Origin of the sequence: Actinopolyspora lacussalsi subsp. righensis (genome assembly GCF_900116555.1) — a bacterium.
GTDB classification, from domain to species: domain Bacteria; phylum Actinomycetota; class Actinomycetes; order Mycobacteriales; family Pseudonocardiaceae; genus Actinopolyspora; species Actinopolyspora lacussalsi.
In genome coordinates, this window is sequence record NZ_FPAT01000014.1 from 1 (window position 1) to 115,343 (window position 115,343).

The window sequence follows — 115,343 nt, forward strand, 5'->3', positions numbered from 1 at the left end:
GGGGTGCTGGTGAGGAAGGTGTCATGAGCCGTCATTCGTTTCGGTTCGGGTGATCGGTAGCGTTCGCGCATGGTGTGGGAGGTGGATCAGGACGGGCTGGTCGTGCACTGGACGCTGGTCGGTGACGATCTGGACCGGGTGGCGGGCAAGCGTGATGCGGCGAAGCTGGGTTTTGCCTTGTTGCTGAAGCTGGTGCAGTCGTTGCGGTTCCGGTCGAACAACACCATGCACGCGCCGATCATCGACGGCGGCGAACTGGTGCGACGCTACGCCGACTCGAGTACGCAGACTTACCGCCGCGGTGAGCAGGTGCCCATCCGGGGTGTGGTGGGTGGGGACTGGCTGGAACTGCTCTACTGAGGCGGCCTCCAGCCGGGTGCAGCGCAGCGTCTACGAGCTCGCCGAGAACGAATGGGCGGGCCTGCTCAGCAGCGAGGACTACCGCGGGCTCACCCCGCTGATCTGGGCTCACGTAGCCATACACGGCGAATTCAAACTCAACATGAACAGCCGCCTCGACCTCGGTCAACGGCGCACACGATAGCGCAGGTGAAGCACCCGGTTGCCCTGAATCACCACGTCAGGATCCTCCAACAGGTGCTGTGTGTGGACCGACCCGAAGTAACGTTTGCCGGACCCGAGCACCACGGGTACGACGTCCATGCGTACTTCATCGATCAGACCCGCGGCAAGCACTTGGCTACCGATGTCGCCAGCGGCGACCTCGACCACGCGGTCACCCGTGAGCTCCTGCGCCTTGGCCATGGCTGCCTCAATGCCATCGACGAAGTAGAACGGCGCCTCGGGATACCAGCCCTCGGGTCTGCCCCGGTGGGTCACGACAACGACGTGGTCGACCCCAGCCGGAGGTGTCCCGTCCCAGCCGTTCGTCATGTCGAAGACGTGGCGACCGACGATTGTCGCCCCGATCTGGTCCCAGTACGGCCGGATGTAGTCGTAGGATGTCTGCGACACCTTCAAGACGCCGCTCTCGTCCAACGGCACGTCACCGCTGAGTAACCAGTCGAACAGCGGTCCGGGCTGGTCGTTCTCATCCGCTATGAAGCCGTCTACCGACACCGAGTTGTACATGACCACCTTGCCCACGGGGCCTCCTCTACTCTGGGTGCCTCCAAGTTAAGCGTTTTGCGAGCTGTCGGTCTTGTAAGAAATCAATCGGTCGGCAGCGGCCAGCTATCCAATACGTGGCCAGGATGTTCGCGCAGAAACCGCCGCCGAGCTTCGACGTACCGGGTCGGCGTGAGCCCGGTGAACGCCCGGAACTCGTGGCTGAAGTGGGCCTGGTCGTAGTAGCCTGCGCCACCGGCGAGGCCGCCCCAGTCGATCGGCCCGGCGGGGTTGATCGCGAACACGGCGGTGGCGAAGCGGTGAGTGCGGGCCAGCCGCTTCGGCGTGACGCCGATGAGCTCCTTGAACCGCTTTGCCAGATGAGTGTTGCTGGCACCGGTTGCCACGCTCAGGTCGCCGATCGCCACCGCCCCGCTGGTCGCCGCGATGACGCTGCTCGTATGGCGGACCAGCCCCAGGCCGGCGGTCTCGCACAGTCGTCGCATCAGCTCCTCCTCGAGCAGCGTCAGCATCTCGCTCGCCCCGTCCGCCGTGCCCAGCCGGTCTCGCAGCTCAGCAATAGCGGGCTGGCCCCAAACCTGCTCTAACGTCACCGGCCGGTCGCAGAGCTCGGCCGCGGGCATCGGCAGGAACGGCGACAACCCCCACGGCTTGAAGTGCACACCGACGGACCGGGTCCAGAGCGGGTAGCCGAACTCCCACGCGCGGGTAGGCATGGTGACCACGCAACCGTCGGCGTACCCGGCCGTTTCGATCTGGGTGCCAGCACGGAGGAGAAACGGCGCTCCGAGGTTGACGATGAACAACGCCGCCGGCGTCGTCGGCAGCGTCAGCCGGGCGTACGGCGGCGCACCCTCCAGGTAGTAAAGGTCGTCGATCAGCCCATCCAGCGGCGGTCGCGGCGCTCTGGACACGTACTCCATACGTACAGTATCGACTATGCCCTGCCGGCCGGCGCGCCTTGATGGTCCAACCGCGCTGCCACCAACACCCTGAACTCGGCGTCGCCGACGACCGGATCTACCTCGACCACGGACTCACCGGCACCAAGAGAACGCGGCCCGGGCTCGATCAGGCGCTGGCCACCGTCCGAACTGGCGACACCCTCGTGGTGCCCAAGCTCGATCGACTGGCCCGGTCGGTGTCGGACGCCCGCGCCATCGGCGACGACCTCGCCGAGCGCGGCGTCGCGCTGTCGCTGGGCGGACAGATCTACGACCCGGCCGACCCCATGGGCAAGACATTCTTCAACATCCTGGCCACCTCGCCGAGTTCGAAGTCGACCTCCAACGCATGCGCACCCGCGAAGGCATGGCCGTGGCGAAGGCGAAGGGCAAGCTGCGCGGCAAACAGCCCAAGCTCAGCGCCAAGCAGCAGACCGAGCTCTGTCGCATGCACAGCACCGAGAACTACAGCATCAACGATCTCGCCGAGCTGTTCTCGATCGGCAGGGCCACCGTATACCGCGCCCTGCAGCGGAATGGCGGCTCATGACACGTTCCTTACCGGCACCCCGACGAGTGACGCGTACACCCTCGGCCCGCGGGTCGATCGTGATCCGGTTTGCTGACCATTCGCAGTCCCGTCGCAGCGCTTCGATCACTACTTCGCGTTCCCTAGGGCACGACATCGATGAAGGATGTTCTATGAGCAGCCCGGCCTTTGCTCAGCGCGTAGGGGCGGAGGAATCATCTAGATTACTGGTCGTAGCTCGTCGTTGGACTGGTGTGGGCCCGGCGAATAGACAGGTGTCCCACACCATGGCGACCGTTCCTGGAGAAACATCGATTCCGTCGGCGCAGCCCGCATCGGCGGAGCCTCTCATCGACCGTGCCGTGCTCACCCTGACGTATCGACCGTACTGAACCGCTGCCAACGAGGTTGGAAGAGAAACCGGAGGCGATGGACGGTAGCGCGGGTCATTCTCGAAAGGAGGAGCCCTCCAAAGGTGTGGTTATGGCGCCGAGCGAAGCGCACGAAGCGGCACTGCCGTACTTTCCCAACACTCCGGTCGTGTAGCGGGGCGGAGGTGGATTCCAGCTTCGCGCTCTCGTTGCCAACTCCGATTCCGTCAACCGGACGGATAGTTCGCGTTGCACCAGGTCGATGGTGATCAAGTCGCCATCGACCAACATGGCGATCGGCCCTCCTACCGCGGCCTCCGGTGCCACGTGTCCGACCATGAGCCCACGAGTAGCCCCGGAGAAGCGTCCATCGGTCACCAATGCGACCGATTCGCCAAGTCCTCGGCCGACTAGAGCGGAGGTGACCCCGAGCATCTCGCGCATACCGGGGCCACCGCGAGGGCCTTCATATCGGATGACGATTACAGTTCCCGAACAGACCGCGCCTTCTTGTACCGCGAACATCGCATCCTCTTCGTTGTCGAACACGAGAGCGGATCCGGTAAACTGCGGAGTGGATGTGGCCGAAACCTTTACCACCGCTCCTCGGGGAGCGAGATCGCCTTTGAGGATACGGATTCCGCCCGTCTCGTGAAAAGGCTGGTCAACTGTTCGGACGACGGATTGTCCCGCTGCGGATCGCGCCCCGGAAACTTCCTCACCCAACGAACGGCCGGTCACGGTGAGCGCATTGTCGGCCAGTAGTCCCGCGTTATTCAACACACTCCCGACGAGACGTGTACCACCGGCTCGATCGAGATCAACAGCCGTATAGCTACCGCTGGGTCGAAGGTCAGCAATTACCGGAGTGCGTGTGCTGACATCGTCGAATTCCTCGATATCAAGCTCGATTCCCGCCTCACGTGCCAAGGCGAGAAGGTGCAGCACGAGATTGGTCGACCCGCCGGTCGCCACCGCACCAGTGATCGCGTTCCGGAACGAATCCTCGGTAAGAATTTTCCCGGGAACCAATCCGCCCCCGACCAACCGTGTCACGTGAGCCCCCGCGTTTTCGCACACTTCGACTTTGCGTGGATCATTCGCGGGTGGGTCCATCGATCCGAACGGGCTGAGCCCCATAAACTCCATGGCCATGGCCATCGTGTTGGCAGTGTAATTACCCGCGCACGCACCCTCACCAGGACATGCGGAACGCTCTAATTCATCGAGCGCGGTATCGTCCAGCTCGCCGCTCGCATTGCGTCCGACCGCTTCGAAGACGTCTTGGAGCGTCACCTCCGTTCCACGAAAAGATCCAGGAAGCATCGTGCCCGAATAGATGATCGCACCAGGAATGTTGAGGCGGATATGGGCCAAGGCCGCCGCGGGTATGGTCTTGTCACATCCGACGAGCGTAATCAGACCGTCCAGGGCGTGTCCCTTACCCACAAGTTCGATGGAGTCCGCGATTACCTCGCGGCTTACCAACGAGGTGCGCATACCCTCCGTGCCCATTGTGATGACGTCTGATATAGCCACAGTGTTGATCTCGACCGGAGTTCCCCCGGCGGTCCGCACCCCGGCCATCACGGACTCGGCGAGACGCCGATGGTTGAGGTTGCAAGGCATAGTTCCTATCCAACTGTGTGCCACCCCGATGACAGGCTTGGCGAAATCTTCCGTGGACAGGCCAGTGGCACGTAAAGCCGCGCGTGCCGGGGCGCGGCCGGACCCTTCCAGGAACGAGTTCATCATCGGCGATTCCTCGGTTCGTTGTTGCTCTCCGCTGCGGAACCCAGACATCGGACGAGCAGGGTGGCGGCGGAGCTGTTCAGCTCTCACGCTACTCAAACAGAACCACCAGGAACAGGGCAAAATCAAGAAGTGCACCATAGATGCATGAAGCTACCCTGTTAGTCGTACATACCTTTTCTCCTTTCGGTTATCAACGCGAAAACAAATCGAATGATACTATCCTCGTTGCAGGTGCACAAAGATAGTCGGAGGTAATGGAAATGTCATCCACGCCGAAATCGGAAGAAATACAGATCGGCATCATAGGAGGCAGTGGTCTCTACGATTTCGAAGCACTTACCGATGTTCGACGTGTCCACACGAGCACTCCGTACGGCGACCCGAGCGACTCCTTGGTCATTGGAAGCCTGGAAGGTGTTCGAGTAGCATTCATTCCTCGTCACGGTCGAAATCATCAGATTACACCAACAAATATCCCTTCGCGTGCTAACATTTATGCGCTCAAGAGCCTGGGTGCCAGGGCCGTAGTTGGTGTCAGTGCGGTGGGAAGTCTGCGAGAGGACTTCGCTCCGGGAGATCTGGTCATTCCTGATCAAATTGTTGACCGATCCCGAGGACACCGTGCCGACACGTTCTTCGAAGGGAACACCGTGGTCCACGTTCCGTTCGGTGAACCGTTCTGCGGTACGATCCGCCCCAGCTTGATCGAGGCAGCACGCAGCCGTATTTCGGCAAACGTACACAAAACGGGAACTTACTGCTGCATAGAGGGACCACAGTTCTCGACTCGAGCAGAGTCCGAACTGTATCGGGCATGGGGAATGGACGTAATCGGCATGACAGCTCTACCGGAGGCGAAACTGGCTCGCGAGGCGGAACTTTGTTACACGGGGATCGCATTGGTAACCGATTACGACTGCTGGCGCGCCGGCCACGAGGATGTGAGTGCGGATGAAGTCGCGGAAGTCATGAAATCGAATACCGCAGCGGCCAAGGAAACCCTGCTCGGTCTGCTGAAAGATTTCGATGTCGATACCCGGTGTTCTTGCCAGTATTCTTTGTCCACATCCATCATAACACCGATCGATACCTTGCGGTCATCCGTGAGTCGTCACGACGATTGGCTCGTTCGTAAATACGTTCCCTAACCGGGCTTTGTTGGGTTGGGAAGCCGTTGTTGGTGATCGGGTTGTCAACCGATTGGTGGGGTTGAACGCGAGTGGATCGGGCGCCGGTCTGGAGGGCCAGGAGATCTTACGACCGAGGCCCAGCCGGTTGCACTCGCAGGCTTACCCCACCTCGGCAGTTACCGGTCTTTCTCGGTACCCGCAGCACATCCGCGCATCACCGGGCCAATCGCCATTCTCCTCGACAGGCCTCGTCTCATCCGGGCCGTCTCAATGAGACGGTATCGTGTCCGACCGGACGAGCGGTGCGTCGCGTTCCAACATGGGTAGGAACACCATGCTGGTGCGATCGCAGGTGGAAGTATCTCATGGGGCCCGTTCGATGTGCTGCTGGTCAGCCGGACCGCGGTACAGTGCCTGCACTCCTACCTCGCTCCAACTCGGCACGGCTCGTGCTGATGGAGCACACGTACTTTGACAATCAGATCATGACGAAGCCGGCCCGCTTCGCGAATGGTGGCGTACCCGCTGCCGCCCCAGGTTCTCAGCAGCCTCCGTAGACTCCAGTTCGAACTTCTGTCGAGCACCACAGTACCGAGTCGTGATGCTCGACTCCCCTGAATACCTGTCAACGCGAGGTGTTTCCCACACTCCGCGAATGCTGTCGGTGGGTACCGTCCCGACTTCGGAAGTCAAACAACCGAGAAAACCGGTGTCGGAGACAAGCGCTCCGCGCCGTCCAGCCCCTCAATCGTCGCAGCTACGGCATATCCGGCGACTTTCGCTCCGCCGGTGACAACCAACTCTCCTGCTGCTGAGAGCGTTCCTCCTGTCGCGAGGAGATCGTCCACCACCAGCACTTGATCACCTTGCTTGAGAGTGCCCTGTTGCACTTCCAGTGTCGCCGTTCCGTACTCCAGACTGTAATCCGCCCTGTGCACTTCCCCGGGAAGCTTTCCCTTCTTTCGCGCCAACGCCAGCGGGCGCCCCCCGACGGCCGACACCGCTGTTCCGAGGATGAAACCACGAGCCTCTACGGCGAGCACGCGGTCAAATTTTCCGTCGAAAGCACTGATGAACGACTCGGCCAGACGATTTACGGTTTCAGGGTTTTGAAATACGGGAGTTAGATCCTGAAACAGGATGCCCTGTTTCGGAAAATCCGGAAAAACCCTGATTTGCTCTTCGAGTTCTTTTTTGAGGCCAAAGTCAACAGTCATGGTATTCCTTTGCGGTAAAATTTTCCGAGTGATTGAACGAGTCTACTACACGCAAATCATTGCGCCAGATAACCACCATCTACCGGCAGTACGGCTCCCGTGATGAAAGAAGCTTCATCTGAAGCCAGAAAACTGATAGCGGCGGATACTTCTTCAGGGGAACCGAGACGGCCGATCGGATGTCGCTGTTCGATTTCGGAAAGGTATTCCGAACCGCCGGGCTCATGAGGAAGACGATCAACGCGTTCGGTCTTGATGGTTCCGGGAGCGACCGCGTTGACTCGAATTCCGTGCTTGGCCCATTCCACAGCCAAGTGCATTGTCAATCCTGATGCCACGAATTTGGCCGGCCCGTATGTGCTCTGCCCGTCCTGACCGGCCAATCCGGAAATGGACGACAGGCACACGATAGAACCGCTATGCGTCGACAACATAGCTTCAATGGCGTACTTGCACGTCAGAAACATGCCACGGCCGTCGACGGCCATCACTTGATCCCAGTCTTCGACAGTCGCATCGGTGATTCTGGTCAACGGCAGTACCCCCGCGTTCGCGACCAGAACGTCCAACCTGCCATAGCTGTTCTTCGCTCGGTCGATCATGCGCCGAGCATCCGACGGATCAGCGACATCGCCTGTGATTGTGTGCACATCTGACCCGGACGAGGCCAATCGTTGTCCCAGCTCCTGCAGTGCCGGAGTGTCGACATCACTGAGTACGAGACGGGCACCTTCACGGGCGAACCGTTCAGCGGTCGCCTTGCCGATGCCATGAGCACTTCCGGTGATAACGCAAGATTTTCCCGCTAACCGCTCCGGTATGTCGTTCATGATTTGTCCTCGACAAACAAGGAGAAGACCGTGGCCAAGGCCTGCGATGCTACTCCACGGTGTGAGATTTATTTAAATCCTCGATCAATATAAGTCGCAGCTTCCAGCTCCGCCAGTGACACGAGAAACAAAAGAAGTACACAATTGGTCCCATGCGGTGTACCACTCGCGGAACAGATGCGATCCCCTAGTGGCCGATGTGCGGCACGGATCAGTCGGGAAAAATAGACGTACACAACAACCGCCTCTCTCGAGGAGTATCCGTGATCACTCTTTACTGCGGCGATATAGTCGGGGATCAGGCGACCAATCGGCTTGCTGAAAGCTTGCCCGATCTGCGACGTAAGCACGGGGTAGACCTAGTGGTAGCCAATGCCGAAAACAGTGCTCCGAACGGCCTGGGGATGGGTACGAAACAGGTGGAGCAACTATTGGATGCCGGAGTTGACGTAATCACCGGCGGAAACCACTCCTGGGACAGCGAGGAATCGATCGAGTCACTCAGCCTACCTCAGGTAATACGTCCAGAGAATCTGAGTGACGGGGTCCCCGGGCGAGGTTATGTACATCTCGAAGTCGGTGATGAAACGGTCACCGTGATCAACTTGGCCGATCACTGCGCCTTGAAGAACGTGGAAGCCGCTGCGGGTAGGTTCCTTCCGGCCTACGAAGGATGGAAGACGGCTCAGAAGAAGGGGGAAGTGATAGTCGACTATCACGGTGATCATGTGTTGGAGAAACAGATATTCGCCCATGCGGTCGATGGTTCTGCCACAGCGGTATTCGGCAGTCATACGCATGAGGCGACCATGCCGCTGCACGTGTTGCCCAGCGGTACGGCCTTCGTTACCGATGTCGGAATGACAGGTCCGGATCACGGTGTTCAAGGTTTCGATCCGGAAAATCTTGTATCCAACCTGAAAAGCACCGGAGATGCTTTTTCCGGACCGTTGCCACCGGTTCGCGTGGGTCCGATTGTGCTGGGGGCCGTGTTGCTGGAAACTCATCAAGGACGAACAGTACGACTGGAGCGAATTTCCTGGAACGAGGTGAACTGAAAATGAGTGAAATTCTAGGGGAGCGTGACTCGGAAATCTCGCGAAGCACGCGAAATGTCGAAGTTGTTGATCTGTCCCTGCAACTGTCCGAAAACCTTCCGTGTGATTGGTCCCTGCATCAGCCTTTCCAGCACAAGGTCTGGAATTGGTTCGCCACTCGTGATGAGCAGGTAGGGCCAATTTACAACCGGAGTGGTGTGCCGTACGCCACCTCTTGGATGGCAATTGATGAGCACACCGGTACTCACTTCGACGCTCCGAGCCACTTCGTTCCTCCGCCCGGTTCCGGAGTACCGGGTTCCGCGCCAGCCGGAGAAATTTCCGCGGAGAAAGTCGAAATTTCCCAGTTGATGGGAAGCGCCAGCGTGCTCGACCTCTCTTTCCTTACCGATCAGGACGGAGAAGCGGGAGTAAGTCCTTTTATTCGCCCTGAGCACATCACTGCTTGGGAGGATTCCCACGGAACCCTGAACCCAGAAAGTGTCGTTCTGTTCCGAACAGGTTGGGACCGCTTCTTCCAGCCAAAACCCCAGGGGAGCGCTTACCTGTACGACGTGATCGTGACGGGAAAAAGCCCTGGCTGGCCCGCTCCTGATGTTCCGACGATGGAACTACTGATCGAACGCGGAGTCCGGTGTGTCGGTACCGACGCGCCATCCATGGGAGCCGCGCATGACGGTGTGCCGGTTCACGTGCGCGGTTTGAGTGAGGGAATGCTGTACGTAGAGTGCCTTACCGGACTCGAAAAGCTCTCCCCGAAGGGGGATTGGTTTTGTTTCCTTCCGCTCAAGGTCGAAGGTGGCACCGGAGCACCGGGGCGTGCTGTCGCATTACGCCAACTGGACCGGTAGGTGGAAGCACTTCGTTGTGATACTCCGCTCCGAACCGTCTGCTCGGTATTCCTCTCCGGAGGAGAACTCATTCGGACAAGGTGGCGTCAGGGCTGATCGTGTTTACCACGATCAGCCCTGGCCTGGTTGGCGCCGCGCTCCTGAAGTTGTCCTGAGCCGCATAGTAATAAGAAGTCGGTGCCCATCGGGATGCCCGCGGATTTCGAGTCCAGCCTGGACGTGCACTACGCCGAGCTGCGCCAGCCGCTGGATCCCAGTGAGTTCATCACCGACCTGCGTACCCGCATGAACAAGGCCTTGCAGCGGTGCGATGCCGCTCTGCCACCGAGGAGAATTTCATTGGTGAACTCGGTGAGGAAGTCGGCGTCTTTGAGTACATCGAGCAGATCCCTCGTGCCCCAGCGACGGATCACCTCGTGCTCGACCTTAGTCAGGGTACGCGGCTCCGGCAGCGGGTCGAGTTTGGGCACCGTGATCCACGGTTCGCCGCGCCGCCGCGTGATCCGCACTCCACCAGCCGTGCTGTTGGCCAGGGTGGTGTCGCAGCGGTCCAGCGCCGTGGTCATGCGCTGCTTGAGGTCGGCGATGAAGGTCTCGGTCTCGCGAGGTTTGCGCAGCGCCTCGTAGTGCACGTCGCGGGTGGATTCGAAGTCAGCCGGCAGGTGGTCCTCGGGATTGCTCCACCGGTTTTCGCCGGCCACGTACGCCTCACGGCGCCGCAGCACTTCCCGCAGGGACACCAGCACGCACAGCTCGTAAGGGATGCGCTCGATGCGACCGCGCTCGTCGATGACCGCCTCACGCCAAGCTTTCGGCACCACCCCCTCGATGGACACCGTCTCGCCGGCGTCGTAGAACCGGATCTTGCCGTCGACCTCGCGGTAGCGGCCCAGCAGCTCCAAAGCCTGCATGATCGGCCGGTAGGTGGTGTCGTTGCACCGAAACTCCAGCGCGGCCAACAACACTGGCAGCATCCACCGGTAGTGGTTCGAATACGACCCCGCGCAGCACCGTGCGCACCCGGCGGCACAGGAACGCCTGCTCGGTGCTCTTGGCCTGGGTTACCAGTTCCTGCAGGGTCTTATCGCTGACGATCGGATACAGCGCGGTGTGCACCTGCTCGCTCCAGCGCCGTCTCGGCCAGCCGAAACAAGATGCCCTCCTTGCCCCCGCCCCCGGCGCAGATCCTCGGGGAACTCGCGCTTCACACGTCGTTCGGCACGGGTGTTGACCTTGTACACCAGGATGATCAACAGATCCACCAGCGCATCGATGATCTCGCTTTGACGTATCCAGCACAACGCAGCAAGAAGCGTCAAACGAACCTCGCGGGGGCGCTATCCCGCAGGTCGGACGGGTACGAGCGCATCGCCCGCGCCCGCCAGGCAGCCACCAGCTTCTCGAAGAGTCGGCGAACAGCCCGCTCGGCGGCCCCAGCTGGCGCACCGCCGTCAGCTTGTCGACCTCGACCAGCACCGTCTCCAACCCGACCTGACCAGGATCGGCCTTCAACTCCGCCAACAGACCCCGCCCCGCGGAGTCGTACTCGGCGACCAAGGTCTCCAGTACGGCCACACTCGTCCCCGATAGACGCTCGACAGTGCGGAGGAAAAGCCGCTGCTCGAACGTCGAACAGGCCGAACCGATGAGGCGGTCCAACACGCCCAGGTGGCTCGATCCCCTCGGCCCGACACCGCGCCAACGCCACCTGCCGCAGCCGGTCCTCACGCAGCTCGACCGGGCAAACCTCCTCGGCCAACCACCCAGCCAGCTTGTCCTCATCACCCCGAGAGAACTCACGAAAGCTGAACGCGGCCCGAATCTGCGCTCGATGATCTTTGATCGAGCGGGGCCGGCACGAGTAGCACCCCGGACTCCTTCGCATCCACGCCGACCTGCTCGGCGACGTAGCCAACCGCCTGCGGCGGCACCTCCTCGTCATACCGCGGGAACCGCGCCTCGATCTCGAAGAACTTCAGCAACAATGCGAAGCCGGGTCGGGTCGACACGGACTTGTTGCCCACCAAGCGCCACTCGTCACCAACCAGCGTCCACGACCCCACCAGCTCTTCCGAAGCCCACTCGCGCTGCACAGGCGCACACTATCGATCATCGTTCACACCCACTCCCGAGCCTCCGCTACTTTGCGGCTCAGGACAGCTTCAGGAGTACAGGGCCGAGAAGTGAGCCTGGCACTAGAATGATGAATATTCGTCACCGTGACTTTATTGTCCCGTAGAGTTTCACCTTCATTTGTCAGTCCTCTTCGGCCTCATCCGGTTCCGTCGTGGGGTCCGTGACCTCGGTGGTCGATTGCAGGGTGGTGGCGACGAGATCGGCGGCACTGCGCTCGGGGTGGCGGGCCGCGTGGTTGTAGACGCTCTGGGTGGTGGCGATGCTGGTGTGGCCGAGATCGGCCTGGACATCGGCGAGGGCGGCGCCGGATTCGACGGCGGTGGTGACGTAGAAGTGGCGCAGCGCGTGAGGGTGGAGCGCTTCGGCGATCTCGCGCAGTTCGGGGCTGGTTCCCGCCAGTCTGCGCAGCAGCTGCCACAGCCCCTGGCGGGTGCACCGACGGCCGCTGCGAGTACTGATCAGAGGTTGGGGACCGGAGCTGGTCTGGCCGCGTGGGGCTGGACGGTTGTTCTGCTGGGTGGCGTCGCGGGTGTGCAGGTAGTCGGTCAGGGTGGTCTCGACGCTCTCGGGTAGGTAGACGATGCGGGGTTTGTCGCCCTTGCCGGGGACGCGCAGCGCGCGGCGACCGCGTGTGGTGTGCAGGTCGGAGCGGTTGAGAGCACACATCTCGCTGACGCGCAGCCCCAGGGTCAGCAGGGCGATCACGGTTGTGGCACGGGCGGTGTCCTGTGGGGAGGCACCGCGTCGAGGAGCGGCCGCGGCGGTGTAGAGAGCGCGCACCTGCTCCACGGTGAGGTTCAGCGCGTGACCGGTCTCGCGGTTTCCGGAAAGCCCGAGGCGGCGACGGTTGAGCGCTGCCGGGTTACCGCTGGTCAAACCGGTCTCGGCGAGGTGGGCGTAGAGGGCTTTGAGAGTGGCGAGCATGCGTTCGCGTGTGGTGCGGGCCGCCTCGGCGGTGGCCAGTTCGTCCAGCCAGGCTTTGACGTGGGCACTGTGGGCGGACAGGGGATCGATCCGGTGAGCGGCGCACCACCGCAGCCAGTGCAGCTCGCGCAGTTTTCCCGGAGCCGCGGGCGGAGGGCGTCGGGTGGTCCTCGCCGGAGTCGGTGTCCGCGGGTCGAGGCCGAGGACGGCAGCATAGGCATCCACCGTGGCGCCCCAACCGGGCGGACCTGATTCCGCGGCGGCCCAGTCGGCCAGCTCCTCGGGCCCCGCGGGCAAGCCGAGGCCGGTGGCGTAGGTGCGGCGGGTGGCGGCATTGCCGTAACCGGCCAGCCAGTCGGCGATGGCGGCCAGCAGTCGCACCGGTTGTTCGGCGCCGGGCCACGGCTCATGGGGGTGCCCAGTTTTCGGCGTCCTCGACGCGGCTCGCTCCAGCGGGCTGTTCTTAGTCATTTTCACCTTTCGAATCCTCCTGCGGCACGTCCCATCCAGGTTAGCAACAAAACAACACTTTCGTAGCAAAGTTGGTTTTATATAATTAAAACCAAAACTAAAGTTGCGATATGTATAATACAAAACTAGGCTGATGGGTCATGGAAACCGCCACCGACGACACGGCCCCGCAGGGCCGGTGCAAGCTGGCTGCCTGCCGCGCCTCACTGCCTCCCGCCGGCCCGCGCGGTGGTCGACCTCCCGAGTACTGCCCGGACCGCACCTGGCCCGGCGGAAAGACCTGCAAACAACTCGCCGCCGCCCAATCCGCCCTGCACGAGGCTTTCGGCGATGCCCCCGGTGCCACATTGGACAGCGCGGCCGGTGACTTCGCCCGAGCCGCCGACGCCGTCGTCGTTCCACTGTCCGAGCTGCACACTGCCCTGGAACAAGTACGCGGCCAGGTCACCGAGGAACTGACCACCGCCGCGGCGACCGCCACCGGCGCTCGCGCCGAAGCCGCCGAAGCCCGCGAGACAACCCGAATCGCGGAGAACGCTCGTACCGAGGCCGAACAGGCCCAAGCACTCGCCGAGCAAGCCCGATCCGAGGCCGAAACCGCCGCGACCGAAGCCCGCGGGGAAGCCGAGCAAGCCCGATCCGAGGCCGAGCAGGCCCGTTCGGAACGAGCCGCCGCCATCGACGCACAGCACCGAGCCGAAACCCAGGCCGCCGCGCACGAAGCCACCGCGACAGCCGCCACCGACCGCGCCACCACGGCCGAGGAACGAGCCGCGACCGCGACCGCCGAGCTGACCCAGGCGCGCGAACGCATCGCCGCTCTGGAAGCCGAACGCGACGCGTTGCGGTCCACGCTGGAGACCGAACGTCGAACGCACGAGGCCAACGAGGCAGACCTCCGACAAGCCCGCGACACCGCCCAGACGGCCGCCCAGGCCGCCGAGACCCGCGTCGAACAGGCCCAAACCCACCTCGACCAGGCCCTGACCCGCGCGGACAACGCCGAGACCCGCGTCGAACAGGCCGAATCCCAGCTCGCCCACGTCCACCAGCGAGCCACCGACGCCGCTGCCGACGCCGCCACCGCCCGGGCAGGTGCCGAGACCGTCACCAGTGAACTGACCCAGGCCAGGGCGCGACTACGGAACCTGCACGAGATCCTTCTCGAACCGCACGAGACCGACGAGCATCTCCGGAACCGTCTGCTCGCGTCCCTGCTCCACGAACCGGTCGAGCAGCCGCCGGCCTCTGATGAGAACAGCGCACCTCCGACCGGGGGCACACCATGAGCGCCCACGGTCATTCCACCCGCTGATCACAGGTCGTTAGCGCGGCATCCGTGGCGGCGAAGTTCTCCGGTTCCTACGTCGGGCCGCAGGTTAGGGACTGCTCGATCGTGGTGTGCGCCGGTGTGTTCGGCGCCGACGGGGCGTTAGCCTGTCGAGGTATGCGTCGGATCGCGGTCGTCGGGAGTGGTGGGGCGAGGAAAACGACGTTCGCCCGTGAACTCGGGCGTCGTACGGGGATCGCTGTGGTCAACCTCGACGAGTTCTACTGGCGCCCCGGCTGGCGCCGTCCCGACCGCGAGTCCACCCTTGTGCTCAGGCTCGGGTTTCCCGTGATCGGCGTGGCCGACATGGATCGCGCTGTCAACTTCTGGACGTAAAGATGTCAACCTCGACTGGCCCCAGAATGACGGCCTGAGGTGGACCCGCTCGAGCTCTCTTCAGCCTGACGGTTGTTGGTCGAGCAGCCCGACGGGGTCGGCGCTGTAGGCGACCATCCAGCTGGGGTCGATGCGATACCAGATGTTCTCGTCCCAGAACGGATCGTCGCCATCGCCGTCGTAGTGGTTGACGAGGTAGTCGCGGATTGTCGGCCAAGTCGGGTCGCTGCTCGTCCCCTCGGGGTTCAGCGGAACGGCGTGTCCATGCGTGAAAATGCCGAGCTGCTCGCCGCGCATGAAGGTCGCGCTGATGCCGGGCCGCGCCGCGAGATGACGGGCTTTAGCGGCTTGGCGGTGGGTGCCGACGATCCAACGGCCGTGCAGGAGGTGCCCGTCGGCGCCACTGATGCGTGGCTCGCCGCGCCGGGTGACTGTGGCGATGGCCAGGGTGCACATGCCTTGGCAGACTCGGACGACCTGCTCGGCGTCCAAGGTGCTTTCACCTGGACGGATGATCGACTTGAGATGGCTGCTGGAGTCAGCCCAAGACGTGTCGAGCAGGACTTGGAGGCTGTGGAGCTCATCGGGAGTTTCGAACATTCGGCTAGTTAATCAGCTCCCACCGACAAAAGCGCCTGTTCGTTGATGCGGGGTAGCTGGGCAGCGACTCTCTCGCCTCTCACCAAAAGCCAACCGGTGAGCGGGGACTCTCGTGTTAGGGCGCGTTGAGCGCCCGTAAGGGGACCCCTTGCATACACCCGTCGACATGGCGCTTCGTGAGTCGTGGCCTGGACGTGCGACGTCGCAGATACCCCATACGATGAAAATTCCGGCCGTCGGAGGCTAAACGTACGCTCGCGATCATGTCTGAGACGATCACCGGCTACGCCCGCTGCTCCACCGACGAACAAGACCTCGCCGCCCAACGCCAACGGCTGGGCGAGCTCGGCATCGCCGACGAGCGGATCTATCTTGACCACGGACTGACCGGAACCACCCGAGCCCGCCCTGGTCTCGATCAGGCACTCGCCGCCGTCCGCGAAGGCGACGCCCTCGTCGTACCGAAGCTCGACCGACACACACCCGATCACGTGGTACTCAGGAACCTGGCGCAGTCGTTGTCGACCTGGAAGAGCCGAGACCTGCGTCTCTCGGAGGACGAACTGGTCGAGCGGTGCGTGCGGATGTTCGTCGCCGTCGGCGACACGTTCCGAGACGCAGGTTCCGGGGCCATTCGTTGCCCGTCCAGCACGAGCTCCTCTCGGGAAGCGCGGCGGACGTTCTTGACACCCACCGTCCCGGGCCATAACGTGAGATCATTACTTAGCGAGCGATAAGTAAGCTTCGCGGGTGCCCGGTCGAGACACGACCTCGACACGTGGCGGGGCCTCCGTCGGGGGTCCGCAGGGAGCACCCGCCGGACCGTTCGGGAGGAATCGGGATGCTGATCGAGGGAAGTTCAGCAGTGGTGACAGGTCGAAACCCCATGCTCAACGGGGAAACGATCCGACTGGACGGCGCCCTGCGCATGGCATTGCCTGACCGGTGACCTCCGCTACCCGTATTCCGCTTTCCCTCAGCGTTCCCGAGACCACTACGTCGCCGAGTAGGCACCAGGAGACATGCCGTGCGAACGCGCTTCTGTGACATGTTCGGAATCGAGCACCCGATCACCCTCGGCGGGATGCAGTGGGTGGGCCGCGCGGAACTGGTCGCGGCGGCAGCGGAGTCCGGAGTGCTGGGCTTCCTCAGCGCACTCACCCAACCGAGCCCCGAGGACCTGGTCAAGGAGATCGCTCGGTGCCGGGAGATGACGGATCGACCGTTCGGTGTGAATCTGACGATCCTTCCCTCCATCAACCCACCGCCGTACGAGGAGTACCGCCAAGCCATCGTCGAATCGGGCGTGCCGGTGGTGGAAACGGCCGGGGCCAACCCGGCCGAGCACGTGCCGGTCTTCCACGAGGGCGGAGTTCGGGTACTGCACAAGTGCACGAGTGTTCGACACGCCGTCAAGGCACAGCGTGTGGGAGTGGACGCGGTCAGCATCGACGGTTTCGAGTGCGCGGGCCATCCGGGTGAGGACGACATCCCCGGCTTGGTGCTGATCCCGGCGGCGGCGAACGCGATCGATGTTCCGATGATCGCCTCCGGCGGCTTCGGAGACGCCCGCGGTCTGCTCGCCGCGCTGGCTCTCGGCGCCGACGGGATCAACATGGGAACCCGATTTCTGTGCACCAGCGAGGCCCCCGTTCACGAACGGATCAAAGAACAGATGGTGCGAGCTTCCGAGCTGGACACCGAGCTGATCTTTCGACCGTTGCGCAACACGGCACGTGTCGCGCGGAACGCGGTCAGCCGCGACGTCGTGCGTATCCTGGACTCGGGCGGGGCGTTCGAAGACGTCAGGGAACTGGTTTCCGGGGCACGGGGCAGCCAGGTCTACGAGACCGGTGACCCCGACCACGGCATATGGAGCGCCGGTCTCGTGCTCGGGTTGATCAACGACGTTCCCACCGTCGCGGAGCTGGTGGACAGGATCATCACCGAGGCGCACTCGATCCTCGACGAGCGGTTGAACGTGCTCGCGAACTGAAGGATTCGTCTCGCTTCGCCGCACAGGGGCGGAGTCGGCGGGTACGTGTGTGATGGGATGTCTGCCGTGCGAGCTTCACGGGATCCCGCCGCGGACGTGTCAACATCCGATTGGCGCGTATTCGCCGGTGAGGAGCTGTCACCGATCCTGCGTGGCGCCCTGGAGATGTTTCACGAGCACGGTTACCACGGAACGTCCGTGCGGATGATCGCCAACAGGGTAGGGGTCACCGTACCCGCGTTGTACTATCACTACGAGAACAAGCAGGCGATGCTCGCCGCGCTGCTGGAGTCCGGCCTCCGGGAACTGGTCACCCGTGCTCGCCAGGCGGTCGCCGAAAGCAGCGAGGATCCCGTGGAACGGTTCGCGAATCTGGTCGAGTGCCTCGTGCTGTGCATGACACATCGATTGCAGTGGGCCTCGTTGGACTCCGAGCTGCGGCACCTCGACTCCGTCAACCGGGAACACTACGCGGCGCTTCGCAAGGAGATCGAGACCCTGTTCGCCACGATCCTGCACACGGGTACACAACGGGGGATTTTCGACACCGCTGGTGTCACGGACACCGCACGAGCGCTGCTCGGCATGTTTCAGGCCATCGTGACCTGGTACGACCCGGCCGGTTCAGTATCGCCGGAGAAGCTCGCCGAACGCTACGTCGGGATAGCCGCTCGCTGTGTGGGCGTCAGCGAGCAGGTGCTGCGGTGGCTCGATTCACGTGGTGGTACTCGTCCGGATCGGACCGAGTAGTACCGCGCGCCGTGCCGCCCGGCCCGCGCGTGGCCTCGACCTGGCGGTCGGTCGCCCTCGGACCCATCTCAGGGCAGGTGGTCACGTTCGGAGTTTCACTGTCACTTCGTGCACGCCTCTGTTGAGACGATCTTCTCGGAAATGATGCCGCGTACGATTGAGACGGTTTTCTGTCCCACTGGCGAAGAACCAACGGAGGCACGATGAAAATCGAGATCGACGAGGAGAAATGCATCGGCGCCGGGCAGTGCGTCATGAGCTCCCCGGAAACCTTCGACCAACGCGAGGAGGACGGAGTCGCGTTCCTGCTCGAGGAGTCACCGGCACCGGAACGTCGGGCGCGGGTCCGTGAGGCCGCGACACTGTGCCCGGCCGCCGCGATCACGGTTGTCGAGGACCACTAGATCTGGTTCCTCGGCAGGGTGTTCTCCCGGAGCCAACTCAACACCTGCCCGGCGTGCTCTCGCGGCGCGGAGATCGGGTGGAAGACGTGCTCGACCAGGCCCTCGTGCACGATCAGGGTCAGCCGCTCGTACAGCCGCAGCCCATCTACCCGGAACGTGGGAAGCCCGAGTGCTCGGGCCAGGTTGTGCGTGGGGTCGGACAGCATCGGAAACGGCAGGTCTAATCGCTCGACCAGTTCACGCTGGTACTCGGAGTGTTGACTGGACAGGCCGAACACCCCTGCCGCGCCCGCTGTCAGCAGTTCCCGGTGGTGATCGCGGAAACCGCAGGCCTCGGCAGTGCAGCCGCGTGCTCCGGGAATCGTGTCCCAACCGTCGGGCAGATCGACCCGCGGGCTGCCGGTGAGCGGGTAGACGTAGATCACCGTGCGCCCCGCCCCGAGTGCGTCGAGGCGGACCGTTCCGCCGTCGGTGTCACGCAACGGTAGATCCGGCATCCGCGTGCCGGGCAGCTGCTCGGCGCTGCCACCGTCAGGGGTGGGCGAGTCATCGGCCGGGGCCGGGTGGGCTCCCGCTTGCCGAACCGTGTCGGCCGACGAGTCGGCATCGCCCCGGTGGGCGGCCCGCGCGAGCTGCTCGCGCAGCGCCGCCCGCCGGTTGGTCAGTTCGTCGATGCGGTGCGTGAGCTCGTCGATGGCGTCCCGGTAGGTGGCAAGTGAGGCGGGGCAGTCGTCGGCGTGCCCGTGACCGGCCGTGAGGCAGTCCAGGAACGGCCGGCTACGTCCCGCGGGGATTCCGAGCTCACCGAGCTCCCGGATCTGCCGCACCAGCCGCACGTCGTGCTCCCCGTAATTCCGATAACCATTGGCCAGCCGCGCGGGATCGAGCAAACCCAGCGACTCGTAGTAGCGCACCGCTTTGGTCGTCACGCCGGCCCTGCGGGCCACCTCACCGATCCGTATCCCTGTCACCACCACAAACGCTAAACCCTGCCCCCGAGGGCAAGGTCAACTCGAAACCACCGGGCAGCCCGCGCAGCACCGACCGACAGCTGTGGTGCGGCGAGAGCTGTGCATACCCGGACCAGCGCGGTTTCGATCCCGTTGGCCGGTGCGGCATCGTGCTCGCCGTGTCCGCGCACTGCCCGGGAACGTGCCGTGCACTCATGGCCGGCTGGTTCAGAAGCGAGTCGGGCGGAACGGTTCGGCCAGCGGGTGCGGGGTGCCGAGCACTTCCTGTGCCGCGATCTCGCCGAGTACCGGGCCCAGCGACACGCCGCTGTGGGTGGCGATCACGTAGCAACCGTCATTCCCGGGAACCGGGCCGATGATGGACATGCCGTCACTGGGCATCGGGCGCACGCCCACGAAGACGTTCTCCACCCGGGCCCCGGCCGCACCGGGCAACACGTGCGGCAACCTGGCGAGCACCCGCTGCGCGAGGGCGTCCGCATCGGGGTCCTCGGTGAGCGTGCGGTCGAGGTCATGGCAGTGCAGCACCAACCGGTTGCCGGTGTGCGGCCGGATGCTCAGCCCAGGTGCGTGGATCACCCGGGTGACCGGCTCGGCCACCGGTGTGGTGCGCACCAGCAGGCCACGAGTCAGCCGTTCCGGAACGCCGGGCGGCAGCAACGGCAGGTCGGGTATCAGATCCACATTGCCCCGACCCGCGCAGCACAGCACGGCGTCGGCGGTGATCTCCGCCCCACTCCTCAGCCGGACACTGGAACCGGACACGCCCTCGGCCCGCTCACCGCTCCGCACCCGCACACCGGCCGCGCGGGCCCTGGCCAGCACGGCGGACAGCATGAGGCCACCGAGGACGTGCCTGTCGTTGGGGTAGAAGTGGACGGGGCCGACGACGTTTTCCAGGCTCAATCCCGGCTCCAGGTCGCGGAGCACCTCGGAGGGCATCTTCCCCTCGACCTGATAGCCGAGCTCGTGGTACCTGTCGGCGACGAGGCGCTGGGCATCCGCGCTCGCCTCGTCGGATCCCCAGTGCAGGTTGCCTTTCCGGAACAACCACTGCGGCGCGTCGACCGTGTCGGCGGCCAGACGTTCGTGTGCCGCCAACGCCTCGACGCTCAGCTCGTAGTAGCCGGTGTGCTTGTTGTCGATGGCGTTGACCCAGCCGAAACTGTGCGCGGACAGCGTGTCGGCGGGCTCCTGCTGCGTCAGCAGTGTGACTTCGACACCGGCTTCGGCGAGCCGTAACGCGGCACAGCCGCCGACCGCACCCGCACCGATCACCAGGACCCTCATGTTCTTCCTTCCGTTGGCCGCATCCGATTCGCGACAACCATGGACAGCAGCGGCCCGTGGTGGAAATATCCATTGTGGACCTTTTGCTGATGGCCACCGGAGGAACGTGGTCAGCCAGCCCTTGCTGTCGGCGGGAACTCGATGCCGGGAGAGCCGACTCGCGAATCCACTGGTCGAGGAGTTCCACCGGCTCGACAACCACGGGAGTGCACGGAACCGCCACGCGCCGTCTGGGAAACATCACCGACGAGCGGGAAAGAATGTTCCACCGCCGTCGGTGATGTCGACGCAGCAGGATCCGGGGCTCATGCTTGACGAAAAGTCCGGGCGAGCCGCCTCAGACGAGGCGGTGGCCGTTCGGGACGGGGAACTCGAAGCCGGCGAGCACGACGCCCCCGTGCTCGTCGTGGACACCGGTGACCAGCACTTCCGATTTCACGCCCGCTACGCGTCTGGGTTCGAAATTGCAGACGCACAACACCTGACGCCCCAGCAGGTCCTCGGGCGTGTAGTACTCGGTGATCTGGGCGCTGGACGTGCGCACGCCGTGCTCACCGAGATCGACCGAGAGCACGTAGCAGGGGTTGCGTGCTGCCGTATTCGACTCGGCGGCGACGACGGTCCCCACTCGAAGCTCGACCCGTTCGAAGTCGGCCCACTCGATCGTCGTCATGCCATACCCGTCAACATCGGCCCGTCACGTTTCCGAGGACAGTGCGTTGTCCTCACCGAGCGGAGTGTACTGGTGCCACTGGCATCGACGTCCGAGCGTTCATCGGAACGACCGCAGCGCCACCTCGGCCGCTCGGGCGATGAGCGCGTTGTCGTACTCGGCGTCGGCGGCGTCCCGGTCGGACAGCACCGCGAGCACGATGGGTGCCCGTTTCGGTGGCCACAGCACGGCGATGTCGTTGCGGGTGCCGTAGTCGGCGGCGCCGCTTTTGTCCCCCACCCGCCAGCCGTCCGGGGCCCCGGCCCGGATGAGCTCGTCACCGGTGGTGACGTTGCGCAGCATCCTGTTGAGCACGGCGCGTTCGTCCTTCGGCAACGCGTTTCCGACGGTGAAAGCACGCAGGCTGGTTGCCAGTGCGCGCGGGGTGCTGGTGTCGCGGATGTCACCGGGTTCGGTCGCGTTGAGCTCTGGCTCGATCCGGTCGACGTGGGTGGTGGCGTCACCGATCTCGCGCAGCACCGCGCTGAGCCCCTCGGGGCCGCCGAGCTCGTCGAACATGAGGTTCGCGGCGGTGTTGTCGCTGTAGCGCACGGCGGCGTCGAGCACGGAACGCAGGGTCATACCGCTGTCGACGTGTTTCTTCGTGACCGGCGAGTACGCGACGAGATCGGAGCGATCGTAGGTGATCCGCTTGTCCAGTCCTTCCAGCGAGGTTCGCCGCAGCACCGCTGCCGCCGTCAGCGCCTTGTGCGTGGAGGCATAGGCGAAACGCTCATCGGCACGGTAGGACAGTTCCCGTCCCGTCGCCGTGTCGACGGCGTAGACACCGAGGCTGACGTCGAATTCACGTTCGAGTCGTTCGAAGTCCTCGTGGGGGACCGATGCGGCGGAGGGCACGGTCGTCGAGTTCCGTGCGGGAGCAGGCTGCTCGGCCTCGACACCGGTGCAGCCGACCAGGGTGAGCAGGGCCGCCGAAGCCAGGAGGGCTCCGCAGGCACGCCGTACGAACAAGGCGGTTCCTTTCGTCGTCGCTTGTCCCGAGCAGTCTCATCGGCCCCGACTCATCCTGTCCAAGTCACGAACGGATGATTCAATGCCGAATGCGTATAAGCTGTGGCTGTGGACCTGGTGGGTGGTTGCAAGGCGTTCGTGGCAGTCAGCGAAGCGGGAAGCTTCACTCGTGGTGCCGCACTGGCCGGTATTCCCCAGTCGGTGGCCAGCCGTCGGGTTTCGGCACTGGAACGCCATCTCGGTGAGCTGCTGTTCGACCGTTCGAACAGGAAGGCGGTACTGACACCGTTCGGCAGGGACATGCTTCCCTCCGCACGACGCCTGGTCCGACTCGCCGACGCGATGGAGCAGGACGCCCACCACGCCAGGTTCCGTCCGCTACGGATCGCCGTCCCCGAAACCTGCACCACTCGCGACCTGGCCGAACTCGACTCCGAAGCACGTGCTCACGAGCTGTTCCTCGAGTTCCACCCGGCTCCACCCGGCGAACGTTCCGAGCTGGTGCGCACGCACCAGGTACGGGCGGCCGTCACGGCGGTGCCCGCCGATACCGGTGTGTGGACCGTTCCACTGGGGCTGGCAGGCACTACCGCACTGGCCCCGGGTTCGGTCTACTTGGAAAGCCTGCGTGTGGGACGATCCGGCCGGTTACCGCGGCGTCGGGTCTGGATCCAACCGGAGGACGATGTTCCGCACATCCGGGACCGCCTCGTGCGAACCCGCGACGCCGTCGGACTGCGGCCCTCCCAGATCACCGTCGCCGACTCGCTGACCGCGGCCACAGCCGAGGTGCTGGGCTCGGCGGACCTGCTGGTGTGCTCGGCCGCGCAGGCCCGTGAACTCGGAATGACATGGCGGGCGATCGGTGAGCTGCGGATCGAACGTGGTTTCGACATCGAGGCCGTTGTCGCCGCCGACGCCACACGCATCCGCGACCGGCTCCGGCACGTCGTCGCACGAGCACTCGGAGCCACAGTGGGCGGACAGGAGACGGCATGAGCATCGAATCACTGACCAGGGGACTGCGAGCGGAACTCGAGAACGGGGGGCTACGGGGATCATTCCTCGTACGCGACCTGCACTCCGGTCACGAACTCGGCATCGCCCCGGACGTGTGGTACCCGATCGCCTCATTGATCAAGGTTCCACTGGCCGCCGCCACACTCGAACGCATCCGCATCGGCGAGCTCGACGGCTCCACCACGGTCGAAGTGCGACCAGGCCGCATCACCACACCGGGGCCGACCGGACTGAGCCGGTTTCACCACCCGGCCCGCGTGGCGCTCGACGATCTGCTGTACCTGAGCACTTCGATCAGTGACGGAACGGCCGCCGACGCACTGTTCGACCTGACCTCACCCGAGGAGGTCACCCGGCTGCTGCGGCAGTGGGAACTGCACGGCATCACCGCACGCCACCGAATGAGCGACCTCACCGACACCCCCGCGGAACGCCTCGAGCCCACCGAGGTCTCCCTCGCTCACACACTGGCCATCACCGCAGGTACCGCCGGGAACGGTCACCCGGTGTCCCAACTCGACGTCACTCGTGCCAACGCGGGCTCTGCCAGAGCCCTCGTCGACCTGCTGCAGGCACTGTGGATCCCCTCCGGCATACCTCGAAGCATCGGCACGCGGGTACGCGAACTCATGGCCAACAACCTGCTGCGGCAACGCCTGGCCCCGGAATTCGTCTCCGACGCCTCGACATGGGCGTCCAAGACCGGAACACTGCTCAACCTGCGCCACGAGATCGGCGTGGTCGAACACGCCGACGGGCGGGCCTTCGGAATCGCCGCGCTGACCGAATCCCGGGTGGCCGCTGCCAATCAGCCCGAAGCCGACGCGCTGATGGCGTGGGTGGCGCGAACACTGCGCGATCAGCTGCGGCGCGGCTGACCCGGGCGCTCCGCCGAGGAAGCGGTGTGCTCGCTACCGGCACGGCGCGGTGCTCGCGATCTGGATAGGCTGAACGGCCGTGACGGTGCGGGGCGGCTGTTCGGATCCGGCTCACCGCACCGTTGCCACCACCGCCTCGGACGAAAGGACAGGGTTGATGACTGCCGTACAGGGAACCATGGTGGACGTACCCACTCCGGACGGGGTCGCCGACGCCTATCTGACGCATCCCGACGACGGGGCCGCGCATCCTGCCGTGCTGTTGTACATGGACGCCTTCGGAGTACGTCCGCACCTGACCGCGATGGCCGACCGGCTGGCCGCCGCCGGCTACACCGTGCTGGTGCCCAACGTCTTCTACCGCCACGGGCGTGCCCCGGTCGTCGAGCTGCCCGAGTTCATCGACCCGGGCAGGCGTCCTGAGATCTTCGACGAGATCGGTCCGATGATGCGGGCGCTGACCCCTGAACTGGCGATGCGTGATGCCGGTGCCTACCTGGATTGGCTGCGACAGCGGCCGGAGGCCGACGGGGGAGCGGTCGGTGTCACCGGCTACTGCATGGGGGCGGTGCTGGCGTTGCGCACGGCCGGGACCTATCCGGATCAGGTGGCGGCCATGGCGGGTTTCCACGGTGGTGGTCTGGCCAACGAGGAGCCCGACAGCCCGCATCTGCTGGCCGGGAACATCACGGCGGAGCTCTACTTCGGCCACGCCGATCAGGACCACGCCCTGCCGCCCGAGCAGATCGAGCGGCTCGACCGGGCGCTGACGGAGGCGGGGGTGTCGTTCCACAGCGAGGTGTACCCGGGCGCCGGACACGGCTACACCCAGGCCGACACCGCCGCCTACGACGAGCAGGCCACCGAACGGCACTGGGCGGCGTTGCTGGACCTGTTCGGCCGTACGTTGAAACCGGGCTCATAAGACCAGCGACCCGTGGTGGGCAGCGGGGAACACTCCGATGTCGGGCCGTGTTCGTCGGTTGGTCCCGTGGCTCGGCCCTGTACTTTCCTCATTGGTGGGGGACCGCTACGCCCGCCGAGCGGAGTTCGGCCTCGATGAGCGCGGTCAACCGGGCCGAGATCGGCATCCGGTCCTGTCGGTGGTAGTTGATCATTCTGTATTGCGGGACAGCGTCGGACCAGGCCTGCAGACCGGTGGAATCCCCCAGCAGCGTGGGGTTGGCGAGAAAGTGCTCGGCCACGGCGGTCGCGAGTTCCTCGATACAGGGGTCGTCGGGCTGCCAGTTCTCGGCCTCCCAGCAGCGTTTGGCCAGGTTGACGTATCCGGGGTCGTCGAGCCGGCGTTCGAGCAGAGTCAGGAAGCTGTCGAAACCCTCGGGTACCAGCGCCAGGGACAGCACCAGGGCTTCCCGCTGGGTGGTCACATAGTCAGCCTCGAAGCCGAGGTCGGACATCCGGTGCAGCAGATCGAGAGCGCGGTCGGGCAGCAGGGCCCGGTCTCCCTCGGCGAGCTGGTGCAGCGTCTCGCGCCGCGCGATCAGCTCCGTGATCTGCTCGGTCAGGCGCCGCCGCACATCGGCGATCGCCGCACCGAACTGCTCGACATCCGCGTCGAGCACGGCCCCGATCTCGGCCAACGGCACGCCCGCGGCCGCCAACGTACGGATCTGAACCAGCCGCAGCAGCTCGTCCGATTTGTACCGCCTGTAGCCGGAGCGGTCACGCGGTGGTTCCTCGAGCAAGCCAAGCTTGTGATAGTGCCGCACGGTCTTGACCGTGACACTTGCGAATGTCGCCGCCTGGCCGATCGTGACGCCATAGGCCATCTGTCAGGTCACCTCGTGGGAACGTGGGGCTTCGTGGGCGGAGGCGATCTCGCGAACCGCGTCGGCGACGGCCCGGAAATCCTTGCGCAGGATCTTCGAGTGATTGCTCGCGACCTTCGCGTTCACCTCGAGGTGCGGGTTGCGGGCGAGTGCGGGGGTAAGAGTAGCGCGAGCCCGTTCCATCTCCTCGGCTCCGCCACCGAGATTGCCTCCCGAGGCGATCACCCATCGGCCCGGGCAGGTCAGGCCGTCCAGCACGGGGCCGAGGGCGCCGAGGCTCTCGTTGATCCCGATGTTGACCTCGGCGTGCTGCTCGGCGGAGAACCGTGCCGCCAGGCCCAACCGACGGGCGATCGGGAACATCCAACGCAACCGGCGGAACAACGTCCGGATCCGTTCCCGGGCCGCGTCGTCGATCCAGTCGTACGGCATCGCACCGTCGACCGGGACCACCCCAAGGACGCGGTCCGGGTTGCGGTTGGCCCAGTGCACCGCGAGCGCGGCCCCGTAGGACCAGCCGACGAGTATCGGCCGGTCCACGTTCCTCGCTTCGAGGACGGCATCGACGTCACGGACGCACGCCTCGAACGAATAGTCCGCGGAGCGCTTCGATCTGCCGCGGGCACGCTCGTCATAGGTGATGTGTCGCCAGCCGCTGCCGAGTTCATCGATGACGCGCCGCCAGTGCGACTGATCGGCATAACAACCGTTGAGATAGACCACGGGACAGCCGGGCCCACGCGTATCGGTCACGGCGAGCGCGGTGTCTTCGACCGGCACCATACCGGTCCAGGTCGAATCGGACGAACAGGTCGAGTTCGAGAAGTTCATGCGATGCAGTGTGAACCCTGACCCGAGGTCAACCTCAACACGTGCCGCGGCCCCGGAGGAGGGATTCGGGACTTTAGGAACATCCGAACGACAACGGCGCTAAGCCGTGAACCGCCATTCTGTTCGTTATGCTCGGCCGCTACTCATTCCTCCTGCCGGATCTGGCTGGACTGCGGCCACTGCGTGGTCCCTCGGTCCTGGATGCCGATGAGAGTGGCTGATCGAGTGGTGGCTCATGGGCTGGCTGATGACCGCCGGAGGGCGAGGTGCTGTTGGTTCGTGTGGCGAGCGCGAGGAGGGGCAGCAGGATCACGGCGAGAAGCCCCCCGACCAGGGACAGCAGGGTGTAGCTCCCGGTGGCCACGATCATTCCGGAGGCCAGTCCGCCGCCTGCTCCGGCGAGGGCGATGGTGACGTCGACCAGGCCTTGGATTTTGGCGCGGGTGACCAGTGAGGTGTTGTCGGTGATGATCGCGGTGCCGCTGACCAGTCCCAGGCTCCATCCCAGCCCCAGCAGTCCGAGCGCGATTGCCAGCAGCACGCCTGACTGTGGTGGGGCGAAGGCGGCCACCAGGCCCGCCGCCAGCAGGGTGAGGCCGGAGGCGCCGGCGATGGGCATTCGGCCGTAGCGGTCGACGAGGAAACCGCTCAGGGGAGACGGCAGGTACATCGAGGCGATGTGCACCGCGATGACGGCTCCGGCCGCGCCGACGGAGTGTCCGTGGTGCTGCATGTGGATCGGGGTCATGGTCATGATCGCGACCATGACCAGGTGGGCCAGGACCATGACCGCGGCCCCGAGCAGCACGAGGCGCCTGTTGTCGGCCGAGGTTGCCGAGGCTACGGTGCTGCGCCCCGGTCGGGGTGTGTCCGGGTCGTCCAGGGTGCGCGCTGTGAGCAGGGGGTCGGGGCGCAGCAGCGTCCACAGCACGATTCCGGCGGCGCCGTAGGCGACGGCGGCCAGCAGGAAGGGTCCGGCCAGCGGCGGGATGTTCCAGGATCTGGCCAGCGTGCCCAGCGGGGTGACCAGGTTGGGGCCGACGACGGCGCCGAGGGTGGTGGCCACCAGCACGGTGCTCAGCGCGCGAGCACGGTGGCCGGGGGTGGCCAGGTCGGCGCCGGAGTAGCGGGCTTGCAGGTTGGTGGCGGTGCCGGACCCGTAGATGATCAGGGCGATGAACAGCAGCGTGACGTTGTCGATGGTGGCGGCGACCACGACACCGAGCGCTCCCAACGCCCCGACGGCGTATCCGGCCGCGAGGCCCGTGCGACGTCCCCGGTTTTGGGAGGTGCGTCCGATCATCGCGGCCGCTGCGGCCGATCCGGCGGTGAACAGGGCGCTGGGCAGGCCGGACAGGCTCGTGGTGTCGAGCATGTCTTCGGCCAGCAGGGCACCGACGGTGATGCCGGCGGCCAGCCCGGCCCCGCTGAGGATCTGTGCGGCAACGAGGACGGTCAGGATGCGTCGTTGGGCAGGGTGCAGTGCGGCCGCGGTCGCGGTGGTCATCACGGTTCCTTCAGGGAAAGTGGTGGATCAAGCAGCGGTGCCGGGTGGGTCGTCGTGGCAATTCCGCGTCCAGTTGACCGACGTCGCGCTCGGCGGCCTTGCCGTCGGCAGGCGGGGCCGGGTCGTCAGCGGGCGCGCTGCGGCCGCGGGGCGTGTGGTGCTTATCAGGTGGTGACCACGGGCAGGTCGGCGAGTCGCCATTCGAGCATCCCGTCGTCCAGGCGGTGGGCGGTGCGCCCGTGGGTGGTCAGCAAGCGCACCGCGTCGTGGGCGAGCACGCAGTAGCGGCCGCGGCAGTAGGCGACGACCTCCTGGTCGGCCGGGATGGTGTCGAGCTTGCCGGCCAGTTCCTCCAGCGGGATCGATACCGCGCCGGGGATATGTCCGGCCTCGTATTCCTCACGGGGGCGCACGTCGAGCACGATCACGTTATCGTCCTGGGCTCGGCGGAGCAGTTCCTCGCGGCTGACGTGCTCGGCATCGTCCGGGCCGAGGTAGGCGGTGCTGGTCGTGGCTACGTCGGGCAGGTGGGCACTGGCCACGTTGCGTACCAACGCGTACAGCGCGGCGACGTCAGTGCCGGCCAGCCGATAGTAGATCTTGGTTCCCTCCCGGCGGGTGGTGACCAGGTTCGCCTGCTTGAGGGTCTGCAAATGCGCCGAGGCGGTGGTGGTGCCCAGCTGGGCCGTGCGGGCCAACGACTCCACGGTGCGCTCGCCCTGGGCGAGCAGATCGAGCAGTTCGAGCCTCTTGCCACTGCCCAGTGCCTTGCCGACGCGGGCGAACTGGTCGAACAGCGCTGCCTTGGCATAATGATTAGCCATCTTTCCTCCAATATTCCGTGGAATAGTGTATAACGGAGACCGCGTCAGGAAAAGCCACTCCGACGGGAGGTGTTGCGATGAGCACGGTGGATCTGGTTCCGCTGGTCGATGAGGGGCTGGGCAACTCGGCCTACTTGGTCGATCTGGGTGACGGACGCGCGTTGGTCGTGGATGTAAGCCTCGATCTACGAGGCGCATGGCAGGCCGCCCGGCGACGTGGCCTGAGGCTGGCGTTTGCCGCGGATACACACCTGCACGCAGACTTCGTCTCCGGCATGCGCCAGCTGGCGGCCACCGAAGGAACCCAGGTACTCGCCTCTGCGGCCGGGCACCGGGAGTTCGCCCACACCGGATTGCACGACGGTGACGAGATAGACCTCGGCGGGCTGCGGCTGCTGGCGCTGGCCACACCCGGGCACACGCACGAGCACCTGGCCTTCCTGCTTCTCGACGGCGACCGACCGCAGGGCGTGTTCACCGGTGGATCGCTGATCGTCGGTGCGGCGGCGCGCACCGACTTGGTCTCTCCGGACGAGACCGAGTCGCTGGCACGGCAGCAGTATGCCTCGCTGCAACGCCTGGCAGCTCTGCCCGACGAGGTGGCGGTCTGGCCCACCCACGGCGCCGGATCGTTCTGCTCGGCCCCGCCCGGTGCGCAGCGCACCAGCACCATCGGCGCGGAAAAGGCGACCAACCCGCTACTGCGGGCCCGGGACGAGGACACCTTCGTGACGGCCCTGCTCGACTCGCTGGGCAGCTTCCCGCCGTACTTCCTGAGGCTGGCCGAGTACAACCGGCGTGGGCCTGCCGTGCTCGACGCCGACCCTGGCCTTCCGGCGCTGGACGGGGCACGGGTGCGGTCGCTGCAAGCCGAAGGTGCGCAGGTGGTCGACGTGCGCCCGGTGCGCCAGTTCGCCACCGGCCACGTCCCCGGGGCGCTGTCCATTCCGCTGCGACCGGCGTTCGCTTCCTGGCTGGGATGGCTGACCTCGCCCGAGCACCCACTGGTGATCGTCCGGTCGGAGGAACAGGACCCGACCGAGATCGCCTGGCAAGCCGCCAAGATCGGCCGCATCGACCTCGTCGGCGAACTGGACGGCGGCATGCCCGCCTGGACCTCCGACGGACAGCCCACCAGCAGTACCCGCCTGCTCTGCGCCGACGAGATCACCCACCAGCGTGTGCTGGACGTGCGCCAGGACATCGAGTTCGTCGAAGGACACGTCGCCGGGGCCACCCATGTCGAACTCGGCGCCCTGGCCGACCGTGCCGACGGACTGCCACACGCCCCGACGGTGGTGATGTGCGGGCACGGCGAGCGTGCGATGGGCGCGGCCAGCCTGCTCGAACAGGCCGGGCACCGCGACCTCGCCGTCCTCGAAGGCGGCCCGCAGGACTGGGCCACAACCACTGGACGTTCCCTGGAGGAGGGGGAATGAGCACCACCGCTCTGCGGTTGGGTCTGCGCGCCAACCTGGCCCAGTTCAGCCTGCTCGTTGTTGTCAACGCCCTGGTCGGCGGCATGGTCGGCCAGGAACAAACCGTGCTGCCGCTGCTGGCCGAGCAGGAGTTTCACCTGACCGGCTACACGTTCCTGCTGAGCTACGTGCTCGTGTTCGGGCTCAGCAAGGCCACCACCAACTACTTCGCCGGCACCTGGTCGGATCGCTTCGGCCGCAAACCCGTGCTGATCGCCGGCTGGCTGATCGCCATTCCCGTGCCAGCGATGCTGATCTTCGCTCCCAACTGGAGCTGGATCGTCGCCGCCAACCTCCTGCTCGGCATCAACCAGGGGCTGACCTGGTCAACCACTGTGATCATGAAAGTCGACCTCGTCGGGCCCCGCCAACGTGGACTGGCGTTGGGCTTCAACGAAGCAGCCGGATACGGCGCGGTCGCAGTCACCTCGGCCCTGGCCGGCTATCTCGCCGAGCACTTCGGGCTGCGCCCCATACCGTTCCTGCTCGGCGCGGCCTACGTCGTGCTCGGCCTCGCCCTGTCGACGCTGGTGGTCCGCGAAACCCGCGAGCACGCCCGCCTCGAAGCCGCCCACCACGGTTCCGACGACGGCCACACCGAGCTGACCAACCGGCACGTCTTCACCCGCACCACCCTCACCGAACCGGCTTTGTCCTCGGCCAGCCAGGCCGGCCTGGTCAACAACCTCAACTTCGGTTTGTCCTGGGGCCTGTTCCCCCTGCTGTTCACCGGCGCCGGACTGCCCGTCGGCCAGGTCGGCCTGCTGGTCGCGCTCTACCCCGCGGTCTGGGGAGCGGGCCAACTCGCCACCGGAGCGCTGTCCGACCGGTGGGGGCGCAAACACCTCATCACCGTCGGCATGCTCACCCAAGCCGCAGCCCTGGCGCTCATCGCCGTCGCCGGCACTTTCCCCACATGGGCACTGGCCACCGTGCTGCTCGGTACCGGAACAGCGATGGTCTACCCCACGCTGCTGGCCGCCATCGGCGACGTCGCCCACCCCAGCTGGCGCGCGCGCTCCGTCGGCGTCTACCGCCTCTGGCGCGACAGCGGATACGCAGCCGGCGCTGTCCTCGGCGGCATCGTCGCCGACCTCACCGACCTACGCGCTGCTGTCTGGGCAGCCGCCGCCCTGAGCCTCGCCTCCGCCTGCAGCCTCGCCCTGCGCATGTACGAAACCCATCCCCGCACCCAACGGCGAGCCTGCTCCCAGGTCGACGAGCACACTACCCGCAGATGATCATGCCTTGTCTGCGGAACCAGCACACAGCCTTCAGCACGCCAACAGGCAGAGTCTCCGACCAGGAGCGTGGGCGCTTAGCGCCGTCTGTCGTTCGATGGCAAGCATCCCGTGAACACCTTCCCGACCCCTCGAGGTCGAGACCGTGACATTCACCGGTCCCCGCGCTCCACTTATCGTCACCGTGACGAAATCATCGCCAACCCACCCTCGTTCTTCTGCGTCAAGCTCGAGATCCACTCGCGCGGGGGGCTGCCTGAACCCGCGATCATCAGACCCGGCGTCAGGCGTTCCAAGGCTCGATGCGATCCAGGCGGCGACGCTGCTGACGCGCGGGGACTGCCATTCGGTTTTGTACAGGCTTGCGTCCCAGGGGTGAACCAACATGTTGTCCTCCTTCGTTTCGGGGTCAGCTCACAGCGAGCAAGCTCACGCCACAGCGGCGGTGCCCAGGCTCCAGGAACTGGCCACGGTGGACGCGTGCTGTGGTCACCCCGCAGGCGAGTAGGACCGTGCCAACGGGGTAGAGGGCGACGATCACGCGACGCACCGCACACCTACCGTGGAACGGGCACCGAGTCCTGCCGTCTGATCATGACCGTTCACCTGCCGCCTGCTCCCGCCGCCGCCACCTGAGCCGCGTGACGCGCACGAGGATCACACGGGCTGTGGTTCTGCCGCAGCAGGCGGACCATCCGCGCATCACAGAGGTCACCAGACCCAAACCGCACCAACACGACCCGCACCCCGACACGGTCGACGACCGCTAGCCCTGCACTGTCCACTGGGTACGAATGTGCGGTTGTCCGGTTTCCCGAATCAGGCACAGCGGACGACTCCGGCGAGTAACATCCCCCGACACGTTCACGCAGCCGGATCCGAGGGGGCTCAATGGAGTCTGATCGATCCCTCCCGCATTTCACGGGGTTGCACGCGCTTCTGACACTGATCCGGAACCTATACCACCGGCCACGGTTGTTCACCGCGCCGTCACCACACGATCGGCGTGGTGACCAGCCTCTTCCGCTCGTCTGCCTGCACCGGGACCACTCGGTCACGGATTTCCTGCCGACGCTGAAGGAGTCCCTGGATACCGCACTGCCGCAGGTTCCCCACGCCCTCATCGACGCGGACGAGGTCGTCGACACCACCACCGACGATCCAACCCAACGTCTGCTCCCCCTCCTGCACGCGATCCAGCAGGAACTCGGTAAGGACGAGTTCACCTCCGGCGGCATCGGCGAGTTCGACAACTACAAGCTCATCGAGTGGCTGACACGGCAACACCTGCCGCCGGAACAGGGCAAACGCGACAAACCCGTACTCCACCTGCTGCGGGAGTGGACCGGCGGCCGCCCGGGAACCGGAGGGTTGCGCACGCTCATCTCCGAAGTTCCGCACGCTCTGACCCGCTTCGTGCTGAGCGTATTCCTCTGGATCGGCCAACTCCTCGGGATGCGGTGGCTGGCGGGCAGAGTCCCGGGCCTCGGCCGCGAAGCACGCTGGATCATGCGTCAGCCGTTCATGGTGCCGCGGCACTCCATCGGCCTCCAGGGCTTCGCCGAGCGCCTGACGCTCGACCGGCGCGCCTCCGAAAGCCAGGAACAGATCAAGAAACTGCTGCTGCACGCTTTCCTGGAGGACCTCCGCATCGCCTACCGGCGCAGACGATTGCGAATCCTGCCACACAGGGCCGGCTGGCGCCGTACCACCTACGCCACGGTTCTGCTGGACAACGTCCGAGACACCAACGGTGGCTGGGAACTGTTGCGACTGATCAACGAGGTACGCAACGAGACCGGCAAACTCGATCCGCTCCTCGTCGTCGCGGCCACCGACGACCCTCCCCAGGCCCCGCAGGACCCCGCCCCCTCGCTGACCGCCGCCGTACACGCGAACGAAGCCCTCTCCGAATGGCAACGACGGCTGCCCACCCGGCGGCAGAAACTCGCTCCCGACGCGCGCTACCTGCACATCGAACTTCCACCCGCCACACCCGAGGCCGAAACCACCGGCGAGGACCGACAAGCCTGGCAGGAGGCGGCGAGCTGGCATCCCCGACGTGCTCCGCTGCTGGCACGACGGTACGTGTGCGAGGCGCTCGTGCTGGTCCTGCTGGCCGCGGGGCTGATCCAGCCCGCCATCACAGTCAGCCAATCCTGGACATCGAGCTGCGCCGCGTTCGAGCGATGGTCAGCAGGAACGGTCGCCACCCGCGTGAGTCGGCTGGGTGCCGCCGGCGAGCAGTGTCTCGGCTACAGCGACAGCACCGCACAGGTGTTCGGTGCCAACGAGCGGCTGCGTTACGCGCAGTCCGCCGTACACGCGCAGAACGAACGGGCGAAACGGCTGCATGCCGGTAACCCTGATCGGCCTTACGTCACACTGATCTATTTCGCGGGGTTGACCAACAGCCGGTTCGGTCCCCGCACCGATCACGCCGTGGCGGAAGAACTGGAAGGACTGCTGCTGCGCCAGCGAGAACAGAACAAACGGTCCGCGACGGAGCCGCTGCTTCGGATCATCATCGCCAACGGTGGGACGGGAATGCGGGGTGCGCCCGAGGTGACACGGGAGCTTCTCGTGCCGCTCATCGAGTCCGATCCCACCATCCTCGGCGTTGTGGGAATGGACCGCAGCGTGACCGAGACCGAACAGGCCATCCGCATCCTCGGCGAGCACGGCATCCCCGTCCTCGGCTCCACACTGACCAGCACCGAGCTGGCCGAGCTCACTCCGCTCTACTTCCAGCTCGTGCCGGGAAACGAGAAACAGGCCGAGCTGATCGTCAACTACGCGGCACACCTCAACTCGCCGAAGGTCACCCTGTACCACCCGTCCACGAGCGGACGGAACATCTATGCGGCGACGCTCGTCTCGGCGCTGACCGAGAAGTTCGACAGTACCGACATCGCGTTGGAAGAGCGCACGTGGCAGCGTTCGGTCAGCGAGTTGGCACCGTTGTGCGCCGAGGACACCGACCGCAGCCGGGAGATCGCGTTCTACGCGGGCCGGGAGAACACTTTCGGCGACTTCCTGCGCACCGTCCGCCGCAACTGCCCGGACTCAGCCGAACTCCCCATGATCGTGGCTTCGGACGCGGTGTCGCGATTCGTCTCCGACCAGCGCAGCCGCAACACCACCGAGTTCAACGGTGTGACGATCTCCTACGTCGGCATGGGAAGCCCCGTGATCCTGGCGGGTGAGGACTGCGTGGCCGGCCGTGCCAACTCACTACCCGCGGGAGGAACACAGCTCAACGCGTTCTGCAGCGGTTACCGCGAGCTGCGCGAGACACTACGCGCACAGCTGCCCCGAACGGAAGCGCCGAACATGCCCTGGCCCGGCGAGCGGGTCGGCGGCCTGTACGACGCCGCGGGATTGTTCGTCAACGCCGTCATCGCCATCCGCCACGACCGGGGGCCGACGAAGAGCGGCCTCACCCCACACCGCGCCGAGGTGGCCCAGCAACTTCGTGACACCTCATTCGAGGGGGCCACGGGCACGATCGACTTCGGCCGTTCCCAAATCGCCGATGACCGCAGTCTCGCCCTCCTGCGCATCGACAACATCAGCGAGCTCCGCGGCCCGGCGGGAACACCGACCTGCGCCTACCTCATCGGGACGGTCTACGACGGACGGCATCCCAGCACCGCGACCGGATGCCCGCGGATCGAGTAGCACCGCGGCCGGCGAAGCTGGGTTGTCGGGCAACGTCACAAACGTGGGGGAGCGGTCAACTCGGCGACCTCCCGGCGGGTGTGTGAACCGATGCGGCCGCATCACCAATAATGCGATCATGAGCGGTACGGACATCAACGTCGTGGGCGTGACACCGTGGTGCCTGCGCCCGCCGGACAGCGGATCGGCAACCAGCGGAGAGGGGAGTGCCACCGTGGACCGATCCGACCTGCGCGTTCGCTGTCGCCGACGGGTCGACGAGCTGCTCGGCCACATCGGTGTGCCACACCCGTGGGACATCAACGATTTCCTCGACCGGCTCGAACAACACCGCGGCCGCGACATCGACCTGTGCCCGATCGTGTGGACCCGTGGGGACAGCTCCGGGTTGTGGCAACAGCACGCCGACCACGACGTGATCGCCTACGCCGCCAACACCAGTGGTTTTCACCAGGACCACATCATCCTGCACGAGGTCGGGCACATGATCTCGCGTCATCGTGGCCACTGTGTCCTGTCCGAACAGGAGGCACAGCGCATCGCACCGGATCTGGCTCCGGCGGCGCTGGCGCACCTGCTGGATCGGGCAACGGGGGAATCGCAGGAGCACGAGGCCGAAACAGTGGCCTCGCTGCTGCACCAGCGGGCACGTCGACGTCCCCACGTGGCGGGCGAGGCCCCACCGATGACCGCACGACGTCTCGCCCGGGTCGACTACATCTTCGGAGGTTGAACATGGGCGTGTCCGTGCTGTTCCTGACCACCGGCTTCGTGGTGTTCTCGGTGGCCGGTTACCGCATCGTGCTCTGGAACCGAGGACGCAGGCGCCCCACGGAGATACCGCTGATCACGCTCGCCTGCGCACTGGGAACGGCCTTCATCACGCTGGCACCTGTCGTGCAGGCCGCCGAGAGCGCACTCCTGCCCAGTCTCGGACGGCTGCTGTCGAACATGTGCACACTCGTGGCGGCGTTCGGATTTCTGCACCTGATGCTCTACGTCGGCCACCCCGCCGAACAGGTACCCCGCAAGGTCCGTACTCGCCTGCTGACCCTGCTGCTGACGCTGCTGGGCATGATCGCGATGTTCGCGTTCAGCGACCCGCCCGGCGGAACCGGTGTGTTCACCGGGCTCTACGCCACCCAGCCGACCCTGGCCGGCTACACACTGCTGTACTCGCTGTACCTGGGCACGGCCGTGATCGAGCTGATCGTGCTGACCACGAGCTCGATCCGCTACACCCGAACCTGGCTACGTGCCGGGATGGTGCTGCTGGGCGTCGGCAGCACACTGGCCGCCGGATATCTCGCGCACAAACTCTGGTCAGTGCTGTCGGAACTACTGACCGGATCAGTGGCCGAGCCCTACTGCCCCACGGCGTTCGCCACGGTCGACTGCACCTTCGCGGTCGGTCTTCCGGCGCTGTCCGTGCTGGCCATCGTACTGGGGGCCGCTGTGCCCACTCTCGGGCCGCGCTGCGAACAACTCGTCCGTTCACTGGCCCACCGACGTTCCCACCGGCGGCTGTACCCGCTGTGGCACACACTGCACACCGCGATGCCGAGCATCGCCTTCACCGTCGAAGACCCCGCGCGAACCGCCCCGACACCGGAACGTGGCGGTTCCGAACAGCTGTACCGACGTGTGGTGGCCATCCGTGACGGCCTGCTCCTGCTGCGGCCCTACCGATCGGTCGAGGACACCCGCGACCACCAGGTCGCGGTGCGGCGGGACGGTGTCGCCGAGCAGGACCGCGCCGCCGTCGTGGAGGCCCGAGACATTCACACCGCGCTGTCCCGCCACCACCGTGACACACCGATCCCCGAGACCGAGCGGACACGCGCCGCCGAACCCTACGACGACCTCACCGACGAAATCAGCTGGCTCGTGCGGGTATCGGAAGCCCTAGCTCGGCAACCGGCCCCGGCCGAGCCGGACAACGAGCGGCCGCAACAATCCTACTGACCACGAAAGGCGAACCGCTCGTGCAGCTGCCACCGCTGCCGCGACACCACCAGCCACGCCTCGTCCAGCTCCACCGTCAGCGGCACCGACTCCGCCACTTCCCGCCGCATCGCCGCCGCCGTCCCCTCCTCGGCCCCCATCGCCACCGTCACGTGCGGCTCCAGCACGTCGTAACGCCCCTCGTAGGGAACCAGCTCCGGCCAGTGGCGCCGGACTGCCTCGGTCAACTCCCGCAGCGGATCGATCGGGTCGGGAAGCAGATACACGAACCCGCCCCGCCGGTGGCACCGCTCCAGCACCACCCGCAGCGGAGGCTGCCGGTCGAACAACGTCCGCAACGTGGTGACCACCCCGGTATCGAGATCCTCGGCGGCGAGGAACGGATACAACACCGACAGGTGCGCGGGCACCCCCTCACGCACCGCCTGCGGATACCGCTCGACCAGCGGGGCCAGCGCCTCATCGGCGGCGGGAACCGGAACGACCAGACCAGTACGACCCTCTCGTGGCATGGCTCCGTTGTACCCGATCACGAAGGCCACACCCCACCGGTTCGACCTCGGCCGCGCCGCCGAGCTGCTGCACCTGAGTCCCTCGGCGCTGAGCGAGCAGATCACCACAACATCGCAGGCGCTTCCACCGCCCAGAACTACCCGCGCCCCGGGGTGCGGTTCGTACCCCTCCCGGCCGCAGTCGTGGTCGGCGAGCCACCGCGGCGAACCAAAACCACCGACCTGTAGACAAGTCCGCAAACCGGCCACAAGGCGCCGCGGAACAGCCCCACTCCAAGTGGCGATACCGTCTCACCGATGACGCTGACGCTGCCCGAGCTTCCCGACCTGCCGGTCCGGCCCGTTCTCGGCGACATCAACGCCGAGCTGGACCACAGCGGCACCGCAGTGCTGGTCGCCCCACCCGGAACCGGCAAAACCACGCTGGTGCCGCTGGCACTGGCCGAACGCGGGCTGCGGGTGATGGTGGCCGAACCACGCCGCCTGGCCACCCGCGCCGCCGCCACCCGCATGGCCGACCTGCTCGGGCAACAGGTCGGCGAACAGGTCGGCTACGCGGTGCGCGGCGAACGGCGCGGCTCACCACACACCCGCGTCGAAGTCGTCACCTCCGGACTGCTCGTGCGACGGCTGCAAACCGACCCCGAACTGTCCGACGTCGACGCCGTCGTCCTCGACGAGTGCCACGAACGACACCTCGACGCCGATCTACTGCTGGCACTACTGCTCGACGCCCGCGACGGCCTACGCCCCGACCTGCGAGTGCTGGCCACCTCGGCCACCGTCGACAGCGACCGACTCGCCGACCTGCTCGGCGACCACGAACCAGCACCGGTCCTGCACACCACCGGCGAAACCCACCCGGTCGAGACCACCCACATCGCCCCGCTACGCAACGAGCGGACCGAAAACACCGTGGCACGCGCCGTACGCACCGCGCTGCACGAACAACCCGGCGACGTGCTCGCCTTCCTACCCGGCGCCCGCGAAATCACCCGCACCCGCGAACTGCTCTCCGACGAAACCGACGTGGACGTGCTACCACTGCACGGCAGACTGCCCACCAACGAGCAGGACGACGCACTCACCCCCAGAACACGACGCCGCGTCGTCCTGGCCACCGCCGTGGCCGAATCCAGCCTCACCGTGCCCGGCGTACGCACCGTGGTCGACTCCGGCCTGTCCCGCGTCTCCCGCGTCGACCACCGCCGCGGCCTGTCCGGACTGGTCACCGTCCGAACCCCCCGGGCGGTCACCGAACAACGCGCGGGCCGCGCCGGCCGCGAAGCCCCCGGCAAGGCATACCGGTGCTGGCCCGAACACGAACACAGCACCCTCACCAGCTACCCCGAACCCGAGATCCGCACCACCGACCTCACCCGCCTCGCACTCGAACTGGCCTGCTGGGGAACCCCGGACGGGCAGGCGCTGCGCTGGTGGGACACCCCACCGCAGGGGCCGCTGACAGCGGGACACCAAGTGCTCTCGGCGCTGGGAGCCCTCGACAACCACGGAAAGATCACCGAACGCGGACACCGCATGGCCGAACTCGGCCTGCACCCCCGCCTGTCCCGCGCACTACTGGACGGCAGCGCCCGCGCCGGACGACGCACCGCCGCCGAAGTCGTCGCGCTACTCGACGACGACACCCTCTCGACCGAGACCGAACTGAGCACCAGCCTGCGCAAACTCCGCGACAACACCACCGGGACCCGCCGCTGGCGACGTGAGGCACGACGACTGGAAAAAATGGTGCCCGCCACACCGAACCCACCCGAGGCCGACGACGAGGCCCTGGTGGTGGCCCTGGCACATCCCGAACGACTGGCCAGACGCCGCGCGCCCCGCTCCCGGGTGTATCTCATGGCAGGCGGCACCGCCGTGGAACTGCCCCGCTCCGAAGTGCGCGAAGACCCCTCCGGCATGCCCACCTCCGAAGGACTGGCCGGCTCGGAGTGGCTGGCCGTGGCCGTGGCCGAACGCGACCCCAGCCGCGCACACGGCTTCGTGCGGCTGGCCGCACGCGCCGACCAACGACTCGCCGAACAAGCCGCCCCCGGGCTCGTGGAACACACCGACGAGATCGACTGGAACCAGGGCGACATACGCGCCCGCACCCTGCGCCGCCTGGGATCGATCGTGCTGTCGGACACACCACTGCGACAACCCCCACCGGAACAGGTGCGAGCGGCGCTGCTCGACGGGCTGCACGACGAGGGACTACGGCTGCTGACCTGGGACACCGAAGCACACCAGCTCCGGCAACGACTGGCCTTCCTGCACCGCACGTTCGGCGAACCCTGGCCCGGCACCGACGAGACCGACCTGCTGGCCGAGCTCGACACCTGGCTGGAACCCGAACTCTCGGCCGCACGCTGCCGTGCCGACCTGGAACGCATCGACATCGAACAAGCGCTGCACCGCCTGCTGCCGTGGCCCGAAGCCGGGCGGCTCGACGAACTGGCCCCGCCACGGATGCAGGTGCCGTCCGGTGCGCGGATCCACCTCGACTACAACGACGAACAACCCGTCCTGCCGGTACGGCTCCAGGAAGTCTTCGGCTGGACCAGCGTGCCCACCATCGCCGACGGCCGCGTCACGGTGCTGATGCGGCTGCTCGACCCCGCCGGACGGCCCGCAGCCGTCACCGGCGACCTGACCTCGTTCTGGAACAACGGCTACCACCAGGTCCGCGCCGAACTGCGGGGCCAGTACCTCAAGCACCCGTGGCCGGAGGACCCGTGGAACGCCGCACCCGACCGACCACGCGGAGGCTGACAAGACCGGCTACCGAAGCCGGTAGCGCACATGGACCATGCCATTACCGAAACGACGCTGGTCGAGCAGCTCAAGCTCGGCAGGCACCCCGCGCGGAAAGAACGACTTACCACCACCCACCAACACCGGAGCGAAAAACAGCCCGCACTCATCGATCAGCCCCGCCTCGAACGCGTGAGCCGCCAACTCCGGGCCGCCCACGGCGAGATCGTGCTCGGCCGAGTTCTTCAGACGCCGCACCGCCTCGACGTCGAAGGTTCGTTCGATCCGGGTGCGGGTGGTGACCACCCTGTCCAGCGTGCCGGAATAGACGATCTTGTCGGCCGCCCGCCACAGTCGCGCGAACTCACCCATGGCGGGGGAGCGTTCGGCCAGCGTGGGATCGGTCTCCCAACCGGTCATCAACTCGTAGAGCCTACGCCCGTACAGATGCGTACCGACCGGCCGCTCCAGCTCGTTGATGAACGACAGGACCTCCTCATCGGGCACTGCCCAGTCGAAACGGCCGTGCTCGTCGGCGATGTAGCCGTCGAGCGAGGCCAGCGCGGAACAGATCAGCCTCGCCATGGCACTCCCGTCCTGTGCGACGTGTCCGCTGCGGGCGCTTTCCCGCGGTCTCGTCACGACAGCACTTCACTGCGGTAGTGGTACCGGCACACCTCGGTAAACCCCATGCTCTCGTACAACCGCAGCGCCGGCGAGTTGCCACCGTCGACCTGCAGATACATCCCCCCAGTTCCCAGGTCCGACGCCCAATCGGCCAACGACCGCAACACCTCACGAGCCGCACCCCGCCCACGTGCTCGCGGCAGGGTAGCCATCCCGAACACACCGGCCCACCCGAAGTCGACGACCGCACGTCCCACCGCCACCAGTTCACCACCGTCGAACACGCCGGCATAGGTACTCGGCTGCCCCACCCGGGCGAGCATCTCCCACTCCGGCCTGCAATCACCGCCATCACCGTGCACCGCACGCCACACGTCGAACCACGCCCCAGTGGGTGACTCCGTCAACCGGGTCCCCGCACCGCTCGATCGCGCCCCAGCGCGGACGTCGTCCACCGACGCCGCCCACAACGACATCGGAGTGTGCCGGTAGTAACCACGTTCGGCCAACAGCGCATCGAGCTCGACCGGACAGGCACCCGGTGTGAGCTGAAAACACGCCGCCCGCCCGAACCCCGAGTAGAACCTCTCTGCCACCGAAACCGCACGCACCAGATCCTCCCGCCCGGACACACCGTGCGGCAACACCGTGGCCGTCCACCACGACGAACCGACGTCGTGGCGCATCGGACGTTCACGCGGCCAGGTGCCGCCAACTGTCCGGCTCGGCCCGCAGATACTCGGCGAAACTCCACGGCCGACGCCCGGTGACGTGCTCGACCGTGTGGCTGGTCACCGAGGTTTCCCCCGAGGCGATGGCCAAATACGACCCCACCCAGGCGTCGACCTGCCACTGCTGGGCACCGGCCCGCGACCGGCGCGCCTCCTGCTCCTCCTCCGCGTGATAGGTGATGTCACGACCGGTGACCTCACCGAGCAGCCGAGCGGTTTCGTGCAGATCCAGCGGCTCCGGCCCGGACACATCGTAAACCCGGTCGGCGTGGTCGTCGTCGAGCAACACCTCCGTCGCCAACCGCGCCACGTCCCACCTGGCCACCCAGGCGGCCCGACCACTTCCAGCCGGCCCCCGGATCACCCCGTCGTCACCGACGAAACGCGGCACCAGGTCGGCATACATCGAATTGCGCAGCGCGGTCAACCGCATCCCGCCGGCGGCGATGGCCTGTTCAGTGGCCGAGTGCTCCCGAGCGAACGGAAACGTAGCGTGCGGAGCAGCCCCCATGAACGAGGTGTAGACGACACGACGCACCCCAGCCTCGGCCGCCGCATCGATCACCGTGCGATGCAGCCACAACCGGGCCGGATCCTCGTGAGCGGAAACGAACAGCACCGTGTCCACACCACGAAACGCCCGCAGCAACGCCGCCTGGTCCGTATAGGACGCCCGCACCACCGAACAGTTCTCCACCCGGGGAAGACGTTCGGGGCTGCGAGCCACGAGCCGCTGCGGCACCCCACGCCGCTCGAGCAATCGACAGATCCCACTGCCGAGTTCACCGGTGGCGCCGGTAAGCGCGATCGACTCCGCCAACATCGCACCCTTCAGCCGTGTGTGATCGATCGTATCCGAAACACGACCACCACGCCGCCCACAAGGGCAACGACACGGTTCAGAGCAGACTCAGCTGCCGAGCGGCGGAGCGTTTGCCCCCCTCGTCACCATCGCGCACCGCCGTGTCACCCAGTTCGGCCAGGAACGGACTGGGCGTGCGCTGCCCCGCGGTGGACGCCTGGCCACGACGCGCCGCACGGGTCAGGTACAACCGCCGCTGGGCCCGCGTCATCCCCACGAAGAACAACCGCCGCTCCTCGGCGGTGTCGTCGCGCTGCTCGCCCGGCCAGCGCAGCGGCAACAACCCGTCCTCACAACCGGTCACGAACACAACCGGGTACTCCAGCCCCTTCGCGGCGTGCAGCGTCAAGAGCGACACCGCGTCCGCACGCGGATCCAACGCGTCGACCTCCGCGCCCAGCATGACCTCCCGGCAAAACCCGACCACGTCCTCACCGAAACGCGAAGCCAGCGGGGTCAACAACTCCACGGCCGCGTGCAGCTGTTCAACCTGCTCGCCCAGCGTCCCGGCCACAGTGGCGACAGCCTGCTCCAGCTGCCGCAGCACCGTGCCGGAGCGACGACCGGCATAACCGAGCTCCCGCAGCAACGGCTCCACCCCGGCGCGTGCCGACAGCGGGTCGTGACTACGTTTCTGCACCGGAAATCCGTACCGGGTCAACTCCTCGGCCAACACCCGCGACTGCGCATCGGTGCGGTAGACCACCGCGATGTCGCCGAACCCCAACGACGAGGTCTCGTAACCGTCGGCGCTGCCGCTGTCCAACGAATGGAAGGTGGCACCGCCGAGCAGCCCGTCGACGGTGCGGGCCACGAACCTGGCCTCGGCCCGCTCGTCGGACGACCGATGCAGCACGATCGGGTGGTCACTGTCGGCACCCACCGGCCGCAACGTTCGCTCCGGAACCAGACTCTCCGGACGAATCGCCCGCACCGCCCCCTCGACGATGCGCCGCCCACTGCGATAGTTCCGCGTCAACGCCCGCACCGGAGCATCCGGATAGTCCTGCTCGAACCGCAGGAAAAACCCCACATCGGCGCCACGGAAACCGTAAATCGCCTGATCCGGATCCCCGATAACGGTCAGATTGGCCGCGGCGGGCGCCAGCAACCGCAACAGTCGGTACTGCACCTCGTCGACATCCTGGTACTCGTCGACGCTGATCCAGCGATACCGCCGCCGATACCACTCGGCCAACTCGGGATCGGCCCCCAACAACTCGACCGGCAGCACCAGCAGATCGTCGAAATCCACCAACCCCTCCCGCCGCAGCGCCGCGGTGTAGCCGGGCAGCAACTCCGCGACCTCACCGGAAACCTCACCACCCCGACGAGCACGGGACAGCCCCGAGACACACTGCCGCGCCCTGCGCTCGTCACCGGTCAACGACACCAGAATCCGGTGTCGCCGGTCGGCGTCGACCAGGGCGACGTCCTCGGGCAACCCCAGCGCGGCGTGGTTGTCCCGCACAATGCTCAACCCCAACGAGTGAAACGTCGCCACAGTGACCTCCCGGCCCTGTTCTCCCACCAACGCGGTGATCCGTCGACTCATCTCCGCCGCGGCCCGTCGGGTGAACGTGATGGCCAAGCAGCTCGAGGCGGGTACATTCCGTTCCACGACCAGGTGAGCGATCCGGTGCGTGATCGTGCGGGTCTTGCCCGTACCCGGCCCGGCAACGATCATCAACGGCCCGGACTCCACCTCGGCCGCGGCCCGCTGCTCGGCATCGAGTTCGGCCAGCATCCCAGCGGCCGGGGCCACGTCGACCCCTGCATCATCCGGGATATCCAGGATATCCGGGGCGCCGGAGGATTCCCGCTCCTGCTCCTCGAGCGGTGCGGTGACCTCGTCAACGAACGGTGGGGAAGTGGTGACGACCCCGCCGCCGACCTTCCCCGAGCCGCCCGCCGCGTCCGGCAGGGTAGGGGTCGTCAACTCGTCGTCGGCGAATAACGAGGCGGCACCGCCACCGCGCACCCGCGGGAGCTCTTCCGGCTCGAACACGCGAATCGTGCCGTACTCACCGTCAAAACCGGCTTCCCGGTGCACCACGCCCGTACGCAGCCGCTCGATCGCCTCGGCCAACGCACCGCTGTCCCGCCGCAACCGCTCGACCGGGACATCCTCCAGAATGGCCAGTTCGGAACCGTGCCGCGCCGTGAGCTCGCTGATCTCACCGAAGACCTTCTTGCTCTTGGGCCCGACACCCCGGATCTCACCGACGATCTCCGGAAGCGGTATCAGATTGCGGTATCCCGCCGCGCCGGACGGGCGCACACCCTCCGGACGATCCGCCAGCGCATCCACCCGGTTGAGCACCCCCACCGTCAACGGTTTGCCACAGTCCGGACACCTGCGCCCGTGACGCCGCGTCTCGGCCGGATCGAATCGCACCCCGCACTTGCGGTGCCCGTCGAGGTGATACTTGCCCTCCTCGGGGAAGAACTCCACCGTCCCCTCGAAACCCACACCGGTCTCCAACGCACGACGCATCGCGAAATAGTCAAGCTCGGTGTCGAACACAGTGGCTTCCCGAGCCAACATCGGCGGTGAATGCGCGTCGGAATGACTCACCAGGGTGTACCCGTCCAACGCCGACAGTCGCCAGTTCATCTCCGGGTCACTGGACAACCCCGTCTCCAGCGCGAAAACGTGGCCCGCCAGATCCCGGTAACACTCACCGATCGAATCGAACCCGGCCTTGGAGCCCAGAACGGCGAACCACGGAGTCCAGATATGAGCGGGCACCAAATACGAACCCGCCCCGGACTCCAACGTGATCTCCAGCAGATCCCGCGCGTCCAACCCCAGAATAGGACGCCCGTCCGAACCCAGATTGCCGATGTTTCCGAGTCTGCGGCTGAATTCCTCGGCCGCGTCGAAATCCGGGACATAGCACAAATGGTGGATCTTGCGGGTATAGTCCCCGTACTTGTAGATCGTGGCGATCTCCACCGAGAGCATGAACCGCACCGGAGTGTGACACTCGGTGGGCAACGTGCGCAGCACCGCACGCTCGTACTCCGGACGCAGCCGCAACAGTCCCGGCTCGGCGGGCTCCAGAACCTCACGCAGGTGCGCACGCCAAGCCGGATGTGTGAAGTCCCCGGTACCCACCACCGTGACTCCCTTGCGACGCGCCCACCAGGCCAGGTGCTCGATGTCGCAGTCCTTGCTGCACGCGCGGGAATACTTGGAGTGGATATGCAAGTCAGCGTAGAAGCGCACCCGTCGATCTTGCCAAACCAGCCACCCCGGTCACGCCCGGGCCACACAGCACCCCGCACGAACCCGACGTAACTCCTCTCGACAAGGCCGACATCTTCCGGGGCCCCGACAAACACGCGGGGCCGGTGGAAACATCCGCAACCACCGGCCCCGCACACCGCACGAACGGATCAGACCAGGCCCAACCCGCGCACGGTCTCACGCTCGTCGACCAACTCCTGCACCGAAGCGTCGATACGCGGACGGGAGAACTCGTCGATGTCGAGTCCCCGAACGATCTCGTAACGCCCGTCCCGAGCGGTCACCGGGAAGGACGAAATCAACCCCTCCGGCACACCATAGGAACCGTCGGAAACCACACCCGCCGACGTCCAGTCACCCTCGGCCGTACCGTTGACCCAGGTGTGCACGTGATCGATGGCCGCGTTGGCCGCCGACGCCGCCGACGAAGCCCCACGAGCCTCGATGATGGCCGCACCACGCTTGGCCACGGTCGGGATGAACTCATCACTCATCCACTGCCGCTCGACCTGCTCAGCGGCGATCTTGCCGCCCACCTCGGCGTGGAACAGATCCGGGTACTGCGTCGCCGAATGGTTACCCCAGATCGCCAACCTGCGGATCTCGTCGACACCCACACCCAGCTTGATCGCCAACTGCGCCAACGCACGGTTGTGATCCAGCCTGGTCATCGCCGTGAAACGCTCCGCGGGAACATCCGGAGCGTGGGCCTGGGCGATCAACGCGTTCGTGTTCGCCGGATTGCCCACGACCAGGACCCGCACATCATCCGCCGCGTTGGCATTGATGGCCTCACCCTGCGGTTTGAAGATGCCACCATTGGCCTCGAGCAGATCACCGCGCTCCATCCCCTGCGTACGGGGACGAGCACCCACCAACAAGGCAATGTTGGTGCCCTCGAAGGCACGCCGCGTGTCATCGGTGACCTCGATGCTGCGCAGCAACGGGAACGCGCAGTCGGTCAGCTCCATCGCCGTTCCCTCAGCGGCCTTGACCGCCTGCGGAATCTCCAACAACCTGAGATTGATCGGGGTATCCGGACCGATGAGCTGGCCGGACGCGATCCGAAACAGCAACGCGTAACCGATCTGACCAGCAGCGCCGGTGACAGTGACGGTAACGGGGGAACGAGTCATGGAGTTCTCTCCTGGTCGCCGGGTATTGCCGAAGCGATGCTATCCACCCGAACACCACGATCCGGGCGCCCCCGCCACGGATCACACCCCGAGCACCGGCCATACCGAAACGAAACCGATTCAGCCGAAACCCCCGCACAACGATCCAACGACACAATCGACACACCCGGTCACCACCACCGCACGACACACGTCGTGTTTCGCCACACACCACGATCCAGCAGAATGAAGTCATGCTGCAGGTCTGCCTCAACGGCCCCCGGGGCATTCGGGAACACCACCACCTACCCGTACAACCACCGGACCTCGCCGCGGCCGCAGCTCAAAGCATCGCCGCGGGTGCCGAGGACATCCACGTACACCCCAAAACCCCCGACGGTGCCGACAGCCTCGACGCCACCACGGTGGCCGCCGCCGTCAACGCGATCCGCGCCGCCGCCCCGGGCATCACAGTGGGAATCCCCACCACCGCCTGGACCACCCCCGACACATCCTCCCGACTCGACGCCATCGCGAGCTGGACCGTCCTCCCGGACCACGCCTCGGTCGACTGGCACGAACCCGACGCCGAACGAATCGCCCAGGCACTGCTGAAGCGCGGGATCGGCATCGAAGCCGGCATCCACTCCGGAACCGAGGCCGGTGAGCACTTCGCCGGATGGCCCCACCGCGAGCAGGCACTCCGCATCCTCGCCGAGGTCGTCGACCCCACCACGACGGGCGCGACAGCCACCGCCGAAACCCTGCTGGCACGAGTCCGCCCCAGCAGCACACCCATCCTGCTGCACGGCAGAGCAGCCGGTGCCTGGCCGGTACTGCGCCTCGCAGAGCAACAGGGTCTGCACACCCGAATCGGTCTGGAAGACACCCTGCTGCTTCCCGACGGCACCATCGCCGACGACAACGCCCAACTCGTCACCGCCGTACGCACCCGAGCGGCACACGGCTGAACCGCACGAATCGTCACCGCCCAGCACGATGGGGAAGTGGTACCTCGCAGCGCCGGTCAACGGGCCCATACCCCGTGTCCGACCTACCCGCACTGTCCCGCGACGGACGGTCACCACAATCTGACAACCGTTCTCGTGACGAATCGAGAGGTTCTCGACGTGTTCGGCCTCGACTCGCGCTCGAAGTAGTCCTCACACTTGGCGTTCTTCCGCAGGTATCGAGGAGCACGACCACGAGTCGGACACCTCGGACGCCGACACTTCTCCCGGACTTCCCACGTCCGCACCGGACAGTGGCACAGCTCGGGAGGAGGGCGGGTCGTCGCCGCGAAATCCATTACTTAACATAATGTGTATTATCGGCTAAAGCTGTAATCGGCGGATTCGGCGGTCGCGGTGACCGCTCGGCGTTCTTTCACCTTCCACCGGAGACTGCTGGCGGCGCCCGCAGGTGCTGAGTGCTCGCCCCGCTGGCGGACATTCCGCGGGGTGACTCCGCCGGTGCTTCCGCCGTCTGGCGGACCGGGACAACGATCTCGGGATGTCCGTGGGAACGTGCGAATTCGTCACCGTGATGACGCCGTCTCGTGCGGGAAGAAAACCGGAGCGTGTCACCGGCGCTTGTACCGATGCCGACCGGGACACGTCGACACACCCCCACTTCGGGTCCGGTGTTCGTTCCGCCCGCTCTCATGAAACGTGGATAACAAATATTATCCATCATTTGGGGTGTCGACTTCTCACGCCGAGGCCGACTGGTGACATGTTCACCGAGGGTTCCGGGTGCACGGATCCTGGCAGGCGTGGTTCACCGCCGGCAGCGGCAGTGAACGCACCCGGGCGGCGTTCTCGACCCCGGCCACCGCTGTCACGGCCCCTGCCACACACAGTCCGGCGGAGATGAGCATGGCTGTCGCGTACCCCTGCCCCAGCGGTTGTCCCGCGGCGATCCCGGACAGCCCCGCCAGCGGCGGCAGTACCGCCACCGCCAGCAGCCCGGCCATCCGCGATATGGCGTTGTTGACGCCGGAGGCGACACCGCCGTGTTCGCGTCCGACCGAGGCGAGCACGGCCGACGTCAGCGGTGCCACGGTGACCGACAGTCCGAGACCGAAGATCAGCACGGCGGGAAGCACGGTCGTCGCATAGTCCGTTCCGGGCATCACACGTGTCATCAGCACGAGCCCGCAGGCACACACCAGGGGGCCGATGGTCATCGGCCACCGCGGACCGATCCGCTGCGCCAGTGCTCCCATCCTGCTGGACAGCAGCAGCATGACCACGGTGATCGGCAACGTGGCGAGTCCCGCGGCCATCGCCGAGTAGCCGAGTGTCTGCTGCAGCTGTAACGACAGCAGGAACAACGCCGAGCTCAGGGCGCCGTAGACGGTGAACGTGGTGAGGTTGGCCCCGACGAACTGGCGCGAGCGGAACAGCGACAGCTGCAGCAACGGTGCGGACTGCTTCGCCTCGACGAACGGGAAGGCGAGCAGCCCCACCGTCCCGACGATGGCCGCGAGCACGGTGATCGTGTTCCAACCGTGCGCGGGGGTTTCGATCAGCGCGTACACGGCACCGGTCAATCCGAGCGTGACCGCAGCCGCGCCGGTGATGTCGGGCGGTCCCGAGATGGTGGGGTCGCGGGTCTCGGGAACGTGGCGGCGGGTGACCAGCAGAGCGATCGCGGCGATGGGAAGGTTGATGAGGAACACCCAGCGCCAGGAGGCGGTGTCGACCAGCCAGCCGCCCACGAAGGGTCCGATCGCGGCGGCGATGCCGGTCAGCCCCGCCCAGGTACCGACGGCTTTACCGCGGTCGTCCTGGCTGATGGAGGCGTTGATCAGGGCGAGGCTGCCCGGAACCAGCAGTGCACCACCGATGCCCTGCACCAGCCGGGCCGTGACCAGTTCCGCTCCCCCGCTGGCGAGTCCGCAGCCCAGTGAGGCCAGGGTGAACAGCACCAGTCCGGCGCTGAAGACGCGGCGGCGGCCGTACCGGTCCCCGAGCGCTCCTCCCAGCAGCAACAGGGAGCTCAGTGTCAGCAGGTAGGCGTCGAGCACCCACTGCAGCAGGGCGAAGGTGCCGCCGAGGTCGCGGCCGATGGCGGGCAGCGCGACGTTGACCACCGATCCGTCGAGGAAGGCGACTCCGGAGCCGAGCATGGTGGCGAGGATGATCCACCGTCCTCGTGCGGAGCGCAGTGGCACGGGGTCGTCGGCGCGGTGAGCGCTCATCGGGTGAGGGTAACCGTTGTGGGCGGCTTCGGCCGGGGTGTTGTCGCGGACTGTGGTTCCTAGTGGTGTTCAGGGGCGCCACCGGTGGTGGTAGCCGGGGCGGTCGTTGTAGGGCAGTCCGAGCAGGGCTCGGGTGAGGCATCCGCGCTCGTCCTCGTGGGGGAACGAGGTGTTGAGGGCGTCGCAGGGGCCGTGGCCGGTGCCGCAGTACCGGTGCTGGTCGAGGACGCGGGCTTTGAGTTCGCATTCGCGGAATCCTCGGGTGATGCGGGCGGTGGAGCAGGTGGCGGCTCCGGATTCGCCGTCTCGTCGGGCGTCGGTGAGGCGTTCCAGGTCGTGCAGGATCTGTGTGCGCAGGAATTCCCGGAACCGGTCCACGATCGCCCTCCTCGCCTGGTCCTGGCTTCGGCCGTCCCGTTCGTGGTGCGGCCACGGGCATCATTGTCGATCATGGGCTGGGGTTGTCTCGGGCGTGGTGCGGCCGAGTGGGAAACGAATGCGCTGGGTATCGGCGTGTGTGGTTGTCGTGATCAGGGTGGGGGTCGCATGCTGTGGTTGTTACGGTCGTTGGTTCCGAGGGGGGCGTCATGGCGACGTGTGAGGTTTGTGGCAATGACTACTGGATGACGTTCGAGGTGCGTACGGCGGGTGATCAGGTGCACGTGTTCGATTCGTTCGAGTGCGCGGCGCACCGGTTGGCTCCGTCCTGCGAGCACTGTGGGTGCCGCGTGCTCGGGCACGGTGTGGAGGATTCGGGGCAGTTCTTCTGCTGCGCGCATTGTGCGCGGCAGGCGGGTGCGTCGATGGCCGATCAGCTGCGGGACGCGGTGGGGGCTCATCCGGGCTGAGCGGGCCCTGTGAACGTCGTCCCGGTCGGTTTCGGTGCTGATGTGCCCGGGTGGGACCCGGTATGGTCCACCCGGGCATCGGTTCGGCGTCGCCGGTTGCTTCGTGGTGGGTGTGGCTAGATGCCGGTGGTGCCGTCGAGGCGTTCCCGCAGCAGGTCGGCGTGGCCGTTGTGGCGGGCGTATTCCTCGATCATGTGCACGTAGATCCAGCGCAGGTTGACGTGCTGGCCGCCGAGGTCGCCGGTGTCGGTCAACGAGTGCTCGCGGCTGCTGCGGCGGGCGTGCTCGATCTCGGTGTGCCAGGTGTTCAGGGCGTCGTGCAGGGTGGTGTGCTCGGCCAGTTCGAATCCGCCGTCGGTTCCGTCGGTTCGGGCCTGCTCGGTGCGGGTGGTGGCCAGTTCCTCGGCGGCCAGGATTCGGCGGAACCAGGTGCGTTCCACCTCGGTCATGTGTTGGACGAGGCCGGTCAGGGTGAGTTCGGACGGCGGGACGGTGGCGGTGGCCGCCTGGGTGTCGTCCAGTCCTTCGCATTTTCGGGCGAGGGTGGCGCGGTGGAAGTCGAGCCAGCCTTCGAGTACGGCGCGTTCGTCGGCGTCGAGGGGTGGCGTGGGGCGTTCGGTGCTATTCACCGACTGATTATCGCACCTGGTGTGAGAATTTCACTTTTCAGACTGGATCGGTGCGTTTGCTTCGGCGTTTCGCGTATGGCGGGGGCCGGTCACGAGCTGCAGCTGCAACAGCCCGATGTCTGGATCACTGTTCTGTGAGAGTTTCTCGAGGAGTCTCCGGCGCATGTAGCTCGGTGAGTGTTCGTTCCTTCGCAGGGGCGCCGGGGTGGTGAGCGGTTGCGGTTCGCTACTGGTGGTGGGCGTGTGCCAGCGCGGTGCTGACGCTGTCGTGGCAGGTCAGGCTGGCGTTGATGCCGGTGAGGTCGAGCAGGCGGGGCACGCAGCCCTGGCCGGGGACCACGTGCATGTCGATGCCGCGTTGGTCGGCGCGGCGTTGGGCTTTGAGGAGCAGTTCGGCTCCGGTGGTGTCGATGAACGAGACCATGCTCAGGTCCACGATCAGTGTTCGCAGGGCGGCTGCGGTGAGGCGTTGCCGGATGAGTTCGGTGACTCGGGGTGCCGCGGCGAGGTCGATGTCTCCGTTCATGCTCACCACCACCACACCGGGGGCGGGGCGTTGCACCGACATGCGCAGTGCCGGGTCGAGTCGGTGTTGTCCCTGTGCGAGTTCCTCTTCGCCCGCTCGTCTGGTGGGTACGGTCGGCTGGGGCGGGTTCGCCGGGGTGGTGTCGGGCTGGTCGCTGTGGACCGACTGTGGTGTGGGTCGAGAAACGATCACGTTTCCTCCTGCGGCGTCCGCCGGGTGGCGAGGAGGTGGCGGGCACGGCGCGTTGCTCGGTTACGCCGTGTCGCGTTTTGACTACTTTTCGCCAGATGTGGTTCCCACCGTAGTGGCCCCGTTGGTGGTACTACAACCGCTGGGGAGTCGGGTCGGCGGATACATGCGGGGGTCAGGGGCCGCTGTGCGGGGTGGTTTCGGCGAGCATGGGGATGATTCCCCCGGCCAGCACGGCGTTGACCTGTCGGGGGGACAGCCGGTGGCCGACTCGGTAGTCGGTGCCGCGGGTGGTGTTGTGCAGCGTCAGGGTGTGGTGCTCGGGCAGTTGCCGGTGCAGCTCGTCGAGGTGGAGCACATCACCGTGGTCGATGTCGTCGTAGTCGGCCGGGTCGGTGAATTCCAGTGGCAGGATGCCGAAGTTGATCAGGTTCTGCCAGTGGATCCGGGCGAAGGATTTGGCCACCACCAGCCGTAGTCCCAGGTGGCGGGGTGTGATGGCGGCGTGTTCCCGGGAGGAGCCCTGTCCGTAGTTGTCACCGCCGATCACCGCGTGCGGGTGGTGGTGTTGGCGGGCCCGCTGGGGGTAGTCGGGGTCGAGTCGGGTGAAGGTGTATTCGGCCAGTGCCGGGACGTTGGAGCGCAGCGGTAGTGCTTGCGCACCGGCGGGTGAGATCTCGTCGGTGGAGACGTTGTCGCCGGTTTTGAGTAGCACGGCCGTTTCGAGGTGTTGCGGTGGTGGTGCCAGGTCCGGCAGTGCGGAGATGTTGGGGCCTTTGACGGGCTGGATGCGCAGCGCCTCGGTTTCCTCGGGCGGTGCCAGCAGCATGGCGGTGTTGACGGAGCTGTGTTCGGGTTCTTCGACGGTGTCGTCGGTGAGGCCGAGCCGCTCGGCCAGTTCCCGGGGGTCGGTGATGCTGCCGGTCAGCGCGGCGGCGGCGGCGGTTTCCGGTGAGCACAGCCACACCGAGTCCTCGGGGGTGCCGGAGCGGCCGGGGAAGTTGCGGGGAAACGTTCGTAGCGAGTTCTGTCCCACCGCCGGGGCTTGGCCCATGCCGATGCAGCCCATGCAGCCGGACTGGTGGATGCGTGCTCCAGCGCCGATCAGGTCGGCGACGGCGCCGGAGCGTGCCAGGTCCTGCAGGATCTCGCGGGAGGTGGGGTTGATGTCGACGCTGACCGCGTCGCTGGTGGAGCGGCCGCGCAGCATGCGGGCGGGGACGGCGAAGTCGCGCAGCCCCGGGTTGGCCGAGGAGCCGATCACGGTTTGGCTCACCTCGCGGCCGGCGACGTCGCTGACCGGGACGACGTTGTCGGGTGCGGAGGGTTGGGCGATCAGCGGCTGCAGGCCGGTCAGGTCGATTTCGTCGGTGAGGTCGTAGGTGGCGTCGGGGTCGGCGGCCAGCTCGGTGAAGTCGTGTTCGCGTCCTTCGGCGCGTAGGAACCGCCGCACGGCCTCGTCGGCGGGGAACACGGTGGTGGTGGCGCCGAGTTCGGCGCCCATGTTGGCGATGACGTGGCGGTCCATGGCCGACAGCTCGGCCATGCCGGGGCCGTGGTATTCGATGATGCGGTCGACTCCACCTGTGACGGTGTGTCTGCGCAGCATTTCCAGGATGACGTCCTTGGCCGAGACCCAGGGGGGCAGTTGTCCGGTCAGGCGCACTCCCCAGATTTCGGGCATGCGCAGGCGCAGGGGTTCGCCGGCGATGGCCAGGGCGACCTCGAGTCCGCCCACCCCGATGGCGAGCATACCCAGTGATCCGGCGGCGCAGGTGTGCGAGTCGGAGCCGACCATGGATTTGCCCGGGATGCCGAACCGCTGCATGTGGGTGGGGTGGGACACGCCGTTGCCGGGTTTGGAGTACCACAGCCCGTAGCGCTGTGCGGCGGTGCGCAGGAATTCGTGGTCCTCGGCGTTTTTCTCGTCGGCCTGCAGCAGGTTGTGGTCGACGTACTGCACGCTGACCTCGGTGCGGGCGCGGCGCAGCCCCAGTGACTCGAGTTCCTGCATGACCAGTGTGCCGGTGGCGTCCTGGGTCAGGGTCTGGTCGACCGACAGCGCCACCTCGTGGCCGGGAGTCATGTGGCCGTCGACGAGGTGTTCGGCGATGAGTTTGTGCGCCAGGGTACGTGCGGGCACGGCGGGACTCCCCTTTCGTGATCGTGTGCTCACCGGGTGCCGGTGCCCTGGTTGGGGCTCGGCCCGGGTGGGCCGTGTTCGGGTTACCCGCCGTGGTTGGTGTTGAAACGATCAGCCGGGCAGCACGCGGCGCGGTCGGGGATGTTCACCGCCGGTGGGTGCGTCAGTGTGGGGTCGCGGGCTCCAGCGGCAGGGTGGCTACGGCGCGGCTGGTCAGGCTGCCGAGGTAGAGCGTGCCCTGGTACTGGCGCACTCCGGTGACCATCCCGAAGTCGCCCACCGGCGCGGCGAGTTCGTGCACCACTCGCCCGTGGGTGTCGACGGCCAGCAGCCACAGCGTTTCGGCGGGCTGTGGTTGCAGCGGTTGCGGTAGTGCGGCGGCCAGGCGCAGCAGCGCCGGGGCGTGGGTGTGGGCGGTGTCGAGCAGGCGGCTGCGTGCCGCGGCCTGGGTCACCCAGATCAGCCCGTCGGTGCCGGTGGAGATGTTGTCGGGGAAACCGGCCATCGCCGACAGCATCGTGTCGCTGCTGCCCGCGCGAGGCCCGGTCAGCATCACGCGGCGCAGCCGGTAGGCGCCGGTTTCGGCCACCACCACGCTCGTCTCGTCGGGGGTCAGTGCCACCCCGTTGGCGAACTGCAGCCCGTCGAGCAGCACCTCGGCGGGCCCGTCCGGCGGTAGGCGCCACAACCGGCCGGTGCCGGAGTGTTCCATGAGGTCGTGCCGCCACCGGGACAGTGGGAATCGGCGGGAGGAGTCGCTGAAGTACACGGTGCCGTCGGTGGCCACGGCGGCGTTGTTGCACAGTGCCGGCCGTCCCGGACCGCCGCCGGCGAGCAGGGTGTGGACGTGGCCGTGCCGCGGGTCGATTCGCAGCAGCCCGCGTTCGGCGTCGCAGACCAGCAGTGCCCCGTCGGGCAGCGTTTCGATGCCCAGCGGACGGCCGCCGGTGTCGGCCAGCACCCGCAGCTGCCGCCCGTCCTGGTCGAGGGCGAGCAGGCGGCCGTCGTCGACGCCGGTGATGATCCGGTCGTGTTCGTCGAGCACGACGTCTTCGGGGCCGAGTCCGTTGACCGGCAGCAGGTGCGGGACGGCGAGTCGTCGTGGTTGGGTGCGGCGGGCTCGGGGTGGGCGCCACCCACGGGGGCGGATCCCGGTGGTCATGGTCGGCTCCTGGTGTGTGGGCGGCGGTGTGGGGACAACGAGAGCGCTGCCGCCGGGTGACGCGGCGGTGTCGCGGCGGGTCCGTGGTGGTTATGTGTCCTGGTCGGCGGGTGTGATGTCGAGGAGCTGGTCGCGGTCGACGTCGAGGTGGGCGGCGGCCGAGGCGGTGTTGACGGCCACGGCCAGGTGTCCGGCCGAGTCGGCCAGGACCAGGCAGTCGCCTTCGGCGACGTCGCCGAAGGTGCGGCCGTACCGGGCGGTGAATCGGCCTGTGGGGGTGGTGATCAGCAGCGGGTCGCCGTGGTGCCAGGGTGCCCGCGTCGCGGGCAGCGCCAGCTGCAGGTTGCCGAAGTGGTCGATGGTGATCACCTGTGCCCGCACGTTGCGGCCGTGGCTGCTGGAGTGGGGTGTGGGGGCTGGCACGAGTTGTTCGGGGGAGAGTGCGGGTCCCGCTGTGCGGATGTCGGCGCCCAGCGCGGCGGCCGCGGCCACGGGGGCGAAGACGTCGCGCCCGTGGAAGGTGGCCGAGACGTCGGGCAGCCACCAGTCCGGTTCGGCCAGTTCCACGGCGGTGGTGATCCCGCCGAGCCGGTCGGCCGGGGCGAGCAGCACACCGTTGTCCGGCCCGACGAGCAGGCTGCCGGAGGTGGTTTCCAGTGCGATGCCGCGCCGGGCGGTTCCCACACCGGGGTCGACGACGACCAGGTGCACCGCGGTGGGCAGGTAGGGCACGGTCTGGGTCAGCACCGCCGAGGCGGCGGTGATCGCCTGTGGGGGAATGTGGTGGCTGATGTCGATGACCGACGCGCCGGGGGCGTGGCGGGCCAGCACTCCTCGGCAGGCGGCGACGAACCCGTCGGCGGTGCCGTAGTCGGTGGTAAACGAGATCCACGGGTAGCGCGGTTGATCGTTCATGGCTCCATCGTGGCACCGTCGCCGCCGGCCGGGGTGGTGACCGGTGTGCTCGCTCGGTCGGGCTCGGTGGGGCGGTCGCCGTCGGTGTGCCGCTGCGCCCCGGCCAGCCGCACGGTCAGTGTTTCCTGTTCGTCGAGGTCGACGTGCACGGTCTTGCCCTCCGGGGCGGGGTGTTCGGTCAGCAGGGTGGCGATGCGGTTGTGCAGTTCCCGTTCGATGACCCGTCGCAGCTGCCGCGCCCCGAACTCGCGGTGTTCGCCGCGGTGCACGAGCCATGCCACGGCGGGCTCGGTGATCTCCAGCCGCATCCCCCGGGTGCGCAGCCGCTGCCGGGTGTGCTCCAGCAACGACTCGGCGATGTCGACCAGCGCGTCGGTGGTCAGCGGCTGGAACGGCACGATCTCGTCGATGCGGTTGACGAACTCCGGCCGCAGTCGCGTGCTCAGCGCGGCGACGGGGTCGAACGGGGGCTGGTCGGGCTCGGCGGCGAGCAGTGCCTGCTCGGCTCCGATGTTGGAGGTCATGATCACCACGGTGTTGCTGAAGTTCACGGTGGTGCCGTTGGAGTCGGTGAGTCTGCCCGCGTCGAGTACCTGCAGCAGCGTGTTGAGGATGTCGGGGTGGGCTTTTTCGATCTCGTCGAGCAGCAGCACGCTGTAGGGGTGGGTGCGGATGCTGTTGGTGAGTTGGCCGGGTTCGTCGTGGCCGAGATAGCCGGGTGGGGCGCCGATCAGGCGGGACACACTGTGTTTTTCCTGGAATTCGCCCATGTCGAACCGCACTGTGCGGTCGCTGTCGGAAAACAGCGCGGCCGCCAGCGCTCGCGCCAGTTCCGTTTTGCCCACCCCGGTGGGGCCGGTGAACGCGAAGCTGCACAACGGGCGGTCCGGGTCGGACAGGCCGGTGCGGGCACGGCGGATGGCGTCGGCGACGGTGCGGGTGGCCTGTGGCTGGCCGATGACGCGTTCGGACAGTCGGGTGTCGAGTTCGCGGAGTTTGCCGCGTTCGGTGGTGCCGAGTTCGGTCAGTGGCAGGCCGGTGCGTTCGGCGACGACTTCGGTGACGGTGTCGGTTCCCAGCAGTGGCCTGGTGGCGGTGCCAGTGGGCTCGCGGTCGTGCCGTAGTCGCAGGCGGGCGCAGGCCTGGTCGAGCACGTCGACGGCCTTGTCGGGCAGGAAACGGTCGGGGATGTGGCGCTCGGCCAGCGCGGCGGCGTGCCGCAGCGCCCGTTCGTCGATGCGGATGTGGTGGTGCTGCTGGTAGCGCTGCCGCAGGCCCCGCAGGATCGCGGTGGTCTCGGCCACCGTGGGTTCGGGCACCGTGACGGGGTGGAACCGTCGTTCCAGGGCCGGGTCCTTTTCGATGTGCCTGCGGTATTCCTCGGTGGTGGTGGCGCCGATCAGGGGGAGTTCGCCACGTGCCAGGGCGGGTTTGACCACGGTGGCCGCGTCCAGCGCGCCGTCACCGGAGCCGGTGCCGATCAGCGCGTGGATCTCGTCGACGAACACGATCAGGTCCTGCCGGTGTTCGGTGACTTCACGGAGCAGTTCCCGCAGTCGTCGTTCGAAGTCACCGCGGTGTTGCGCGCCCGCGACGAGGCCGGTGACGTCGAGGGAGACGAGTCGACGGCCCGCCAGCAGCGGCGGTGCGGTGTTGGTGCTGATGCGGTGGGCCAGCCCTTCCACGATGGCGGTTTTGCCCACCCCGGCTTCCCCCAGCAGCACGGGGCTGTTCTTACCGCGCCGTGCCAGCACCTCCACGATCTGGTCGATCTGGTGGTCTCGTCCTGTCACGGGGTCGATGTCGCCCGCGGCGGCGCGGGCGGTGATGTCCACACTGAACTCGTCCAGCCACGGCGTGGCGGGGTGCGTGGTGTCGTGGTGGTTCTGCTCGGTGTGCTCGGCGGGGCCGGCGCGGTGGTGCTCGCCCTGTTCGATCGCCCGTGCCAGTGCTCGCCCCGCCGCGGAGTCGGCGTCGGTGGCCACACCCAGCAGCAGGTGCCGCGTCCCGAGCTGGGCGGCGCCCTCGTGCCGTGCCTGCCGGTAGGAACCCAGCAGGGCGTGCCGTGCGGCGCTGGTCAGCCAGGGGCGCGGGTCGGCCGAGCCGCCGGTGGCCTCGTGCGCCCCGGCCAGGGTGCGCAGGCTGCGGGCCAGCCGGTCCACGGCCACCCCGGTCTCGCGCAGCATCGAGGCGGTGGGGCCGGTCTGGGTCAGTGCCCACAGCAGGTGGGTGTCGTCGAGGGCGGTGTGTCCCCAGTCGCGGGCGGCGTGCACGGCTGTGGACAGCACCGTGCGGGCCTGCTCGTCGAGCACCCCGGCCTGCCCGCGGTGGGTGGTGTCGCTGCCGGTGTCATCGCCGCGGGCGCGCAGCAGTTCGTCGAGCAGCGACTCGACACCCGGTGATGGTTCGAAGGCCCGGCCGCTACTCACGTCGCACTCCCGATCGGCGTGGCTGGTCGTGGTGTGCTCCCACGGTGATCACGTTGTCCATCCTGGCCAATACCGATGTGGCGGTGTGCGGGTGGTGCCTATCCCGGCACGCCGTGGCCCAGCAGCCGGTGCAGCTCGTCGTCGGTGACCGGCCGGAAGTCGCGGTACCACTGCCCCACCGCGGAGAACGCGGCCGGAGTGCTGGGGCACACCAGCAGGTCGACCTCGCCGGACAGCGCCGCCACGGCTTCGGGGGATCCGACCGGCACGGCCAGCACGACGCGGGCAGGCTCGTCCTGGTGGACTCGCCGTATCGCGGCGCGGGCGGTGGCGCCGGTGGCCAGCCCGTCGTCGACGACGATCACGTCCCGGCCGGACAGTTCCACCGGCGCCTCGTGCTGGTAGGCCCGCTCCTGCCTGCGGGCCTCGGCCCGTTGCTGTTCGCACTGGGTGCTGAGCTGTTCGGCGTCGAGCCCGAAGGCCCGCAGCAGCCGCTGGTCGTAGGTGGGCGGGCCCTGCGCGGCCACCGCACCCAACGCCAGTTCCGGCTGGCCGGGTGCGCCGATCTTGCGGGCCACGCAGGCCCGCACCGGGGCGTGCAGCGCCGCGGCCACTTCCGCGGCCACCGGAACCCCGCCGCGGGCCAGCCCCAGCACCACCGGCTCGACCAGCCGGTGCTGGGCCAGTTGCCCGGCCAGGACACGCCCCGCGTGGGCGCGGTCGGTGTAGACCGTGTCGTTGTCGAAGGCATCGCGGTTGCCCATGGTCGGCCTCCTTCGGGCCGCGGTGCGGGTGCGGCGCCGTCGACGTCCCGGGGTCCCTGGTGCCAGGGTGCCCACCTCGGTGTGCGGGGAAAACCCGCCTGCCACGGTGCGGGCGGGGTTGTCAGTCCCGGAAGGCCCCGACACGCAGGGTGCGCAGCCGGTTGAGCGCGGCGGCGAGTTCGAAACGACGCGGCACGGCGAAGTCGCCGACGTAGCGGTCGTCGACGGCGTGGATGCCGCGTTTGGCGACTTCGGCGTCGTAGGCGTCGAGCACCTCGTGCACGGTGCGGCTGCCGTCGAGCATGCCGGAGCGGGCGCAGGTGACCAGCGCCAGGCCGATGCCGGTGACCTGGCTGGGGTCGACCAGCTGCTCCACGGCCCGCAGTTCCACGGTGGACTGTCCCAGGGTCAACGCGTCGGTGCCGCGCGAACGCACTTTCGGCCGGTCGGTCTCGACCGACTTGGGGTCGGGCACGCGGGCGCGGGTGTCGGGAAACGTCTCGGCTTCCCGGTGCCGCCCGGTGGGGGTGGTGGCCAGGGCGCGGGCTCGGTCGGTGACCTCGTAGCAGCGGTAGGAGTCCAGCATCAGCACCCGGTCGGCGACGTCCATGTAGTCACCGGAGCCACCCATGACCATCACGGTGGACACGCCGTGCCGCTGGTGCAGCGGGCGGATGAGGTCCAGGAACGGTGTCAACGGTTCGGAGTCCTTGGCCACCAGTTCCTGCATCCGCGCGTCGCGGATCATCAGGTTGGTCGCGGCGGTGTCCTCGTCCAGCAGCAGCGCGTTCGACCCGGCTTCGACCGCTTCGACGATCGAGGCTGCCTGCGAGGTCGAGCCCGAGGCGTTGTCGGTGGAGAAGTCGCTGGTGTCCGAGCCGGTGGGCAGGTGGCTGACGAAGGGGCTGACGTCGACGCGGTGCACGCGCCTGCCGTCCTCGGCGCGGACCTTGACGGTGTCGGGGGTGCACACCACCAGTTCCCGGCCGTCGCCGGGAACATGGTCGTAGATGCCGTGTTCCAGGGCGCGCAGCAGGGTGGACTTGCCGTGGAAACCACCGCCGACGATCAGGCTGATGCCTTCGGGGATGCCCATGCCGGACACGCGCCCCCGGTTGGGCAGGTCGAACTCCACCCGCAGCGATTCCGGGGAGGAGAAGGGCACTGCCTGCTGCAGCGGGCGGTCGTCGATGCCGCTGCGGCGGGGAAGCACCGCGCCGTCGGCGACGAAGGCCACCAGGTTGTGCGGGGCGAGTTCGCGCCGCAGCGCGTCGGTGTCCTCGATGGAGTCGACGAACTCACGCACCCGGGACTGGTCGGCGGTGTGCCACCGCAGCGCGGCCTCGACGGTGTCGGGCAGATCACGGCACAGCGCCTGCTCGGCCTGCTTGCCGTCGATGCTGCGTCCGCGTCCGGGCATGTCGATGCCCAGCCGCAGGATCACGGTGCCGTCGACGATCTGGCAGGCGCTACGGTCGAGGACCTGTTGCCTGCCCGCGTCGACGCTGAGTTTGCTGTCTTTGAGTCGGCGGTGCACCGCCCGCACCAGCACCCCGGCGAGGCCGCGGGCTCGTGCCGGGTTGGACCACAGGTCGGGGGGAAACCCGGCGTGTTCGGGGGTGACGCGGACTTCGCAGCGGCTGGCCGGGGCGTAGGGGTCGGGCTGGACCCGCTGTATCTGCAGCGTGAACCCGTCGAAGGACCAGGTGCCGGTCAGCGACTTGTAGCGCCCGTAGCTGGCGCCGTGCATCGACCTGAGTTGGTCGCGTAGCCCCTGGGCGGTGCGATTGGTCGGTTCGGCCGATTGACCACGCCCACTCGGTCCACGATTGTTACTCGCTCGTTGTGCCATCCCCCGATGGGTACCCGAGCCGTCGGTGAATATCCAATCGAGTTCTCCCCGGCGCGTGTGACAGGGCCTGACGGGGCGCTTTCGGTAGCCTCCCAGCCGGGTCACGGCGACACGGTGCGTGTTTGAACGCGCGGTCGTCACCACCCGAATCATCGAGGAGGATCACCGTCGTGAGCGATGTCAGCTCCGCAGCCAGCCGATCACGTCGACACCCCGGAACGAAACCGCGCCGCGCGGCCCGTCTGGCGAGTGTGCTCGCTGTCACCGTGGTGGGACTGGCCACACCCGCCGCAGCGGCCCCCCACGCCCCCGGCCCTCTCACCTCCGGCGCCACCGTCGCCGGGATGGACGTCAGCGGGCACCAGGGCACGGTGAACTGGAACTCCGCCTGGCGCCGGGGCGCCCGGTTCAGCTACGTCAAAGCCACCGAAGGCACCGGGTTCCGCAGCCCGACCTTCTCGTCGCAGTACGAAGGGGCGCTGCGTGTGGGAATGCTGCGCGGGGCCTACCACTTCGGCCGCCCCGACCTGTCCGGCGCGGCCGAACAGGCCCGGTTCTTCGTCGCCAACGGCGGCGGATGGTCCCCCGACGGGCACACCCTTCCGGGAGCGCTGGACATCGAGTACAACCCGTACGGGCCCGACGACTGCTACGGGCTCTCCCCCGCCGCCATGTCCGGCTGGATCGCCGAATTCAGCGACACCTACCGCGCGTTGACCGGCCGTTTCCCCGCTGTCTACACCACCCGCCACTGGTGGAACACCTGCACCGCGGCCAACCCGGACTTCGCGGGCAACAATCCCCTGTGGGTGGCACGGTACGGTCCACGGGTGGGGGAGCTTCCCGCCGGCTGGGGCAGTCACGCGATCTGGCAACACGACAACCGGGGTACGTTTCCCGGCGACCAGAACCTGTTCAACGGCGACATGGCCGCGCTGAAACGGTTCGCCACCGCGGCTCCGTGAGCCCGCGGCCCCGTCTCCCGCACACCCCGAGTCCGGACGGGCACCGGCCCCAGCCGGTGCCTCCGGTGGCCGTCGCTAGCCCAGCATCCGCTCGGAAACCGCCCGGTCGGCGGCGATGGCCTCGAACAGCCGCGACGCCCGCTGTGAATCCCACTGCACCACCGACTGGTCGTTGAGCCTGTCGAACCCGGCGATGGGCACCGTGCCGGACAACCCCTCGCCGGAGGAAATGTCGCCCATCGCTCCCGCCAGCCCCGCCAGGTGCCACGCGTGATCACCGTTGTCGAGCAGGAACGTGTCGCCGGTGGCCGAGATCAACGGAAACATCCGGAACGGGTTGAGCAACGTCGTCGGGCTGGTGGTCTTGTCGATCAACGCGCCCAGCAGTTTGCGCTGGTTCTCCACCCGCTGCAGGTCCCCATCGGCGTAGGCGCGGCTGCGCACGAAGCCCAACGCCTGCGACCCGTCGAGCCGCTGGCAGCCGGCGGAGAGGTTCACCCCCGCCTTGGGGTCGTCCATCGGCTGGTCCAGACACATCTCGACCCCGCCGACCGACTCGACCAGATTGGCGAATCCCCCCAGGCCGATCTCGGCGTAGTGATCCATGTGCACCCCGGTGATCGTTTCCACCGTGCGCACCAGCAGCTGCGGGCCGCCGAACGCGAACGCCGCGTTGAGCTTGTTCCGCCCGTGTCCGGCGATGGGCACCGAGGAATCCCGCGGCAGACTGACCAGCACCGGCTTGCCCCCACCGGCGGGAATGTGCATCAGCATCATGGTGTCGGTGCGCCTTCCCCCGGCATCGCCCGCCGAAAGCTCCTCACGCCGCGACTCGTCGAGTCCCTCACGGCTGTCGGAACCCACCAACAACCAGTTCGTGCCGGGCGTGTCCTCGACCCGCCCCGGGTAGTCGGCCAACGCGTCGGTGCGCTGCAGCGAACTGTCGACATAGACCACGAGCCCCACCAGCAGCAGCACCACCAGCAGCAGCGTGACACCGATCCCGCGGCCCCACCGTCGCTTCTTCCCGCGCTTGGGGGTCGAAGCCGCACCGGAACCAGAATGCCCGCGGGACGACGACCTCCCCCCGCGCGAACCGCCGGCACGGTAGTAGTCGTATCCGCCCCGTTGCTGCCCGCGGGACGCCGAACCTCGCCCGTCCGGCTGCTTCGCCGACCAATCGCTCATGCCCGGTAATTTATCCGCGCCCCCCACCCTCGCCGAAACGGGCCATCACCCGACAGACACCCCGGAATCACCCGACAAGCCCCACAGCCCCACCGGTCACCACACAACACGCCCGAACCGACACCGACCGCCACCATCGGCCCCGTCGACTGTCCCGCCCCGAACACCGAAAGGCATCATCAAGTCATGAACACCCACGACCAGCCACACCACCCCAGGGAAACCACCGTCCTCGACGCCGTGCCCCGCGGTCTGCTCATCGACGGAACATGGCAGTCCGCCGCCGCGGAACGCACCTTCGACGTCGAAGACCCCTCCACCAGCACGACCCTGTGCGCCGTGCCCGACGCCACCGCCGACGACGCGCTGCGCGCGCTCGACGCCGCCGACCGGGCCCAGTCCTCCTGGGCTTCGTACCCGCCCCGCCACCGCGGCGAGATCCTGCGGCGCGCCTTCGAGACGATCACCAGCAGGCACGAGGACCTGTCCCTGCTGATGACGCTGGAAATGGGCAAACCGCTGGCCGAGTCCCGCGCCGAAGTCACCTACGCCGCCGAATTCTTCCGCTGGTTCGCCGAGGAAGCCGTCCGCATCGACGGCGATTACGCCGTCTCCCCCAACGGCAGCGGACGGATGCTGGTCACACGCCAACCGGTCGGACCGTCGCTGATGGTCACCCCCTGGAACTTCCCCATGGCCATGGGCACCCGAAAAATCGGTCCCGCCGTGGCGGCGGGCTGCACCATGGTGATCAAACCCGCCCACCAGACACCGCTGACCATGCTGGCCCTGGGCGAGATCCTCACCGAAGCGGGACTGCCCCACGGCGTGCTCAACATCATCACCGCCCGGCACGCCGACGAGGTGATGCGCCCGCTGATCACCGACCCCCGCGCCCGCAAACTCACCTTCACCGGCTCCACCCAGGTGGGACGCACCCTGATCGAACAATCCGCCCGACAAGTACTCAAAACCTCCATGGAACTCGGCGGCAACGCCCCGTTCCTGGTCTTCGACGACGCCGACGTCGACGCCGCCGTCGACGGGGCCATGCTGGCCAAAATGCGCAACATCGGTGAAGCCTGCACCGCGGCCAACCGCTTCTACCTGCACCGCGACATCGCCGAGGAATTCACCGACAAACTCACCCGGCGCATGCGAGCACTGCGCCTGGGACGCGGTGTCGGCGACAACGTCGAAGTCGGCCCGCTGATCGACTCCGCCCAACGCGACAAAGTCACCGAACTCGTCGACGACGCCGTCGGCCAGGGCGCGCGCGTACTCACCGGCGGCAAAGCCGAAACCGGAACCGGCTACTACTACCCACCCACAGTCCTGACCGATGTTCCCCCATCCGCCCGCCTGACCAGCGAAGAAGTGTTCGGGCCCGTAGCGCCGATCAGTACCTTCACCGACGAGGACGAAGCCGTCACCGCCGCCAACAACACCGAGTTCGGGCTGGTCAGCTACGCCTACACCCGGGACATGCCACGCGCGCTGCGCGTCAGCGAATCCCTGCAGACCGGCATGGTCGGACTCAACCAGGGCGTGGTCTCCAACGCCGCCGCACCCTTCGGCGGAGTCAAACAATCCGGCATCGGCCGCGAAGGCGGCAAGATCGGCATCGACGAATACCTGGAAACCAAATACATCGCCGTCGGCGGGCTGTGACAGGGGCGCACTCCCGTATCCGAGCGGCGCCGTCGCCGCCACGACGGGCCGCCCGGATACGCGGGTGCGTCTACTGCTCGAGCGAAGCCGTCAACCGCTGCAACGCATCGTTCATGTGCTCCTCCAACCGCGACAGCAACAACCGCTCGTCCCCGGCCTCGATCGCATCCACCAGCCCCTTGTGCTCATCGACCAACGCCTGCGTGTCCGCCGGATACGTATCAACCAACGCGGCCAGACACATCCGCTTCTCCACCAACAACGTCTGCGCCATCCGCTGCAGCCGAGGGCTGCGAGAAGCCGCCACGAGCGTCTCGTGAAACTCCTGATCGGCCTCGGTGAGCCCGTCACGGTCATCCTTGGCCACGGCAGCGACCATCTTGGCGTGCGCCCCGGTCAGCTCCGCCACCGCGTCCACCCGGTGATGCCGCACGATCTGCTCACACGCGCTGCGCTCGACCGCCAGCCGCGCGACATACACATCGTGGACATCCTCGGGCTCCATCGTGGTCACGAACAGACCCCGGTGGGGTTCACTGTGCAGCAGTCCTTCCTGAACGAGGCGCTGCATCGCCTCCCGCAGCGGCCCACGACTGACACCCAGCTGCGTGGCGAGATCGGCCTCACCCAGCTGACTCCCCGGAGCCAACGAGCCATACATGATCGCCGAACGCAACTGATCGGCGACGATCGCCGCCGTGGACTTGCGCTGAACCGGTTCCAACTCCCCGGCCTGGTTCTGTTCGTCGACTCCCAACATCTCGCACCCTCTCGTCATTCGAGGTCCCCACCCCTGACCGCGGGAGCGGGGCGGCTGCGGCACGTCGACGACGCGCTCCCGGAAACAAGCCCGACCGGCCACCCGGACAGAACCGGCCCCCGACCGAACAAGACCCGGTGAACACGCATGACACACCACATCCGCGTCCGAAACAGCGACAGGAACGACACCCGAACGCGGAACACCCCCGCGCCCGTTTCGCCACCCGCACAGGTCTCGGCACGATCGGCGTCTCGGTGACGGACGATCCTCGCTCGTCACGAGTAGCGGAGGCACGCGTGCCGCCAACAGCGCATTCGCGCTCGCGGTACGCGCCACCGAGAACTCCCTTCACGTGTGCGCGCCCGAACGGGCACGCACAACGGCGCCCGACCATCACAACTCAAGACGCCGATTGTTGACAATGCTACCCCCTTGGTCACCGGTGCCCTAACCACGAAGGGCACTCGACACCGACGAAAAAACCGACCGTGACCAGAAACCCACACCCCGTCATGCGACGCTCCACAACCGGACGCGACAGCCCCACCACCACCGGGTGCCGCAGACCACACCCCGCCGGGCGACAACCACAACGCACCAGGACCGGCCGGACACCACCGACAATCGAACGGCCACCACCGGCACCCGAAACCGAACGGCCCCGAACGCACGGATTCGCTCTCCGCGCAACACCGATCGGTGCCACACCGACCCACACCCGTGACACGGTGTGCCCGTGACGGACGAACGGATCGAGATCTCGGTACAGGCCACCCCGGACCAGACGGACACGTGGACACAGCTGGCACGCCGCTGCGAGCACCTGGGTGTTCGGGCGCTGCTGGCAGCCGACCACCCGGGTGTCGGCGCATCACCGTTCGTGGCCCTGGCCGCGGCGGCAGCCGCCACCTCGACACTGCGAGTGGGCACCTACGTCCTCAACACCGGCGTGCGGGACCCGCTGCTGATCGCCGCCGACGCGGCCACCCTGGACGTGATCTCCGACGGTCGCGCCGAAATCGGCCTCGGAGCCGGACACACCCCCGCCGAATGGGAAATGACCGGACACACCCGCCCCTCCCCGGCCGCGCGAGTGCGCAGGCTGCGCACGGTGGCCACGGCCGTACGCCAACTGCTCGACGGATCCACCGTTCCCGCCGACGACCTCGCGGCGCTGCGCGAGGTGTCCCTGCAGGCACCCCGACCGATCCAACAACGAATACCGCTGCTGGTCGGCGGCGCCAACCCGGACCTGCTGCGCTGGGGCGGGGCGCACGCCGACGCCGTCGGGCTGTCCGGACTGGGCCGCACGCTGCCCGACGGGCACTCCCACACCGTGTCCTGGTCACCGCAACGCGTGGACGCACACGTCGAGCGGATCCACCGCGGCGCACGGGCCGCGGGCACGAACCCACCGACCGTGGAGGCGCTCGTGCAGCAGGTCGTGGTCACCGACGACCGGCACGCCGCTGCCGCGCCCCTCGCCGAGCAGCTCGACACGCCGATCGAGGACATCCTGGCCGTGCCCTACCTCTGGATCGGCACCACCGACGAAATCATCGAGCAGCTCCACACCGCCCGCCACCGGTGGGGCATCACCCGCTGGGTCGTCCGCGGCGACGCCCTCGACCACGCCGTGCCCGTCCTCAACCGGCTATGAACCACCCACCGACGCTCCCCGCCCGGCGCACATGCGCAGCGCGACGTTCAGAGGCCGATACGACAACCCGATAAACGGATTGCTCGACCGCACGGCGAACGGCCATCGTGTCAGGACATGGACCGCGACGCCGGCGTGATCGTGTCACGGGCTGCTCGTGCGCGCCCCAGGCCCGCGGTCGCCCTGGGTGCGCTCGGTATCGCCACGTCCGGGATTTTCATCGACCTGTCCGGCGCGTCACCGGGCACTGCCACGTTCTTCCGGTGCGCGCTCGCGTTGCCGTTGCTGTGGCCGCTGGCCCGCGGTGAACGGCGCCGGACGGGTGGGCTGTCGTGGCGCGGCGGTGTCGTCGCGGCGGCGGCAGGAGCGTTCTTCGCCGGGGACGCGATGTTGTGGACGCAGGCGATCCTCGAGGTCGGCGCCGGGGTGACCGCGGTGCTGGTCAACACGCAGGTGATCATCGTTCCACTGCTGAGCTCACTCGTCGACCGCGAGCGCCTACCGCGCTCCTTCCCGGTCGTCGTTGGCTGCATGGGCACGGGCATCGTGCTCACCGGCGGAATCCTCGGCACCGGAGTCTCCGGCGACGCTCCGGCACGAGGAACGGTCCACGCCGTGCTGGCCGCGTTGTGCTACTCGGGATTTTTGTTCCTGCTGCACCGCGGCGGGCGTACCGAAGGAGTGGTGCAGTCCTACTGTGGCGTGCTCATCTCGGCAGCCGCCGTCTCGATCACCGTTGGAGTGCTGTGGCAGGGCATCACTGTGACACCCGGCTGGGTGGCGTTGGGATGGTTGGCCCTGACAGCGGTGTGCGGCCAGGTCGGCGGCTGGTTGTTGGTCGCCCTGGCGACCTCTCGGCTGAGCAGCACGGTCAGCTCGGCTCTGCTCATGCTGACCCCGGTCGGTGCTCTCCTCCTGGGCGCTCTCGTCCTCGGCGAGCGGCCTACGCTCCCGCAGCTGCTCGGCTGCGCCCTGATCCTCGCCAGTGCCTACGCCGCGTCCGGCTCGTTCCACCGCCGCTTCACGAACACCGGTGGGAAACCGCGTGACAGTGCCTCCTGGACCGATCGGGCTGAGCAGCCGGACCGGAACGGCCTCCCCTGACCGCACCGTGAGGGGTGTTCCGATTCGGGAACGAGAGTCCGTCCCGCGCCGGCGATGTCGGCGCGGGACGGACGGCCTCGCCACTGTCGGGATCCGGCAGTGACGAACGACATCATTCGAACGTGATGTCGGACTGGTCGTAGAGGCAGTTCGCCCCTGGACCGCTGCCGACCTCTTCGGGCTCGCCGGAGTCCTCGATGCCCTCGTACCAGGAGCAGATTCCCATCTCGGAATCACCGACGATCGTGATGTCGGAGAACTCGGCGGTGTCACCGTAGTTGATATTGACACCGGCCAGCGTGTCGCCGGGAGCGGTGGCGGTCACATTGTCGATGACCACGTGGCGGTCGACCTGGTCGCTGCAGTTGCCGCAGGAGCGGTACAGCTTGCCGAAGTCCTCGACCCGGAAGTCACTGATCGTCATGGTTCCCGCGCCGTTGGCCTGAAACACCTTGTCCGCGGCGTACTGGGCACCGCCGCCCCGCACGGTCATCGTGGCCGAGGCGTCGTCGGCGTCGAACGTCGCGGCGTCCTCGCCGACGTCCTCCCACCACACGTTGCGCAGGGTGCAGGAACCCTCGCAGTGGATCCCGTCGGCGGCCGGGGCGCCGATGATGACGTTTTGCAGCGTGGCCCCGTCGGCGAGCTCGAAGATCGGTGGCTGCCCCTCGGTCTGGTCACCGCTGCCGAGCTCTCCCTCGCCGTAGTATCGGGTCAGACCACCGTCCATCGTGCCCTCGACAGGGATCGTGGCATCCACAGCCTGCTCTCCCCGCGCATCCGGCACGGGCACTTCGGCGTGTCCGTACGGAACCGCCACCACCATTCCCAGCACCGTCATCGTGGACAACGTCGCCAGGTACAGACTTTTCCGAATTCGGGACGAAACACCTGTCAACAAAGCTCTTACCTTTTCCTGTCGGGAAAGAAAACGCTTTCCAAAACAGGCTAGGCCGGACCTGCCCCTTGCCCCAGTGCCCGATCTTCCCCGCCGACTGCTCCGAACGCTCCGTGCGCGCTGGTTCGCACGGTCCTCACCCACGCGCCGGGCAACCATCCCGGACCGCCGAGCCCGCCACCACTGTCACTGTCGAGAACTGGGCAGTCACCGGCAGCGCACGTAGAGTGTGGCCGACAAGATCACCCGACACCGAACGCGAGCACCCCATGGACGAGAAAACAGCGGAACTCAACGGGGACCGCCCGAACTCAGCCAGGCTCTACGACGTGTTCCTCGGCGGCAACCACAACACCGAAGCCGACCGGCAACTGGCCGAACGCATCAAGAAATCAGCGCCCCGCTGGTCGCTGGGAGCGCAACTCAACCGCTCCTTCCTGCGCTGCGCCGTGCACTACATGGCCGCACAGGGAATCGACCAGTTCCTCGATCTCGGCTCGGGCATCCCCACCGTGGGAAACGTCCACGAAATCGCGGCACAACACAACCAGCGAGCGCGAGTCGTCTACGTCGACTACGAAACGATCGCCTACAACACCTCCCGCGCCGAACTGGCCGACAACCCCAACGTCACGATCCTCAACGCCGACCTGCGCGACCCCCGGTCCGTCCTCGAGCACCCGGAAACCCGCGAACTGCTGGACTTCTCCCGCCCCGTCGGGCTACTCATCGTCGGTGTCCTGCTGTTCATCGGCCCACGGGACCGGCCCGGTGACATCATCGCCACCTACCGCCAGCGACTCAGCTCCGGCAGCTACCTGGCGATCTCACAAGCCAGCGACGACGACCTGCCCGCCGACCTGCGGGACGAGATCGACCAGGTCGTGGCCTCCTACGAGCACGCCGACGAACAACTGGTGCTGCGCAGCCACGACGAAGTCGCGGGCTGGTTCTCCGGAACCGAGCTGGTCCCACCCGGACTCGTGCACTACCCCGACTGGAGCCCCGCCCAACAAGCCTTGAGCGAGGAACAGCAAAGCTGCCGATACGGCTACGTCGGAGTCGGACGCGTGCCCTGAAACCGACCTCACCCCCGGTCAAACCCACGGGCGCGCCGCGACTGCCGAAGCTGGCCGAGCGCGCCCACCACGATCACCAGCAACACCGGCACGTAGGCCAACCGGTAGGACGGGCCCGCCGCCAGCCCCTCGGCCACCCGCAGCACCCCGCCAACGGCGAGCTGGATCAGCACAGCGGCGGTGAAGCCACCCATGTTCGCGGTACCCACCGCCAGCCCCGACCGGTGTGCCGCGTTGACCGTTCTGGCCCCGTCGAAAGCCAGCATCGCCGCCCCACCACCGATTCCGATCAGCACCAGCAACACCGCCAGCAACGCGACGGGCAGCACGCCGGGCCAGCCGATCACGGTCAGCCACACCACGGCCAGCAGCAACGACAACACCAGCACGAACCGCTCCCGACGTGCCGGTCGCCCCGCCACGAACTGCCCACACGCCCAAGCCCCCACCAGGAACCCCGCCACACACAGCAACACCCAGTTCCCCGCCGCCGCGGCACCGTAGCCCTGCGCCCGCATCAACCACGGCGGTCCCCACAGCACCGTCACCGCCACGAACTGCCCCATCATCACGAAGTGCACCCAGAACGAGTGCCACGTGCCGGGCGTGGTCACCACAGCCCGCAGCGCCGCCCGCACCGGCTCGACCTCCCGAGCCGACGACGGCCGACCGACGGCATCACCGGAGCCCACCACCCGGGGCCGGTCCCGCACCATCTCCCAGGCCGACACCGCCAGTACCGCGGTCAACCCGGCCGCCCCCAGAAACGTGCCCAGCCACCCCAGCACACGCAGCGAGGTGGCGAGCGGAGCGGTGGCCGCCAACTGGCCCACACCGCCGACCAACCCGGTCAACGCCGCGATCCTGCCGAACCTCTCGGCCGGGAACCACTGCGCGGCCAGCCGCAGGACGTTGGTGAACAGGAACGCGTCACCGAGACCGATCAACGCACGTCCCGCCAACCCGCCCACCAGGGACGCGCTGACCGCGAACACCGCCGAACCCACGGCCAGCGCCAACGTGGCCCCGGTGATCAGTCGTCGCGGGCCGATCCGGTCGGCCAGGACACCCGCCGGGATCTGCAACGCCAGGTAGATCCCCAGCTGCAGCGCCGAGAGAACGGACAGCGCGGCAGGACCGGCCGAGAACCGATCCAGCGCCGCATCGGCGGCCACCGCCAGACTCGCCCGGTGAAACAGCGCCACGAAGTAACACGCCGCCGCCACCGACCACACGAGCCAGGCCCGTCGTGACGTCGCCGTCGGGACGGGCTCGGTGACCGAGGATTCCGAAGGGTCGATCGTGACGCGCACACCCACCTCCAAACTTGTATGCATCTTAGATACAAGCCGGGTGGAAGTAGAATGACGCCGTGTCGAACACAACACCCTCGGAGACGGCCCCGCCCCCCTCCGGCGACCGGCAGCGGCAACCCGCCACGGACCGCGCCTACCGGCACGTCAAAGCAGGGCTGCTGGACGGCAGCCACCCCGACGGACACCTGCTGTCCGAAGGGGAGATCGCCCAAACACTGGGCATGTCCCGCACCCCCGTCCGGGAAGCCTTCCTGCGGCTGCAGAGCGAGGGATTCCTACGGCTGTACCCCAAACGGGGTGCCCTGGTCGTACCGATCACCCCGGCCGAAGCGCATTCACTGCTGGAAGCCCGTCTCGCCCTGGAAAGCTTCGCGATCGACAAACTCGCCGCCCTCGGCGAGCAGCACCTCGTCACGGTCGGACGACGACTGCTCGACCACCCCGCCTGCGAACCCGGCGAACTCTCCGACTCCGAGATGCACGAGGCCGACCGCGACTTCCACGCACAGCTGGTCGCCGCCGCCGACAGCCCCGTGGTCACCGACCTCTACAGCGCGCTCCGCGACCGCCAACTGCGCATCACATCAACCGCCCGCACCCACGAAGCATCCCGGCGCACGGCAGTCACCGAGCAGCACAACAGCCTGGCCACCGCGCTGCACCACGGGGACACGACACTGGCCAAACGCAGACTGCGCGAGCACCTGGCCCACACCATGCGCGCCATCGGTATCAGCGAAGACCTCCCACGCACGGAGCAGTGAGCCGCCCGGCGGCTACCGACGCCGGGCACGAGCCGGCAGGCGCGGCGAGCCCGTCGACCGGGAACCGGCAGCTCACGGACCGACCGGTCGTTCCCGTGCGCACCGGGCTCGGATTCACGTGCCGGGCGGGCCCTCGAGTGCGCGGGCACTCCCGGCACGTCGACTCATCCCGCACGTGGTCCACGCGGGAACAACGGTCTTCCTCCTCGATGGCGCGAGAAACCGGAATCGCGCGAGGACCGCGGCGGTCGTGCCGACAGCAGCACCGCGCAGGTGATCAGCAGCGTCACGACCACGAAAATCGTGACACCGATCTCGACGAGAACCCAGATGGGCATAGTCACCTCCCGTGACTGGCCTCATCCACGGCACGGCTCCTGGCCCGCAGGCTGGCCACCGTCACCACCACGAGAATGAGCACGATCACCGACAGCGAGACCGGAGTGGCGATCTCGGGAACGGCGGGCCAGATCCCGTGCGCCCAGTGCAGCATCAGCTTCACACCGATGAACGCCAGGATCAGTGCCAGTCCGTGGTTGAGATACACCAGTTTACTCAGCACCGAACTCAGCACGAAATACAACGCCCGCAGCCCCAGCAGCGCGAACGCGTTGGTGGTGAACACCAGGTAGGGATCCTCGGTGATGCCGTACACCGCGGGCACGGAATCCACGGCGAAGACCACGTCGGTGGCGAACACCGCCACCACCACGACGGCCATCGGTGTCAACGCACGACGGCCCGCCTGCCGCACCGTCAGGCTCGCTCCGTGGTACTCCTCCGTGACGGGCATCAACCGGCGCAGCAACCGCACCGAACGCATCTGCGACACGTCGCGTTCGACGGAATCACCGCCGAGCGCCTCACGCAGAATCTTCACCGCGGTCACGAACAGGATCGCCCCGAACACCAGGAAAGCCCAGGTGCCCGCCTGCAGCAGCGCGGCTCCCATCGCGATGAACACGCCCCGCAGCACCAGCGCTCCCACGATGCCGTACAGCAGCACACGCTGCACCAGCGCCGTGGGAACGGCGAAAGCGGTCAGCAGCAGCATGAACACGAAGAGGTTGTCCACCGACAGGGACTTCTCCACCACGAACCCGGCGAAGAACTCCAGGGCCTGATCGGTGCCGAACCACCACCACAGTCCGAGTCCGAACACCAGCGGCAGCGCCAGGTAGAACACCGACCAGCCGACCGCCTCCCGCATCGCCACCTCGTGCGGGCGGTGCGTGACAGCGAAATCGGCGATCAGCAGGGCCAACAGCACACCGATACTGATCGCCCACAACCACGGCGTGCCCACCGACTGCGGCCCCGCGGCGACCATCAGGGGGGTATCCGACATTCGAGACCTCCCGAACAACGTCGTTCGAGGTCTCCTTCACCCCTGGGCGGGGCCGCTTCCCGGGGACACCGTGTTGATGTCCGTACTGACCGGGTCAACGCGAGGAAGTACTCCCCTCCCGAGGGAGTATAGGAGACGATTCGTCCGCCTCGACAACTCCGTTCCTTTTGTCTGTTTTGCGTCTTTTGGTCGTTTTGTTTTGTTCAGTACTGAAACCACAGTATTCGGTTACGTACGACAGCGTTCACCACACGGACCACCGAAAGGTCAACCTCGCCGCTGTCGCCGCAGCAGCCACACCAGCGTCGTTCCCGCGACGATGAGGATCCCGGCGCTCGCGGCCAATTCGCTGTACGGGACCGGGCTGATCGCGACCGGCCCAGCAGGCTCCGCCTCGCGCATGCGTTCTTCGGTCCAGTACTCGCTGGTGGTGTGCTCGCTGTTGTGCTCGGTGTGCCGCGGCTGGACGCGGTGCGAGATCGTTTCCCCGCTCTCCTCGTCCGAGGAAAGGAGCTTGGGAACCGTGAAGAGCGCCGCGATCAGCGCGACCGCGACGACGGCGATCCCGGTAACCAGCCAAGTGGTACGTGCCCGTGTCCTCATGAGACTTCCCCTCCCCGGGGATTCCGGAGCGTCCCCGGGGAGGGGACGTTATCCGCCGCGGTTGTTCCTGTACATGTTGTCGCATCGTGCCGGGAACGCGGGCACCGCATCAGGGGCGCATTCGCCACCGTGAACTCGTCAACCGCGGCGACGCGGCACCTCAGCGCTGGCGAACCGTCTCAGCCGGAGCCTGGGGAAGATCCGCGACAGATCAAACGCCAATGATTGTCGCAGCTGGTCACAGACTCGGAAACGAGCGCTCGGCCAGTTCCCACCGAAGACTGAGCCAGCTCGGTGACCAACGACCACGTTCAATCCTTCCCCACTCTTCCGCGGACCCCCGGATCACGATGGCCGGCCGGGATCACGGCCGGCAAGTCCGAGCAGGGCATCGAGCGGTGCTGGGTCGGTGCCGGTGTCGACGATCGGCCCGTACAGTCCCTCGCGACTGTCGGGCGTGGACATCGCGGCGGCGAAGCGCGTGCAGATCGCGACGTCGCGGTCGGTCGCGGTGAAGCTCTGACCGGTGGCGCGGGCGAGGTCCCAGCCGTGCAGGACGAGTTCGTCGAGCACGACGGTCGCGAGCTCGGTCGAGGGCATGGTGAAACCACCGGCCTCGGCCTCGCCCTGCCATGCAGACGGTTCTCGCCAGGCCGCGACGAGCGTGCCGAGGTCACGGTCGAGCTGCTCGCGCCAGTCGTCGGGCAGCTTCGCACCATCGGGTCGCGGCTCGCCCTGGGGCTCGTGGCGCGCGGTGTGTGTGAACGCCTTGGTCAGCCCGCACACATGGGCAGCGAGGTCACGTACGGTCCAGTCGGCACACGGCGTCGGCGCGTCGAGCTGGTTGCCTCGGACGTTGGCCGCGACTCGCCGCAGCTCGGCCGCGGCGTCGGCGAGGTCGAAGCCGACCTCGGCCGTACTGCGCTCCTCTGACGAAGCGCCGACGTCCAGGTATGCGATCAGTCGCTCGGCGAGTTCGAGCGGACGACTCTTGGCCGCCATGTGCCCTCCGGGCATCACGTCGGCCTCGACGCAGAGCCGATCGCGGGCGACCCGCACCTGGAACTCGGCCGGGAACAGGCGGTCATCAGCGCCGACCAGGACGTGGATCGGGACATCCGGCCACACCTCGAAGGTGCACGACTGTCCGAACGGTGTCTCGGCCGGCTCGCGATCACCCTCGGCCATGTCGGCCTTCACGCGGTCGGGGACGTCGTGCAGGAAGACGTTCTCGAGATCGAACTCGTTCGACCGTCCGGCCGCTTCGTTGGCTGCTCGGCGAGCCTCGCCCGATCCGGTGGTCTCGAACCACTCCCCCGGGGACTCGCCGGGAATCGGAATCATCGCGTTGAGCAGCACTATGCGGTCGATGGCATCGCTTTTGCTGATCATCGGCGCGATGAAAGCGCCCATCGACTGCGCGACGAGCACGACATCGCGGTGGTCGCCGATCGCCTGGTCGGTGATGGCCGCGTACTCGTGCAGGCCCAACGCCGGGTCGTCGCCCTCGATCTCGACCGGGATCGCGACATGCCCCCGCGCTTCGAGTTCGGCCGCGGCCTCGCGCCAGTACACCTCCCCGGCACCACCGGCACCGGGGATCAGGACGAACGTCGCCATCTCCGCTCATCTCCCCGCAGAAACGTCACTCATCCGGTACCGACTCCGCAACGGGCCCGAACTCATCGCGGTACAGGAAGCTGACCTCTACAGCTTACAGCCGTCTCAGCTGGGGATCCCCTGTCGGACGGATCCGCCGGTTACGAGTTCCACTCGAGCACACGGCGGACGAACGCCTGCTCATCCGCGATAGCCACCGACACTCAACTCCCCTGGCGCACGATTCGGAACGAATGTTCCTCAAACCCCTTCACACGGTTCGCCGGGGCCTTGTTCGGGGATCTCGTCGGGACGGGCAGCATCGTGGGCGCGGCGCCGTGCCCACGACACGAGATGCCCGGCCACACACACGTCGGCATCCGGGCGGAAGTACTGCAGCAGCCGCGCGTCGGCGCGGTCCCAAACGACCAGCAGCACGTCGAGAATGCGCCGGTGTTCGTGGTCGGCCAGCCAAGCCTCGACATCGACGACCGGGTCGGTGGCGCGGTGGTGGTGCCGGGCCAGCTGGCGGGCCACCTCGTGGAGCTCGGTGCGGCGGTCGGTACGACGGTCCATAGAATCACCCGACGCCCAGCACACCGCACCACAGCGCCCCGGCGATACCGATGATCGAGTACCTCGGACCCGCCGAGCGGGTGACACACCCTGGCCGCGAGCTCTTAGCGTTCGATCTATCCCGCCCCCTGGCCGGCTCGTGCCGCTGTCAGGAACTGACCGGTGTGCGGAACACCCACCTGAGCCCGAGCCCGCTCCCGTCCTCGTGGGAAGACGGTTGTGGGGCTCGGTCAGCCGCCGACGTAGGACGCCAGGTGCCTGCCGGTGAGGGTGGAACGTGCGGCGACCAGCTCGGCGGGGGTGCCCTCGAACACGATTCGGCCTCCGTCGTGGCCCGCGCCGGGGCCGAGGTCGATGATCCGGTCGGCGTGAGCCATCACCGCTTGGTGGTGCTCGACGACGATGACCGACTTGCCGGAGTCCACGAGCCGGTCGAGCAGCCCGAGCAGCTGCTCGACGTCGGCGAGGTGCAGCCCCGTGGTGGGTTCGTCGAGGATGTAGACACCGGCTTTCTCACCCATGTGGGTGGCCAGTTTGAGTCGCTGCCGCTCGCCGCCGGAGAGCGTGGTCAACGGTTGACCGAGGGTGAGGTAGCCGAGCCCGACGTCGGCCAGCCGCGTCAGGATCCGGTGGGCCGCGGGAGTGCGGGCCTCTCCGGAGCCGAAGAACTCCTGAGCTCGGCTCACCGGCATCGCCAGTACCTCGCTGATGTCACGGCCACCGAGGTGGTGTTCCAGCACCGAGGCCTGGAACCGATTGCCCTCGCACTCCTCGCAGGTGGTGGCCACCCCGGCCATCATCGCCAGGTCGGTGTAGACGACACCGGCACCGTTGCAGTTGGGGCAGGCACCTTCGGAATTGGCGCTGAACAGCGCCGGTTTCACACCGTTCGCCTTGGCGAACGCCTTGCGGATCGGATCGAGCAGTCCGGTGTAGGTCGCCGGGTTGCTCCGGCGTGAGCCGCGGATCGCCCCCTGGTCGATCGACACCACCCCTTCCCCGGCGGATATCGAGCCGTGCACGAGCGAGCTCTTGCCGGAACCGGCCACACCGGTGACCACGCAGAGCACCCCCAGCGGCACGTCGACGTCGACCTCGCGCAGATTGTTCGCCGCGGCACCGCGAATCTCCAGCGCACCGGTGGGTTCGCGCACCGCTTCCTTGAGCCCGGCCCGGTCGTCGAGATGACGTCCGGTGACCGTGCCCGATGCCCGCAGTCCGGCGACGCTGCCCTCGAAGCAGACACTGCCCCCGGACGTTCCCGCCCCAGGGCCGAGGTCGACGACGTGGTCGGCGATCTCGATCGCCTCCGGCTCGTGCTCCACGACGAGCACCGTGTTGCCCTTGTCCCGCAGCCGCAGCAACAGATCGTTCATCCGCCCGATGTCATGCGGATGCAGACCCGTGGTGGGCTCGTCGAAGACGTAGGTGACGTCGGTCAACGAGGAACCGAGATGGCGAATCATCTTCACCCGCTGTGCCTCACCACCCGAGAGGGTGCCCGCTGAGCGGTCGAGACCGAGATAGCCCAGTCCGATCTCCACGAACGAGTCGAGCGTGTGCCGCAGTGTGGCCAGCAACGGCGCCACCGACGGCTCGTCGAGGTCGCGGACCCACTCGGCCAGGTCGCTGAGCTGCATCGCGCAGGCATCGGCGATGCTGATGCCCGCGATCTTCGACGAGCGGGCGGCCTCGCTCAGCCGGGTGCCGTCGCACTCCGGGCAAACGGTGAAGGTCACCACCCGCTCCACGAACGCGCGAATGTGCGGCTGCATCGCTTCGACGTCCTTGGACAGCATCGACTTGCGGATCTTGGGGATCAGCCCCTCGTAGGTGAGGTTGACATCGTCGACCCTGATCTTGGTCGGCTCCTTGTACAGCAGCGCGTCGAGCTCTTCCGCGGTGAAGTCGCGGACCGGTTTGTCCGGGTCGAAGAAGCCGCAGCCACGGAAGATGCGACCGTACCAACCGTCCATGCTGTAGCCGGGAACCGTGAGAGCACCCTCGTTGAGCGACTTGTCGGCGTCGTAGATCTGTGACAGGTCGAAATCGGTGACCGAGCCACGGCCCTCGCAGTGTGGACACATGCCGCCGGTGATGCTGAAGTCGCGACGTTCCTTCACGGTTTTTCCGCCACGCTCGAACGTGACCGCCCCCGCACCGCTGATCGAGGCCACGTTGAACGAGAACGCCTTCGGTGAACCGATGTGCGGCTGCCCGATCCTGCTGAACAGGACACGCAGCATCGCGTTGACGTCGGTGGCGGTGCCGACCGTGGAACGCGGATCGGACCCCATCCGCTCCTGGTCGACGATGATGGCCGTGGTCAGCCCGTCGAGCACATCCACCTCGGGGCGAGCCAGCGTGGGCATGAACCCCTGCAGGAAGGCGCTGTAGGTCTCGTTGATCAGGCGCTGCGACTCCGCGGCGATCGTGTCGAACACCAGCGAGCTCTTTCCCGAGCCCGACACCCCGGTGAACACCGTCAACCGACGCTTGGGGAGCTCGATGCCGACATCGGCGAGATTGTTCTCCCGCGCGCCGTGCACGCGGATGAGATCATGACCGTCGGCAGCGTGCGGAACGGGTGAATGCGGGTGCGTTTCCTCGGTGGTGTTCATCGTGCCTCCCAGTGTTGGGCGCGTCTCCGTCATCGCTGTCCACGGCTGTGCTCCCGAACGGATCCGAACAATGTGTCCGATCGCGCACCGTCGACACGACCGGCGAGCACTCGCCGTGGCCCTGCCGGTGACCTCGACGACGGTGGGGCCGTACCCCGTCGTGCGCTCGGTGTCCGTCCCCGCCGGTCGCGTCAGCGCGACTGCTGAATACGGATCAGATTTCCGGCGGGATCGCGGACGGCGCAGTCACGAACGCCGTAGGGCTGCTCGGCGGGTTCCTGAACGATCTCGGAATCGCCGACTCGCAGCCTGTCGAAGGTGGTGTCGAGGTCGTCGGTGGCCAGCAGCAGCATGGCGTAGGTTCCCTTCGCCATCATCTCGGTGATGGTGCGGCGCTCCTCGTCGGTGACCCCCGGGTCTGCCACGGGCGGAGCGAGAACCACGGACGTGCCGGGCTGCCCGGCGGGGCCGACCGTGATCCAGCGCATCCTGCCGTTGCCTACGTCGTAGCGGACTTCGAATCCCAGCACGTCCCGATAGAAAGCCAGGGAGGCTTCCGGGTCCTCGTGCGGAAGGAAACTGGAGTGAATGGTGAGGCTCATGGCGGTTCAGACTAGTTGCGGAGGGGTGACCCGTGCTTCTCGATTCCTGATCGGTCTGCTCACCCGCTTGGCCACGCACGCGGGCACACCGGCCGTGCTGGGCGTGGCGGTACGCCGGTAAGCACTGGGAGGCATACCGACCAGCTCGGTGAACCGCGTGCTGAAGGTGCCCAACGAGCGGCAACCGACCGCGAAACAGACCTCGGTGACGCTGAGATCGCCTCGACGCAACAACGCCATCGCGCGCTCGATACGCCGCGTCATCAGGTAGGAGTACAGTGATTCGCCGTAGGCGCGACGGAACGCGCGACTGAGGTGGCCCGCCGACATGTGCACCCCCAGCGCGAGCGCTGCCACGTCCAGCGGCCGGTCGTACTCCCGGTCGATCCGGTCCCGGACCCGGCGCAACCGGGTGAGTTCGTCCAAATGTCGCGATGCCGCGCCGCTGCTGGTCACCCGATCGATGTTGCCACGCCGCACGCGAATTGCCCGCCGTCCCCGCCGGCGGGAGCGGCGGCCCCTTCCCGCCACGCGACTTTCGCCGACCGAGCCGCGTGAGAAAACCGGTTGACCTCGGCCGATGGTAGTTTGCGCCGGCAACGTTCGAATCGTTCGCGGAACTTCCCGGCCCGCCCAAGGGGGCAGCAAGTGATCGATGGTTTGCATGTGTCGTGGCAGACACTGGCGCTCGTGGCGCTCTCGACAGTGTCGATCTACATTTCACTGATCGCGTTCTCCCGGATCGCCGGGCTGCGTTCGTTCTCACAGATGACGAACTTCGACTACGCGGCCACCGTGGCCTTCGGGTCGATCACCGCCACCACCGCGGTCAGTTCCGAGGTGTCGCTGCTGCAGGGCATGTTCGCGCTGGCGGCGCTGTTCATCACGCAGAGCCTGCTGGCGTACCTGCGCAAGCTCCGCAGGGTCGAACGGGTCACCGACAACCGGCCGTTGCTGCTCATGGACGGTTCCCGGGAACTGCGCGAGAACCTGGATCAGGCGCAGATGACCCGCAACGACCTCTACGCGAAACTGCGGCTGGCCGGGATCACCCGCCTGGAACAGCTCGAGGCGGTCGTGCTGGAGACCACGGGAGAGGTCTCGGTACTGACCGTCGACCCCGAGGGACGTCCCGTGGACAGCAGGCTGCTTTCCAGCGTCGACGGGCCGCAACAGCCGGTACGCAGCGGGCTGCCCACCCACACCGCGGACTCCCCCGAGTCCACCGACCCCTCCTCCGAACCGTCCACCGGCCCGGAAGAGGACCGGTAAACCCCGGGGATCAGTGCCACCGATCCGGCACGACCGAGCAGGACCACCGGGGACGACACGCGGCTACTGCATGGCGGTGACGCAGGGATGTCTCCGGTCACGGCCACAGCAGTAGATCTGCAGCGTGTAATCACGTCCGATCCGAACCCCCGGGTGGCTCTCCGGGTCAGGAACTTCACCGAGCTCAGCGTTGTCCTCGACGGCACGCCAACTGGAGGTGAAGTTCCCTCCTTCCATCATCAACAACGGTTCGACGTCGGCCCCGCACTGTTCACAGCCCAGCTGAATCGGATCGCCGAACGTCCACATCGATTCCCAACCGCCCACTTTCCAACCGGGCGGTATCGACAGATCGTCGTCGTAATCCATGTGCCGTTCCTGCTCCCACTCGCGGATGCGTTCCGCGAGATTCTGCGGAATCAGATGCGACGGTGGGAATTCGATGATCCGCTCCGGATTGAGCACACACGGGTGAGGAACGAACTCTTCATCCACCACCAGGGCCGGTTCCGGAGGTTCCAGCAGCACCTGCTCGATGTCGGCCGCACGGCGCCAATACAACCACACGTTCGGGGTGTAGTCGTCCTCGTGGTCGAAAGGACACCACAGCACCTGCAGCAGATCGACTCCCGGAGGGCAGACCAGGTCGGGGATCTCGGTGGCGTAGAGCTGCGCCACGGGCAACAACGGCATCGGGCTGAGCGCGTGCTCGGCTACCGGGACTCCTTCCCTCGAACGCCGCAGCGTTTCCAAATCCGCAGCCGACAGCGGGCACGGCTCGCCGGTGGCGAGCCCGCGTGCGGCTCGGACCTCGTGCAACGAGGTCAACTCGGGCGCGAAGCGGTACTTGTTGTGGTGACAATCGTGGCAGTGTGGCCACGGTTCCTCGGTGGGCCACAGCAGTGGCCCACCGATCGAGCTCTGCTCCACGGTGGGGGCGCCGCGTCGGGGGTGGAGCCTGGTGGTGGTTCTGGTCATCCCGGCCAGTTCCGGAAACACCTCGGCCATGTTCACCGGGCGTGGTGGGGTGGTGCGTGCCATAACGGATGGGACTCCTCGTCGTCGGTGGGCACATCCCACCACGCACCACCGACGTCCTCACCGCACCCACGACTACCCCGCCCCCGTCCGGACGAGCACCGCACCACGTACCGGCCCGGTCGACACGCCCACGCCGACCGGGCCGGGCGGTGGGACTCAACCGTCGGCGCGCTGCTGCGAGTTTCCCGCTCCCCCGAGGGCCTGCTGATCCGCCGAGCCGCTGGCCCGTGGTGTGCTGCTCAGGTCGGTGGGAACTTCCTTGCGGGCCACCGCCTCGGCCGCGCGCACCGCCTCGGCCACCTCGGGGTTGGAGGCCATGTCGAACCAGGAGGACACCGACGGGTCGTCCTGCTCCGGGGGCTCGCTGGGAACTTCCTGCTCGGGCGGTTCGTAGCGGAACACACCCTCCTCGTCGGGGCTGCCGAGCATGCGGGCGAAGCCCTCCAGGGACTTGCTGAACTCGCTGGGCACCACCCAGACCTTGTTGGCGTCGCCCTGGGCCATCTCGGGCAGGGTCTGCAGATACTGGTAGGCCAGCATCTCGGGAGTGGGCTTGGCGCGTTTGACGGCGGCGAAGGTTTTCTCGATCGCCTTGGCCTCACCCTGGGCGGTGAGGTACTTGCTGGCCCGCTCACCCTGCGAACGCAGAATGTTGGATTGGCGCTCCCCCTCGGCGTTGAGGATCGCGGCCTGCTTGGACCCCTCCGCGGCCAGGATCTGCGACTGTTTCTGCCCCTCGGCCGTTTTGATGGCGGATTCGCGTTCACCTTCGGCGTTGAGGATCATCGCGCGCTTCTCCCGGTCGGCGCGCATCTGCTTTTCCATCGAGTCCTGGATCGACGGCGGCGGATCGATCGCCTTGAGTTCGACCCGGGCGACCCTGATCCCCCAACGGCTGGTCTCGCTGTCCAACACCCCGCGCAGCTGGCTGTTGATCTGGTCCCGCGAGGTCAACGTCTCCTCCAGGCTCATACCACCGACCACGTTCCGCAGCGTGGTGGTGGTCAACTGCTCGACCCCCTCGATGTAGTTGGAGATCTCGTACACCGCCGAACGGGATTCGGTGACCTGGAAATACACCACGGTGTCGATGGACACGGTGAGGTTGTCCTGAGTGATCACCGACTGCGGGGGGAACGAAACCACCTGCTCCCGCAGATCGATCTTGGCGCGCACCCGGTCCAGGAACGGAAACAGCATGTTCAGTCCCGGGTGGGCCACGGTGCGGAACCGTCCCAGACGTTCGATGACAGCGCTGGTGGCCTGCGGCACGACCAGTACGGTCTTGGCCAGCAGCACGATCACCAGCAGTACGACCACCAGCAGCACAATCCACACGGCAGGATCCACATCCGCCTCCTCACGGTTCGGCCCACACCACGGCGACGGCCCCCGAAATCTCCATGACCATCACCGTGCGCCCCACATCCAGCACCTGTGTCTCGTCGAAAGAGCGCGCCGACCACACGTCCCCGCCGATGCGCACCCGGCCGTCGTGGGCATCCACCGTGGATTCCACGGTGGCACGTTTGCCGACGAGCGCATCCACGTTCGTGCGCGGTTCGATTCCCTCGGTCGTCTCCCGCAGCAGTCTGCGTTTGACCGCCGGGCGCGCCAGGAACACCAGTCCACCGGAGAGCGCGGCGAAGATCACCGCGTCCAGCCACAGCGGCGCACCCAGCGCCGCCGCTCCGGCGGTTCCCATCGCGGCGAGCCCGAGCATCAACAGCACGAACTCACCTGAAGTGGCTTCGGCGGCCACCAGGAGCACCCCGGCGATCAACCACACCAACGCGGCCATACACCCATGGTGACAGATCGAATTCTCTTCGTGACCGGTCAAGTAGCCCGCGAGGGGTTGCTGTCGGCGGGCGAAGCGGATGGGCGGCTATTCCTCGGAGAGGGTGACGAAGTCGACGAGCCGTTCCACGGCCCCCAGCAGCGGGGCCCGCAGGTCCCGGAAGTCACCGACCGCGTCGAGGATCCTGCGCCAGCCCTCGGACGGATCGGCCCAGCCCAGTTCGCGGCACACCCCGGTCTTCCAGTCCTGCCGCCTGTCGATGTCCGGCCACTCGGTGATCCCCACCGCGGCCGGGCGCACCGCCTGCCAGACGTCCACGTAAGGGTGGCCGGTCACCAGCACGTCGTCGCCGCTGACGCGCTCGGCGATGCGGGTCTCCTTGCTGCCGGTGACGAAGTGGTCGACCAGCACTCCCAGCCTGCGCTCGGGGCCGGGGGAGAACTCGGTGACGTGGCGCTGCAGCTCGTCCAGCCCGTGCAGCGGTTCCACCACCACACCGGCGACGCGAAGATCGTGTCCCCACACCCGTTCGAGCAGTTCCGCGTCGTGCAGACCTTCGACCCAGATCCTGCTGGCACGGGCCGTGCGCGCCGGGGCGTCGGAAACCGCCACCGAACCGGAGGCCGAACGGCTCGCCCCCCGGCCGGCGGTGGAAGCCACGGGCACGAGCGTGACCGGTGTTCCCTCGTGGCGGAACCCTCCGGTTCGCATCGGAAAGGCACGTTGCCTGCCGTGGCGGTCCTCGAGAATCACGTTGTGCTTGGTGAACTCGCCACGTTCCAGCCGCACGATCGCGCCGCAGAACTCACCGGCGGCGTCCTCGACGACCGTGCCGGGCTCGGCGGGCAGTTCGGGAGGGGACCGGTGTCGGCGCCGAGCGGTACCGGTGAGCACGTCGCGGCCGTAGTCGATCGAACGCACGACGATCAGCCTACCCGGCCATGGCCCCACGGTGACGGTGCCGGGCCGAGGTGCCGCTCGGTTCACGGCGCCGCTCGGTTCACGGGGAGCGCGGCGGAGATCGCACCCGTTGGCGGCGATCACGCTCACATCGGTATCGTCAGTGGACATGCCATGTCCGAGCGCAACGATGGTGGTGTGGACGTCCGCGTGGCTGCACGGCGCGGCCGCGTCGGACGACGTGCTCGATGCCGCGCAGGTGTGGGCCGAGGTTCATCAGGTGTGGGCCGCCGACGAGGCCACGGCGGCGCGGTTGGGACTTCCCGCTCCCGGCGTGAACGACGCGGGGTTGGCGCTGCTGCTGGCGGCGATACGCAAAGCCGGTGGTGATTCCGGCAGCCTGGCGTTACCGGTGGCAGGTGATGTTCGCGGTCTCGACGGGGCCTCGGAATTCGCGCGGCACGCGCTGCGGCAGGGCGAGGCCGCCGTGTTCCCGTGGGCTGGGCTTGGGCTGGTGCCGGAACGCGTCGCCGAAGGAGTGCTGCGCTGGACGGTTCACGAGGTGGGTGAGATCGCCCCCGCCGAGCACACTCCCGTGGGAGAGGCCGAACACGGCATGTCCTCGGCCATGCGCGAGGCGGCCAGCACGCTGACCGAACTGGACGTCTCACGACGCCGCCCCGGCGTTCGTGGTGAGATCGCCGAAACCGTCTCGGCACGGCCACAACCCTCGTGGCCGCAGGGAGTGCCGCAACGTTGCCTTCGCGTGCTGCAACGCAGCACGGAAGTGGAAGCGATCCTGCGAGTGGCCACCGACGACGCCCCGAGTGGGGCGATGTCCGCCTCGGCGGACAGAGCACGCGGTCAGGCACTGAATCCGCTGTTCGAATCGGTGCGCACCGCTCGTCGGGCAGCGGTGGACGAGATGGTGCGGGTGCTGCGGCAGCGGGCCGAGCGGCACTGACACCGCGGCGGACCGGCCCGACATGGTTTCCCGACCGGAACGGGCGGAGTCACCCCGGGCGGGAAACCACCGGTAAGCACCTGGCGGCACCGCAGCGCGGCGGCCGATCCATGCTCAGCAACACCCCTGCGGCACGCACAACTCACCGTTGACCCCACAGCCCGCCGTGACCAACGGGGACAACTTGCGGACCCGCTGGTCCTCGACGTGCTCGGAAACCAGTTCGGCGATCATCCGCGCGTAGCGCGGGTCGGTGCCGGCGGTCTCGGCACGGGCGAAGCCCAACCCGAGTTCGTCGGCCTTCTCCGCGGCCTCGTTGTCCAGATCCCAGACGACCTCGAGATGATCGGAGACGAAACCGACCGGACTGGTGACCACGGCGGGCACCCCCCTGGTGGGCAGCTGCTCCAGATGATCGCAGATGTCGGGCTCCAGCCACGGCACACTCGGCGGCCCCGAACGGGACTGCCACACGAGATCGTAGCCGGTGACCCCCACGGCCTCGGCGACCAGGCGGGCGGCCTCCTGCACCTGCCGCGAGTACCACTGGGGACGACCGTCGGCGCCGCTTCGCTCCTCCGCGCTCAGCGGGACCGAATGGGCGGTGAACACCAGCCGGGCCTGCGCACGAACGTCTTCCGGCAGCGCGGCGTAGGCCCGTGTCACCGCGTCGGCGTTGGCGGCCACGAACAGCGGGTGATCGTAGAACTGCCGGAGCTTGACCAGTTCGGGAGCCCGCTGCTCCCCCACGGCCGAACGGGCGCGTGCGATGTCCTCGTGGTACTGGCGGCACCCCGAATAGCCACCCCAGGCGGAGGTGGCGAACACCAGCGCACGCCGCACCCCGTCAGCGGCCATCCGCTCGACGGTGTCCTCGACCATCGGATGCCAGTTACGGTTGCCGAAGTACACCGGTAGGTTCAGACCACGCTCGGCGAGCTCACCCTCCAACGAACTCATGATCTCACGATTGAGACGGTTGATCGGCGACACTCCGCCGAAGTGGTGGTAATGCTCGGCCACCTCGTCGAGCCGTTCCGGGGGAACGTTGCGACCACGAGTCACGTTTTCCAGGAAAGGCCGTACCTCCTCATGTCCTTCCGGGCCACCGAAGGAAAGGTACAGCAACGCGTCAACGTTATCCGAGCTGTTCACGCGACCATGATAGGCAGAGGCGACGTCTCGGCCGCACAGGCGGGGTGCGCGGCCGAGCCGGGTGTTCCGCGCGCCGCGGGAAACGACGCGCGCTCGGTAGCCTCAGGCCCCCAACGCGTGGAAACCACCATCGGTCATGATCATCGAACCGGTGGTCTTGGGCAGCCAGTCCGACAACACGGTGCACACGGTGCGACCCACCGGCTCCGGAGCCTCGACGTCCCACCCCAGCGGGGCACGTTCGCCCCAGGTGTCCTCCAACTGTTGGAAACCGGGGATCGACTTGGCGGCCATGGTCCGCACCGGACCGGCACTGACCAGGTTGACCCGAACACCGCGCGGCCCGAGCTCACGTGCCAGATACCGCGAGGTCGACTCCAGCGCCGCCTTAGCCACACCCATCCAGTCGTAGGCGGGCCAGGCCACCCGGGCGTCGAAATCCATCCCGACCACGGAAGAACCCTCACCCAACAACGGCAGGCACGCCCTGGTCAGGGAGTTCAGCGAGTACGCCGAGATCTGCAGCGTGTTGGATACGTCCTCCCAGGGAGCGGCCATGAAATCCCCACCCAGGCAGGACTCGGGAGCGTAACCGATCGAGTGCACCACACCGTCGAGACCGTCGACGTGCTCGGCGACCGAATCGGCCAGCCCCGCCAACTGCTCCTCGTTGGTGACATCGAGCTCGATCACCGGTGCCTTGTGCGGCAACCGGCCGGCGATGCGTTCCACCAGCTTGAGCCGACCGAAACCGGTCAACACCACCTGCGCCCCCTGCTCCTGGGCGACCTTGGCGGTGTGAAACGCGATCGAGGAATCGGTGATCACACCGGTGATCAGGATTCGTTTACCTTCCAGCAGTCCAGTCACTTGCCGTTTTCCCTCTACTGATCGTTGTTTACTCGGTTCGGAAACCACACACGGACACCCCTTCCGACCCGGCACGACGGGACGAAAGGGCTTCAGTGCCCCATGCCGACCCCGCCGTCGACGGGGATGACCGCTCCGGTGACATAACCGGCGCTGTCCGAGGCCAACCACCGCACGGCCCCCGCGATCTCATCCGGCTCGGCATAGCGCCCCAACGGCACCTGCTCCAGAATCTGCTTCCTGCGCTCCTCGGACAGCTCCTCGGTCATGTCGGTGGCTACGAACCCCGGCGTGACCACATTGGAGGTGATACCGCGGGAACCGAGCTCCCGCGCCAACGACCGGGCGAAACCGATCAGTCCGGCCTTGCTCGCCGCGTAGTTGGCCTGCCCCGGAGCACCGGACAGGGCGACCGTGGACGAGATGAAAATCATCCGGCCTTTGCGGTTACGCAGCATGCTGCTGGTCGCGCGCTTGGCCACCCGGTAGGCACCGGTGAGGTTGGCCTCCACGACCCGCTGGAACTGCTCCTCACTCATCCGCAACAGCAGCCCGTCATCGGTGATGCCCGCATTGGCCACCACTACCTCCACCCGGCCCTGGGCGGCCTCGACCTCGTCGAAAGCAGCCGTCACCTGGTCGGGATCGGTCACATCGCACTGCACGCCCAACATCCCCTCGGGCGCTCCCGACCCGCGATGGGTGATCGCCACGTTGTCACCGGCAGCCTGAAAGGCCCTGGCTATGGCCAATCCGATACCCCGATTGCCGCCGGTGACCAACACGGACCGTGTCACTCCCACACTCCCTCCGAAAAACACTGTCAACCGCCGTTCGTCGTCCAGCGGCGTTGACCGGAACCGCCGCTGAGGCTATCGGCCCGCTGTGTGCGCACCGACATCGGATCGGGGCAGGTAGGACGACGAGACCGGCCCATCCCCGGCGGGAAGCACCACCGGAGCAGCCGAGCAACACTGCGGCGGAACAACCAGGCCCGGACGACGGGTAGCATTCCCCGGCAACAGCGTCGATCGAGACCACATCGGGCGGCAGCCGCTGACCGGAACGGCGACGGTGGCACACCGCCCCGCTCGGGAGGAGGCCTCGCGGTGAGCAGAACGGCCCCCACCGCCGCGGACGTCCCGGAATTCGCGTCCCCGCTGCGTTCCACGATCTCGGGACAGGCCCGGTTCGATCCCGGCACCCGAGCCCTCTACGCCACCGACGCCTCCAACTACCGCCAGGTACCCGCCGGGGTGGTCTTTCCCCGGCAGGACTCCGATGTGGCCGCCACACTGGCCATCGCACGCGAGTACGGACTGTCGATCACCTCGCGAGGCGCGGGAACCAGCATCGCGGGCAATGCCATGGGCCCCGGACTGGTACTGGACTTCTCCCGACACATGAACCGGATCGAGCACCTCGACCCCGAGCGCCGACTCGCACGGGTACAGCCGGGAGTCGTACTGGACACGCTCCGGCAGGCGGCCCAACCACACGGACTGACCTTCGGCCCCGACCCCTCCACACACAGCCGCTGCACACTCGGAGGCATGATCGGCAACAACTCCTGCGGCACACACTCGGTGGCCTGGGGCAAAACGGTCGACAACATCCGCGAACTGGACGTGCTGCTGTCCGACGGCACCCGACTGACCCTCGGAGCGACCCCACCGGACACACTGGACACACTGTGCGCACGGGGCGACCGCACCGGAAGACTGTACGGCGAACTGCGCCGACTGGCCGAGGACTACGAGCCGAACCTGCGCGCGGACATGCCCACACCACGCAGACGCGTCTCCGGCTACAACCTGGACCAGCTGCTGCCCGACAACGAGTTCAACCTCGCGCGTGCCCTGGTCGGCTCGGAAGGAACCTGCGCCACCGTTCTGTCGGCCACCGTGGAACTGGTCGAGACCCCCGCCGCCCGCGCGATGGTGGTACTGGGATTCGACAACACCTACGACGCCGCCGACGAAGTCACCCACCTGATCGACCGGGACACGCTGGCCATCGAGGGAATCAGCGGTGAACTCGTCGACGTCGTCGCTGACCGCAACCCCGACTCCCCCGCGCTGCCCCTGCTGCCCGCCGGGCGAAGTTGGCTACTGGTCGAAACCGGCGGAGCCGACCAGGACACGGCCCGACACACCGCCGAAACGATCGCGAACGCGTTCGGCGACCGTGCCACCACCGCGGTACACACCGCACCGGAACGGATGGCAGCACTGTGGAAGATCCGGGAAGAAGGCTCCGGATACGCCACCAGAATGGCCGACGGTTCGGAACGCTGGTCCGGCTGGGAAGACGCCGCCGTCCCCCCACACCGCCTCGGAACCTACCTGCGCGAGTTCGACACCCTGCTGAATCGCTTCGGGTACCACGGAGTCAGCTACGGACACTACGGCGACGGATGCGTCCACGTGCGCATCGACTTCGACCTGATGTCACACGCCGGAGCCGCCGAGTACCGAAACTTCCTGGAATCGGCCGCCGAACTGACCGCTGCCCACGGCGGCTCGCTGTCCGGCGAGCACGGCGACGGCCGGGCCCGCTCGGAATTGTTGTCCCGAATGTATCCCCAGCCCATCCTGGACGCCTTCGAACGGTTCAAAACCGCGTTCGACCCGGAAGGACTACACAACCCCGGCATTCTGACCCGACCGTCACCGATAGACAGTGATCTGCGGCTGCTGGTGGCACCACCACGCATCCCCAGCAGAACCACGCTCGCCCTGGGAACCGACGACGGCGACCTCGCCCCCGCCACTCGCCGATGCGTGGGAATGGGCAAGTGCCTCAACACCTCGGGCGGAGTGATGTGCCCGAGCTACCGGGCGACCCGGGACGAGAAACACTCCACCCGCGGCCGAGCTCACCTGCTGTTCGAAATGCTCGCGGGCGAAACGGTGCGGGGCGGGTGGCGCTCCGAGGAGGTTCACGAGGCACTGGACCTGTGCCTGTCCTGCAAGGGCTGCAAAACCGACTGCCCGGTCGGGGTGGACATGGCCTCCTACAAGGCCGAGTTCCTGCACCGGTACCACCACAACCGACCACGCCCCGCCGCGCACTACTCGATGGGCTTCCTGCCACTGTGGCTACACCTGGCGGCACACGCACCGCGGCTGGCCAACCGAATCACACGAGGCCGAACCGCACCACTGCTCAAACGACTCGGCGGAATAACCCCCGAGCGAGAGCTACCGAGCATCGCACCGCGGACACTGCGGCAGCGACACCGCACGCACGGAAACCACGACGGAGAGTCCGAAACGGTGGTGCTGTTCCCCGACACCTTCACCAACTACCTCGAACCGACCATAGGAAGCGACGCGATCGCCGGGCTACGACACCTGGGACACCAGGTCGAACTCCCCACCGGCTCGATGTGCTGCGGCCTGACCTGGCACTCCACCGGCCAGCTGGGCATCGCCCGCCGGGTGCTGCGACGCACCGCACGCAACCTGCGCCCCAAGCTGCGAACCGGAACCCCCCTGGTAGGGCTGGAACCCAGCTGCACCGAATTCCTGCGCAACGACGCGCTGGAACTGTGCCCCGACGACGAGGACGTGCGCACCGTCGCCGAATCGACGACCACCTTCGCCGAACAGATCGCCCCGTCACGGCACCAATGGCACCGTGAGACCACCGAGACGGCAGGCGAAGCACTGATGCAGGTGCACTGCCACCAATACGCGGAGTCGGGCGCCGACGCGGACCGAGCCGTACTGGAAGCCACCGGACTGCGCACCCGAGTACTGGACTCCGGCTGCTGCGGACTGGCGGGCAACTTCGGTTTCGAACGCGGCCACTACGACGTCTCGATGGCCTGCGCCGAGGACAGCCTACTGCCGGAAGTACGCGCGGCACGAGAAGACACGACGATCCTCGCCGACGGGTTCAGCTGCCGAACGCAGCTTCGCCACGCCACCGAGGCCGAGCCCGTTCACCTGGCTACCCTGCTCGCCCGCACGCTGGGAGTCGCCACGGACGAATACGACCGGTGAACGGTCCGTACTCCTCCCACCCGGCATCGCTGACACACTCGCGGCACGGTTCGGCCACTCGGCCCCGAAGGTGTGCGGAGCCACCCACGACGGCGGCTCGGAACAACCACCGCTTCAGGGCAACCGCTGCCCCACCAGCAGTGCCACACCCGCTGCCACGATCGCGGCGAGCGTGCCGAGCACGAACCACGGTTTACTCGCGTCGGACCGCTTGATCTCGTAACCGATCTGTTCCTGCAGCGTGTCGTAAACCTGCCGCAACTGTTCGGCACTGGCCGCCTTGTAGAAGTCACCACCGGAAAGATCGGCGATATGCCGCATCGCATCGTCGTCGACCTCCACCGGCTGCCGTTGTCCCTGGATCCGGATACTGCCGTGCTCGGTGCCGAACGAGATGGTGGAGATGGGCACCCCGGCCTGCTTGGCCGCCTTCGCCTGGGTGTAGGCCCCCCGCGGCGCGTCCAACTCCCGCGGGATGGTCTGCCCACCGTCGGCCATCAGCACGATCCGGGCAGGCGGAGGTCCCTGCCCACCACCCAGCATCCGCCCGAAGGAATCGATGGCCGACAGGGAAGCCTTGACCCCCTCTCCGGTGGCAGTGGCCTCCGAGAGCTGCAGACTGTCGATGGCCTGTTTGACGCTGGGCCGATCGGTGGTGGGCATGACCATCACCGTGGCCGTGCCCGCGAAGGAGACCAGACCGAGGTTGATTCCCGGCGTGAGCTTGTCGGCGAACTCCTTGGCAGCCTGCTTGGCAGCGCGCAACCGACTGGGGCTGACATCCTGCGCCTTCATGGAAAGCGAGACGTCCATCGTCAGCAGCACGGTGGCACGGTTGCGCGGGATGCGCTGCTCCGACGTGGGACCGGCCAGCCCGATCGTCAGCAGGATCAACGCCACACCGAGCAGCGCCATCGGCACGTGCTTGGGCCAGCCCTGACGGCTGGGAGCGACGCGCTCCAGCAGCTCGAGATTGCTGAAACGCATCGTGCTGCGCTTGCGCCTGCGCTGCGTCCACAAGTAACCGACGACCAGAACCGCCACCAGGATCAGCAGCAGGAACCACGCGGGATTGGTGAATCCGCTCAGACTGGGCATCAAACCACTCCCCCGGACCAGCCGCGTTTGCGGGCGACGACGAAGCGGACTATGTCGGCGATCCAGTCCGAGTCGGTACGCAACACCAGGTGGGCCGCCCCGACCCGCCGCAGCTCCGCGGCGACCCGTTCCCGGTGGGCCGCGGCGGCCGCGGCGAACTCACGTCGTAACAATGGTGTGGTGCTCACCTCACGCTGTTTGCCGGTCTCGGGATCGCTCAGCTGGACGGTGCCCACGCTCGGGAGCTCGACATCGCGCGGATCGACGACCTCGATCGCGAGCAGGGAGTGCCGGGCCGACAGCCCACGCATCGCTCGTTGCCATTCGACCCGTCCGAGAAAGTCGGAGATCACCACGGCCATCCCCCGCCGACGTGGCGGCCTGCGCAGCGCCTCCACCAGCGAGGCCAGGTCTCCGGAGGTCCCTTCGGGCGGATGCGGCACTTCGGCGGTTCGGCGCAGCAACGCCCTGGCGTAGTCGCTGCCCCCTCTGGCGGGGATCCGGGTGATTTCCTGCCCGTTGGAGACCACGGCACCGAGCCGATTACCACCGCCCGCGGTCAGGTGTCCCACCGCGGCCAGCCCCGCTATCGCCAGTTCACGCTTGGTACATCCGGCCGTTCCGAAGTCCAGGCTCGCGGACAGGTCCACGGCCGCCCAGGTCTCCAGTTCACGGTCGGCCACCGTCTCGCGGATGTGCGGTTCGGTGGTGCGGGCGGTAACGGCCCAGTCCATCCGCCGCACGTCGTCGCCGGGCTGGTACGTCCGTGCCTCGCCGGGCTCGGTCCCCGGTCCCGGCACGAGCCCCAGATGATTGCCCTGCAGCAGGCCGTCGAGCCTGCCGCGCACCGTCAGTTCCAGGGAGCGCAGTGCTTCCCGCATACGTCCGGCCTGCAACGCGGGTGGCGCCCATTCGGGGCGGTCACCGCTGGTCGACACGGCGAATCGACTCCTCACTGGTTGGTGATGCCGGGGGACGGCTGCTGGCCGTGGGCGGCTCCCGGCACGGCCGAAGCGCCCGCCTGCGGCGCACCGTTGTGCTGCCCGGCGCTCTGCTGGGGACGCGCCGATACCTGCGGCAACGGGACGGTCTGCAGCACCCGGTTGACCACGTGGTCCACGGGCACCCCGTCGGCCACCGCGTCGTAGGAGAGCACGATGCGGTGGCGGAACACGTCCGGGACCACGTCGACTACGTCCTGCGGCAGGACGTAGTCGCGGCCGCGCAGCAGGGCGAGCGCGCGGGCACCACCGACGACACCGAGGGTGGCGCGTGGTGAGGCACCGTAGGAGACCCAGCCCGCGATGTCGGACAGCCCGTGTTCGTTGGGCGAGCGGGTGGCCAGTACCAGGCGGACGACGTAGTCGACCAGCGCGTGGTGTACGAACACGTTGGAGGCCACCTGCTGCAACCGGGAGAGCTCACCGGGGTCGAGCACGGTCTGCGGTTCCGGTGGGGAGACTCCCATCCGGTAGACGATCTCGCGTTCCTCCTCGGCCGTGGGGTACTCCACCAGCAGTTTGAACAGGAACCGGTCCCGCTGCGCCTCGGGCAGCGGATACACACCCTCGTTCTCGATGGGGTTCTGCGTGGCCAGCACCTGGAAGGGTTGTGGCGTGGGATAGCTGTGCCCGCCCAGCGAGACGTGCTGTTCGGCCATGACCTCCAGCAGGGCCGACTGGATCTTGGCAGGGGCGCGGTTGACCTCGTCCGCCAGCACGAAGTTGGCCATGATGGGGCCGAGTTCGACGTCGAAGCGCTCGCTGCCCTGCCGGTAGATCCTGGTTCCCAGCAGATCGGCGGGCACGAGGTCCGGGGTGAACTGCAGGCGGGAGAAGCTGCCCCCCACCACCGTGGAGAAGGTCTCCACGGCCAGTGTCTTGGCGACGCCCGGGATGCCCTCGAGCAGGATGTGTCCCCCCGCCAACAGCCCCACCAGGATGCGCTCCACGAGTCGGTCCTGGCCGACGATCACACGTTTGACCTCGAAGACGGTGCGTTCGAGCAGTTGTGCGTCCCTGGCGGGCGTACTGGTGTGATCCGGCGAGTGGGCCGGCCCGGCCGCCCCTGTGCCCGCGCCATTGCCGTTACCGCCCTGACCCGGATCGGTCACTGGGAAACCTCCAACTGAGTGCTCGGCACCCCGTGGGGCGCGGATACCACCACAGGGTGATCGCTGTTGTTGCCGATATTGGCACGTGACCGTACTGATCACGCGTCGGGGCGCGTTGTTGCTTCTATTTCACCTTGCTGGGCGTATGTGTGTTGTGAAGTTTTATTTCATTCAACACTGAAAATACAGAAATATTAAACATACCGTGTTGCCGCCGTCCTCGATGGGAACCACGGGAGACCGCCTAAGTGTTCAGCGCGCTCGACGCAGCGTCCGAGCCAGGTCCTCGGGAGTATCCACGTCGATGGTCTCCGCCTGCTCGGCGGGCACGAACAGCGGGTGCAACGGGGACAGCACACCGCGCAGCGCGACCCCGTGCGGCTGTTCGGGCAAGGCCCGCCCCAGTGCGACCGCTCGCCAGACCCCGACCAACCACTGCGGCCGGTCGTCCGTGTCGACCAGCACCGCTCCCCCGCTTTCCGGAGCACGGTGCAGCGCGGCCAACAGTCGTGAGAGCGTGTCGCGGCTCAGCCAAGGGTGATCGGCGGCGAGCACGGCGACCAGTGAGACGCGCGGGGGCAACGCGGCCAGCCCCGCCGACAGGGCCGCCACCGGCCCTCCTCCGGGCGGTGCCTCCCTGGTCCAGCGGACCGGGCGGCCCGTCGACCGCCGGGGCCCCACCGCCACGATCGGTTCCGCGCCGGAAACCGCATCCAGGGTGCGGTCCAGCAGGGAAAGCCCGGAAAGTCGGATGGCGGGCTTGTCACGGCCACCCAGCCTGCTGCCGCGGCCACCCGCCAGCACGATCCCGGCGAATTCACTCGTCGAGGCCATACGAGCAGACTACGTGCCACGAACCGCGGACATCGACGAATCGTCCGCCGGGGCATCGGGCAGATCGGGGCGACACCGCGGTGCCGAACTCCGCTCGAAGTCGTGCGGCACCGAACCCGGGGTCGTCGGGGGCGGGTGTGTCGCCACGATCAGCTCGTCTCGTAGGCGTAGTCGTGCTCATTCTCCTCGGCGGCGCGCAGTCGCGCTGAACGGCGCTGCAGGACCTCGCTCCGAATCGCCCAGACCAGCCCCGACAACCAGACCAGCCCCAGCACGGTGGTGAGCAGCACGCCGGGAACCTGGGGCACTCCCACGGTGTCGAGCAACAGGCGCGAATTGCTGAACACGATGAGTCCACCGGCTCCCACGCCCAGCACGCGGACCGGCAGGATCCGCACGAGCCACGCGGCCAGCGGAGCGGCGACCACACCACCGATGAGCAATCCGAGAGTCACCGGCCACTTCCAAGCCGAACCGCCGTTGTGCATCAAGAACCCGGCGGTCGCCCCCAGGGAGACGATCAGTTCGCTGGTGTTGACCGTGCCGACGGTACGCCTGGGCAGGATCCGCCCCGTGCTGAGCAGGGTCGAAGTGGTGACCGGTCCCCAGCCACCTCCACCAACGGAGTCGACGAATCCACCGACCGCACCGAGCGGAATCAACCAGCGCCGCCCCGCCGGGGTGAGACCGCTGGATCGCACCGGGGTGGACCACGCCGAGAAGCGCAGTACGACGTAGCTTCCGAGCACCACCAGCAGCAGCGCCATCCAACCGCGGGCCGATCCGGCCGCCACCGAGGACAGGGCCGAGGCGCCGAGGAAGCCGCCGAGCCCACCGGGCAGTGCGAGCCAGCCGACCATGCGCCAGTCGACGTTGCGCATCCGCCAGTGCGCCGCACCGGAGACGACAGCTGTCCCGATCTTGGCCAGGTGCACCGACGCCGAAGCCATCACAGGCGCGGTGCCCACGGCCAACAGGCCGGTTGTGGCCGTCACGCCGAATCCCATCCCCAGCGAACCGTCGACCAGCTGGGCGAGAAATCCGGCCACCGCCACGAGCAACAGAGTGGGCACCAATGCCTCCAGACCGTTTCCGCTCGCGTCCGAAGCGCCGAGCGGCTTTTCCAACTAAGTTGATAAAAACGGTACACTTTCCAACGGACCGGTCAACACGGTCCCAGCGTTCGGGACGACACCCCGTGAGTACGTTCAGCGCGACTCCCATACCCCTGTTTCACTGGTGCGCGCCGCGACGTCCGATGGAAGCTCGCCGGAGACGAGTTGGGCTATGGTGACATTCTCGAGCACTTCGCGCAGGCTGCTGCGCACCGCGATCCAGACCCACTGCAACACGGCGACCGAAGGATCGTACTGCACGTCCTCGGCTCGTTGGCCGTGTATGCTGACCAGCGGGCCGTCGGTGGCGCGAATCACATCGGCTATCGAGACAGTGCTCGGGTCCCGGGCCAGCACCCAGCCACCGGCCTGTCCCCGCCTGCTGGCTACGAAACCGGCACGCCGCAGGTCACTGAGCACGGCCTGCAGGAAGTTTCGTGGGATGTCCTGAGCGAGGGCGACGTCCTCGGCACTGACCGGCCCTGCCTGGGCACGGGCTATCTCAACCAGCGCGCGCAACGCGTAGTCCACCTTGGCCGAAATCCGCATGGCTCGATTGTTCATCACATCCGGGTGGAACAGTGCCCCAGCCCTTCGACCGACGTCTCCTCGGGAAGTTCGGTCGAACCTCCCCCACGTGGAACGGGGAACAGGAATCGCGAGCATCGGCTGTTCCGAAAACGACTCGTATGAGAGGTCGAGGGGTCAACCGCTCCCCTGCCCGGTGCGGGTGCTTCCCGGCGAGACCTGCCGGTAGGACGAGAGCACGGGGAGCCGGGCTCGCACGGTTTTCGGGGCCGCCCGCGCATGCGGACGACCCCGAAACCAGTGGTGGCGGCCGGAACGGCTGTCACAACGAACCCGAAGGGTTCAACCGTGGGTTCAGCCGGTCACCAGGCTCACGCCGTAGGCGTTGAGGGCCTCGTTGACCGGCTGGAAGTAGGTGGTCCCACCCGAGGTGCAGTCACCCGAACCACCGGAGGTCATGCCCTGGGCCTGACTACCGGAGATGAAGGAACCACCGGAGTCACCGGGCTCGGCGCAGACATCGGTGCGGGTCAGACCGTAAACGGTACCGCTGGGGTAGCTGACCGTCTGATTCTTGGCCTGGATGGTGCCGCAGTGCCAGCCCGTGGTCTGGCCGGAACGGCACACCGAGGAGCCGACCGCCGCCTCCTGCGAACCGCTCACGATGCTGGCGTAGCCGTCGTACTGATCGACCCAGGGGCGCAGCGTGTCGTCGGAACCGGTCCGCACGTAGGAGTAGTCGTTGCCGGGGAAGGAGGAACCGGCGAACGTACCGCTGGGGCTACTGGTGCTGTCGCCCGTGCTGCCGCAGTGACCCGCCGAGACGAATCCACCGGAGACGGAGAATCCGACCGAGCAGATCGTGGAACCGTTGATGGTGTAGCGCTGTCCACCGATCACATCGGCGTAGGTGCGCGGCTGCTCGGCGGACTCGACCACGCTCACCGAGCCGCTGTCCACACCGGTGGAAGCGACGAATTCGGCCGCGCGGTCGGCGGTGCCCTTCTCCGTGGTCAACACCACGGAGTTGCTGGTCGTGTCGACGTACCAACCGGTGACCGATTCCGGAGCCCGCTTCGAGTTCCGGTTCAGCGTGGTGTTGGCGGCACGCAGTTGTGCCTTGCTGTCGTCCACGAGCCTGGGAACGGCGTCCTCGGCCCGCACCCTGTCGAATTCGGAACGGTCGGTGACACCCACGACCAGCTTCCCGAGGTCGGCGTCGTAGTGGAATCCGCCGAAACTACTGCCGAGCTTGTCGGCCATACCGTCGGCGGCCTGCCGCGCCACGGCTTCGGCATCGAGCCGTTGTTCGGCCTGAGCGTGGCTCAGGCCGAGGTCACGCTGCATGGCCTGCATCATCGTGCTCGCGTGTCGCGGACTCGGATCCTCGGAAACCTTGGCGCTGTCCGCTGTGGCCGGTGCGGTCATGGCGGTCAGCGTTCCCGCTGCGAGAATCGCGGACGCCGCGATTCGGCCGGGCATTTTCCGCTGCATCTGTGATCTCCCTGTACGCGAAAACGGTTTTGTCTTCGGTGGCAGGGAAGTTTCCGAGGAACACGATTCAGCGACAATACTGCGTTTGCAGCAGCACTCGGCAATCGGAGTACGTGCCACCGGAACACGCTCCGTACAAAATCTGCCCAGGAGACAATCACGGCTTGGCGGAAAAACGACGCGTGAGTCGCGACAGTGTTGACAACACCCTTCGCCCTTTTTAAGGTCTACGATCCGCTTTTTACGGCATAAACGTTTTGACCGGCGATTTCATCGTTGAAAACGGAACAACGAGAACCCGACACCATCTCGAACGACCGGTTCACGCTGTGTATCCGAAAAAACGCGACGGCATTCCACTCCACGGAACCGAACGTGTAAAACGGGAACGAAAAAGTATGATCAAATCATCGTGGGACTGCGCCGAACGAGTGAGACGAAGTGGGGCTGCCCGACGTGGACAGCCCCACTTCCGGTGTCAGGTCAACGGACGATCATTGGGTCCGATCGGAGCGGGAAGCGCGTCGCGCCCCGTCAGGTAACGATCCACACCGGCCGCGGCGGAACGGCCCTCCGAGATGGCCCAGACGATCAGCGACTGACCGCGTCCCATGTCACCGGCGCTGAACACACCGTCGACACTGGTCATGAAGGAACGGTCCCGCGCGACGTTGCCACGGGCGTCGAGCTCGACACCGAGCTCGTCGACCATGCCGGCACGTTCCGGACCGACGAAACCCATCGCCAACAGCACCAGCTCGCACGGCAACTCCTGCTCGGTGCCCTCGACCGGGACGAACTTGCCGTTCTCCTTGCGAACCTCGACCAGCCGCAACGCACGCAGGTTCCCGTCCTCATCACCGAGGAATTCCTGGGTGTTGACCGAGAACAGGCGTTGACCACCCTCCTCGTGTGCCGAGGAAACCCGGTAGAGCATCGGGTAGGTGGGCCAGGGCTGGTTCTCCGGCCGCTCGTTGGGCGGGGTCGGCATGATCTCCAGCTGGGTCACCGACGCCGCACCCTGACGATGCGCCGTTCCCAGACAGTCGGCACCGGTGTCACCCCCACCGATGATGACCACGTTCTTGCCCGCCGCGCTGATGGACGACTGCGACAGGTCACCCTGCTGCACCCGGTTGGCGGGCGGCAGGTACTCCATCGCCTGGTGGATACCGCCCAGTTCCCTGCCGGTGATGGGCAGTTCCCGGGACATCGTGGAACCGCCCGCCAGCACCACGGCGTCGTGCTCGGAACGCAGCTGCTCCACGGTGAGATCCACCCCGACATCGACACCGGTACGGAACTCGGTGCCTTCCTGCCGCATCTGGTCGAGCCTGCGGTCGAGCCGGAACTTCTCCATCTTGAACTCGGGGATGCCGTAACGCAGCAGCCCGCCGATCCGGTCGGCGCGCTCGTAGACGATCACCCGGTGCCCGGCACGCGTGAGCTGCTGCGCCGCGGCCAGCCCGGCCGGGCCGGAGCCGACCACGGCCACCGTGCGGCCGGTCGCGGCCGCAGGCTGCTCCGGCCGCACCCAGCCCTCTTCCCAGGCCCGATCGATGATCTCGATCTCGACCTGCTTGATGCTCACAGCGTCCGAGTTGATCCCCAGCACACAGGCCGCCTCACACGGAGCCGGACACAGCGTGCCGGTGAACTCGGGGAAGTTGTTGGTCGCGTGCAGCCGTTCGATGGCGCCGCGCCAGTCCTCCCGCCAGACCAGGTCGTTCCACTCCGGGATGAGATTTCCCAGCGGGCAGCCCTGGTGGCAGAAGGGGATGCCGCAGTCCATGCAGCGGCCCGCCTGCTGCTCCAGCTGCTGGTTGGAGAACTCCTCGTAGACCTCACGCCAATCCTTGAGCCGGATGTCGACCGGCCGACGCCGCGGCGTCTCGCGCGGCGTGGTCAGAAAGCCCTTCGGGTCAGCCATGAGCGGCCTCCATGATCGCCTCGTTGACGTCGCGGCCGTCGCGTTCGGCATCGGCCTTGGCATTGAGAACGCGCTTGAAGTCCTTCGGCATCACCTTGCCGAACCGTGCCGCGGCGGTGTCCCAGTCGACGAGCAGATCGCGAGCCACGGTGGATCCGGTTTCGTGGTGGTGCTTCTCGATCAGCTCGTACAGTTCGCCGCGATCGTCGGAATCCAGCGAGTCCAGATCGACCATCTCGTGGTTGATCCGATCGGAACGCGGATCGAGCACGTAGGCGATACCACCGGACATGCCCGCCGCGAAGTTGCGTCCCGTACCACCGAGCACGACGATCCGACCACCGGTCATGTACTCGCACCCGTGATCGCCGACGCCTTCCACGACCGCCAGCGCTCCGGAGTTGCGCACCCCGAAACGTTCACCGACGACACCGCGCACGAACATCTCGCCGCCGGTGGCGCCGTAGAGCAGCACGTTGCCCGCGATCACGTTGTCCTCCGCGGCGAAGGCCGCGTCGTCCTGTGGTCGCAGCACGACCCGGCCGCCGGAAAGCCCCTTGCCGACGTAGTCGTTGGAGTCGCCGTTGAGCCGCAGCGTGATACCGCGCGGTAGGAAGGCACCGAAGGACTGTCCCGCCGACCCGGTGAACGTGATGTGGATGGTGTCGTCCGCCAGTCCCGCACCGCCCCACTTACGGGTGAGTTCGGAACCCAGCATGGTGCCGACCGAGCGGTTGACGTTGCGAACCGGCAGCTCCAGCCGCAGCGGAGTACCTTCGGACAGCGCACCCTCGCTGAGCTGGATCAGGGTGTTGTCCAGAGCCTTTTCCAGGCCGTGCTCCTGTTTGCCCGTGCAGTGCCTGGCCGAGCCCTCGGCGACCTCCGGCACGTGCAGGATCGGCGAGAGATCGATGCCCTCGGTCTTCCAGTGCCGGGTGGCCGGATCGGTGTCGAGCATCTCGGTGTGCCCGATCGCCTCCTCGATGGAACGGAAACCCAGTGCGGCCAGGTGCTCCCGCACTTCCTGGGCGATGAACTCGAAGAAGTTGACGATGTAGTCGGCCCTGCCGTCGAACTTGGCGCGCAGCTCCGGATTCTGCGTGGCCACACCCACCGGGCAGGTGTCCAGGTGGCACACCCGCATCATGACGCAGCCGGAAACCACGAGCGGAGCCGTGGCGAAGCCGAACTCCTCGGCGCCGAGCAGCGCGGCGAGGACCACGTCGCGGCCCGTCTTGAGCTGACCGTCGGTCTGCACCACGATCCGATCGCGCAGCCCGTTGGCCAGCAGCGTCTGCTGGGTCTCGGCCAACCCGAGCTCCCACGGCGCACCGGCGTGCTTGATGGAGGACAACGGGGAGGCACCGGTACCACCGTCGTGGCCGGAGATGAGCACCACGTCGGCGTGTGCCTTGCTCACTCCCGCGGCGACCGTGCCGACACCGACCTCCGAGACCAGCTTGACGTGCACCCGAGCCCGCGGGTTCGCGTTCTTGAGGTCGTAGATCAGCTGTGCGATGTCCTCGATGGAGTAGATGTCGTGGTGCGGCGGCGGCGAGATCAGCCCCACCCCGGGCGTCGAGTGACGGGTGCCCGCGATCCAGGGATAGACCTTGTGCCCGGGCAGCTGGCCACCCTCGCCCGGCTTGGCGCCCTGGGCGATCTTGATCTGGATGTCGTCGGAGTTGACCAGGTATTCGCTGGTGACCCCGAACCGACCGCTGGCGGCCTGTTTGATGGCCGAACGACGCCAGTCCCCGTCGGTGTCCACGGTGAACCGATCGGCGTCCTCACCGCCCTCACCGGTGTTGGACTTGGCACCGAGCCGGTTCATCGCCACCGCGAGAACCTCGTGCATCTCCTTGGAGATCGAGCCGTAGGAGATACCACCGGTCGCGAACCGCTTGACGATCTCGGAGACCGGCTCGACCTCGTCGATGTCGACCGGCTCGCGCGCGCCCTCGCGGAACTTGAGCAGTCCGCGCAACGTCATCAGTCGCTCGGACTGTTCGTCGACGTGGTTGGTGTACTCCTTGAAGATGTCGTACTGGCCGCTGCGGGTGGAGTGCTGCAGCTTGAACACCGTGTGGGGGTTGAACAGGTGCGGATCGCCCTCACGGCGCCACTGGTACTCCCCGCCCACGGCCAGCTCGCGGTGGTGAGCCTTGAGCCCGTCGGTGGGGAAGGTCCTGCGGTGCCGCTGACCGATCTCGGTGGCCAGGGTCTCGAAGTCGATACCGCCGAGCCGCGAGGTGGTGCCGGTGAAGCAGCGGTCGACGATCTCCTCACCGAGTCCGATGGCCTCGAAGATCTGGGCTCCGGTGTAGGAGGCGACCGTGGAGATCCCGATCTTGGACATGGTCTTGCGCAGCCCCTTGCCAAGAGCCTTGATCAGGTTCTTGGTCGCCTGTTTGGCATCCACCCCGGAGACCTCGCCGCGCGCCACGAGATCCTCGACGCTGGCCATGGCCAGATAGGGGTTGACCGCCGCGGCACCGTAGCCGACCAGCAGGGCCACGTGGTGCACCTCGCGGACGTCACCGGCCTCGACGACCAGCCCGACGTGGGTGCGGCTCTTCTCCCGGACGAGGTGGTGGTGCACCGCCCCGGTCAGCAACAGCGAGGGGATCGCCGCGTACTCGGCGTCGGCGCCACGATCGGAGAGCACGATGATGCGCGCACCGTCGGCCACCGCCTCGGAGACCTCACGGCAGATCTCGTCCAACCGCTGCCGGAGTGCCTGACCTCCCCCGGCGGCGCGATAGACCATGTGAATGGTCACCGAGCGCAGTTCGGGACGGTCACCGTCGTCGTTGATGTGGATCAACTTCGCGAGCTCGTCGTTGTCCAGCACGGGGAACGGCAGCACCAGCTGGTGACAGGCCTGCGGGTCGGTGTCCAGCAGGTTGTGCTCGGGACCGACGTGGGTGTTCAGCGAGGTGACCAGTTCCTCGCGGATGGCATCCAGCGGCGGGTTGGTGACCTGGGCGAACAGCTGGGTGAAGTAGTCGAACAGCTGGCGCGGGCGCTCGGAGAGCGGGGCGAGCGGAACGTCGTTGCCCATGGAGCCGACGGGTTCGGCGCCGCCGGAGGCCATGGGCTTGAGCAGCGCGTCGACCTCTTCCTCGGTGTATCCGAACAACTGCTGGCGCTGCACGAGCGAGGAGTGCGGCGGGACCTCGCGGGAACGGGTGGGCAGGTCCTCGAGGTGGACCATCCCGTCGTCCAGCCACTGCCGGTAGGGGTGCTGCGCGGCGAGCTCGCCCTTGATTTCCTCGTCGTCGACGATGCGTCCCCGCTCGGTGTCGAGCAGGAACATCTTGCCCGGCTGCAACCTGCCCTTGCGCGCCACCCGCTGCGGCTCGATGTCGAGCACACCGGTCTCGCTGGCCAGCACGAGCATGTTGTCGTGGGTGACCCAGTAGCGGCCGGGCCGCAGCCCGTTGCGGTCGAGCACCGCCCCCACCTGTGCGCCGTCGGTGAAGGTCACCAGGGCGGGACCGTCCCACGGTTCCATGAGGTTGTTGTGGAACTCGTAGAAGGCACGACGCTGGGGATCCATCTCGGTGTGGTTCTCCCACGCCTCGGGGATCATCATCAGCACGGCGTGCGGCAACGAGCGCCCACCGAGATGGAGCAGCTCCAGCACCTCGTCGAAGGTGGCCGAGTCGCTGGCGTCGGGCGTGGCGACCGGGTAGAGCCGCGAGAGGTCGCCCGGGATCAGGTCCGTGTCGAGCATGCTCTCGCGGGTGCGCATCCAGTTGCGGTTGCCGCGCATGGTGTTGATCTCACCGTTGTGCGCGATGTAGCGGTACGGATGCGCCAGGGGCCACGAGGGGAAGGTGTTCGTGGAGAACCTCGAGTGCACCAGGCCGATGGCGCTGCTGAATCGCTCGTCGGTGAGGTCGATGAAGAACGCGTCGAGCTGCGTCTCGGTCAGCATCCCCTTGTAGACGAGGGTGCGGGCCGACAGGCTCGGAAAGTACACGTCGGTGTCGTGCTCGGCGCGTTTGCGCAGGCAGAACGCACGGCGTTCCAGCCGCATGACGGGATCCTGCCCGGCCACGGCGGAGTCGTCGGACTCGGCGACGAACAGTTGGCGGAACCTGGGCATCACTCCCCGGGCCAACGAACCGGCACAACCGGGATCGACCGGCAGGGTCCGCCAGCCGAGTACCTCGAGCCCTTCTTCCGCCGCGATCCGCTCGATCGCGGCCACCGCCTGCTCGCAGCCCGCTTCGTCGTCCGGAAGAAAGGCGTTACCCACCGCGTAACCACCGGCGGCGGGAAGTTCGAACGGAACCACCTCGCGCAAGAACGCGTCCGGCACCTGGGTCAGGATTCCCACCCCGTCACCGGTGTCCGGATCGGCGCCTTTCGCGCCCCGGTGTTCCATGTTGCGCAGCGCGGTCAGCGCGTTCCGCACAATCGCGTGATCCTTGCGGCCGGCCATATCGGCGACGAGCGCCACACCGCACGCGTCGTGATCGTTGGCAGGGTCGTAGAGACCCTCGACGTCGGCGCCCCGTTGCGTCCGACCTCTCGCATTCTGGGAAACCGGCATTCGGATCCTCCCGTCGTCAGGCAACGACCTCAGCCACGCGAACAGTGGGGACGAGATCGTAGAAACCTCTCCGGAGCTGACAAGAAGGATGCGCCGTTGCACTCTTGGTCAGTTTGCGGAACTATACAGATTTCCGAGTTGCACGACTACGAGTAAGTAACACGTGTTACACCCGCGGGTCCCGCTCCCGGAGTCTGGGACAGCATGATCGCGAAACGTAGCGGCGCACACACTTCGAGCACCGGACAACGGGGTCACCGTCGGACCGGAACAACCTCGGAAGAACCACTACGGGGATTGCCCGCCTTCACGATGCTGTGCTTTCACCACGATACCCGGCGACGTCCATACGGCCGATTTTATTTCACTCGACACTGAAACGACAGGGATTACAAACAAATGATGGCGCTGACACGGCCGCACACTGTGAGGAGCGTCTGCAGAGCGGGACTGAACTCCCTCCGAGCGGATACCGCCCGGTGACGAGATCGGCTCCCCGGAACGGGGAAGCCGAAAAGTCGACACGCGGTCACCGAAGGCCGCGAAACACCCGAGGAGGCGGCACCCGCGACCTCAGCAACGGGCAAACCCCGCCGCTGACCGGCGATAACAATTGTGACAACCCTCGCGTGAACGAAGTGAGCCATTTCATTGCGCGTTTCCGGACCGAACAGCAGACTGCGCGACGGCCGGCCGGACAGCACGAGAAAGTGATCAGATGAGCGCTGGTGACAATTCCACCGAGCTGGAATTCAACATCGATCTCGGCGCGGAAGAGATGCGACGGCGCGCCGAGATCACGCGGGCCCTGGGCGACGACTGGGATCCAGCGGAGCAGCTGCGCGGCGAGCGCGAGGCCCACGCGCTGCTGTACTCCGGGCTCGACGACTGGCAGCGCGGTGTCTACGAGCAACTGGTTCGGGCGGGTGTGCTTCCCGAGGGCATCGGTGGCGAGCATGCCGATTGACCCGTTCGCCGACATCGGCCGCCGGGCCTGGATCGACTGCCCCCACTGCCACCACGGGCAGGACTGCTCGGAATGCCTGCTCGGACGTTCCTGCAGCGACCACTGGCAGTACCTGCTGTCCAACTCCGGAACCCTGCTGTATCTGCAGTGCCCCAGCTGCACCCATCTCTGGCAGCACGACACGCACGGTGGTCGCACCGAGCGGAGCTGCTGAACCGCTCGGTCACGCCGGCTACTCGCCCGTGACGTGCCGTAACCGCGAATCCGGAGGCGAGCCCGGCGCAGCCGAGGCCCGCGGAACGTCCCGTCTCGCTACTAGCTGGCGGTAGCGGTCACTCGCCGCACGGCCTTCACCTCCGTGCAGGGGCGGAGCGGAGCCGTTCAGTCGGACCGGCTGCCTTCGAGCAGCCGATCACCGATGGAGCTGCGCCGGTACAGCACGTGCCGTCCATCACGTATCCGGATGAGCAGTCCCGAGTCGTACAACACGCGCAGGTGCTGGGACACGGCACTCGCGGTGATCCTGAGACGCCGGGCGAGTTCGACGGTGGGTGTCGGCTCGTCGAGCAGTGCGAGCAACCTGGCTCTGGGAGCGCCGAGCAACGGGGTGAGGACGGCCGTGTCAGCAGGGGGCTCGGTGGACCAGAGCGTGGCCACTCCCCTGCTGGGATACACCAGCCAGGGCGGCTCGTCCGGAGTGACCGGCGGCGCGGGCTTGTGGGCGAATACGGACGGCAGTAGCAACAATCCCCGCCCGGAAGCGGCGACGCTGTGTCCGCTGATCATCCTGTCGATGTGCAGCACCCCCTCCCGCCATCGCAGATTCGGGTGCATACCCGCGAACAGCAGGCGAGCGCCTCCCGTGGCCAACTGTCTCGCACGGTGGGTCATGTCGGCTTCCAGCAACAGCCGCATCCTGGGCCAATTCGGTTCGATGGCCGCTTTCCAGAACCGCCACAGGGCCGCGCAGACGGAATTCCGGCAACGTACGTCTCACGGCGACGAGGGAAAGCAGCAGCTCGAGATCGAACGTGTCGAGTTCGGCGAGTGCGGACACGCGCCACGGAAGGTGCAGCGGGGAAAGCCTCGGATCCTGAAGCACCCGGAGGCTGAGCAGCGTCTCGTGCAGTGGCGAGATGACGAAGCGCGTGTCCGCCAGATCCTCGACCCCCAGTACGAAACTGATCATTAAGTCGTAAGCTACATCGCTTCTCCCCGAACGGTCGATACGTTGCACTACCGTGCGTGCCACCCGGAATTCACACGAGCTCCATCGGTTCCACCGAGCACTGTCTCGGTACGGGCCGGTCAGTTCCAGCCACTCGAACGTCCCGGCCGGAAGACCTTGCCCGCTCCGTCCCGAATAGAACTCGGGAGGCGGAGTCGCGTGTCCACTCCGCCCGGTCAAGTCACCGACGAACGGTTGGGCCGAGATGAGCAGCCGAATGCTGTTCGTCCTGGCCGTGACCTGTGGCGTGGCCGTGGGCAACATCTACTTCCCGCAGGCGCTCGTCCCACTGATCGCCACCGGACTGCGCACCTCGTCGGACGGGGCGACGCTGGCTGTGTCGGCCACACAGATCGGCTACGCGGGTGGGATCTTCCTGCTGGTCCCGTTGGGGACCGCCTTCCGCACCGGCGGCTTCTGCTCGCTCTGCTCGGTCTCACGGGGTTCGGCCTGCTACTCGCTGGATGCGCCCGAAACCTGTCGCTGCTGGTCGCTGGCAGTGTGCTGGTAGGACTCACCACGGTAGGGGCACAGGTGATCGGTCCACTGGCAGCGGGGCTGGTGGAGGACCAACGCCGGGCGGCTGTGCTCGGCACCCTGTTGAGCGGCTCGGTCGGCGGCATGATCCTGGCCCGTGCTTTCAGCGGCACGCTCGGCGAATGGTTCGGATGGCGAGTTCCGTACCTGGCGGCTGCCGTGCTGGTATTCGTCCTGCTGGCCGTTCTCTCACGGATGCTGCCGTACACGTCCGCAGTCGCGAGAGCGCTACCCCTCACTGTTGGCGGAATCGCTGCGCCTGCTGTTCACCGAACCGGAGCTGCGTCGCTCCTGCCTCTACCAAGCAGCCGTGTTCGCCGGCTTCTCGGCAGTGTGGACCACTCTGGCGATCCTGCTGACGAGACCGGTCTACGGGTTGGGGACTTCGGCGGTAGGGCTGTTCGCGCTGGTCGGCGGTGTCACCGCATGTTGCACGCCGCTCGCCGGAGGTTGGGTGGATCGACGGGGTCCCGGTCCGGTCAACCTCGTTTGCATGTTCGGCGTACTCGTCTCGGCCGCGGTCCTCGCCGGAGGCACCCACGGCGACAGGAGTGGTCTGATCACTCTGATCATCGGCACGTTACTGCTCGACGTGGCGATGCAGTGCGGCATGGTCGCGAACCAGGCCCGGGTATACACGCTGCGTCCCGAGCGACGGAGCAGGCTCAACACCGCCTACATGACGTGCGCTTATCTGGGCGGCAGCGCCGGATCGTGGATCGGGTCGCACGTATACGAGCTGTTCGGCTGGTCCGGGGTGTGTGGGTTCGTGGTCGTGCTCACCACGCCGGTCCTGCTCCGCCACCTGCTGACAACCCCTGCTCAAAAACGGGGCCGGGATCGCTCCTCGGCGGTGGGAGGCTCGGGAGCGTGCCGACCGCCACAGTGAACATCCGTCCGGCGCGGATGCACGACGCTCACGTGCTCGGGGAGATCCACGTGGCCTCGTGGCGGGTCGCCTACGCGGGGCTGCTCCCCGTCGAGTCCCTGGAACGGTTGTCCGTGACCGATCGACGACGCATCTGGAGCGAACGGCTGCGGGCACGGCCGGATGGAGTCACGGCACTGGTCGCCGGAGCCACCCGCAGCGCGGGCAGAGCGATCGCGGTGGAGCTGGGAACCGCCGGAGCCACGGTGTACGTCACGGGGCGCAGCACTCGTGAGCGGCGTTCGGAGTACGACCGCCCGGAGACGATCGAGGAGACCGCCGAACTGGTCACTCGGTCCGGTGGTCACGGCATCGCCGTCCAAGTCGACCACCTGGACGAGCGACAGGTCAGGGCACTGACCGAGCGGATCGATCGTGAGTATGGGCGGCTCGATGTGCTGGTCAACGACGTTTGGGGTGGCGAGAAGCTGTTCGAGTGGAACACGACGCTGTGGCAGCAATCCTTCCTCTACACCGAGCTGGGGTACCGGGTGGTCGCGTTCTCACGACCCGGTTACGGCCGCACCGCTGTCGGCGATCTCACCGCCGCGGAGTTCGTACCCGCGGTTGCCGAGGCGTGCGCGGGAGTTGGGATCACAGCCGCGACCGCGACCGTGGGCATGAGCTTCGGCGGGCTGCAGGCCGTGCACGTGGCATCACGGCTGCCGCACCTCGCTCCGCGGCTCGTGCTGCACAGCTGCGCACCGTCCTCGCTGCCCTATCCGGACGGTCTTGCGGAACACCTCGTCGCTCCCCTGGCGTTCGCCCCCGGACACAACGGTTCACCTGGCGCGTTGTGCGCGTTCTGACCACTTCGGACCGTCGCGTTCGAGCACGCCGAGGACTTCGGGCGCACTGTGCCGCGGGTACCGAGGACCACCGGACACCACCGCATACGACAATATGAGATCTCCGTGCCACTTACGACCGGACCGGCACCGTCTCCGTTCCGAATCACCGTCGACAACTGTCGTGGACACCTCGCGAGCACGGTGAGTCCCGACCGGCCTCCGGTTCGTGAGAAGAATTCCGGGCCGTCTATCTTTCGAAAGTAATGACCGAGTTGAACCAGTCACCGTCGACGGAGCACGTACGTCCTTCCTGGCGTGCACTGCTCTCACCGCTCAGCGATCTACTGGTGATCCTGGGCGGGGCACTGTTGGTATGGCGCGCCTGGGTGGTCGGCGAACGGCTGCTGGCGCGTGGGGTCGACATCTACCTGGACCTGCCGCCGTTGTTCGCCAGCTGGGCTCCGCACACCGGCCCCGGAACGGTGCCCGCGATCCTGCTCGCGCTGCTGGTGATCATCGCGGGGCCGACCGTGGCAGCACGGCTGCGCTGGGGACCACTGCTGGCGGTCACCTACCCGGTCACGTTGGGCTGGATGTTCAGCCTGACCATGATCGAGGGCTGGGACTTCGGTGTCGTGACCAAGCTGTCCAACCCCAAGAACTACCTCGCCGAGATCGACCGGGTGGATACGGTCTCGTCGATGCTGAGCGGGTTCACCGAACGAATCCTGCTCGAGCCCGGCTCATGGGCGGTGCACGTGTCCGGACACCCGCCGGGTGCGCTGATGGTGTTCGTGTGGATGGACCGGATCGGCCTCGGCGGTGGAATCGCGGCATCCGTGATGTGCATGCTCGTCGGCTCCACGACCGTGCTGTCCATCGCGAGCACGCTGCGCGCACTGGGCGAGGAACACGTCGCCCGGGCGATGCTGCCCTTCGGCGTACTGCTGCCCGGCATGGTGTGGATGGGCGTCAGCGCCGACGCGATGTTCGCCGGGGTCGCGGCGTGCGGGATCGCGTTGCTCGCGGTGGGGACCACACGGGGCGACAGACTGGGTGATCTGGTGGCGTTGACGAGCGGTCTGCTGCTCGGGTTCACGCTTTACTTGTCGTACGGGCTCGTGCTGGCCGGACTGTTCGCACTGGTGGTGCTGGCCCTGACGCGCAGACTGCGGCCGATCCTGTTCGCGGTCGCGGGCTTCGTGGTGGTAGTGGTGCTGTTCACCGTGCACGGCTTCTGGTGGCTGGAGGGATACGAACTCGTCCGGATCCGCTACTACCAGGGCATCGCCGACACCCGACCGTACAGCTACTTCGTGTGGGCCAACCTTGCCTGCGTCGTACTCGTCGCGGGCCCCGCCGTTCTGGCGAGCCTGCGGAGACTGGCGACGGCACCACGTCGTCTGGAGCTCGGGGCGCGGTTGCTCACGGTCGCGGCGCTGGTGGCGATAGCCGCCGCGGATCTGTCCGGGATGAGCAAGGCGGAGGTGGAGCGGATCTGGCTACCGTTCACCATGTGGCTCGCGGTGCCCTGCGCGGTGCTGCCACGGGGACAGCACCGCTGGTGGCTGACAGCGCAGGCAGTGCTGGCGCTGCTGATCAACCACCTGGTGATCACACGTTGGTGAAACAGGGGCCGAGGCCGCCCTCCGGAGTACGGTCGGGCCCCGCACGCTCGGGGCCCGACCGACCCGGGTCGGCGGTCATCGGAGTGGTTCGTTCGGAATCGTTCGTGCGGCCTGATCCAGGGGATCAGGAATCCCGGTGCAGCGACTCGATCCGTTCGGCCATCGTCAGGTCGTTCTCGGTCACCCCACCAGCCGAATGGGTGGTGATCCGCACGGTCAGTCGGTTGTAGTCGTGCACGGACAGATCCGGGTGGTGGTCGGCTTCATTGGCGAGATGGGCGATCGCGTTGGCGAAGGTGACCGCGGTGAGAAACCCCTTGAGCTTCCAGGTCTTGTGCACCGCCGAGTCCCGGTACTGCCAGTCCCCGAGTTCGGCGAGCCTGTTCTCGATCGTGTCCTGCGACAACAGTTCGGGCATCGAGCCCTCCTCAACGCTGCTCGTCAACGGTCACCGGGTGTCGTGCCCGTGCGGGAGTTGTACCAGAAGGATCATCTCCCGACTGATCACCCCGGCCGGGACCACCCCTGTCGATCGTTCCGGCGTGGCGCGCCGAAGCGAAACGCGGCTCCTACTCGGCGTGCCGGGTGGAGCGGACGGCTCATCTCCCGGGCGTCTCCTGTTCCGGACGTTGCGGGACACTTCGCTCCACCTCGTCGCTGTTCCCGTAGGTGCCGTCCGGCAGCGCCCGCAACGCGCGCAGCGTGCGGGGGTCGGCCTCCCGGTCCTCGGCGTATCGGATCAGCTCGGCCTTGTCCGCCGGGAACTCCAATCCCTGCAACGCCTTGTTCACCCGACGTTCGTCGGCATCGGTCATGACGATCCTCTCGTGACTCGCGGGGTGTCCGGGGAGCACGGCGCTCCCGTACCGCCCCGCACGACTGTTCCGCCGTACGGCTACCCAGTCGGACGGAAGCCGACACCCGCCGGTCGGATCCGTAACCGTGCCGAGCACTTCGACGGGTGGGATCATCCGTGGGAAGCCACTCGCTAACCTGACGGCATGACCGAATACGTGCAGGTTGTCACCACCACCGACTCCGAACACGCCGCCGCCGAGCTGGCTCGTGGTGTGGTCGGGGCCCGACTCGGTGCGTGCGTACAGGTCGTGCCGATCCGCAGCTTCTTCCGCTGGCAAGGAGGTGTGCAGGACGAGCAGGAATGGCAGTTGCAGATCAAAACCACCCGGGAGCGGGTGACCGAGCTGCGTGAACACCTGGGAACACGGCACAACTACGACGTGCCCGAGATCATCGTCACGCCGATCGTCACGGGTGACGAGCAGTACCTGTCCTGGGTCGAGGAGGAGACCAATCCTTGATCACGACGGGCGCCGCACCCGAGAGTTCGACGTGCGGGCTTCCGTCACCGGCGACGAGCAGCGGTGATCACGCCCGAGAATTCCGTTCAGGGCCGTCGTAGACTCTCTCGGCAAGCATTTCCACCGCCCCGGTACCGGTTCCCGAAGGAGCGCGAGAACGGGAATGGATCGGACCGGCAGCAACACGCGTCGCGACCGCGGCGAGGCAAGGACCCAGCCGGATGAAGAAGCCCACCATCACCCGCAACGACATCTACATCACGGCGGCAGGCCCCGCCGTGGGGCTGCTCGTGGCGATGTTCACGCTGCACTGGGACTGGTTGTTCGCCGGGATACTGATATCCGCCGCCGGCCTGGTGTGGCTCCGGTTACGACGTGCCGCTGTGGACTGGTCGGTACGGACGGGGCTGCTCGCCCTGCTGCTCGGGCTGCTGCTGTGGCTGTGGCTCGATGACGCGCGTTGGGCGATTCTGGGGTTGTTTCCGCTGGTGTTCGTGTTCATTCGCAAGTTGGCCGCCACCGTCGATCAGCATCGCTGAGCCGGTCGGGGCAGTCCGAGTCCGTACCCGGCCCGGAAGGGGCACGCTTCCCCTCTCCGGTCACTGCCCGGCTGGGGCCGCGTCCCCGTGGGCGGACCGCACCCGCGTGTCGGAAGGTCAGCGCCCCGACCTCGGCGATGATCACTTCAGACAGCGGCACCGGCGGGCACGGCTGTGAGCGGGTAAAGCCCGGAGCCCGAACTTCCGTTCGGCACCCCGAAGTGGTTTCCGTCGAGCGGAAGAGTTCGTTTCCAGGGAGAAACGAAGTGGTTCCGGGGCTGTCGCGGTGATCAGTGGCATGCCAATATTCGGCGACCAAATTATTCGTGGCGTCGCCGGTTCCGGTCCGCGCAGGGCGAGAAACCGCCGAGCGGACCGAACGGTGTGAAAGGACGATGCTCGTGCACGTGCTATGGGGTATTGGCGGCATGGTGGTGCTGCTGCTGATCGCGGTGGCCCTGTCGACCAGCCCACGTTCGATCCGGCCCCGCACGGTACTGGGAGCACTGGCGATCCAGGTGATTTTCGCCGTTCTCGTGCTGCGCTGGGAGACAGGA

At 67.0% G+C, this 115,343-nt stretch carries 102 protein-coding genes and 5 pseudogenes (1 of these 107 running past the window's edge); 43 read left to right on the top strand and 64 right to left on the bottom strand.

Annotation, left to right across the window (positions count from 1 at the left end):
- The first annotated feature begins 69 nt into the window (after nt 1-69).
- Entirely contained in the window at nt 70-360 is a 291-nt protein-coding gene (locus BM394_RS19965; protein ID WP_092972503.1) for a DUF4158 domain-containing protein, read from the top strand.
- The gene (locus tag BM394_RS22580; RefSeq protein WP_139235277.1) at nt 332-544 is read left to right on the top strand and encodes a hypothetical protein; all 213 of its coding nucleotides are present in this window, start codon (nt 332-334) and stop codon (nt 542-544) included. Before BM394_RS19965 ends, BM394_RS22580 begins: the two co-directional genes overlap by 29 nt.
- On the opposite strand, the gene BM394_RS19970 is transcribed toward BM394_RS22580, so the two are convergent.
- Nucleotides 526-1,107, bottom strand: coding sequence for a dihydrofolate reductase family protein (locus tag BM394_RS19970; RefSeq protein ID WP_092980860.1), 582 nt, complete (start codon nt 1,105-1,107; stop codon nt 526-528). The two genes, BM394_RS22580 and BM394_RS19970, sit on opposite strands and share 19 nt — an antisense overlap.
- Nucleotides 1,108-1,172: 65 nt before the next feature.
- Complete coding sequence (locus BM394_RS19975; RefSeq protein WP_092980864.1) at nt 1,173-2,012, bottom strand: helix-turn-helix domain-containing protein; 840 nt, start codon at nt 2,010-2,012, stop codon at nt 1,173-1,175.
- A 41-nt stretch (nt 2,013-2,053) separates the two neighbouring features.
- On the opposite strand from BM394_RS19975, the pseudogene BM394_RS23800 reads away from it, so the two are divergent.
- Nucleotides 2,054-2,583: pseudogene (locus BM394_RS23800) on the top strand (recombinase family protein).
- A gap of 425 nt (nt 2,584-3,008) precedes the next feature.
- Here BM394_RS23800 and ilvD read toward each other — a convergent pair.
- The gene (ilvD, locus tag BM394_RS19985; protein ID WP_217643621.1) at nt 3,009-4,685 is read right to left on the bottom strand and encodes a dihydroxy-acid dehydratase; all 1,677 of its coding nucleotides are present in this window, start codon (nt 4,683-4,685) and stop codon (nt 3,009-3,011) included.
- A gap of 263 nt (nt 4,686-4,948) precedes the next feature.
- Here ilvD and mtnP point away from each other — a divergent pair, with 263 nt between their 5' ends.
- Nucleotides 4,949-5,836: an S-methyl-5'-thioadenosine phosphorylase gene (mtnP, locus tag BM394_RS19990; protein WP_092981124.1), complete on the top strand. Its 888-nt coding sequence runs from the start codon at nt 4,949-4,951 to the stop codon at nt 5,834-5,836.
- Nucleotides 5,837-6,507: 671 nt separating this feature from the next.
- Here the strand turns inward: mtnP and BM394_RS19995 are convergent.
- On the bottom strand, nt 6,508-7,035 hold the full coding sequence (locus tag BM394_RS19995) for an adenine phosphoribosyltransferase (protein WP_092980871.1): 528 nt from the start codon (nt 7,033-7,035) through the stop codon (nt 6,508-6,510).
- 56 nt (nt 7,036-7,091) lie between these two features.
- Entirely contained in the window at nt 7,092-7,865 is a 774-nt protein-coding gene (locus tag BM394_RS20000) for an SDR family NAD(P)-dependent oxidoreductase (RefSeq protein WP_092980877.1), read from the bottom strand.
- A gap of 263 nt (nt 7,866-8,128) precedes the next feature.
- On the opposite strand from BM394_RS20000, the gene BM394_RS20005 reads away from it, so the two are divergent.
- Both BM394_RS20005 and BM394_RS20010 read left to right on the top strand, forming a co-directional pair.
- Complete coding sequence (locus tag BM394_RS20005; protein ID WP_092980880.1) at nt 8,129-8,923, top strand: YmdB family metallophosphoesterase; 795 nt, start codon at nt 8,129-8,131, stop codon at nt 8,921-8,923.
- 2 nt (nt 8,924-8,925) lie between these two features.
- Nucleotides 8,926-9,774, top strand: coding sequence for a cyclase family protein (locus BM394_RS20010; RefSeq protein WP_092980882.1), 849 nt, complete (start codon nt 8,926-8,928; stop codon nt 9,772-9,774).
- A 224-nt stretch (nt 9,775-9,998) separates the two neighbouring features.
- Here BM394_RS20010 and BM394_RS20015 read toward each other — a convergent pair whose 3' ends face one another.
- From BM394_RS20015 to BM394_RS20030, 3 genes are all read right to left on the bottom strand, one after another.
- Nucleotides 9,999-10,748, bottom strand: coding sequence for a hypothetical protein (locus BM394_RS20015; RefSeq protein WP_092980884.1), 750 nt, complete (start codon nt 10,746-10,748; stop codon nt 9,999-10,001).
- Between the two features lie 822 nt (nt 10,749-11,570).
- Nucleotides 11,571-11,867: a DUF4158 domain-containing protein gene (locus BM394_RS20025; protein WP_092980889.1), complete on the bottom strand. Its 297-nt coding sequence runs from the start codon at nt 11,865-11,867 to the stop codon at nt 11,571-11,573.
- A 163-nt stretch (nt 11,868-12,030) separates the two neighbouring features.
- Entirely contained in the window at nt 12,031-13,305 is a 1,275-nt protein-coding gene (locus BM394_RS20030; protein WP_092980893.1) for a tyrosine-type recombinase/integrase, read from the bottom strand.
- Nucleotides 13,306-13,445: 140 nt separating this feature from the next.
- On the opposite strand from BM394_RS20030, the gene BM394_RS20035 reads away from it, so the two are divergent.
- Nucleotides 13,446-14,594, top strand: a complete 1,149-nt coding sequence (locus tag BM394_RS20035) for a coiled-coil domain-containing protein (RefSeq protein ID WP_092980897.1) — start codon at nt 13,446-13,448, stop codon at nt 14,592-14,594.
- A gap of 158 nt (nt 14,595-14,752) precedes the next feature.
- Nucleotides 14,753-14,971 (top strand): P-loop NTPase family protein, encoded by a 219-nt coding sequence (locus tag BM394_RS20040; RefSeq protein ID WP_139235278.1) that lies wholly within the window; start codon nt 14,753-14,755, stop codon nt 14,969-14,971.
- Nucleotides 14,972-15,031: 60 nt separating this feature from the next.
- On the opposite strand, the gene BM394_RS20045 is transcribed toward BM394_RS20040, so the two are convergent.
- Entirely contained in the window at nt 15,032-15,571 is a 540-nt protein-coding gene (locus BM394_RS20045; RefSeq protein WP_092980907.1) for a pyridoxamine 5'-phosphate oxidase family protein, read from the bottom strand.
- Between the two features lie 263 nt (nt 15,572-15,834).
- On the opposite strand from BM394_RS20045, the pseudogene BM394_RS23105 reads away from it, so the two are divergent.
- From BM394_RS23105 to BM394_RS20065, 4 genes and pseudogenes are all read left to right on the top strand, one after another.
- A pseudogene (locus tag BM394_RS23105) lies at nt 15,835-16,158 on the top strand (recombinase family protein); the annotation flags it as partial.
- 461 nt (nt 16,159-16,619) lie between these two features.
- A complete protein-coding gene (locus BM394_RS20055) occupies nt 16,620-17,567 on the top strand; it encodes an NAD(P)H-dependent flavin oxidoreductase (RefSeq protein WP_092980909.1) in 948 nt (315 codons plus the stop codon).
- A gap of 96 nt (nt 17,568-17,663) precedes the next feature.
- A complete protein-coding gene (locus tag BM394_RS20060) occupies nt 17,664-18,317 on the top strand; it encodes a TetR/AcrR family transcriptional regulator (protein ID WP_217643623.1) in 654 nt (217 codons plus the stop codon).
- Between the two features lie 203 nt (nt 18,318-18,520).
- Nucleotides 18,521-18,721: a ferredoxin gene (locus BM394_RS20065; protein ID WP_092980913.1), complete on the top strand. Its 201-nt coding sequence runs from the start codon at nt 18,521-18,523 to the stop codon at nt 18,719-18,721.
- Here BM394_RS20065 and BM394_RS20070 read toward each other — a convergent pair.
- From BM394_RS20070 to bla, 4 genes are all read right to left on the bottom strand, one after another.
- Entirely contained in the window at nt 18,718-19,683 is a 966-nt protein-coding gene (locus BM394_RS20070) for a MerR family transcriptional regulator (protein WP_092981127.1), read from the bottom strand. The two genes, BM394_RS20065 and BM394_RS20070, sit on opposite strands and share 4 nt — an antisense overlap.
- A gap of 216 nt (nt 19,684-19,899) precedes the next feature.
- Nucleotides 19,900-20,982, bottom strand: a complete 1,083-nt coding sequence (locus BM394_RS20075; RefSeq protein WP_092980915.1) for an NAD(P)/FAD-dependent oxidoreductase — start codon at nt 20,980-20,982, stop codon at nt 19,900-19,902.
- 337 nt (nt 20,983-21,319) lie between these two features.
- A complete protein-coding gene (locus tag BM394_RS20080) occupies nt 21,320-21,655 on the bottom strand; it encodes a tRNA-binding protein (RefSeq protein WP_092980917.1) in 336 nt (111 codons plus the stop codon).
- A gap of 99 nt (nt 21,656-21,754) precedes the next feature.
- Nucleotides 21,755-22,666 (bottom strand): class A beta-lactamase, encoded by a 912-nt coding sequence (gene bla / locus BM394_RS20085; protein WP_092980919.1) that lies wholly within the window; start codon nt 22,664-22,666, stop codon nt 21,755-21,757.
- A 102-nt stretch (nt 22,667-22,768) separates the two neighbouring features.
- On the opposite strand from bla, the gene BM394_RS20090 reads away from it, so the two are divergent.
- The 3 genes from BM394_RS20090 to BM394_RS20100 all read left to right on the top strand — a co-directional run bounded on the left by BM394_RS20090 (nt 22,769) and on the right by BM394_RS20100 (nt 25,489).
- Nucleotides 22,769-23,665 carry a LysR family transcriptional regulator gene (locus BM394_RS20090; protein ID WP_342752761.1) on the top strand — a complete coding sequence of 299 codons (897 nt, stop codon included), beginning with the start codon at nt 22,769-22,771 and terminating at the stop codon, nt 23,663-23,665.
- Nucleotides 23,662-24,564, top strand: a complete 903-nt coding sequence (locus tag BM394_RS20095) for a serine hydrolase (protein ID WP_092980922.1) — start codon at nt 23,662-23,664, stop codon at nt 24,562-24,564. The genes BM394_RS20090 and BM394_RS20095 overlap by 4 nt, the downstream gene beginning before the upstream one ends.
- A gap of 157 nt (nt 24,565-24,721) precedes the next feature.
- Nucleotides 24,722-25,489 carry a dienelactone hydrolase family protein gene (locus BM394_RS20100; protein WP_092981132.1) on the top strand — a complete coding sequence of 256 codons (768 nt, stop codon included), beginning with the start codon at nt 24,722-24,724 and terminating at the stop codon, nt 25,487-25,489.
- An 88-nt stretch (nt 25,490-25,577) separates the two neighbouring features.
- On the opposite strand, the gene BM394_RS20105 is transcribed toward BM394_RS20100, so the two are convergent.
- From BM394_RS20105 to BM394_RS20120, 4 genes are all read right to left on the bottom strand, one after another.
- Complete coding sequence (locus BM394_RS20105; protein ID WP_092980924.1) at nt 25,578-26,354, bottom strand: MerR family transcriptional regulator; 777 nt, start codon at nt 26,352-26,354, stop codon at nt 25,578-25,580.
- 3 nt (nt 26,355-26,357) lie between these two features.
- A complete protein-coding gene (locus BM394_RS20110) occupies nt 26,358-27,185 on the bottom strand; it encodes an alpha/beta fold hydrolase (protein ID WP_217643625.1) in 828 nt (275 codons plus the stop codon).
- A 139-nt stretch (nt 27,186-27,324) separates the two neighbouring features.
- On the bottom strand, nt 27,325-28,692 hold the full coding sequence (locus BM394_RS20115; protein ID WP_245780327.1) for an MFS transporter: 1,368 nt from the start codon (nt 28,690-28,692) through the stop codon (nt 27,325-27,327).
- 164 nt (nt 28,693-28,856) lie between these two features.
- Nucleotides 28,857-29,516 carry an ArsR/SmtB family transcription factor gene (locus tag BM394_RS20120; RefSeq protein WP_092980926.1) on the bottom strand — a complete coding sequence of 220 codons (660 nt, stop codon included), beginning with the start codon at nt 29,514-29,516 and terminating at the stop codon, nt 28,857-28,859.
- Nucleotides 29,517-29,593: 77 nt separating this feature from the next.
- Here BM394_RS20120 and BM394_RS20125 point away from each other — a divergent pair, with 77 nt between their 5' ends.
- From BM394_RS20125 to BM394_RS20145, 6 genes and pseudogenes are all read left to right on the top strand, one after another.
- On the top strand, nt 29,594-30,955 hold the full coding sequence (locus BM394_RS20125) for an MBL fold metallo-hydrolase (protein ID WP_092980931.1): 1,362 nt from the start codon (nt 29,594-29,596) through the stop codon (nt 30,953-30,955).
- The gene (locus BM394_RS20130; RefSeq protein WP_092980936.1) at nt 30,952-32,235 is read left to right on the top strand and encodes an MFS transporter; all 1,284 of its coding nucleotides are present in this window, start codon (nt 30,952-30,954) and stop codon (nt 32,233-32,235) included. Before BM394_RS20125 ends, BM394_RS20130 begins: the two co-directional genes overlap by 4 nt.
- A 543-nt stretch (nt 32,236-32,778) precedes the next feature.
- A pseudogene (locus BM394_RS23810) lies at nt 32,779-32,871 on the top strand (XRE family transcriptional regulator); the annotation flags it as partial.
- A 339-nt stretch (nt 32,872-33,210) separates the two neighbouring features.
- Entirely contained in the window at nt 33,211-35,916 is a 2,706-nt protein-coding gene (locus BM394_RS20135) for an ABC transporter substrate-binding protein (protein WP_245780328.1), read from the top strand.
- Between the two features lie 118 nt (nt 35,917-36,034).
- Nucleotides 36,035-36,649, top strand: a complete 615-nt coding sequence (locus BM394_RS20140; protein ID WP_092980941.1) for a hypothetical protein — start codon at nt 36,035-36,037, stop codon at nt 36,647-36,649.
- Between the two features lie 2 nt (nt 36,650-36,651).
- Entirely contained in the window at nt 36,652-37,881 is a 1,230-nt protein-coding gene (locus BM394_RS20145; protein WP_092980944.1) for an MAB_1171c family putative transporter, read from the top strand.
- Here the strand turns inward: BM394_RS20145 and BM394_RS20150 are convergent.
- On the bottom strand, nt 37,875-38,393 hold the full coding sequence (locus BM394_RS20150; protein WP_139235280.1) for a 2'-5' RNA ligase family protein: 519 nt from the start codon (nt 38,391-38,393) through the stop codon (nt 37,875-37,877). The two genes, BM394_RS20145 and BM394_RS20150, sit on opposite strands and share 7 nt — an antisense overlap.
- Nucleotides 38,394-38,690: 297 nt before the next feature.
- Here BM394_RS20150 and hrpB point away from each other — a divergent pair, with 297 nt between their 5' ends.
- Complete coding sequence (gene hrpB / locus BM394_RS20155) at nt 38,691-41,171, top strand: ATP-dependent helicase HrpB (protein WP_092980950.1); 2,481 nt, start codon at nt 38,691-38,693, stop codon at nt 41,169-41,171.
- A gap of 9 nt (nt 41,172-41,180) precedes the next feature.
- Here hrpB and BM394_RS20160 read toward each other — a convergent pair whose 3' ends face one another.
- The 5 genes from BM394_RS20160 to BM394_RS20180 form a co-directional block, all read right to left on the bottom strand.
- Entirely contained in the window at nt 41,181-41,738 is a 558-nt protein-coding gene (locus tag BM394_RS20160; RefSeq protein ID WP_092980954.1) for a dihydrofolate reductase family protein, read from the bottom strand.
- Nucleotides 41,739-41,791: 53 nt separating this feature from the next.
- Nucleotides 41,792-42,466, bottom strand: a complete 675-nt coding sequence (locus tag BM394_RS20165) for a GNAT family N-acetyltransferase (RefSeq protein WP_092980958.1) — start codon at nt 42,464-42,466, stop codon at nt 41,792-41,794.
- Between the two features lie 7 nt (nt 42,467-42,473).
- The gene (locus BM394_RS20170) at nt 42,474-43,334 is read right to left on the bottom strand and encodes an SDR family oxidoreductase (RefSeq protein ID WP_092980963.1); all 861 of its coding nucleotides are present in this window, start codon (nt 43,332-43,334) and stop codon (nt 42,474-42,476) included.
- A 76-nt stretch (nt 43,335-43,410) separates the two neighbouring features.
- Complete coding sequence (locus BM394_RS20175; RefSeq protein WP_092980967.1) at nt 43,411-46,605, bottom strand: UvrD-helicase domain-containing protein; 3,195 nt, start codon at nt 46,603-46,605, stop codon at nt 43,411-43,413.
- A gap of 170 nt (nt 46,606-46,775) precedes the next feature.
- On the bottom strand, nt 46,776-47,762 hold the full coding sequence (locus tag BM394_RS20180) for a malate dehydrogenase (RefSeq protein ID WP_092980969.1): 987 nt from the start codon (nt 47,760-47,762) through the stop codon (nt 46,776-46,778).
- Between the two features lie 233 nt (nt 47,763-47,995).
- Between BM394_RS20180 and BM394_RS20185 the strand changes: the two genes are divergently transcribed.
- Nucleotides 47,996-48,712, top strand: coding sequence for a 3-keto-5-aminohexanoate cleavage protein (locus BM394_RS20185; RefSeq protein ID WP_092980972.1), 717 nt, complete (start codon nt 47,996-47,998; stop codon nt 48,710-48,712).
- Nucleotides 48,713-49,479: 767 nt separating this feature from the next.
- Here BM394_RS20185 and BM394_RS20190 read toward each other — a convergent pair.
- Nucleotides 49,480-50,946, bottom strand: a complete 1,467-nt coding sequence (locus BM394_RS20190) for an MFS transporter (protein ID WP_092980974.1) — start codon at nt 50,944-50,946, stop codon at nt 49,480-49,482.
- A 69-nt stretch (nt 50,947-51,015) separates the two neighbouring features.
- On the bottom strand, nt 51,016-51,324 hold the full coding sequence (locus tag BM394_RS20195; protein ID WP_092980977.1) for a DUF6221 family protein: 309 nt from the start codon (nt 51,322-51,324) through the stop codon (nt 51,016-51,018).
- A gap of 209 nt (nt 51,325-51,533) precedes the next feature.
- Between BM394_RS20195 and BM394_RS20200 the strand changes: the two genes are divergently transcribed.
- Nucleotides 51,534-51,794: a Prokaryotic metallothionein gene (locus BM394_RS20200; RefSeq protein ID WP_092980980.1), complete on the top strand. Its 261-nt coding sequence runs from the start codon at nt 51,534-51,536 to the stop codon at nt 51,792-51,794.
- A gap of 116 nt (nt 51,795-51,910) precedes the next feature.
- Here the strand turns inward: BM394_RS20200 and BM394_RS20205 are convergent, their stop codons facing one another.
- From BM394_RS20205 to BM394_RS20240, 8 genes are all read right to left on the bottom strand, one after another.
- Complete coding sequence (locus BM394_RS20205) at nt 51,911-52,423, bottom strand: DinB family protein (RefSeq protein ID WP_092980982.1); 513 nt, start codon at nt 52,421-52,423, stop codon at nt 51,911-51,913.
- 226 nt (nt 52,424-52,649) lie between these two features.
- Nucleotides 52,650-53,141 (bottom strand): STAS domain-containing protein, encoded by a 492-nt coding sequence (locus BM394_RS20210; protein ID WP_245780331.1) that lies wholly within the window; start codon nt 53,139-53,141, stop codon nt 52,650-52,652.
- A gap of 172 nt (nt 53,142-53,313) precedes the next feature.
- Complete coding sequence (locus BM394_RS20215) at nt 53,314-55,281, bottom strand: aconitate hydratase (RefSeq protein ID WP_092980984.1); 1,968 nt, start codon at nt 55,279-55,281, stop codon at nt 53,314-53,316.
- Between the two features lie 163 nt (nt 55,282-55,444).
- A complete protein-coding gene (locus BM394_RS20220) occupies nt 55,445-56,443 on the bottom strand; it encodes an SMP-30/gluconolactonase/LRE family protein (protein WP_092980986.1) in 999 nt (332 codons plus the stop codon).
- Nucleotides 56,444-56,533: 90 nt separating this feature from the next.
- Nucleotides 56,534-57,358, bottom strand: a complete 825-nt coding sequence (locus BM394_RS20225) for an SAM hydrolase/SAM-dependent halogenase family protein (protein WP_092980988.1) — start codon at nt 57,356-57,358, stop codon at nt 56,534-56,536.
- Nucleotides 57,355-59,787 (bottom strand): AAA family ATPase, encoded by a 2,433-nt coding sequence (locus BM394_RS20230; RefSeq protein WP_092980994.1) that lies wholly within the window; start codon nt 59,785-59,787, stop codon nt 57,355-57,357. The genes BM394_RS20225 and BM394_RS20230 overlap by 4 nt, the downstream gene beginning before the upstream one ends.
- 98 nt (nt 59,788-59,885) lie before the next feature.
- Nucleotides 59,886-60,551 (bottom strand): phosphoribosyltransferase, encoded by a 666-nt coding sequence (locus tag BM394_RS20235; RefSeq protein WP_092980996.1) that lies wholly within the window; start codon nt 60,549-60,551, stop codon nt 59,886-59,888.
- Nucleotides 60,552-60,672: 121 nt separating this feature from the next.
- Nucleotides 60,673-62,403, bottom strand: a complete 1,731-nt coding sequence (locus tag BM394_RS20240) for an ABC-ATPase domain-containing protein (protein ID WP_092980998.1) — start codon at nt 62,401-62,403, stop codon at nt 60,673-60,675.
- A 170-nt stretch (nt 62,404-62,573) separates the two neighbouring features.
- Between BM394_RS20240 and BM394_RS20245 the strand changes: the two genes are divergently transcribed.
- A complete protein-coding gene (locus BM394_RS20245) occupies nt 62,574-63,368 on the top strand; it encodes a lysozyme (RefSeq protein WP_217643626.1) in 795 nt (264 codons plus the stop codon).
- 75 nt (nt 63,369-63,443) lie between these two features.
- Here the strand turns inward: BM394_RS20245 and BM394_RS20250 are convergent, their stop codons facing one another.
- The gene (locus tag BM394_RS20250) at nt 63,444-64,556 is read right to left on the bottom strand and encodes an LCP family protein (protein ID WP_092981000.1); all 1,113 of its coding nucleotides are present in this window, start codon (nt 64,554-64,556) and stop codon (nt 63,444-63,446) included.
- Between the two features lie 186 nt (nt 64,557-64,742).
- Here BM394_RS20250 and BM394_RS20255 point away from each other — a divergent pair, with 186 nt between their 5' ends.
- On the top strand, nt 64,743-66,227 hold the full coding sequence (locus BM394_RS20255) for an NAD-dependent succinate-semialdehyde dehydrogenase (protein ID WP_092981003.1): 1,485 nt from the start codon (nt 64,743-64,745) through the stop codon (nt 66,225-66,227).
- 70 nt (nt 66,228-66,297) lie between these two features.
- On the opposite strand, the gene BM394_RS20260 is transcribed toward BM394_RS20255, so the two are convergent.
- Nucleotides 66,298-66,987: a GntR family transcriptional regulator gene (locus BM394_RS20260; protein WP_092981005.1), complete on the bottom strand. Its 690-nt coding sequence runs from the start codon at nt 66,985-66,987 to the stop codon at nt 66,298-66,300.
- Nucleotides 66,988-67,726: 739 nt separating this feature from the next.
- Between BM394_RS20260 and BM394_RS20265 the strand changes: the two genes are divergently transcribed.
- Entirely contained in the window at nt 67,727-68,650 is a 924-nt protein-coding gene (locus tag BM394_RS20265) for a TIGR03621 family F420-dependent LLM class oxidoreductase (RefSeq protein WP_217643627.1), read from the top strand.
- Nucleotides 68,651-68,767: 117 nt separating this feature from the next.
- A complete protein-coding gene (locus BM394_RS20270; protein WP_092981007.1) occupies nt 68,768-69,754 on the top strand; it encodes a DMT family transporter in 987 nt (328 codons plus the stop codon).
- Between the two features lie 112 nt (nt 69,755-69,866).
- Here BM394_RS20270 and BM394_RS20275 read toward each other — a convergent pair whose 3' ends face one another.
- Nucleotides 69,867-70,595: a pectate lyase gene (locus BM394_RS20275; RefSeq protein ID WP_175530195.1), complete on the bottom strand. Its 729-nt coding sequence runs from the start codon at nt 70,593-70,595 to the stop codon at nt 69,867-69,869.
- 326 nt (nt 70,596-70,921) lie between these two features.
- On the opposite strand from BM394_RS20275, the gene BM394_RS20280 reads away from it, so the two are divergent.
- Entirely contained in the window at nt 70,922-71,731 is an 810-nt protein-coding gene (locus BM394_RS20280) for an SAM-dependent methyltransferase (protein ID WP_092981015.1), read from the top strand.
- 8 nt (nt 71,732-71,739) lie between these two features.
- Here BM394_RS20280 and BM394_RS20285 read toward each other — a convergent pair whose 3' ends face one another.
- Complete coding sequence (locus BM394_RS20285; protein ID WP_245780335.1) at nt 71,740-73,044, bottom strand: MFS transporter; 1,305 nt, start codon at nt 73,042-73,044, stop codon at nt 71,740-71,742.
- Between the two features lie 59 nt (nt 73,045-73,103).
- On the opposite strand from BM394_RS20285, the gene BM394_RS20290 reads away from it, so the two are divergent.
- Nucleotides 73,104-73,811, top strand: coding sequence for a GntR family transcriptional regulator (locus tag BM394_RS20290; RefSeq protein WP_092981020.1), 708 nt, complete (start codon nt 73,104-73,106; stop codon nt 73,809-73,811).
- 164 nt (nt 73,812-73,975) lie between these two features.
- Here BM394_RS20290 and BM394_RS22920 read toward each other — a convergent pair whose 3' ends face one another.
- From BM394_RS22920 to BM394_RS20325, 8 genes are all read right to left on the bottom strand, one after another.
- Nucleotides 73,976-74,149, bottom strand: coding sequence for a hypothetical protein (locus BM394_RS22920; RefSeq protein ID WP_175530191.1), 174 nt, complete (start codon nt 74,147-74,149; stop codon nt 73,976-73,978).
- Nucleotides 74,150-74,151: 2 nt separating this feature from the next.
- A complete protein-coding gene (locus BM394_RS20295; RefSeq protein ID WP_092981022.1) occupies nt 74,152-75,159 on the bottom strand; it encodes a TerC/Alx family metal homeostasis membrane protein in 1,008 nt (335 codons plus the stop codon).
- 267 nt (nt 75,160-75,426) lie between these two features.
- On the bottom strand, nt 75,427-75,762 hold the full coding sequence (locus BM394_RS20300; RefSeq protein WP_092981025.1) for a hypothetical protein: 336 nt from the start codon (nt 75,760-75,762) through the stop codon (nt 75,427-75,429).
- A 345-nt stretch (nt 75,763-76,107) separates the two neighbouring features.
- Nucleotides 76,108-77,382 carry a TIGR03086 family metal-binding protein gene (locus BM394_RS23110; RefSeq protein ID WP_217643628.1) on the bottom strand — a complete coding sequence of 425 codons (1,275 nt, stop codon included), beginning with the start codon at nt 77,380-77,382 and terminating at the stop codon, nt 76,108-76,110.
- A 240-nt stretch (nt 77,383-77,622) separates the two neighbouring features.
- Complete coding sequence (locus BM394_RS20310; RefSeq protein WP_092981030.1) at nt 77,623-77,937, bottom strand: hypothetical protein; 315 nt, start codon at nt 77,935-77,937, stop codon at nt 77,623-77,625.
- Between the two features lie 230 nt (nt 77,938-78,167).
- Nucleotides 78,168-80,558 carry an ATP-binding cassette domain-containing protein gene (locus BM394_RS20315; protein WP_092981032.1) on the bottom strand — a complete coding sequence of 797 codons (2,391 nt, stop codon included), beginning with the start codon at nt 80,556-80,558 and terminating at the stop codon, nt 78,168-78,170.
- Between the two features lie 191 nt (nt 80,559-80,749).
- Nucleotides 80,750-81,160 carry a VOC family protein gene (locus tag BM394_RS20320; RefSeq protein WP_092981034.1) on the bottom strand — a complete coding sequence of 137 codons (411 nt, stop codon included), beginning with the start codon at nt 81,158-81,160 and terminating at the stop codon, nt 80,750-80,752.
- 6 nt (nt 81,161-81,166) lie between these two features.
- Nucleotides 81,167-81,616, bottom strand: a complete 450-nt coding sequence (locus tag BM394_RS20325) for a helix-turn-helix transcriptional regulator (RefSeq protein WP_092981141.1) — start codon at nt 81,614-81,616, stop codon at nt 81,167-81,169.
- A 210-nt stretch (nt 81,617-81,826) separates the two neighbouring features.
- Here BM394_RS20325 and BM394_RS20330 point away from each other — a divergent pair, with 210 nt between their 5' ends.
- Nucleotides 81,827-82,432: a DUF421 domain-containing protein gene (locus BM394_RS20330; RefSeq protein WP_245780336.1), complete on the top strand. Its 606-nt coding sequence runs from the start codon at nt 81,827-81,829 to the stop codon at nt 82,430-82,432.
- Nucleotides 82,433-82,495: 63 nt separating this feature from the next.
- Here BM394_RS20330 and BM394_RS20335 read toward each other — a convergent pair whose 3' ends face one another.
- From BM394_RS20335 to BM394_RS20350, 4 genes are all read right to left on the bottom strand, one after another.
- On the bottom strand, nt 82,496-83,473 hold the full coding sequence (locus BM394_RS20335; RefSeq protein WP_092981036.1) for a hypothetical protein: 978 nt from the start codon (nt 83,471-83,473) through the stop codon (nt 82,496-82,498).
- Nucleotides 83,474-83,629: 156 nt separating this feature from the next.
- On the bottom strand, nt 83,630-84,823 hold the full coding sequence (locus BM394_RS20340) for an SPFH domain-containing protein (RefSeq protein ID WP_092981038.1): 1,194 nt from the start codon (nt 84,821-84,823) through the stop codon (nt 83,630-83,632).
- A 10-nt stretch (nt 84,824-84,833) separates the two neighbouring features.
- Nucleotides 84,834-85,274 (bottom strand): NfeD family protein, encoded by a 441-nt coding sequence (locus BM394_RS20345; protein WP_092981040.1) that lies wholly within the window; start codon nt 85,272-85,274, stop codon nt 84,834-84,836.
- 87 nt (nt 85,275-85,361) lie between these two features.
- Nucleotides 85,362-86,195 carry a DUF3097 domain-containing protein gene (locus BM394_RS20350; protein ID WP_245780337.1) on the bottom strand — a complete coding sequence of 278 codons (834 nt, stop codon included), beginning with the start codon at nt 86,193-86,195 and terminating at the stop codon, nt 85,362-85,364.
- A gap of 148 nt (nt 86,196-86,343) precedes the next feature.
- On the opposite strand from BM394_RS20350, the gene BM394_RS20355 reads away from it, so the two are divergent.
- Nucleotides 86,344-87,138 carry a hypothetical protein gene (locus tag BM394_RS20355; protein WP_092981042.1) on the top strand — a complete coding sequence of 265 codons (795 nt, stop codon included), beginning with the start codon at nt 86,344-86,346 and terminating at the stop codon, nt 87,136-87,138.
- A 114-nt stretch (nt 87,139-87,252) separates the two neighbouring features.
- On the opposite strand, the gene BM394_RS20360 is transcribed toward BM394_RS20355, so the two are convergent.
- The 3 genes from BM394_RS20360 to fabG form a co-directional block, all read right to left on the bottom strand.
- Nucleotides 87,253-88,293, bottom strand: a complete 1,041-nt coding sequence (locus BM394_RS20360; RefSeq protein WP_092981044.1) for a ferrochelatase — start codon at nt 88,291-88,293, stop codon at nt 87,253-87,255.
- Between the two features lie 102 nt (nt 88,294-88,395).
- A complete protein-coding gene (gene fabI / locus BM394_RS20365) occupies nt 88,396-89,163 on the bottom strand; it encodes an enoyl-ACP reductase FabI (protein ID WP_092981046.1) in 768 nt (255 codons plus the stop codon).
- A 92-nt stretch (nt 89,164-89,255) separates the two neighbouring features.
- Nucleotides 89,256-89,960, bottom strand: coding sequence for a beta-ketoacyl-ACP reductase (gene fabG, locus BM394_RS20370; protein ID WP_092981147.1), 705 nt, complete (start codon nt 89,958-89,960; stop codon nt 89,256-89,258).
- Between the two features lie 312 nt (nt 89,961-90,272).
- Here fabG and BM394_RS20375 point away from each other — a divergent pair, with 312 nt between their 5' ends.
- The gene (locus BM394_RS20375; protein WP_092981048.1) at nt 90,273-93,173 is read left to right on the top strand and encodes an FAD-binding and (Fe-S)-binding domain-containing protein; all 2,901 of its coding nucleotides are present in this window, start codon (nt 90,273-90,275) and stop codon (nt 93,171-93,173) included.
- Between the two features lie 114 nt (nt 93,174-93,287).
- Here BM394_RS20375 and BM394_RS20380 read toward each other — a convergent pair whose 3' ends face one another.
- From BM394_RS20380 to gltB, 9 genes are all read right to left on the bottom strand, one after another.
- The gene (locus tag BM394_RS20380; protein WP_092981051.1) at nt 93,288-94,271 is read right to left on the bottom strand and encodes a VWA domain-containing protein; all 984 of its coding nucleotides are present in this window, start codon (nt 94,269-94,271) and stop codon (nt 93,288-93,290) included.
- Nucleotides 94,271-95,152: a DUF58 domain-containing protein gene (locus BM394_RS20385; RefSeq protein ID WP_092981149.1), complete on the bottom strand. Its 882-nt coding sequence runs from the start codon at nt 95,150-95,152 to the stop codon at nt 94,271-94,273. Before BM394_RS20385 ends, BM394_RS20380 begins: the two co-directional genes overlap by 1 nt.
- Nucleotides 95,153-95,223: 71 nt before the next feature.
- Nucleotides 95,224-96,384 carry an AAA family ATPase gene (locus BM394_RS20390; RefSeq protein ID WP_092981055.1) on the bottom strand — a complete coding sequence of 387 codons (1,161 nt, stop codon included), beginning with the start codon at nt 96,382-96,384 and terminating at the stop codon, nt 95,224-95,226.
- A 252-nt stretch (nt 96,385-96,636) separates the two neighbouring features.
- The gene (gene mobA / locus BM394_RS20395; protein ID WP_092981058.1) at nt 96,637-97,218 is read right to left on the bottom strand and encodes a molybdenum cofactor guanylyltransferase; all 582 of its coding nucleotides are present in this window, start codon (nt 97,216-97,218) and stop codon (nt 96,637-96,639) included.
- A gap of 149 nt (nt 97,219-97,367) precedes the next feature.
- On the bottom strand, nt 97,368-98,291 hold the full coding sequence (locus BM394_RS20400; protein WP_092981152.1) for a sulfite exporter TauE/SafE family protein: 924 nt from the start codon (nt 98,289-98,291) through the stop codon (nt 97,368-97,370).
- Nucleotides 98,292-98,426: 135 nt separating this feature from the next.
- Nucleotides 98,427-98,882, bottom strand: coding sequence for an RrF2 family transcriptional regulator (locus tag BM394_RS20405; RefSeq protein WP_092981157.1), 456 nt, complete (start codon nt 98,880-98,882; stop codon nt 98,427-98,429).
- A 333-nt stretch (nt 98,883-99,215) separates the two neighbouring features.
- Nucleotides 99,216-100,355 (bottom strand): S1 family peptidase, encoded by a 1,140-nt coding sequence (locus BM394_RS20410; protein WP_092981063.1) that lies wholly within the window; start codon nt 100,353-100,355, stop codon nt 99,216-99,218.
- Between the two features lie 478 nt (nt 100,356-100,833).
- Nucleotides 100,834-102,285, bottom strand: a complete 1,452-nt coding sequence (locus BM394_RS20415; protein WP_092981066.1) for a glutamate synthase subunit beta — start codon at nt 102,283-102,285, stop codon at nt 100,834-100,836.
- A complete protein-coding gene (gltB, locus tag BM394_RS20420; protein WP_092981068.1) occupies nt 102,278-106,849 on the bottom strand; it encodes a glutamate synthase large subunit in 4,572 nt (1,523 codons plus the stop codon). The genes BM394_RS20415 and gltB overlap by 8 nt, the downstream gene beginning before the upstream one ends.
- A 718-nt stretch (nt 106,850-107,567) precedes the next feature.
- Here gltB and BM394_RS20425 point away from each other — a divergent pair.
- Nucleotides 107,568-107,816 carry a DUF6400 family protein gene (locus BM394_RS20425; RefSeq protein ID WP_092981072.1) on the top strand — a complete coding sequence of 83 codons (249 nt, stop codon included), beginning with the start codon at nt 107,568-107,570 and terminating at the stop codon, nt 107,814-107,816.
- Nucleotides 107,806-108,030 carry a hypothetical protein gene (locus BM394_RS20430; protein ID WP_092981074.1) on the top strand — a complete coding sequence of 75 codons (225 nt, stop codon included), beginning with the start codon at nt 107,806-107,808 and terminating at the stop codon, nt 108,028-108,030. Before BM394_RS20425 ends, BM394_RS20430 begins: the two co-directional genes overlap by 11 nt.
- Before the next feature lie 167 nt (nt 108,031-108,197).
- On the opposite strand, the pseudogene BM394_RS23815 reads toward BM394_RS20430, so the two are convergent.
- Nucleotides 108,198-109,005: pseudogene (locus BM394_RS23815) on the bottom strand (ArsR/SmtB family transcription factor).
- Nucleotides 109,006-109,249: 244 nt separating this feature from the next.
- On the opposite strand from BM394_RS23815, the gene BM394_RS23435 reads away from it, so the two are divergent.
- The 5 genes and pseudogenes from BM394_RS23435 (at nt 109,250) to BM394_RS20450 (ending at nt 112,928) form a co-directional block, all read left to right on the top strand.
- Nucleotides 109,250-109,555 carry a hypothetical protein gene (locus BM394_RS23435; protein ID WP_245780339.1) on the top strand — a complete coding sequence of 102 codons (306 nt, stop codon included), beginning with the start codon at nt 109,250-109,252 and terminating at the stop codon, nt 109,553-109,555.
- Nucleotides 109,471-109,728 (top strand): annotated as a pseudogene (locus BM394_RS23820) (MFS transporter); the annotation flags it as partial. The gene BM394_RS23435 and the pseudogene BM394_RS23820, both read left to right, overlap by 85 nt.
- Nucleotides 109,729-109,822: 94 nt before the next feature.
- Nucleotides 109,823-110,470 (top strand): MFS transporter, encoded by a 648-nt coding sequence (locus BM394_RS23440; RefSeq protein WP_245780340.1) that lies wholly within the window; start codon nt 109,823-109,825, stop codon nt 110,468-110,470.
- Nucleotides 110,452-111,318, top strand: coding sequence for an SDR family NAD(P)-dependent oxidoreductase (locus tag BM394_RS23445; protein WP_245780341.1), 867 nt, complete (start codon nt 110,452-110,454; stop codon nt 111,316-111,318). The genes BM394_RS23440 and BM394_RS23445 overlap by 19 nt, the downstream gene beginning before the upstream one ends.
- Before the next feature lie 245 nt (nt 111,319-111,563).
- Nucleotides 111,564-112,928 (top strand): hypothetical protein, encoded by a 1,365-nt coding sequence (locus BM394_RS20450; protein ID WP_217643634.1) that lies wholly within the window; start codon nt 111,564-111,566, stop codon nt 112,926-112,928.
- A gap of 124 nt (nt 112,929-113,052) precedes the next feature.
- Here BM394_RS20450 and BM394_RS20455 read toward each other — a convergent pair whose 3' ends face one another.
- Nucleotides 113,053-113,346, bottom strand: a complete 294-nt coding sequence (locus BM394_RS20455) for a 4a-hydroxytetrahydrobiopterin dehydratase (protein ID WP_092926811.1) — start codon at nt 113,344-113,346, stop codon at nt 113,053-113,055.
- A 181-nt stretch (nt 113,347-113,527) separates the two neighbouring features.
- Nucleotides 113,528-113,743 (bottom strand): DUF2795 domain-containing protein, encoded by a 216-nt coding sequence (locus BM394_RS20460; RefSeq protein WP_092981166.1) that lies wholly within the window; start codon nt 113,741-113,743, stop codon nt 113,528-113,530.
- A gap of 186 nt (nt 113,744-113,929) precedes the next feature.
- On the opposite strand from BM394_RS20460, the gene cutA reads away from it, so the two are divergent.
- The 3 genes from cutA to BM394_RS20475 all read left to right on the top strand — a co-directional run.
- The gene (gene cutA / locus BM394_RS20465) at nt 113,930-114,247 is read left to right on the top strand and encodes a divalent-cation tolerance protein CutA (RefSeq protein ID WP_092981076.1); all 318 of its coding nucleotides are present in this window, start codon (nt 113,930-113,932) and stop codon (nt 114,245-114,247) included.
- A 221-nt stretch (nt 114,248-114,468) separates the two neighbouring features.
- Nucleotides 114,469-114,786: a hypothetical protein gene (locus tag BM394_RS20470; RefSeq protein ID WP_092981078.1), complete on the top strand. Its 318-nt coding sequence runs from the start codon at nt 114,469-114,471 to the stop codon at nt 114,784-114,786.
- Nucleotides 114,787-115,181: 395 nt separating this feature from the next.
- Nucleotides 115,182-115,343, top strand: the beginning of a protein-coding gene (locus BM394_RS20475) for a nucleoside transporter C-terminal domain-containing protein (RefSeq protein ID WP_092981080.1). The gene runs 1,173 nt beyond the window's last position; only the first 162 of its 1,335 coding nucleotides appear in the window; its start codon is at nt 115,182-115,184; the stop codon falls past the right edge of the window.

Bases quoted from the DNA above. Each gene is read 5' to 3' on its own strand.
- BM394_RS20280 (WP_092981015.1), top strand. From the start codon at position 70,922: ATGGACGAGAAAACAGCGGAACTCAACGGGGACCGCCCGAACTCAGCC.
- BM394_RS20450 (WP_217643634.1), top strand. From the start codon at position 111,564: ATGACCGAGTTGAACCAGTCACCGTCGACGGAGCACGTACGTCCTTCC.
- BM394_RS20315 (WP_092981032.1), bottom strand. From the start codon at position 80,558: ATGAACACCACCGAGGAAACGCACCCGCATTCACCCGTTCCGCACGCT.
- BM394_RS20105 (WP_092980924.1), bottom strand. From the start codon at position 26,354: ATGGCCTATGGCGTCACGATCGGCCAGGCGGCGACATTCGCAAGTGTC.
- BM394_RS19975 (WP_092980864.1), bottom strand. From the start codon at position 2,012: ATGGAGTACGTGTCCAGAGCGCCGCGACCGCCGCTGGATGGGCTGATC.
- BM394_RS20110 (WP_217643625.1), bottom strand. From the start codon at position 27,185: ATGAACTTCTCGAACTCGACCTGTTCGTCCGATTCGACCTGGACCGGT.
- BM394_RS20165 (WP_092980958.1), bottom strand. From the start codon at position 42,466: ATGCGCCACGACGTCGGTTCGTCGTGGTGGACGGCCACGGTGTTGCCG.
- gltB (WP_092981068.1), bottom strand. From the start codon at position 106,849: ATGCCGGTTTCCCAGAATGCGAGAGGTCGGACGCAACGGGGCGCCGAC.
- BM394_RS20225 (WP_092980988.1), bottom strand. From the start codon at position 57,358: ATGAACGATCAACCGCGCTACCCGTGGATCTCGTTTACCACCGACTAC.
- BM394_RS20140 (WP_092980941.1), top strand. From the start codon at position 36,035: ATGAGCGGTACGGACATCAACGTCGTGGGCGTGACACCGTGGTGCCTG.
- BM394_RS22920 (WP_175530191.1), bottom strand. From the start codon at position 74,149: ATGCCCATCTGGGTTCTCGTCGAGATCGGTGTCACGATTTTCGTGGTC.
- BM394_RS20220 (WP_092980986.1), bottom strand. From the start codon at position 56,443: ATGACCACCGGGATCCGCCCCCGTGGGTGGCGCCCACCCCGAGCCCGC.
- BM394_RS20045 (WP_092980907.1), bottom strand. From the start codon at position 15,571: ATGTTCGAAACTCCCGATGAGCTCCACAGCCTCCAAGTCCTGCTCGAC.
- BM394_RS20095 (WP_092980922.1), top strand. From the start codon at position 23,662: ATGAGCATCGAATCACTGACCAGGGGACTGCGAGCGGAACTCGAGAAC.
- BM394_RS20240 (WP_092980998.1), bottom strand. From the start codon at position 62,403: ATGGCACAACGAGCGAGTAACAATCGTGGACCGAGTGGGCGTGGTCAA.
- BM394_RS20185 (WP_092980972.1), top strand. From the start codon at position 47,996: ATGCTGCAGGTCTGCCTCAACGGCCCCCGGGGCATTCGGGAACACCAC.
- BM394_RS20405 (WP_092981157.1), bottom strand. From the start codon at position 98,882: ATGCGGATTTCGGCCAAGGTGGACTACGCGTTGCGCGCGCTGGTTGAG.
- cutA (WP_092981076.1), top strand. From the start codon at position 113,930: ATGACCGAATACGTGCAGGTTGTCACCACCACCGACTCCGAACACGCC.
- BM394_RS20260 (WP_092981005.1), bottom strand. From the start codon at position 66,987: ATGTTGGGAGTCGACGAACAGAACCAGGCCGGGGAGTTGGAACCGGTT.
- BM394_RS20145 (WP_092980944.1), top strand. From the start codon at position 36,652: ATGGGCGTGTCCGTGCTGTTCCTGACCACCGGCTTCGTGGTGTTCTCG.
- BM394_RS20030 (WP_092980893.1), bottom strand. From the start codon at position 13,305: ATGACTAAGAACAGCCCGCTGGAGCGAGCCGCGTCGAGGACGCCGAAA.
- BM394_RS20180 (WP_092980969.1), bottom strand. From the start codon at position 47,762: ATGACTCGTTCCCCCGTTACCGTCACTGTCACCGGCGCTGCTGGTCAG.
- BM394_RS20115 (WP_245780327.1), bottom strand. From the start codon at position 28,692: ATGACCACCGCGACCGCGGCCGCACTGCACCCTGCCCAACGACGCATC.
- BM394_RS20275 (WP_175530195.1), bottom strand. From the start codon at position 70,595: ATGACGGTGCTGGGAATGGTGGTGGCGGTTCCGTACGGACACGCCGAA.
- BM394_RS19995 (WP_092980871.1), bottom strand. From the start codon at position 7,035: ATGACTGTTGACTTTGGCCTCAAAAAAGAACTCGAAGAGCAAATCAGG.
- BM394_RS23110 (WP_217643628.1), bottom strand. From the start codon at position 77,382: ATGGCGACGTTCGTCCTGATCCCCGGTGCCGGTGGTGCCGGGGAGGTG.
- BM394_RS20100 (WP_092981132.1), top strand. From the start codon at position 24,722: ATGACTGCCGTACAGGGAACCATGGTGGACGTACCCACTCCGGACGGG.
- BM394_RS20010 (WP_092980882.1), top strand. From the start codon at position 8,926: ATGAGTGAAATTCTAGGGGAGCGTGACTCGGAAATCTCGCGAAGCACG.
- BM394_RS20345 (WP_092981040.1), bottom strand. From the start codon at position 85,274: ATGGCCGCGTTGGTGTGGTTGATCGCCGGGGTGCTCCTGGTGGCCGCC.
- mtnP (WP_092981124.1), top strand. From the start codon at position 4,949: ATGTCATCCACGCCGAAATCGGAAGAAATACAGATCGGCATCATAGGA.
- BM394_RS20415 (WP_092981066.1), bottom strand. From the start codon at position 102,285: ATGGCTGACCCGAAGGGCTTTCTGACCACGCCGCGCGAGACGCCGCGG.
- BM394_RS23435 (WP_245780339.1), top strand. From the start codon at position 109,250: ATGAGCAGCCGAATGCTGTTCGTCCTGGCCGTGACCTGTGGCGTGGCC.
- BM394_RS20125 (WP_092980931.1), top strand. From the start codon at position 29,594: ATGAGCACGGTGGATCTGGTTCCGCTGGTCGATGAGGGGCTGGGCAAC.
- BM394_RS20385 (WP_092981149.1), bottom strand. From the start codon at position 95,152: ATGCGGGAAGCACTGCGCTCCCTGGAACTGACGGTGCGCGGCAGGCTC.
- BM394_RS20150 (WP_139235280.1), bottom strand. From the start codon at position 38,393: ATGCCACGAGAGGGTCGTACTGGTCTGGTCGTTCCGGTTCCCGCCGCC.
- BM394_RS20320 (WP_092981034.1), bottom strand. From the start codon at position 81,160: ATGAGCCTCACCATTCACTCCAGTTTCCTTCCGCACGAGGACCCGGAA.
- BM394_RS20380 (WP_092981051.1), bottom strand. From the start codon at position 94,271: ATGCCCAGTCTGAGCGGATTCACCAATCCCGCGTGGTTCCTGCTGCTG.
- BM394_RS20000 (WP_092980877.1), bottom strand. From the start codon at position 7,865: ATGAACGACATACCGGAGCGGTTAGCGGGAAAATCTTGCGTTATCACC.
- BM394_RS20300 (WP_092981025.1), bottom strand. From the start codon at position 75,762: ATGAGGACACGGGCACGTACCACTTGGCTGGTTACCGGGATCGCCGTC.
- BM394_RS20040 (WP_139235278.1), top strand. From the start codon at position 14,753: ATGCGTCGGATCGCGGTCGTCGGGAGTGGTGGGGCGAGGAAAACGACG.
- BM394_RS20310 (WP_092981030.1), bottom strand. From the start codon at position 77,937: ATGGACCGTCGTACCGACCGCCGCACCGAGCTCCACGAGGTGGCCCGC.
- BM394_RS20255 (WP_092981003.1), top strand. From the start codon at position 64,743: ATGAACACCCACGACCAGCCACACCACCCCAGGGAAACCACCGTCCTC.
- BM394_RS20430 (WP_092981074.1), top strand. From the start codon at position 107,806: ATGCCGATTGACCCGTTCGCCGACATCGGCCGCCGGGCCTGGATCGAC.
- BM394_RS20015 (WP_092980884.1), bottom strand. From the start codon at position 10,748: ATGCTGCCAGTGTTGTTGGCCGCGCTGGAGTTTCGGTGCAACGACACC.
- BM394_RS19965 (WP_092972503.1), top strand. From the start codon at position 70: ATGGTGTGGGAGGTGGATCAGGACGGGCTGGTCGTGCACTGGACGCTG.
- BM394_RS20190 (WP_092980974.1), bottom strand. From the start codon at position 50,946: ATGAGCGCTCACCGCGCCGACGACCCCGTGCCACTGCGCTCCGCACGA.
- BM394_RS20160 (WP_092980954.1), bottom strand. From the start codon at position 41,738: ATGGCGAGGCTGATCTGTTCCGCGCTGGCCTCGCTCGACGGCTACATC.
- BM394_RS20035 (WP_092980897.1), top strand. From the start codon at position 13,446: ATGGAAACCGCCACCGACGACACGGCCCCGCAGGGCCGGTGCAAGCTG.
- BM394_RS20055 (WP_092980909.1), top strand. From the start codon at position 16,620: ATGTTCGGAATCGAGCACCCGATCACCCTCGGCGGGATGCAGTGGGTG.
- BM394_RS20065 (WP_092980913.1), top strand. From the start codon at position 18,521: ATGAAAATCGAGATCGACGAGGAGAAATGCATCGGCGCCGGGCAGTGC.
- BM394_RS20080 (WP_092980917.1), bottom strand. From the start codon at position 21,655: ATGACGACGATCGAGTGGGCCGACTTCGAACGGGTCGAGCTTCGAGTG.
- BM394_RS20075 (WP_092980915.1), bottom strand. From the start codon at position 20,982: ATGAGGGTCCTGGTGATCGGTGCGGGTGCGGTCGGCGGCTGTGCCGCG.
- BM394_RS20355 (WP_092981042.1), top strand. From the start codon at position 86,344: ATGCCATGTCCGAGCGCAACGATGGTGGTGTGGACGTCCGCGTGGCTG.
- BM394_RS20335 (WP_092981036.1), bottom strand. From the start codon at position 83,473: ATGGCACGCACCACCCCACCACGCCCGGTGAACATGGCCGAGGTGTTT.
- BM394_RS20200 (WP_092980980.1), top strand. From the start codon at position 51,534: ATGGCGACGTGTGAGGTTTGTGGCAATGACTACTGGATGACGTTCGAG.
- hrpB (WP_092980950.1), top strand. From the start codon at position 38,691: ATGACGCTGACGCTGCCCGAGCTTCCCGACCTGCCGGTCCGGCCCGTT.
- BM394_RS20235 (WP_092980996.1), bottom strand. From the start codon at position 60,551: ATGGGCAACCGCGATGCCTTCGACAACGACACGGTCTACACCGACCGC.
- BM394_RS20425 (WP_092981072.1), top strand. From the start codon at position 107,568: ATGAGCGCTGGTGACAATTCCACCGAGCTGGAATTCAACATCGATCTC.
- mobA (WP_092981058.1), bottom strand. From the start codon at position 97,218: ATGGCCTCGACGAGTGAATTCGCCGGGATCGTGCTGGCGGGTGGCCGC.
- BM394_RS20120 (WP_092980926.1), bottom strand. From the start codon at position 29,516: ATGGCTAATCATTATGCCAAGGCAGCGCTGTTCGACCAGTTCGCCCGC.
- BM394_RS20455 (WP_092926811.1), bottom strand. From the start codon at position 113,346: ATGCCCGAACTGTTGTCGCAGGACACGATCGAGAACAGGCTCGCCGAA.
- BM394_RS20170 (WP_092980963.1), bottom strand. From the start codon at position 43,334: ATGTTGGCGGAGTCGATCGCGCTTACCGGCGCCACCGGTGAACTCGGC.
- ilvD (WP_217643621.1), bottom strand. From the start codon at position 4,685: ATGAACTCGTTCCTGGAAGGGTCCGGCCGCGCCCCGGCACGCGCGGCT.
- BM394_RS20295 (WP_092981022.1), bottom strand. From the start codon at position 75,159: ATGTCGGATACCCCCCTGATGGTCGCCGCGGGGCCGCAGTCGGTGGGC.
- BM394_RS20470 (WP_092981078.1), top strand. From the start codon at position 114,469: ATGAAGAAGCCCACCATCACCCGCAACGACATCTACATCACGGCGGCA.
- BM394_RS20130 (WP_092980936.1), top strand. From the start codon at position 30,952: ATGAGCACCACCGCTCTGCGGTTGGGTCTGCGCGCCAACCTGGCCCAG.
- BM394_RS20460 (WP_092981166.1), bottom strand. From the start codon at position 113,743: ATGACCGATGCCGACGAACGTCGGGTGAACAAGGCGTTGCAGGGATTG.
- BM394_RS20410 (WP_092981063.1), bottom strand. From the start codon at position 100,355: ATGCAGCGGAAAATGCCCGGCCGAATCGCGGCGTCCGCGATTCTCGCA.
- BM394_RS20250 (WP_092981000.1), bottom strand. From the start codon at position 64,556: ATGAGCGATTGGTCGGCGAAGCAGCCGGACGGGCGAGGTTCGGCGTCC.
- BM394_RS20270 (WP_092981007.1), top strand. From the start codon at position 68,768: ATGGACCGCGACGCCGGCGTGATCGTGTCACGGGCTGCTCGTGCGCGC.